This window comes from Fuerstiella sp., from assembly GCA_022447225.1.
In the GTDB taxonomy this organism is placed as follows: Bacteria; Planctomycetota; Planctomycetia; order Planctomycetales; family Planctomycetaceae; genus S139-18.
Genome location: JAKVAZ010000002.1, coordinates 115,344 through 226,525, shown reverse-complemented (window position 1 = coordinate 226,525; position 111,182 = coordinate 115,344). Strand labels below are relative to the sequence as shown.

The window sequence follows — 111,182 nt, the reverse complement described above, 5'->3', positions numbered from 1 at the left end:
CAGGTGTTCAAAAGTCCACAGTCATGCCTCATTACATACTTCTTATGAGGCCTTGTTCGGACCCGGCCAAACCTGACCAGGCAGGTAACATATCCATGCAAAAGGCGAACTCTCTCACGAGAGTTCGCCGCAGTCCGTTTTCTTAATTTGTTTGTATTCCGATCGTTGATCCGTCAGGCCGCTTTACGCTGTGCCGTCTGGATGCGAATGTTGGAACCGGGACCACCACGCGGCGGATAACCGTACTCTCTAAGTTTCCCCGACAATGTACGCAGCCCGATTTTCAGAATCTGAGCGGTCCGTTCGCGGTTTCCATTACATCGGGCGAACGTCGATTCGATCAGCTTCCGTTCCATTTCTCTCAGCGTCATTCCAACGCCTTCCACCGAATCTTCAGTAGCTCCGTTTTGCAGCCATGGACGAAGATCCTCAGATGTAATGGCGTCGGAAAGTTGAGCCGTACATGCCCGCTCGATCACGTTCTGCAGTTCACGAACATTACCGGGCCATGCATGAGCCTCAAGCAGTTCCAGAGCCTGAGGTGTCACGGCCCGCAGTGGCCGACCCTCCTTCAGAGAAATCTGCCCGATGAAGTGTTCTACCAGCAGTGGAATGTCATTCTGACGAACACGCAGTGGTGGTGACTGCAAAGTGATACCACTCAGGTGCTGCAGCAAATCGTCACGAAAACGTCCTTCCATGGCCAGCCGGTTCAGGTCCGAATGCGTTGCTGCAATGAATCGGATATCAGGGACATCGGTATTTTCATTCAGCAGCGCCGTCGCTCGCTGTTCCAGCAGCTGAGCAAGTCTCTTTTGAAACGGCAATGCCACCGTTTCCACGTTGTCCAGCAGAATGGATCCACCTTCAGCCAGACTCAAATATCCAGGAAAACCATCCGGAGTCGACTCTCCGAACAGCTGATACTCAAGCGTTTCAACCGAATGCAGACTGCAGTCAATCCGCAGGAACGGTGCGGACGCCCGACGACTGCACCGATGCAGACCTTCGGCGATCAGTGTGGTCCCGCTTCCCGATTCACCCCGGACCAGTACCGTACGATCATCGTCCGCAGCAATGCGAATACTTTCACGAAGCGACTGCATAGCCGGCGTACTTCCGACCAGATCCATCAGGTTTCTATTCAGCAGCTGGCGTCGCAGCTTTTCATTCTCCTGAATCAGCTCTGCCTTCTGAGTCGCTGTCATCAAAGCGCCGCCAAAACGCGTCGCATTAAACGGTCGCTCGATCACGTCACACTCAAATGTGGGCAGTGTCTCACGTCCCCAGCGGGAATCTTCTGAAACAATGCAAAGCACCTGAACAGACCGCGAATGATTGCGGATGGCAACGTTAACTTCCTGCAGTCGCGAAACTGTGTCTGCATCATCAATGATGCAGATTTGAAATTCCTGACGACTGAGATGAAAGAGCATGGCATCGGGGCTGTCGGTTTCACAAACCGTCAGGCCACGTTTCCGAACATCATCAGCCAACAGCTGTCTCGCTCCTGGTCTCGGCGAAAACACCAGAACGGACTGGGGAGGTGGAGCAGCTTCGGTGGGAGCCGTGAAAGTCGCATCTGCAGCCGGTGCGACAGGAGCACCTGGGAATTGCAGAATCTGCGGCTCATGATGAGCGCCGACTGGGAACTCGTTCATGATGTCCTCAACTGTACAGGTCGGAAGGAGAGAGAGGCGAGATGAGAGATAGTGAACACATTTCGATATCCGGCTCCACAGACGGGTGACGGACATCGTGAACCTTCGTGAGATGAAGGCAGGTGTGCTCGGGGAAGTTCCGGAGAGGAACCAGTGGAAGAGACAAATTTGAGAGGAATTTTTTGGATTCAGAATTGAATCCGGCATGAGAGGCCGAGTGATATCCCTGATCGGCAATTGATGTCAACACGTTTTTTCGCCGAAAATGGTGGGAATCCACTGCATCCGGCAGAATTATCGTGGAATCACCTGGCAGGCATACGAATTCAGACCATTGAACGGCAGTTGTTGCCGAAACCGGCCGGTAAACAAACCCGATACGCTGAAAGGCGGCGATGGGACAACACTGAGCGCAGTCCTGATAATGTGACAAACTCTGATCAGGGCAATTCCCGTTAAGCAGAACAACTCATATCAGCAAAGGCACAGTGACACAGAAGTCAGAATGTTTGGTGGACCGGTATTCGTCTGTGAAGCAGCCATCCATTTGGTGAGGCTTAAATGTTCGCACTGAAAGGTGCGGGAGTCCATGACAAGCACGTTTTCCTGGTGCCTGTTGTCAAAACAGACAAGTCATCAATGACAACGTCTCCCCCGCGGGAGCAGTTCGAAAATCACTATTATGGTCCGGGAACATGTCCACCACGCAATCAACGAGTGTGATACCGATGCCAACAGCAATTTCCGGCCGGCGTCAGTAAAACCCGGTCACATTGATATCAGTCCCAATACATACGGGCATTAGCCACACGCAGAAATGTTTGCCTGAACTCATTCACTCGCCGGAGTTTCTGCTTTTATTTTTATTAAATGTGACGAGGGCCTGTGAGTTACAACCCGTGATTAGCGACGCAATAGAGTCGCTGTTTCCCGCGTAGAAACAGTTGATCTCCGGCTATCGCCGGAGAGGCGTCAAACTGCTCCGCAAGCCTGTTTGTTGCCAGCACTTTCAGCCGATCGGTCTTTTCCAGCACCAGCGTGGTTCCGCGTCTTCCCACGAAATAAATGCGACCGGCTGCCGCCACAGGAGAGGCATAAATCCCGCGGACCTGTGGCATTCTGGTCCGCTCAATCACGACCCTGCCGGTTTCCGCATCCAGACAGGTCAGAATCGCCTTGTTGGACTGATTGAAATAAAGTCGGCCATCGTACAGCAGAGGTGACGGAATGTACGGTGTGCCCTGCAACTGAGACCACACGATTCTTTCTCCATCAGTGATGTCACCCAATACGTCAAGCGGCAAAGCAAAGAGTGCCGATCCTCGATAACCACTCATACAGAACACTGTGTTGTTTGCCGCCACCGGTGACGGAGTCACGTTCGAAACCTGTCCGCCGCATTCCCAGATCAGGTCTCCACTGGCAAGGTCGTAACTCCGCACACGGTTGTGAGCATTGGTAACAACCTGAATCGTCCCGTTGTGCTGAACGATGAGTGGTGTTGCCCAGCAACTGGGTTCATCACGGTCCTTTTGCCATACCGTTCTGCCTGACAGACAATCGAGCACGGTGATAGATGACTGTCCGTCATTATCCCGGACCACAACCAGCCGATCACCATACACGACCGGTGAAGCCCCCTCACCGAAACTCAGTCGAGTCTTCACAGGACCCAGATCACGGTCCCAGAGGTGCGTTCCATTAAGATCGTAGCAGTACAACCCTGCCATTCCAAACCACGCATACAGTCGTTCGCCATCGGTCGTCGGCGACGCAGTAGAAAAACTGTTGTCACTGTGATGTCCTTCCTGAGGCACCGTTTCTGCTGCCACACGCCGCCAGATTTCATCTCCGGATTTCCGATCGAGACAAACAACCACATACTGATGGAAGGTGTTTGGGTACCTGATGCCAAATGGACGCTCGGGCTGTTCGTCCGGTGGTGTCAGTGAGGGATCGACGCGTCCGGTGTCGATTGCAGTCGTCAAAAAGACCTTGTCCTGCCAGATAATCGGAGTGGAATTTCCCAGACCGTCGACCTGTACTCGCCACTGAATATTCCGGTCCTCACTCCACGTCACCGGCGGATCCGCATCGGTCGACACACCACTGGCATCCGGCCCTCTCCACTGATGCCAGTTAACAGATTTCAAATGCTCAAAATCAGCTCCGCCGGCACCAGCCGCCAGACAGGCTACGATTGATCCGACAAAAAATATTGCTCCGACAAAGACGACCAATCTCTTAACCATGGCATTTTTCTCACTCAGTTCACAGAAAAATCAGTGACATACCAGCATATCCACTGTCAATATCCCGCGTCGACGACAACGACCAAATGCCATGCACAGCGGCCATTCAATGACAACATGGCGAGTCCGAACTCTTCACCGTTTTGCTGCCACCTGCGTTTCCAACCCCATTGTGCATCTCCACAGACACCGCAATTCTCCGGATAATGCAGCAGCAGGAGCCACACTCCGAAGAATTGAAGAATAAGCTGAAGAATTTGCCGTCGAGATCAGCGGCTAATCCCGGAATGACTCGAATAACCTGTCGGGTGCAGCGACGCGGCTTTGTCAGCGACAGGCGCTGGATAAGGTTGTCTGTGATGATACAGAGTACTGATCGCACGACCGAGTCGATCAACTTCGTAGCGAATACTGTTGAGCTCTCCGTGAAATCGTGTGGCTGCCAATGGGTCAAACGCAGCCGTCGTCTGCACGGATCCTGGTGAAGACGCCTGCACCTTCACTTCCAGAGCAGACACCTGGACCCGCAATTCGGCCAAACGATCGTGCCACTGTTCACGCAGTGACTGAGTCGACAGCTGCACCGAATCGATCCTCTGGGAGAGTTTTTCCCCGTCGTCGGCAGTGAATCGTCCCCTGGTTCGGATATTCAGTGACTCGACCATCCCGTCAACCCGGTTATTGAGCGTCTGGTGACGGTCACTCAGCCCTGCCAGCTGCTGATGAAATCCAGCCAGTTCTCCGTTGTGCTCAAAGGTTGTCTGCCCCACCCACAGCAGCAGCCCCCCCAGCAACACGTTGACAACGGAGCCACCAAACTCTTCCATCAGACTACCAGCAACATTCGCCGGTTGTTGGTCGTTTTGTGACACCCGGTTTCCTCCTGCCGATGGTCCATTCGCAAAATTGCCGGCTCCGGTCGAGTTGCCTGCCGCCATTCAGTTTCAACACACGAAACCGCAACAGTGGCACATGGCAGATTCGCATAAAAGCTTAAAGACTTTATCGGGAGGGGATTGTCTCACCCATCAGCCGCCGTGGAGTGTCAGGGCAGATGCCAACAGGAAACATGCCTGCGTGGGAATGTCAGTTCACTGAAATCGGCACAATATGCCGATGGAATACTCACCAGGACAGGCCTTTTGTTTGCTGTCAACAACGTCTTCCGGATTGTCTGAACCGTGTTTCGCAAACACTGCGGTTCCTCAGAAACGTAACTGCCCGCAGACCAGCCTCTAAGTCCTGCGGAACAATGTAGCCCGAAAGTCACCAATTTATTGTTGTACTCGCAACACGGCCCGAACCGCAGCTGATGTCGACCTCACAATAACAGTTGTAACCTTTTTATAGTTGGACAAGAATAAATGTACGCTCGTTAGTCCGTTCAAAAAAGGGCTGAGGTCTGCAGCGACTTCCGACACCGCGTGTTGCTGTCCCGTCTTAGTGTGTTCCCAATGATCACTTTGCTTGGAAATCCAAAACGAACGTGTGGCGGAGTCACACGCCGGGATGTCCTGACAGCCGGCGGACTGTCGCTATTGGGGATGACACTGCCCGATCTGATACGCGCGGAACAGTCTGCACCTTCGCTGCCTCAGAATGGCAAAGCAAAATCGGTCATCCTGATTTATCTGTTTGGCGGTCCTCCGCTGCACGACACGTTCGATCCCAAGCCCGACGCACCTGTGGAAGTCCGTGGTGAATTTGGCTCGACCCCTACCAGCGTTCCGGGTGTTCACTACTGTGAGTTGCTGCCACAGATGGCGAAATGGATGAATCGCTCCACACTGATTCGTTCTGCAACGCATCCGCACAACGATCACAGCGCCGGCCTGCTGTACACGATGACCGGAAAACGTGCCGCAAAACTCGAATCAGCGGTACCAGTGTTGCCGACACAGGCCCCCAGTATGAATTCGGTGATTCAGTACCTCGCCAGAAATGAACAAAGAGAACTCCCGGCGTCGGTCTGGATGCCTTGCTACACCGGTTGGGGTCAGGCGAGCGTTCGACCTGGCCCCTACGGAGGTTTCCTGGGACGTCAGTACGATCCGTTTATGACCGAGTGCGAACCGTACAGTGAGAAAGAGTGCAAATACGCCTATCCCGAGCGCGTCAAAGGAAACATTGTATTGCCGGAAATGAGTCTGGCGGATGGAATCTCAATCGACCGGCTGGACAAACGACGATCGCTGTCACAACAGTTCAACGATGAATTTCGTCGAGTGGAGCAGACGCAGGCAATCGATCGACTTGATCAGTCGCGACGTCAGGCATTCGATCTGTTGACCAGCGCAAATCGCCCCAACAGCCCGTGGCGGGCTTTCAGCACTGAAAAGGAAGACGCTCGTTTGCAGGACAGGTACGGCCGAAACCTGTACGGTCACTCAATGCTGGTTGCAAGACGACTCATCGAATCGGATGTGCGTTTTGTGACTGTCACCTGGGAAGTCTTCGAAAAACTGAAGATCGATCAGGACGGCTGGGATACACACCAGCGAAATTTTCACATTCTTCGGAATCACAGACTCCCGGTCCTGGATCAGGCCTGGTCAGCGTTGTGCGAAGATCTCGATGACCGCGGACTGCTGGACGAAACATTGATTGTCGTCATGGGCGAAATGGGTCGTTCACCAAAGATTAATGCGAAGGGAGGCCGCGATCACTGGTCGTACTGTCATAACGTGCTGCTGACCGGAGCAGGCGTCAAACACGGACACGTTTACGGCGCGTCCGACCGTGTTGGAGCGTGGCCTGCCTCCGACCCGGTGAGTCCTGAATCGCTGATCGCCACCATCTACGCTGCAATGGGAATCGACACCACGGCCTCCATTTACGATCAGTCCCGCCGTCCGCATCCGATCGCGCAACAGGGATTGCCGCTGGATGAAGTGCTGGTGTGAAGAATCTGACGGTTTCGCCAGTTATCACAAGAGCGTGTGACACGATCGGCTGCATTTTTCACAGGTACCCAAAAATACTCGACCGGCACACAGCCAACTGGTTGCCGACCGTACCGACAGCACCTGTTCAGGCAGCCAATCAGTTCCTGCCCGATCGGCCAAAGAAACCGCAGTTTCAGCGCGCTTTGATTGCAGCAGTCTGAGAAAAAAGAATCCCGGTAAACTCCCGTGATCTTTCGGTGCGTCATACACTCCTGACGTCAATGAACTGGTCATCACAATTACAAGACTACAGGATCAATCGATGTCAGCCAGACTTGTGTACCTGAATGGAAAATTTGTCCCGGAGTGTGATGCCCGGGTGTCGATTTTTGATTCGGCACTCATGTATGGCGACATGGCGTTTGAGATGACACGCACATTCAATCACAAACCATTTCGTCTGCGCGAACACCTGGACCGACTCTATGGTTCGCTGCGACTGCTCGAAATTGACTGCGGACTGTCGATTGACGAAATGGAAAAATTAACACGGGAAACCCTGGAACGAAATATTCCAACCGAAGCTGATGATATGGACTGGCAGATCATGCACGATGTGTCACGAGGTCCGCTGCCGCTCTACAGCAGTGCGTTCGGCGCAGGCGTGCAACCTACGGTTTCGATCAATTGCTGGCCATTGATTACGCACACGGGTGGTTTTGCCAACAATTACCGAACTGGTGTGGAAATCATGATCCCCGCCCAGCAAACCATTCCCGCTCACTTGCTGGATCTGAAAGCGAAGACGCGAAGCCGGGTCCACTATCGCATGGCCGAACTGCAGGGACAGCGCGCAGGCGGCAGGTGGCCTGTCCTGCTGGACCCCGATGGTTTTCTTGCTGAAGGACCTGGGTGGAATATTTTTCTGGTCCGGAACGGCGTGATCTTCACACCCGAACCGCGAAATGTACTGAATGGAGTCAGCCGAAACGCAACGATCGAATTCGCAGGAATTGCAGGCATCGAGGTCCGTGAAACCAACCTGGGCCGTTACGAAGCACTGACCGCAGAAGAAATTTTCTGCACGGCGACGACCTACTCTCTGGTGCATGCCACATCGTTCGAGGGACAGACAGTTGGTGACGGTCGACCGGGACCAGTGTTTCACACGCTGCTGAATACCTGGAAAGATCAGGTCGGCATCGACTTTGTTGCCCAGGCACTTGACTACGCACCGCGCGTGGCGGCGTGGCAGAAGAACGACGCAAAGAGCGCTGCACAAGCGTGAACCGAAGGATGATTCGAATTCGACATTCAGCGTGACGATATTGAGTCTGCGTCCGAGGCGACTCCCGATGCCTCGAACACACTTGCTTATAACGTGTGGCCCGAATCTAACCGCGCAGTGGATCCGGCTGCAGCCACGGTGGCGGGCAGATTTCATCTAGTTGTTCAAAATGCGCGTCAGGAATTTCAATTTCCAAAGAATCGACGGCGTCCTGAATCTGCTTCATGCTCTTCACACCAACGACCAGCGATTTCATTGCCGTTTGTCCGAGCGTCCAGGCAAGCGCGTACTGACTCGCCGGTACGTTGATTTCCGCCGCCAGTTTCTCAATCCGCTCCAGTCGGTCGAACAACTGATCGCCAAATTCCCACATCCATTCCGGTTTTTCGGCGGCCCGTGAATCACTCGGCGGAGCGGCGCCGCGGGTGTATTTTCCGGTCAGCAATCCCCCCTGAAGAGGTTGATACGGCGTCACAGCAATGGAATGACGATCGCAGAATGAGAGATCATTTTGAAACTCCCGTCGCAACAGACTGAATGGGATCTGCGATGAAACCACACGCGGACAGCCGTTCTTATCGGCCAGCCACAACATTTCGCAAAGTTGCGCTGCACTATGATTAGATACTCCAAAGTGTCGAATCTTTCCCTGACAGACAGCCTGCTGCATCGCTGTCATCGTTGTTTCCAGTGGTACAAGCTTATCCGGCCAGTGAATGATGTATAAATCAATGTAGTCAGTCTGTAACCGTTTGAGACTGCGATCCAGTTCACGCAGAACATGAACTGCCGACAACCCGCGGTCCAGAGACCCGGCTCCCACGGGAGCCCCAACTTTGGTCGCTAAAACAAATTTGTCGCGTTTCCCCTGGATGGCTTTTCCAACAATTTCTTCGGCCGTGCCGCCGGGACTGCCGAGAAACCGTTTGTATCCTTCGTACACGTTGGCGGTGTCGACAAAATTGATTCCCAGATCAAGGGCTCCATGCACCAGTTTGATGGCCTGTGCTTCAGCCACGGGCTCACCAAAGGTCATCGTTCCCAGACTGATCGGCGAAACGAGAAGTCCGCTGGATCCCAGTACACAGTGGTTCATTGTTATACACCTTTAGTCCGTATGATCTTAAATGAAGAATTCAGTGATTGCTGTGGTCAACATCCATGGCGGCTCTGCCGATCCTGAATCGGCTCCACAACGATGTCGGGCCGGGACGGCAAATAAAAGCACACGTTATCAGTCAGAACTGTCGAGCCCGAGCAGACGTTCAGCATTCCTGTAAAGTATGTCGAATTTCTGGTTGTCCGTGATCTCCGCTGAATCAATCCGTATCCGCTGCATGGCCGTTGAATACAATGGAGCATCCGTTCCAAACAGTACCCGTTCGGATCCGATCTCAGCAACGGCCCACTCCACCAGGCCCGGCAGTATGGATCTGGCACTGGACGTATCAACGAAAACGTTGTCGTGCCGGCAATCCTGAATCGCACGCACCTGCAGCGTTGGATCTCCGGCCGCTCCACCACCATTACCAATGGTGAGCCAGAATGAGCCGCACATTGGAATACTCGTTGACAAACGATGTCAAGTCATCTGGCAGACTCAGGGGATCGCCGCTGTGAGCAAGCACAACCGCGTTGAACTCAGCTGCCAGCTTAAACAACCGATCGCCGTACTCACGGATCTCATATTGATGTTCTTCCGGATGGATTTTTATACCCACACACCAAGGGTGTCCTCAACAGTTCTGCCGCCTGCACAAATGTCTCAGGCTGATAAGGATGAACGATGACCCATTGTCTGAGCCCCGGAGTGTTCCGAACGATCTCGCCGGCTTCTCGATTGGCACTCACTGCATCCGCCTGTCCACGCGGCAACAGACCTGAAAGTGGCGACACAATCGTCAGGCGAATATCAGCCTGACTCGCTCGATCGACCACAGTCGCTGCATCCGCTGAGACCCAGTCGTTAAACAGCACGGACGCATCAGCACGTTGACAGATGCCATAGTGTGCGTGCACGTCGATCGCCTGAGTTGTACTGTTCACGACCAGGTTCCTTCGTACGGCGCAGCCTCCGCCAATTGCAAATTGACAAATCCTGGCGAGCCGGCCCTGCTCTGGTCTGTGCACCAGGAAGCCGGCAGTCGCAATCCGCTACATATCAGGACTCTAATACCCTTCACGGGCAACCACGGCCTTCCACAGAAACCGGTCCGTCTCATTCACTCGGGAATTGCCCAACATTCCGGGAAACAGCCAGCTCAACATGGTGGCAACAACAAAGGTAACCACGGCTGAAACAGGTACGATCAGAAACGGACTCGGCCCGACGAGATTGTCGGTGGCATCAGACAATGTTGCGTAGTCGGTCAGACCGATGAACCAGCAAAGTTCCACCCACCAGGCCAGGCTGACCGCTGCCGCAAGTCCGAGCCATGCCGCAATGACAACAGCAGCCTGACCGACTCGTCGAACGAACATGCCAACGACAAACATGGCCCCCAGTGGACCGAGCGCACAGTTGAACGTCCGCAGTGTAATTCCAATGATGTTATATCGTTCAGGGATACGAAGCATAGTCAAGGCCAGTAGCGTACAGCCAATCCCGACACAGACGGTGATTATCCGCGGCAACCACAGACTGCGTGTGGATGACCCACGTGAACTCAACCGTCCAAAGACATCGATGGTCAACACGGCGGCCACTGAATTGATTCCTGAATCAAGACTGGACATTGCCACTGCAAACAGTGCCGCAACGACCATTCCGGAGATACCCGCCGGTAATCCGTACTCAATGAAATGAGGAAACACATGATCCGCGACCTTCTCGTCCCGCGGATTGGTAATTCCTTTGAAAATTTCTGTTTGAAATGACGGATCAAGGTAATAGGTAAGCAGGGCCATCCCGCACAGCGACAGCATAACCATCAGCAGGAAGTCTCCGACAAAGTTAACGATGTTCCCTCTGACTGCGGCCTTAACAGATGGTGTTGTCAGATATCTCTGCACCGCCACCTGGTCACCGATGAAGGTGCAACCAGTCCAAAACACAGCACCCAAAACTGTAAACAGGATCGTGTTTCTGGTGGTAATATCCCAACTGGCAATGGGTGGCAGTTTGTGGCCGACAGCATTACCGCTGGTTGTATTCGTCCACCAGTCAACCGGCCCTGTCCCCGTTTTCCAGACAACGAACAACAAGGTAAGCACCACCCCTCCTGCCAGGGCAATAAACTGAGCCACATCAGTCCATACCACAGCCTTGATCCCGCCGAGCATGGTGTACAAGGTTGCGAACACACCGATACTCAGGAGTACCACAACCAGCCACTGATCAGGCGACCAACTCAGACCGAACAGTCGTTCGGTGCTCTCGTGTGTGATTTGCGCAACAGCCCGTGAACCGGTAAGAACGATGGTGGCCATCCAGAACAATCGCAGAATCAGAACAAACAGTGCAGCTGCCGTCAGGCGTGCCACCAGACCAAAGCGATGTTCCAGGTACTCATAGATGCTGGTCACTCCCAGCCGCATAAAGAACGGCACCCACATAAAGTTAACGAGCAGAAACGCAAATGGTGTCGCCAGCAAGCCAATCGACATCGCCATACCATGCTGGATCACCTCACCAGGTGTCGCAAGGTAACTCACGGTTGACAGCATCGTTGCAATGATGCTCAGTCCGACTGCAAACCACGGCAGTTTTCGACCGCCAACAAAGTAGTCTTCCTGTTCTTCCTGCTGGCGAGAAAAATACCATCCTGCGACTAAAACTCCGCTCAGGTAAATCAGAACCACGACGTAATCGAGAATCTGCAATCCCTCGGGCGCCGGTTGCTGAGCGAGCAGGTTAAGCACAGACAAAGTCATTGGTAGCCAATGATGTACGGCAGTTAACGTCGGAAAGCCCGACAAACGTCTTTGAACTCATATGTATCTGACCTGCAAAAGGTATTGAAACCGAATTCCGAACACCAATATCTGCACCAAAAATGACTGTGCTTTCCGGCAACAGAGAACAATTTCACCCCGGCTCCGTATACCTCGGCAGACATTGAAATCCGCTTGTCAGCAGCACCGTTATCACGAAAACCCAGATCCCCCATCATTCGTCAGCGTGGTACCCGGCAACTGTACAACAACCGGTGACCTCAACAATGAGAGCACGACCATCAGCAGTCCGACTTTCCTTAAGACAGCCCCGCAAAATCCGCTAACTCAGGCATGACTAACCCCCGGACAGACCACTTATTCAGCATGACCGTGCATGCGGACGCTGCACAGCCCAGTTCTGCAGACAGGCGGTGACCTGACTCCGCACCATCTGTCGCGCACGGCAACGTTCAATGCCATCGGCCAGCATCTGATCGTAAATTGTTTCCGTATGGCGAACATGCGCCACAACGGCAAGCGTTACGGCCTGATTACTGAGCGCTTTTGCTGCGCGACTTCTCCCGACGCGTCTGCTGGACCTGCGACACGCATGTGATGCAATCATGCCGGAACGGTCGTACGGAACACCCGGATACAACATTCGCACCTTTTCGGCAAATCTTTTCAGATATTCGACATGCAGTGCTTCACGTCGAAACGCATTCCGTTTCTGTCTCTGTTTCCGTACATCCGCATCCGCGATGCACTGCTGCTCTGCCGCATGCAGTGCAGGCTTCTCAACAAGCAGCCCGTGACGTTCGTATCGCGGTCTCGTATGACTCCTCCTGAACACAACCGCATAACGGACAGTTTGTTTCTTCGCACGCCGGGTCATCGCCGGATTGCCTGCGGGCAGAAAGACAAGATGATCCAGACCGGCACATGAAAGACAACAGACAGCAGACTCTTCGGTCACCATAACCCACGCGGACTTCTCCAGTATCTGCTGACATTCGGCGCAGAGTGACTGCTGATCAGTGACAAAAACTCGGACGTCGCTTCTCTTATGTGACACAGACATCGCTTACATCAGGGCTGAAACGCGGGATGTCGCAGGGGATGATACCTTTCACGGGCTGGTATGTCACAGTCAAAGTGTTGTTAGTTCGACGTTCGGACTACAGTCCGCTATTGGTCACGGTAGCGACCATTTGGCAGTCGCATGGGCATCGAGAACTCAGGGTCTGTCAGCAAAGTGTACAGAGCAGCGTCATACGACCTGAATTTCTTTGGTGTATTGAGTGGCCATTCATCACGAATCTGCTCGAGCCGACCAGGGAACATCTGACCACCCTGCAGTGAAGTCAGGCCCCAGTAGAAATACTCAACCATCTGGCACTCATAGTCGCATGTGCGATCGTTGTAAGTGAACCAGGCCTGTCGCGGATACCTACGCGGAGTCCGACGGAACCGACCACCTCGAGCGATATCCATGGCCTGGGCAAGACGCGATCGAGAATTGAGGCCAAATGCATCCGGCCACACCTCCGCATAACCCGTGACTGTGATGAGATGCAGAACTTCCTCCAGCGTTGCGTCAAAATGTCCTTGTTTCGCGCCATCAGGATGAATTTCTGTTTCCCACAGTGGCTGCAGGACTCTCCTATCGAACAGACTCTCCAGTGTTTCACCGTGCTGTTCAAATTCTCGTTCATTGACGAACACGATCATGGTTGCACCACGTTCGCGCATTAAACCGGCAACCCGTGGCACATCAACATTCCCGTCCTCATCATTGTCAAGAAATTCGGCCAGAATACCGGCCGTATGCGTGATTGCCGCATCTGACACTTTGGGCGTGGCCAGTATCGTCGTTCCGAACACTTCGGTGCGACGATCAAAGATCCTTTGAAGGATGCGCGGCTGCTGCCGATTGAGTGACGTGACGGGAAACCGGGTAACGTCAGCTGTTGTTATCTGAGTCAGAACGACAAACGTGAGTGTTGTCAGCATAACGGATCTCCGGTGACACAGATTCATGAGTCCTTCCTGAAGGCAACAGTGTTATGGTTACAAACGTGGCGGTATTCTGAGTTACTGTTCTGTAGAAAAGTCACAGTGCATTATCTGTGATCATACGACTGACTGATGACTGAGTAAGTCGCTGCATCCGACGTTTTTTGAGTTCATCGGGTTAATGCAGACAGTCGTCCGTGAAAAAACTTGAAAGCGAAATCATCTTTAAAAGTAAATTTACCGACAGCAACAAGTCACAATCATATCGTCAGCAACGATACCGACGATTCACGGCACCAGTACCTGAACCAGACGTGCAGCCAGCCGGCTGAATTCTGTCAATCCCGATTCGCCATTCAACACATTCACTGAATGTCGTCCAATACATACGTCAAAGGACGCTCAGAGCGACGATCGGTCCAGTTGAAATCAGGGCGTTCGCGTGAACTTTTGAAGTCGCCTGTTGAGAATTTCTGCGATGTAAAGATTCCCGGCTTCATCCGCTGCCAGCATATGTGGCACATCAAACTGACCAGGCCCCCTGCCCGGTTCGCCCCAGGACTGCAGAACTGCCCCCGAGTGATCCAGCTGCAGAAGTTTGTGGTTCTTGCCATCGGCCAGCCACAAGACCCCGTCTCCGTCGAAGTCCAGACCGAAAGGAGTGAATCCGTCCCAGATCTCCAGATGTGTACCGTCCGCATTGAAAACCTGAATACGGTTATTCAATCGATCACCAACGATGATGCGCCCGTCCGCTGCGACCACAATCGTGTGCGGCAGATTGAATTCGCCCGGACCGGTTCCGGGAGAGCCCCAAGACGACAGAAACCTGCCGTCGGGGGAAAATTTCATCACGCGGCTGTTGCCGTATCCGTCCGCAACGTAGATTTGACCTTTCGCATCGAAGGCTACATCCGCCGGTTTGTTGAATTGATCGTTGGCCAGACCGGCGTTTCCAGGTCGACCGATTCGCAGCAGAAGTTTACCTGTCGGGCTGAACTTGAGCACGACATGCTTATCAATATCGGTCACCCACACATTGTCGTCAGGATCAACTCGCAGGCCGTGGGCACTGCCAATGAATTTGTCTCCCCACGATCGCAGGTATCGTCCACTGGAATCGAAGCAAATTACGGGGTTCCGGCCTCTGTGCGCCAGGTAGACATGCCCCTGGCTGTTCACCGACACACCACTGCATAAATCCAGGGTAATATTCTCCGGGATCCGGAAGAAATCCGTAGCTGGAATAAAGTCATTCTTCTCAGCAGCCTGCACAGTGCCACTGATGGTTACCCCCACAACAGCGAAGATCGAGACGACGGCCGTGAGATTTGAAAGCTTCATGGTCCACCCTGTGAACGGTAGCGGGAGATTGGCTGGAATATATCTGTTTAGTTTGTAGTCCGTCCTTGGGGTCAATTCAAACTCGCAACAGTACCGTTTCGGTTTCCGTCTTTCGTAACCGGAAGCCCGACCGGGTCCCACGAATCCCGTGAGAATGGCCCAGGACCATGCCCCCTGCAAATATTCATTACGTGGCCGCTTACCGACTGAATCCGGTGACGTGGCCAACCGCGGCGAGGCGATGCCAGGGTGAATTCGACGTCGTGGACAGTACACTTCGGAGTCGCAGGAACGCCCTGCAGGACTCATTCGGTGAGGATGGCGTCGCTGATCGACATCCTTTTCACTTTTCATCTCGAATCCTCTGAGCATTAAGTCTGTCTGGTTTGCTCCGCTCAGCAGAAGACCCGATTGGCAGCAGGCTGTCCGGTCATCACCACGGATCGACATGTGTGACTGCAGTCGGATTTGGCTCAAAGGTGACGTCTCCAAAGCAGATTCGTTGATGAATCACGCGACAGCTGTTGAAAGATACTTGGCGTTAGCTACGAGAGTGTGTTTAAGATCGCGACTGATGAATCCTGTTCGAAGTCGCGTGATCCCGTCAGCATCCTAGAGTTGAAAACATGGATCTAACACAGTCTGTTGCGGTCATCACCGGAGCTGGGTCAGGAATCGGCAGAAAACTCGCACTGCAGCTTGGAAGAAAAGGGGTACGCCTGGCACTGAACGACAGCAATGAGAATTCTTTGGCCGAGACACAGACCGCGGTGGAGGAATTCGGCGGCAAAGTGACAGGGCAGGCATTCGATGTGAGCGATCGCGGTAAGATGACAGACTTTGCGACTCACGTCCGGGACCACTACGGACAGACAGATATCGTGGTGAACAATGCCGGAGTGGCCCTTGGCATTATGAAGATTGAAGAAGTTTCACAGGAAGATTTTGAATGGATTATCAATGTCAACATGTGGGGTGTCATCAACGGAACACTTGCATTTCTTCCAATGCTTCGTGAACGCCCCGAAGCGAATCTGGTGAACGTGTCCAGCAGCTTCGGACTATTAGGTGTGCCGCTGCAGGCACCCTACTGCGCTTCAAAATTCGCTGTCCGCGGGTTCACAGAATCGGTGCGTCTTGAGTTAACGCACACAAATATCTGTGTGACTTTGGCGTATCCGAGTCAGGTAAAAACCAACATACTTAGAAATGCCCGGCACAGGAATGCGGAAGACAGAACCAATCTCGTCCGGATGTTCGACGAACAAGTGGCACGTATTTCGCCGGAAGACATGGCAGCAGCGATATTCGACGCAATCGTAAACAGACGTGAACAGGTCATTTTCGGTCTTGATGCCAAACTTTATTCGTGGGCGTCGCGATTTGCACCAGGATTTTTTATCCGGGCAGCCGCACGTAAGGGGCTCAGAGCAGTCGAAAATCTTTGAATTTCCGGGGGGGGGGGCAGATCCGAATGGATGCCCGTTCTGACAGGGAACATGGATTGTCCTGTTTCAGTGTCAGATCAATGACCTGCATTCATCCGCTGCACAGGCATACAAACTTCCTGTCCGGTTCCAAACCCGCAAACCTCAGAGGTATTTCCTGAACTGGTGGTGAATTCCAATGGGCACGGAACGTTTAAATCTTGAAAACAGACACGTTGTCATTACGGGGGCATCATCGGGACTCGGTGAAGCTGTGGCAATGGAAATGGCAGCTCATGGTGCGTACATCACTCTGCTGGCTCGACGACAGGAACGACTGGACGCGGTTGCTCAAAGAATTGCTGATCGCGGAGGAAACGCGCTTCCGCTGACCGCCGACGTCACCTGTAAGGATGACGTTAATGCTGCGATCAGTCGTGCTGTGGACCAGTGGGGGCCGGTGGACATATTGGTGGCAAATGCAGGAGTCAGTCCCAATATGAAAGCCAGTGAACTTGATGTGCAACTCGTTGAGAACACCATGCAGATCAACTTCTTTGGCGTGATTTATGCGATGAACGCTGTCCTGCCGGCGATGCTCAAACGCAGAGAGGGAGTCGTACTGACCATTTCTTCGGTAGCCGCCTTCCGCGGACTACCAACAATGGGACCGTACTGTGCCAGCAAAGCAGCAGTCTCTTCCTGGATGGAATCACTCCGTTCCGAACTGGATTTTCAGAAAACCGGGGTGCGTCTGATCACATCTCATCCGGGATTTATCGACACACCGATGATCGACAGCGAAAAGACTCCGAAGCCGTTTCTTGTTGATGTCAACGAGGCAGCGCGTCTGCTGGTACAGGGAATGATAAAAGGGAAATCGGAAATCAACTTTCCGTGGCAGTTGGTGACGATTATGAAATTTGCCCAGCGTCTTCCCAATCGTTTGTTCGATCGAGCTGTCATAGGATCGGTCACCAACCCTGTAACCTGGACAGCGGCCGCCGGTGACGCGGTTCTGTGGGTATCCGGGGCACTGGTGGCCTGGGGACTGTTCCGGTTCACACTCCGGACCGTTTCACCACCGACCGCAGAAACACTGACCCTGCTGGGTCGGGTCGCAGTACCGCTACTGGTCACGGGGGTGCTCATCGTCTCTAAACGGCTGCGTGGATCCATCAAGATCCCGATTCTGATCGTGATCGTCAGCGTCATGCTTGCGGCCTGCACCGGTCTGGCAAAGCTGGCAGGCCTGTTGTAGCCATACAGGACAGGATTATGATGCCGAAACGGATGTTGGCAGTTCGCGACCTTCAACTCCGGCTGCCAGATTGTCAACAGTCATCTGCATCATCTGACGGCGCGTGTGGTTTGATGCACTTCCGAGGTGCGGCGTAATGATGACATTATTCAACTTAAGCAGTGGATGATCTCGGGGTAAAGGTTCCGGATCAGTCACATCCAGACCGGCCGCCGCAATTTCTCCTGAAGTCAGCGCATCCAGCAGAGCATCGGTCTGAACAATACCGCCCCGTGCCACATTAATCAGGATGCAGGAAGACTTCATCTGTTTGAATTGCTGTGCCCCGATCATCCTGTGTGTCTGGTCGGTCAACGGACAGCTGAAAGACACAAAATCAGATTCACTGAGAAGTGAATCAAACGAAGCAAATTCAACACCGACCGATTCCTCGATTTCAGGACGACGATTTCGATTGAAGTACAGGACTCTCATTTCGAAAGCTTTCGCACGTTTGGCCACTTCCGTGCCGATGCGGCCCATCCCAACGATGCCCAGTGTGCTGCCCGTCACTTCCTGACCGACATAGATTGCCGGGTCGTAGTGAGTGAATTCAGCACTCCTGGAAAAATGATCTCCGACCACAACGTTTCGGGCAACGGACAGCATCAGTGCCATTGTCATATCTGCCGTCGAAGAATCCAGACAACCAGGAGTATTCCCCACAGCAACTCCGCGCCGGGCAGCAGCAGCAACATCGATGTGATCGACGCCGACTCCATGATTGCTGACGACTCTAAGACGTGGGCATCTGTCCATCACCTCACCGTCAATGATGTCGTGACCATAGGAAACAATCCCGGTCGCCTGCTGCAAGTCAGCATCAGGAGCAGAATCCAGAGACTTGACAGTGAATTGACCGGAACTGACTTCGTCAAACAGTGGCGGGAGCGGATCGGCGAGAATAATTTCGGACATCGATGACTCTTTCAGTTACAGAAGGTGACCGGAGAATTATGCGCGCAGATCAGACGGCCACAACCTTGCCAAACCCTGATCAGGATTTGGCCACAGCACTGATCTCTGTCTTCAGTACGCCGTGATGCGGCGGTCGACGTACTGACCAGTTTTGCAGTCGGTATGCTGCAACAACGTTCGTATTGTACTAAAGATTCTGAAAACAATATCGAATGACCGCAAACAACTGTTCAGGCTGGAAGCAGGAGACAAAGTTCATTCCAACCTGGACTTCGTCAGAATCCGGCGTATTCTACGTCTCATCGTCCTTCAGATGCAGATTGCCATGCTCCAGTCAAAAGACATCCTTGTTGCGATTTCGATCGTTTTAATGTCTGAAAGCAGTCTGAGGTCTCAGGATGTCGATCACTGGGCATTTCAGAATCTGACACCAACAGATCCACCTGAGGTTCAGACCGGTGACCGACTTCGGTCACCGGTGGATGCGTTTGTACTGGCAAAACTTGAAGCGGCCAACCTGGGATTTTCTCCGGACGCTGACCGGCCGACGCTGATCCGGCGGCTGTATCTGGATCTGGTCGGAATGCCACCGGATACTGCAGAGATTGATCAGTTCCTGAATGATCAACATCCGAACGCGTGGGAACGACTGGTCGAACGGGTTCTGCAGTCACCAGGTTTTGGGGAACGCTGGGCACGACATTGGCTGGATGTCGTGGGCTATGCCGACACCGTCGGTTTTGACATGAATCCGGACGGGATTGTACTTGCCGAAGGAAAATGGCGCTACCGCGACTACGTCATCAACTCTTTGAATTCGGATAAACCGTATGATGTCTTTATCCGTCAGCAACTGGCAGGCGATGAAGCCGTCGACTGGAGAAATGCCCAAACATTTACGCCGGAGATCATCGAGCATCTTGTTGCGACCGGATTTCTTCGCACAGCACAGGATTTCAGCCACGAACCCATCAGTGACATTCCGGCCAATCATTACGCAGTCATCCATGACACACTGGAGATCGTCGGCACATCGCTGTTTGCCGTCACACTCAAATGTGCTCGTTGCCACGATCACAAATACGACCCGCTGCCGCAAAGTGACTATTACAGCCTGATGGCGATACTTGCCCCGGCTTACAATTCGAAAAATTGGAAAGCAGTCATCGGGTATCGCGACGAAGTCATTGACCGTTCGCTGCCGGATGTTTCAGCAGCCGGCCTGACGGAGATGAATCGTCACAATGAGCCACTCGATCGTGAGATCTCTGTTCTGAAAGAACAGCTGGACGGCCTGCCTGCCGAAGCGGAAACCGAAAAGCTCGAATCGCAGATCAGCACACTCGAATTACGCCGCCTGTCTCCAGGCAGAATTCAGGCTCTGTGGGATGTCGGTCCGGCGCCGGCCACGCATGTGCATATACGTGGCAGCTATGAACATCCAGGCGACGAGGTTCAACCAGGGTTTCTGACTGTTCTTGATTCTCATCGATCCGATGTTGAACACACTGACGTGTCAGACCGTCAAATAGTCAGGGGACAAACCAGTGGGCGACGGACGGCACTGGCAAACTGGGTGACACGTCCCGATACGCCGGCCTCCGCTCTGCTGGCACGAGTGATGGTAAACCGAATCTGGATGCACCTGATGGGTAAAGGTCTGGTGCCCTCCTCCGGCAACTTTGGCCTGCAGGCGACGCCTCCCACGCATCCTGAGCTGCTGGAGTGGCTGAGCGCCAACTTTGAACGCAGTGGCTGGAGCATCAAACAGTGTATTCGGCAACTTGTTGCTTCGACGGTCTATCGTCAGTCATCACACTGTGGTTCAGCCGGCGACGCGACCGCGGAATCCGTTGATCCAGGAAATCATCTGCTGTGGCGAATGAGGCTGCGCCGTGTGGATGCAGAAGTCGTGCGGGACTCACTGCTGTCGATTGCCGGCAGTCTCAATCCGGAAATGGGCGGTCCGGCGGTCCGAACACAGACGAATCCTGACGGCCGTGTGGTGGAAGAACAGACCGGAAGACATCGGCGGAGTATTTATCTGCTGGTTCGCCGAGCATACAATCCATCGCTGCTGACAGTTTTTGATCAGCCGGTGATTGGTACGACCTGCTCCGAACGACAGCCCTCGGCCGTGGTTTCTCAGTCTCTGATGATGCTCAACGACGAATTTCTGAGCGCTCAGGCAGAGCAGTTCTCTCAGCGCGTTCGCGACATGGCAGGAATGGAACAGCAGCCGCAGATTGAGACAGCCTTCCGCCTGGCTGTCTCCAGAAAACCAACGGACACGGAACGTCGATGGTGTCTGGAATATCTTCAGCAGCAAACAGTCCTCCTCGGCGCTGATGAAAACGCCTCAGCGGAAGCGCTGGTGGATCTTTGTCATGCAATTTTGAATATGAGCGAATTTCTCTATGCAGAATGAATGCATGAACACACGTCAAAATATCAGCCCCTCAGTTGGGGCCGTCGGGTCGATATTCGGCAACACAGGTATCCGGACACTGTAAATACGTCTCGTTTCTTTTTTCGGAATATTGTTTTCCACGGCAGTCACGTCTTATGGGTACAGTTGCTTCACGTCGGCAGTTCCTTGATTGCAACGGACTGGGTATTGGTTCAATTGCCCTGACACACCTGATGCAGTCAGAAAAAACGTCCGCCTCCACGGGAGGAATCCGGTCACCCGTCCATCTCAGAGCACCACAGACAGCGTCCGCCGCGAAAGCCATGATCCTGCTTGTGCAGACCGGCGCACCCAGTCAGATGGATCTGTTCGACCCTAAACCGAACCTGCAAAAGCGTGATGGCATTGTTCACTCTGAGAAAGTCGAAGCATTTCAGACCGGAAGTGAAACCAACCGACTGATGGCAAGTCCGTACCGGTTCCGAAAGTACGGTGAATGTGGCATGGACTTTTCAGGTGCGGTTCCGCATCTGGCGTCACAGGCAGACGACATCTGCATGGTCCGCTCAATGTACACCGAGAACAACAATCATCCTCAGGGATTGCGGATGGTTCACACCGGAAAGATTTTCGCCGGCCGTCCCACTCTGGGTTCGTGGATCTGTTACGGTCTGGGCACCGAGAATCAAAACCTTCCGGCCTATGCGGTTCTGCGGTCACCCACCGGCTACTCAAACGGCGGTACCGCTCTGTGGGACAGTGGATGGCTGCCCGCAGCGTTCCGTGGCACGGAAATTCAGACAGAAGGACCTCCGTTCATCAATCTGCATCCCGCTCAAAAACGTCCCGAGGGAGCGCAGCGCAATACACTCGACCTGCTGAGCAGACTCAATCGGAAACGCCAGGAGCTCTACCCGAACGACACGCGGCTGTCAGCAAGGATCGCAAACTATGAACTGGCTGCACGGATGCAGGTAGAAGCCGAAGAATTACTTGATCTCTCGTCGGAGACACAGGAGACACAGCGGCTGTATGGAATGGACAATGAGACGACACGGGACTATGGAACACGATGTCTGATGGCCCGGCGGCTGGTTGAGGCCGGGGTACGTTTCGTACAGATCCTCACCCCGAATACCAACGGGTTTATGCCGTGGGACCAGCACAGGAACCTCGTGGGTGGTATCGATGCGATCGCGGCTCAGGTTGACCGGCCTTCTGCAGCCCTGATCAGCGATCTCAGAAGTCGCGGTCTTCTTGATGAAACCATTGTGATGTGGAGTGGTGAATTTGGACGTCTGCCGATTTCTCAAAACAAAACCGGCCGCGACCACAATCGACACGCATTTTCTCTGCTGTTAGCCGGTGGTGGTTTCCGTTCGGGCTGTGTGCATGGTGCCACGGACGAACTGGGATATCGAGCCGTTGAGCAGCGAGTGAGTTGCCCGGATCTCCACGCAACCCTCCTGCACCAGCTGGGACTGGACCATGAGGCACTCACGTACCTGCACAATGGACGCGAGGAAACTCTGACAGATTCGGTCGTCAGTGAGGCGAGAGTTGTCACAGAACTGCTGCGATCATCGGGCACAACTGTGCAAACGTCTTGAAGCTAAACAGAAAGGCCCCGTCAGCTCGATATCGAGTGTTTTCGACGGTTGGACGTCACTTGGCCGCCACAGCATCGCGTCCGGACACAAGAACGTTTAAGGTGTTGGTTCGTTTTGGTGTTCAATCCTCGTCCGGGAACACCCACTCCATCGAAAACGACAACATCAGACTCGAACACTGATCATCAGCTGACTGGTCGTCACGGCACAGGGCATCCGAACAATCACGGCTGGAGAACAACGGTACAGGATGAATACAAGTTCGTTGCAGACAGCCTGAAGATTTAAAATAAATGGATTTTTGCGAATGCCGGGCACTCCGGTTTATTATGGGCACTCTGAAACAACGGTGACAAAGTTATGGCCGATGACGTAACCGCAGCTGCACAGAATGAAAGATCACTGAGGCAGTCTCAGCGAATAACGGTCCTGTGCGCAGCATTCCTCGGATGGATGTTCGCCGGATCACACATGGCGATCAACAGCATCACGTATCATTCCGTTGCAACCTCACTGTTGCCGGAAGGAAGTGCGGCTGTTCCGAAATGGATCGGATTTCTTGTTGTCGCATTTTTACTGGGCGCGGCAGCAGGAGGATATGTCTTCGGCTGGGTGGGAGACCGGTTTGGCCGTTCCAGGGCAATGGCTCTCAGCATTGCTGTCTACAGTGTCTTTTCACTGGTCTCCCTCTTGTCACCAGGAATCGAAATTTTCTGGCTGTTGCGGTTCCTGACCTGTATGGGAATCGGTGGAATGTGGCCCAATGGAATGGCACTCCTTCAGGAAGCCTGGCCCAACACCGCGAAACCTATCCTTGCCGGCATATTGGGAACCGCCGCCAATGTGGGCATCGCCCTGTTTGCCTACCTTTGTATCCACAAGGATGTCAATCCCGGTGACTGGCAATGGACTTACATGGCCGGTGGCACACCAATTTTGCTGGCGATCGCTTGCTGGTTGCTTGTTCCGGAATCACCAAAATGGCTCCGGCAGCAGTCGGCATCAAATGACAAAAATGGACCGGCCAAAGTCGGGATGGGTGAAGTCTTTTCGCCCCCGTACCGGAGACTTACTTTAATAGGGATTGTTCTGGCATTCGTTCCCTTATTTGGCGGCTGGGGAGTGGCGAACTGGGCCAGTTACTGGGCAGCCGAAGCTGATGAAGAAACGCGTCTCGCACAAATCGCAGAGAAGCAGGACGGCGTAACAAAAGCAGACGATACCAATACAGCGTCTAAGAAAACCGCAACCAACAAGAAAGCTCAAACCTCTTTCAACCGGGCATGGACCGGTTCAATCAGCAGTCTGCTGGGAGGTGCTCTGGCAATGCTTCTGGGCAGGAGAATCTGTTACGCGGTGCTGTGCGTCTGTGCATTTACATGTACTCAAATGCTCTATAGTCTGCCGGATCCGAATTCCGGTGATTTTCAAACGTGGGTCAGGGCGCTCGGATTCTTCAGTGGATTTTTCTTCGGCTGGTTACCACTCTGTCTGCCCGAGATGTTTCCGACGCGAGTTCGGTCAACTGGTGGTGGGGTGAGTTTCAACTTCGGGAGAATTATCGTCGCCGCACTGATTCTGTTAACGGCTTTTGCCCTGAAGGATCAGTTTGAGGGGCGTTACGACTTGGTGGGACGAGTCTGTGGTTTTATGTATTTGACCGGCATCGTGGCTGTACTGCTGATGCCAACGCAGAAGGAGGCTGCCGATCCGGCGAGAGCATAGCCGGTGTGCCGTCAATCTGACGCTCCAATGGTCGTAAACCGATGTGCGAATTGTGGCAAACATTGCGAAGACAGACACGATTCCTGTTACAATCGTAATCATGCTCCGTGAAATCAGGCGGCCCAGAACCACTCGGAGACGGTTGCGCAGAACGACCAGTTGACTTGACAGCATGTGTCAATGAGACCAACCAACGTTCGTTTGGTTGATTTCCCTCAGCTCGCTGGTAGCGCAATTCTAAGACACCATGACGTGACCAGGCGTGACTGAATGAAATGAAAATAATGCAGGATCAGTGGTATAGTACAGGGAATATCACTCTGATCACGGGCTGGCTGTTCACGAGCCTCGTTTGTGTTTCGACGAATGCCGACGTAACCGTCAGTCCGAATGAGGTTCGACTGAACAATCCTGAAGCATCGCAGCAGCTTTTAGTGACGCTGTCGTTCCCGTCGCATACGGGTTCTGCGGTAGAGCAATCGACTTTGATTCACAGTCTCGATCTGAGCCGAGCAGTGACTTACCGAAGTCTGAATCCCGCCATCGCGGACGTATCCCCGGAAGGTTTAGTCTCACCTTACCGCGAAGGTCAGACGGAAATTATTGTCAGCCCCCTGACAGACTCGATCGTTTTCCAAAAATTTTCTCTGACTGCATTCGAATCCCTGCACATTCCGGTGACAGTCACCGGCCTCACGAAACCGGTACCAGTTTCGTTCGAACAACAAATCATACCCGTGCTTACCAAGACCGGGTGTAACGCAGGTGGATGTCACGGAAAATCCGGCGGGCAGAACGGTTTCGCTCTGAGTGTGTTCGGCCATGATCCTGGGAGCGACTATGAAGCGATTGTCAGAAACGGGCGTAGTCGCCGCGTGACACCGGCGATGCCGGACCACAGTCTGCTGATTCGCAAGGCCACCGCGCAGGTACCTCATGGCGGTGGACGCAGGATTGAACTCCACAGTGCACTTTACCGTCGATTCAGTCGCTGGGTTGTTGAAGGAGCACCGTTTTCTTCACCGAAGGTGAAACCGATCGTGGCAATTGAAGTGGAACCGCAGCACCGCGTCCTGTATGCGGATGGTGCACAGCAGTTGCGAGTCACCGGGATCGATTCGACTGGTACCCGGCGTTGTGTGACGACCGAAGCTGAATACGTCTCCAATGCTGAAACGATTGGCAGTGTCGACGGTCGCGGATGGGTCCAGGTTTCTGATCTGCCGGGAGAAGTGGCAATTTCAGTACGATACATGGACCAGGTTACTGTCTGCCAACTTACACTGCCCCAACAGAGTCCGCCGTTCCCTCGTCCGCCGGAACACAATTTTGTGGATCAATTTGTCTGGGACAAGCTGGAACTCCTCGGAATCCCTCCAAGTGATCTTGCCAGTGACTCTGAGTTTTTGCGTCGAGTGTTTCTGGATACGATCGGCACGCTGCCTACTGCAGATGAAGCCCGGACATTCCTTAAAGACTCCAGTGCCCAAAAACGTGAAGTACTCATCGATCGATTACTGGATCGACCTGAATACGCGGATTTTTGGGCGATGCGCTGGGCCGATCTGCTCCGTGTAGACCGAGCGGCTGTTACGCCTCGCGGAGCGATCGCGATGAATCGCTGGCTCAGGAAGTCGTTCGCAACAAACCGTCGATACGACAATTTTGTTCGTGACATTGTCGCGGCTCGCGGGCGCACACTGGCCACCGGCCCGGCCGCATTTTACAAAGCTGTCACGGAACCGGATGTCCTGGCACGATCGATCAGCCAGCTATTCCTGGGAGTTCGCATCGAATGCGCCCAGTGTCATCACCATCCATCCGACAGATGGGGACAGGATGACTATTACGCACTGGCAGGCTTCTTTACCGGAGTCCAGCGTAAATCGGTGCCGGTCGGTGGTGAGGCCGTTTTTTCCAAAGGCGGAAGTGACCTGAATCATCCACGAACGGAAGAGACGATACCAACTCGTGCGCTGGGAGCACCGCCGGCCGACTTTACAATGCATCCCGATCGTCGGGACGTTCTGGTGGAATGGATGACTTCCAGGGAAAATCCCTTTCTGGCTCGTACGATTGCCAATCGGCTGTGGGCACACTATTTCAGCCGTGGCCTGATTGAACCGATTGACGACATGCGAAGCACAAATCCTGCTTCGAACGAAGCTCTGCTGGACGCCCTGGCAAAACATATGCATAACGTTGGTTTTGATCTGAAGTCATTCACACGAACCCTGCTGAATTCCCGTGTCTATCAGCTGAGTTCTCAGACGAACAAATGGAATGAGCGAGATTTACAGAACCACTCTCATTCGGTTGATAAGCCGCTGGCAGCCGAGGTGTTACTGGATGCCATTTGCCAGGGAACGGGAGTTCCCGAAAAATTCAATGGCTGGCCGCAGGGCTACCGGGCAATTGAGATTTGGGACAACAGAATGCCGTCATACTTCTTTCGCGTTTTCGGACGTCCACTGCGGACGACCGTGTGCGAGTGTGAGCGCAGTAACGAGCCATCAATCAGCCAGGCTCTGCACCTGATGAACTCGCCGGAAGTGGCTGGCAAGATCCAGTCCCGCAATGGAGTCGCCCGAAAATTGGCTGATTCGAACCTGTCAGCGAAGACAGTGGTCGACGAATTGTACCTTTCCGCCGTGGCCCGATTTCCTACTCCAGCCGAAACAGAGTTAATGTTGCAGGCTTTTTCCCTCCGTAAACACGATCGCCGGACCGCAACCGAAGACGTACTTTGGTCCTTGTTGAACTCCAAGGAATTCCTTTACAATCATTGAGGGATCGTGCAGTCGTCACGCAATAACATATTATCAGCAAATGATTTAGAGCCGGCAGAGGCCTCATTCACCGATGCGGATTATGGACCGGATTTTGCTGACCAGATGAGGGTAATTTATGTTCTGTGAGTCGCAAATTAGAGAGTCCCACTGGCTCTACCGGCATATTCGACGATGATGACACACAGGTATGTGGCAGCACACGACTGAGAACCAGCCAGTCGGACCGGGCTACGTATGGATTCGGTGAGGTAAACGATGAAATTCAAATCCGGCGGAGTTCGAAACGGCTACTGCGATCGAGTTCCCAGAAGACAGGCTCTCAAAATTGGCGGAACCGGAATGCTGTCCGGTCTGTCGCTGCCGGGTTTGCTCGCACTCGAAGCGAATGCAGCCAGTGTCCAAAATCGAAAAGTCGAAGCCTGTATTATGCTGTTCCTGGAAGGAGGTCCCAGCACCATCGACATGTGGGACCTCAAACCGGATGCCCCCACTGAGATTCGAGGACCCTACAAACCGATTCCTACTTCGGTACCAACAACATTTTTTGGTGAACACTGCGTTGAATGTGCAAAGATTGCTGACAAATTCACAATCCTTCGCAGCCACGCACATTCAGATAACGGCCACCAGACCGGATATCACTACATGATGACTGGTCGTCGAGCCGGCTTTGGTGACGGACAGGGTGGCGGTGCACCAACAAATGCACTCTACCCGTCGATGGGTTCGGTCATTTCGCGTGAACTTGGCCGCCGTAGTCAGGTTCCTATTTACGTGAACCTGCCGAATATGATGAATGCCGGTGGTCCGGGGTTTTACGGCGCCGAGTACGGCCCCTTTGTCATCGAAAATGATCCTGTTCAGCCGGACTTTCAGGTTAAGGATCTGGGACTCGTTCGAGGGGTTGACTCAAATCGCCTTGCACTGCGCAAGCGTCTGCTGGCAGGTGTCGATCAGGCACTGCGTCCTGTCGCGTCAACGGGTCGCTCCCGTGAGATGTCTACTTACTACGATAAAGCGTTCGATCTCATCACATCGTCCGAAGCCCAAAAGGCATTCGACATCCATGCGGAATCGGACACCGTGAGAGAAAGATACGGCTATACATCGCTGGGTCAGTGCGCTTTGATGTCGCGGAGGCTGGTGGAAGCAGGATGCCGATTCATCGGAGTCGACCACGGAAGCTGGGACACACATTTCACCTGCTTTCCCAGTCTGGAAAACGATCTGATCCCCCATGCCGATCGGGCATTCTCAGCCCTGGTCACCGATCTGGAAGAACGAGGTCTGCTGGACACCACGCTGGTCATCATGATGGGTGAAATGGGCCGCACGCCTCGGATTAACAAGGAGGCCGGCCGCGACCACTGGTCGGCGGCCCAGAGTGTGTTGTTTGCCGGGGGAGGAATTGAACCTGGCAGAGTCATTGGTGCAACCAATAAATACGCAGAACACCCCGTCACTCAACCCTACGGTGTCGAAGACCTGCTTCAGACAGTCTTTCAACTGATGGGAATCGATACAAAAAAAACTTACCACACCCCTCTGGGTCGTCCCGTGCCCATTCTTGCGGATGGTCAGGTGATCCGGGAACTGGTGGGTTAAGTGTTGCATCGTGAGTGTTTCGGAATGGATGTCACTGACAGAGCCAGTCCGTCGGAGAACATCACAACGACACCTCTTCAGCCCCGACATGGTGTTGTCAGGACGCTGCATCGAGCCAAACTTTCAATCAGCTCGAAACCCGTCTCTTATTCATCCGGATGCTGAATCTCATCCCCTCAACGGACAATCCGATGCTCGGACGACGACTCCATTTACTTGTAGCGCTGACAGTAGTCGGTTTGGGGTTCAACAGTATTTTCGCCCAAACCTCGCCACAGATCGGGTACGTCTTTCCCGCCGGTGGACAGGCAGGAACAACTGTCGACGTACGGCTGGGTGGTCACAATCTGACGCCGGACACGCAGTTCTTCGTACATGATTCGCGGGTCCGGCTGGAGATTCTGGGCCCTCCCGGGGACATCCTGATTACACCTCCTCCGTATTGGAAAGGTGATAAAGCTAACCTTGCGGACGCGCCACTGGCACGAGAGGTTCCTGCACGAATCACGATTCCGGCTGACATGCCGGCCGGGATGATTGAATGGCAGCTGGCCAATGCAAACGGGGTCAGCAATATCGGCAGGTTTGTCATCAGTAACGAAATTGAAGTCGTGGAGGCCGAACACCGCAACGGAAGACCTCAGGCGCTGCCCGGTCTGCCGATCACAGTCTCCGGACGCCTGAGCCGCATCGAAGAAGTTGACCGGTATCGATTCATCCCGCAAAAGCGAGGGCTCGTCAATTGCAAACTGTTTACACATCAGCTGGGAACACCGGTTCACGGAGTTCTGGAAGTAAAAGATATCGCCGGCAGTCTGGTGGCGGATGCCGTGGACACAGAAGGCGTCGATCCTGTGCTCACATTTCTGGCTGAGGCCGATACTGAATACGTCGTCAGCGTGCGAGACATTGACTTCGCGGGCAACGGTTCATTCGTTTACCGGCTGTATCTGTCCGAAGGCCCCAGAGTACTCGCAGCCGTACCGGCTGTCGCACAACGCGGGCAAACAGTCTCAGTCCGTTTTTTCGGACCTGGAGTTGCGACTGGTACAATGGAACCTGAATCAATTTCATGCGATGTGTCATTTCCCAAAGATGCATCAATCACCACTTGGGAATACCAGCTGGAAACACCGGTGGGTCTCGCCTCGCCGTTTAGCTTCCCGATGAGTGACACGCCAATCATCGTCGGTAATCCCGCGTCTGATAAGCAGCTTTCGCTAAGCCCGATCGGGATCACGTCTCAACTGGAATCGTCCGGCGAACAACGATTCCGGTTTGAAGGGACAAAGGGTGAAATATGGAATCTGCAGGTCGCGGCCCGGCAGATCGGGTCTCCCCTGGACGTTGCACTGGAAATTCTGGGTCCTGAAGGCAGCCAACTGGCCTCCAACGATGACGCTAACGGTTCCACGGATGCTGCTCTGGAATTTACCGTACCCGCCGACGGCCCCTGTACTGTTGTCGTGAGCGATCATGTGACAGGTCTCGCCGGCACGCCACTGGCCTTTTTTCACCTCTCAGTAGTCTCACCTCCCGATGCAGGGTTTGAACTCACGGTTCCACAAAGTTTGAATGCAGCTCTGGGTGCTGCAACCGACCTGACTGTCAACGTCGTTCGCAACGGAAAATTTGCCGAACCAATCCTGATTCAGCTGAACGGACTTCCTGATGGATTCACTACTCCCGATGATCTCGTTATTGCCGCTGATGCAAGCGAATTGAAAATTCCGCTGACCTCCGCGGCAGATTCTAAAGTCGTTGCGAATATGGTGGAAATCACTGCAGTCTCTCAGGCGAGTGGCACGCGGGTAACGCGAAGTACGTTACTGGCAATGACCATGAAACCGCGTTGTAAGGCACGCCCGGTTGACAAAGATGGAGGGCGAACCGTACATCGCGGAACCACGCATCCTGGCGAGGTGATCGTCGAACGACTGGAAGGATTCGGAGGCGAGGTACGGCTGATGATGGCTGCCAACCAGTCTCGACATCGACAGGGCATCAGCGGCCCTCAGGAAATCGTGGTTCCAGCGGAAGACACACGTGCTTTTTATCCCAGCTATATGCCGGAGTGGCTGGGCACCAATCTGACTCAGCGAATGGCACTCATTGCCGTGGCTCAGGTCCCTGATCCGGCGGGAAATGTGCGTCATCTGGTCAGCTCCATGGAAGGCAGCATCGTTATGTCGATCGAAGGCGCGCTACTTAAGATCACACAGCAGCCTCCGGACGTTCCGGTACAGCGCGGGACATCCATTGAACTGCCTGTGCAGATTCTGCGTGCGAGAAAACTCCCGATGCCGGTTGAACTGCAACTGGAAGTGCCGCCCGGATACGCAGGAACACTTGCTGCCGATCCCGTCACTGTTCCACCGAACCAGTCTGAGGCGAAGCTCCGCATCAAAGTCCTCTCCAATACGCGAGTGACCGGTGAGGTCACCTGCACCGTCAGGGGCACAGCAATGGACGCCGGCAACCTTCCGGTTGTCGCACGAGCACATACCAGTATCGTCGTTGAGTAACCAACGTTGTTTCCGGGGAGAACAGTGTGCCAGATCACAACGCAGATCCCAACCGCCGTGAGTTTCTCTCGCGGGCCGGTCACGTTGCAGCAGGAATTTCGCTCACGGGAGCGTTCAGTGGAAGTCTGCACGGAGATTCGGATGGCAGGCGTCCCAAAGTCGCAGTTGTACTGACGGAATTTTCTTTCCGCAGCCACGCGCACGTTATTCTGGAAAATTTTCTGGAGCCATATTATCACAATGGCGTCCTGACCGATCCTGGCGTCGATGTCGTCAGTTTTTATGTTGATCAGTTCCCTGAGGATCGGGATATGGCGCGAGATGTCGCAGACGATTACGGCATCAGAATCTTCCCGACCATCGACGGCGCACTTTGTCTCGGTGGAAAGTCACTGGCTGTTGACGGTGTACTCTCGATCGCAGAATTCGGCGACTATCCGGTCAACAGCAAGGGTCAGCGGATGTATCCACGGAAGCGATTTTTCGACGAAATCGTTGCTGTGATGAAACGCAGCGGTCGAAGCGTCCCCTTGTTCAACGACAAGCACCTTTCCTATCGAAAGGACTGGGCGCTGGAAATGTACGAGACCGCTCAGCAACAGGAGATCCCCTTCATGGCCGGCAGCTCCGTTCCGCTGGCACAGCGCCGACCTCCGCTTGAACTTGAAAACGGTATACAAATCGACGAAGCCGTTGCCATTCACGGCGGGCCGCTGGAGGTGTATGACTTTCACAGTCTGGAACAGCTTGAATCGCTGATTGAGTTTCGCGCAGGTGGAGAAACGGGTATCAAATCCGTTCGTTTCCTGCAGGATGATGATGTCTGGCATGCCGCGGATGCGGGTGAATGGTCGGCGGATCTGGCCAGTGCAGCGATTCAGGCAGAGTTGGGACCGGACCATCCCCCGTTACGTGCCTTTGTGGAACCCGGCAGCGTCGACGGGAATGTGATTCCGTCACATGCAATCCTGCTACGTTACCACGATGGTCTGCGGGCGACGGTTCTGAGAGTTGGCAGTAACGACTTTCGCTGGAATTTTTCCTGCAGAATCAAGGGTGATCCCAAGCCGCTCGCCACCAGTTTTTATGTGGGACCATGGCGAAATCGCAACCTGTTCAAGGCACTGGCCTACTCCATCCAGCGATTCATCCTTCGCAGGCGCGCACCGTATCCGGTGGAACGAACACTGCTGGCCACCGCCGTTCTGGACGCCGCAATGGAATCCCGTGTCCATCAGGGCCGTGTCGAGAATCTGCCTGCTCCGGCAATTACCTATCAGTCACAGGATTTCCAGGAGATGCGGGAGATGGGAGCAAACTGGAAAATCATCACCGAAGAAATGCCCGAACCGCAGGGAATCGAACCCGGTGGACCGCGGCCATGACGTCTTAAAGCAAATGTGGTATCGGCCGTCCGCGTTCCAGTAAACCAATGATGTCACGCGAAAGACCTGCTTCGACACGCAGTCTGGAAACGTCAAACAGTGTATGCATAACAGTAGCGAAGAGGTGATCAAGTGTGACCGGGTCACTCTGAGGTTCACCGCAGTGAGGATCGGACTGACCAATCACCTGGCCCATGTTGAGTCCGCCTCCGGCTAAGGCAAGCGTACTCAGATGAGGCCAGTGATCACGTCCGCCATCTTCTTTGACTTTTGTCGTACGTCCAAACTCACCTGTGATGATCAGCAGAATCTGATCGCTTAAGCCGCGGGCAGCCACGTCTTCCAGAAAAGCACTGGCGGCATGATCCACCGGACCGCCCAGTTCACGCATACCGTTCGGCATATTGTACTGCCTCGGTCCTCCGTGCATGTCCCAGCCAGGATTGTGGATGGTGACAAAACCGCAGCCCGCTTCACACAGTCGGCGTGCCAGAAGCATCTGGTGCCCCAGCGACGAAGACCGATCTTCGTGGATTCCGGTCGTAAAATGTGACGTATCGTAACGGGCAAGAAGTCGTGGATCCTCCAGTGACACATCGAAGGCAGCCTTCGCCTGACCAAACAGCAGGTCCATCGCCTGAGTTTCAAACCTGTCCAATTCACCCATCTTCCCGCGGATATCGACCTGACGATTCAATTCATCAAGAGCCCGACGCAGAGCAATCCGGTCGTCCAGTCGAGACTGTGCAATCCTGAACTGCATGTTGCCCGCGGTACCGGACCGACTCCCGGTCTGAAAAGGAGCATAGATTCCGGCCATCTGCCCCGGTCCGGCCGCCTCCAGCAACCGAAGTCGTTCCTTGTCAAATTGTTGGTCAACTTCTTTGGCGCTCAAATATACCTGTGTAGGGATACCGGAATCCACGTGACTGGTGCCGCGCAGGCGAGCCGTAATCGCCCCTAGTCCCGCATTGTTGACAGTATTGCCGCCGCGCATCACCTGTTGCACGGCCTTCGTATGATCACTCTCACTATGCGTGAACGAACGCACAACAGCCATTCGATCGGCCAGCCGGGCTATCCGCGAAAACGTCGCGCCGAACGTCACACCCGGAATTGCCGTTCCAACCTCACCCGTAACGCTGCGAATATCGGTGGGCGCCGTCATTTTGGGATCAAAGGTCTCAATCTGACTTGGACCACCCGTGAGGAACAACAGGACAACCGACTTGTCGTTGCTGATCGAACTGCTTTGCCCGGCAAGGGCTGCTCGTGCCTCATACAGGCCTGGCAGCGTAAGACTGCCCAGACCGAGAGTTCCAATCTGCAGGAACTCACGTCGATTCGATGTTTGATGTCCCGTCGAGATTTCCAGCATAATTCGTGTCCAGCAGACAGTTCGGACATTGTATGCAGCAGAAGTAAAATGTTTCAAATCCAAATGTCATGGTAAATCACCACGGAGACAGTCTGACCAGGTCCGATCAGTCGAAGCAATCGTACTGACACTACTCGGGCACAGAATTCTCCACTGCCTCACGCTGCGACTGCAGAAAAGCAAGCAGGTCGCTCAGTTCACCCGCCGTCAGCATACGGTCCAGGCCCTGAGGCATGATAGAATTCGGCTGTCTGACCAGTTCGGCGATTTCGTTTCGATTGAGTAGAAGTTCCGTACGCTGAGCATTTCGCAGGACGATGGAGTGGAACGTTGCTCGATGGATCACACCACTGTGTGTTCGGCCACTGGTCATCACAGCCAGCCATGTTTCATAGTTGTTAACAATGGTCGCGCTCGGAAACAGAATCGCTTCCAGCAGATCACGACGTTTGCGGATACTGCCGATTCGTGTGAGATCAGGTCCGATCGAACCACCCTGGCCCGCAATTCGATGACAGGCACTGCACGCTGACCGGCTACTGAAGAAGATCCGGCGGCCGCGCCGGACATCACCTTCAACAAGTTCCAATGAGATCTGTTCAAGTCGTTCAATCTGACTGCTGTCACCCGTCTGCAGCCGCTTTGTCAATGAACCGGCTTCCTGCCGTATGCGTTCCGGAAAACCCTGCAGCAGACTGTTTAACTGCGAACGCGACAGAGTTTCCAGTGCGCCTGACTGACCGAGCGACTCAAGCAGCGCTGTCGCGACAGCCGGATCAATTGTTTTTGACGACCGTTTTTCGAAGGCACTCAATACTACCGGCAACTCCACGGGGCCGGCCTGTTTCACGTATTTCGTGACAGCCACCAGTTGATGATCACTGAGTTTCGCAGCTGCAATCGCCCGCGCAGCTTCCACGCGTTCCAGTGGGCCGAATGCGGGATCCGTTACTCGACACCCCAGAAGAGTCAACGCTGTATCCGGAATCGCGACTCCGCGGGCAGCAAGACAACACCACACCGCTGCCCGCAGGTCATCCGAATGCTTCGCGTTCGCAGCGACGGACCGTAGCGCTTCATCAAGCTGACTGGTTCCGGAAGAGGAAAGGACCGCCAAGGTCTCACGAATTACGTCCGGGACAGCTTCGTCAGTGAGCAGCTTGCGCAGTGAATCAACCCAGCGATCCGGAAGAGTCGGCACGCGGGCAAGACCTTCCAGCAGAACAGAGCGAACCTCCGCCGCGGTGTCTGGTGACAGCAGAGCCTGCGCAACGATTTCCTGCACACGTTCATGTCCTGAATAGTTGAAGATCGCTCCGCGTACACTGGCTTGTCGACTCGGATCCGCCTTGTTTCTCGCAGTGTATTCCTGAAGAAACGCAATGATCTCATCACTCCAGCCTTCGCGTTCACTGATCAGGTTCAGAACTGCCTGCCTGAGTTGAACATCATCCGTTTCCAGCAGGGGAGACACCAGTGAGTGTGTGAGTTGCGTCGCGTCAATGGATTCAAGAGCAATAAGCGACGCGTGTCGGACCGGTGGACTGGCAGCATTCAGACCTTTTGAAGTTGCATCAAAGTTATCGATCTCAATCAATGCATAAATCACAGCATGACGGAAGAAATTGTCTCCACCACGCACAACAGAATTCAGCAGTGCGGGAACCGCTTCCGCCTCACCAATCTGGCCAAGAGATGTTGCAGCAGTTCGGCGAAGCGGCCATGGCAATTTGTGATCCAGCAGAATCTTCTGCAGTGAATCCAGTGCTCTGCGTTCCCTAAGAATGCCGGCACTGCGGATGGCTGCCTGACAAACGTCAGTTTGAGGATCCTCAAGTCCCGCAACAACAGCCAAACGTGCCGCATCAGTTCCAATTCGGGATGCAGCCCAGACAGCGTTTCGCCGAGCCAGTGCTGACTCAGGCCGGTTCAGTGTATTTGCAGTCAGGGTCTCCCTCAGAAATCTGGCCGCAACATCGCCGGAAGATCGCTGACCCAAAGCATGCCATGTGGCGACGGCCCGGTCACGAACGAACGGCCGTACGTCCCCGAGCCGTGCAAACAATTCTTCAAATGAAGGATCGCTCCAGTTCAGAGACAGACCACGTGGATCTTTTTCGGGCTCGGTGCGGCTCCTGCGAATCCGGTACACGGCACCAGGAATCTCGGGTTTGGCCATTTCCGAAAACGGACAACTGATGTTGAACCAGCCGCCCGTGTCAATCAGCAACAAACTGCCATCCGCATCCTCCATAATGTCAGTCGGATGAAAGTCTGAATTCGGTGATGTCAGAAACTGTTCATCGACGGAACGATATGTTGAACCGAACCGTGCCAGTCCGGCAGTAACGACGGATCTCGTATTGAAATGCGTCGCGAACAGACGTCCCTGATACTTCGATCCCAGTGCATCACCACGATACATCATCAACCCGGAAGGAGCGACCTGCCCCCAGCGAATCAGTGGCGGCAGGCGGTAACCCGTTTGTGGCAGTGGCGGCGGACGAAAATCAGTGGGGCCGGCCGTAGCCCCCCGGACCCAGTGGATCAGGGCATCATGTCGGCCGTCAATGGTGTCGATGATCGGACAGGTTGTGAACAACTCACCCTCCGGTGAAAACACCACCTCGACCGGATTAATCCCGCCAGTCGCAAAGATCTCAACATCGCTGCCATCCGGCCGGCAGGAGAACACCCCCGGTGCGGTCCCCTTGTTCACTGGGTATGCCGGTTTACCATCCGATCCAGTCAGATCGTATCCGAAAATGCCGCCTGAAAAATACAGCCGGCCGCAGGGACCAAGGTATGCGCCATGTTGATTGGCTTTTCCGTTAAATTCCATTTCACCAACAAGTTTCTCACGTTCATCGGCGACACCATCTCCATCAGTGTCTCTGAACCGCCACAGGTAGGGTGAAGACAGCACATACAGTGACCCGCGATACCAGACAGCACCTTCCGGCATGACCAGGCCGTCAGCAAAAATCGTACTCTTATCAAACGTGCCGTCCCCGTCGGTATCTTCCAGCATGCGAATGAAACGGTGCTTCGCTGCGAGCAGTCCGTTCTTATCAAGGTTCCGACCACGAGACTCTGCCAGATACAACCGCCCGAGTTCATCCAGACATCCCATCATTGGATATTCAACCAGCGGCGGCGCAGCGACGACTTCAACGACAAATCCGTTGGGAACGTGCATCTCCGGCGGAACAAATTTTGATTCACTTTCACCGGCCAGGCAGCCGAAAGTGACCAGGAAACACGTCACCATGCAGAAGATCGGCAGACAGACTTGTTTCCGCATCACCGATTCTTTCTTCACTTTGCCGCTCGAATTACCCGCTTCGATATCAGAATCAAATTCGTCAGTCGTGTGAGTCTCGTCACTGCCCCCAACATTCAGCGGTAAGACTTCAGCAAGCGTGTCATACGTCCATCGTACCTGCGATCATGAATGAGCAACAAGCCAGTGATGCCCGACGTCCGGCGGAACTCGCACAACCCGCGTTTGATGCTAAGCAGGTCACAGCTGAATGAACCTGATTACTCATTTTTGCGACTGGTCGTTTCAGTACCAGCAGCCGTCTGATTAACCACATTACGCTAAAACAAACATTGAAGGACCTGTTTTCGAGAGCGAGGAAACGTCGGCACAGGAAAGGACACCGCGTCCAGCCAGTCCCTCAGAGGAATTGCAGTGTCAGATTGGTCATTCGATTACTGCGATAAAAATGTCAGATGCTGATTTGCCAGAGCCGTTTCCCGGAGCTGTTCAAAAAACGTCGTCACATCGGGCCGAACGGCCGGATCCGCATCAAGTACGCAAACGATGGTATTGCGCAGAGCTTCTGAAATCGCAGGGTCCGTACTGCATAGAGACCTCGTCATGTCGTCAACGCTGTCCGAATATGGGGTGAGATTGCTGTCATGCTGACAGGGCCGCTGACCGGTAAGCACTGTATAGAGCATCACTCCCAGTGCATATACATCGGACGATGAGGCTGTCCGGCGAAATCCCGACGCCTGCCCTGAGGTGATCCTGTTCCCCGCTTCAGGAAATTTCAGCCCCCCCCCGGCGTGCAGTGGAGCACCCGGAGAAAGCCGGACTCTTCCGTGTCTTCCCACGATGACATTGTCCACACTGACAAACCGGTGAATGAGCCGAGCATCATGAATGGCCTTCAGAGCATTCGCACACTGAAGTAAGACATTGACCGCGTCTCCGGTTGACAGTCGACGGACACGCTGCAGCCAACTCCACAAAGAGAGTCCGTCCTCATGTTCCATGGCAACGAAAGGTCGTTCATCCGTGGAACCAACGGCGACAACATTCAGCAGATTTTCGTGCCGGATTGTTTTGAACAGTCCCGCATTGCGCACAATCAGATCTGTCAGGTTTTGATCCTGACAACGAATTGGTGCCAGGTTGAGTACACGACATAACCTGCCATTGGCCGAACTCCTGCACAGATAAACATTTCCAAACTGAGATCGCGGGACAAAGGCAAATGTTTTTCGTTCTTTGAGCGGCCATACCAAAACCCCGCAGTGAGGGCAGACCGCATCACCACAGTTAACAGACGGGTGAACACGAAATGGTTTACCACACAAAAAGCAACGATCGGGAATGACGTTGGACAGCTGGTCTGATGCAACCATACGTCTCCTCTCCTGCCGGTGAAGCCAAATCGGAGGTATCAAAGAAAGGACAGGACATACACGCAAATGCAGTACCACAAACAGTCATGGCCGAAGATTTGAAGTGATCTCCGAAAGCATCAGCAAATTGCTGACCATCTCAGTGAAACATCCATAGCTCAGGGAAAGCAACGGTGTCGCACTTTGCAGCATTGGTTGAATCAGAATGCTCGAACGTTCCCCAAAACATATGCCATCGGGGCAACCACAAAAACAGAGATAAGCCCACCCACAGATCACATCTGTGAAGCACTGTACCGTTCATCACTGACAATGACTGTCAACGCAGTAATCTCAGCGGGCTCTTTTTCTTTTCTACCTGATAAGCGGCACGCTGAGCTGACGTAAGCACCTGTGACTCAGCCGTCTTCTCCAACATCAGAAACCCGGCAGCATCAGGATTTTTTTTGTTCATTACGGACTCAACAACGGTCACTGCCGCAATCTGGATTTGACCGATTTGTTCCTTGTTTAAATCCAGCGTTTTCATCGAATCCAGAACTCGCTGACTTAACTGATGAGCATTCCATGCTGTTGCGTTCTCGACTGAGAGCGCTCGGAGAATCGATTGTTCATGCGTGTCAATGAGTTCTCTCAATTCGTTGCGCAATGGAGTGGCCTCTGCTTTCGCTCTCCTGACGCCGGCAAGATTGCGAGACCTGGCGGCAGCCGCCATTTGCTTTTCAAGCTGTGCAAGCGTGGCTCCATTGGATTCCATCCAAGAAGACACCGCTGCCTGACGCATTTGGAATGCCGCTTTGAGAGTGTTCACTTCTTTATTTGAGAGTGGCAACACGGCTTCCATTTCTGCATATTCATCTGCCTGGCTATGATCCTGGTCTGCCGTCTTATCAGAATCACGGTTCTTCGAATCTGCAGAAGCTGAAGCTTGATCACCGGCTGAACTGGGGGAGACAGTATCGCGATTCGGTCGATGGCATCCGGTAATGGAAAAGCAGATAAGAAAAACAACGATGCAGCGAATGACAGTCATAACTTGCCCTGTCTCGACATAATTCTCTGACGGTGAAGGCAAATCGATCGGTTATCCAGGCCAACTCTCAATTCCACACTCCGGCAAGGTGGTGTCAATGACTCAGCATATCCAAGATCACCAACGAGTGACCTGACTCAATCAGGTCTAATTCCGAATACGGAATCAAGTCACAGTGTTGGCAGGTTCAGTATCTTTCGGTGCGGATTCTGACGAATTTTTGCCGATATTCAGAGCGACACATCGGAAGTGTTTTCAGGCATTCGTCTGAATTCGATTGCGATACGGCCGCACAAACCGCGATTGGCAGGCGACGTTCTGCTGTCGGGCTGATTTCAGCGGAAATTTATTTCTATTCACTTATCTGATCAAACGTAGGACCGACAGCAACTGCTTATTGATTTGACTTCAACCGGTGGGAACCGGTTCTGGAAAACAGCAGAAGAGATTCACATGCGGAACAGGCGAGGAGGATCGCCTGTTTCTGCGACAGCAGTCAACCCGGAAGCTGACATTCACAGCTCCCGGCATGTTCGTATACGCCGTTCTCTTCACGTCGAATCCGTCATCTTGTTCTATGTCATCACAAGCCAGGACTCTGCTCGATGCCCTCCGTGCATCATATTCCAAATCTCAGCCCGATTTGCCGGACAGTCTTACCGCGCAGAAGTACAGTCATCCGGCATACGATGCTGGTATTGTTGCTGTTCAACCATCGTATCGTGAAATGGCTCCCACACAGATCGTTCCCATCAGCTGATACCTCACTAACAGCAACGAAGCGAAATTGATGCAGCCTCAGGTTCCCAAAGTCAGTGTGGCCCTGCTCTACGACGACGATCACCCGTCCGCAGCGGCTGCTATCGACAGCGTACTCAGACAGCAAACGGAATTCGCCGTAGAAATTGTAGTGGGCATCAATAATCCGGTCTCAGGCCGTCACCTAAAACTTAAAGAACTCGCATCCAAACATTCAGATACGGTGCGCATCGTTCATACCGGCAGAGACGTCGGCCCCAATCACACGTTTGCCGCGGTACTCAAAGAGTGCTCCGCTCCGTTTGTTGCCGTACTGGATTGTGACAGCGTCTGGATGGTGAAATCCAAGCTGAGCCGGCAGATCGACTATCTGGAGCAAAATCCATCGTGTGCCGTATGCTGCCATGATGTTCAATGTGTCGACGAATCAGACACCAACCTGACATCAGTCGTTCGGAGTTCTGACCATTCCACACTTTCCGCAGATGATCTGCTGAAGATCGATTCCATCACACAATGTTCGGCAGTCGTACGTCGGGACCTGATCAGTCCGGCACCGGACTGGCCGCTCGTGCTTTCAGCAAATGCGGTACTGGACTGGCTGGTACTCTATGGGACCTGTAGTGACATCGGATATATCGACGAAACCATGGCAACTGTTGTGTTGCGTACCGGCCGGCAAACTGCCCCCACAGACAAATCCCTTCACTACCGGAACCTGAACAGGATCCTGTGTCGACTGCGGAGGAGACTTGGAACTCCGTACGCCAGGCAGATCACGGCCAAACTCTCCCGGAATCACCTCAAGATCAGCGATGAACTGGAAAAACAGTATCGAACCGAGGACGCAGACAGACACCGTCGACTGTGCTTTCTCTACGGACGCTGGAAGTCAAAACTACCGCTGCAGACAAAAATTTCCTACACGATACGTCCGTGTGGCAGACTACATTCAGTCGCCGCTCGCTGCTTCGAACTGGCCGTCGCCTGTAAGCAAAGTCCACCGTTTGCTGCATTCCTGGCCACCACCCTGCTTCGTCATCCTGACTGGTTCCTGAAGATCGGACGATCGATGATCAGTCGCGGAGCGGCGGGCTTCAACAGCGAATACCGGGTGCTGGAATATCTGTTCAGTATCAGCAGACAGGAATACGCCAGATGGATTCGAAAGTTTGACACGCTGACAGATGCTGACAAGACGACGATCCTGCAGCGTACCGAGTCACTGGAGAACCGGCCAACAGTATCGCTGCTGATGACCATCGACCAACCATCCGCAAACACACTGAAGACGGCCATCGAATCAGTACGGAACCAGCTATATACGAACTGGCAATTGTGCATTGTGGATAATGCACCGGACCAATCGGGTGTTCGCAGAATTTTGAAGCAGTATCAGAAGTCGGATCCTCGAATTGATTGCTGCTTTCATCAGGAGCGCAAACACCTTTGGGTATCCTCAAATGCTGCACTGGCAATGGCATCCGGTGAATTCGTGGCGATTCTTGGCCACAATGATGAACTTGCCGAACATGCCCTGTATTTGGTTGCGGAAGAACTCAACAGAAATCCCGAATCCGATATCATCTACAGCGATGAAGACCAACGCGACCGCAACGGCCGCAGCATCGATCCGTTTTTTAAGACAGACTGGAATCCGGACATGATGCTGTCCTGCGATATGATCGGCCACCTGGCCTTGCTTCGCCGGCAGCTTGTACTGGATGCCGGGTCCTATCGAGCAGGGTTCGAGGGATACGAGAACTATGATCTGACACTACGATGTATTGAAGCCACATCAGGCAACAGGATTCAACACATCCCGACGGTACTCTATCACCGGGGACATCGTTCACTGAGTGTCAGTGCGGGTACAGACTGCGCAGAGACATTCGTTGAATCCGGTCGCCGGTTAATTCACGAGCATCTGTCCCGAAAGGGAGTGAGTGCTGATGTTGAATACCGGCCGACACCGGACCGCCCTCTGTATCGGGTCCGATACAGACTCGACAATCCACCGCTGGTCAGCGTTATTGTTCCGACAAAAGACCAGGCGACTCTCCTGCAACGCTGTGTCGACGGCCTGCTGAACGGGACTGACTATCCAGATCTGGAAATTATTATCATCAACAATAACAGTGTTCAGGCAGAGACACATACGTATTTTGAATCTGTACGTTCCCGTAACGGCATACGGATTCTGGATTACAATTCAGCCTTCAATTATTCAGCAATTAACAACTTTGCAGTGGAATCCGCGAACGGGGAGGTGATTTGTCTGCTCAACAATGATACCGAAGTTACGGAATCGGGCTGGCTTCGGGAAATGGTTTCACACGCGATGCGCAATCAAATCGGTGCTGTCGGGGCCAAACTGCTGTATCCGGATGATACGATTCAGCATGCCGGAGTGCTTGTTGGAACCGGTGGTGCGACCGGACATGCTTTTGCAGGTCTCCCGGCAGATACACCTGTCGCGTTCGGTCGACTGAACCTGATTCAGAACGTCTCCTGCGTGACTGCAGCCTGCATGGTGCTGCGAAAATCCGTTTACCGTGCAGTGGGCGGGTTTGATGAACTCCACTTCCCCATCGGATACAGCGATGTGGATCTTTGTCTGCGTATCATTTCCGCCGGATACCGAATTGTCTGGACTCCGTATGCGCAACTGTACCATCACGAATCCGCAAGCCTGGGAAAAACGGTCACAGCTCAGGAATCTGAGCGGGATCGTCACGAGCGTGACACCCTGAGACGGCGATGGTCCGGCCGAATTGCTGCTGATCCGAATATGAATCCGAATGTCAGCATCAGTCACGTCGATTATCGCCCCGCATTTCCACCACGCACACGTAAGCAATGGTACTGACCGACTTCGGCTTTCTGAAAGTTGATAAATCCGGAATTGATTTAAATAACCATGAGCAATTGCCAAGACTTCGCCAACGTACCTTTGGTTCCGGCAGCCTCCGAAAAGCAGGTGTTCACGATGACCACCACGGTGTTTCTACAGACGACTCAGTCCCGGAAGAGTGCCGTGGCAAACAGCCTGGTTTCACTACCGGCACAGTCAGGGTCGGACTGTCGTCTCATTCACGAAAGCGTTCAGCTGCATCCCGGCGTTGACCATACCCGGCAGTCGTACGGAGTAGCAGCATGACCGCAGTCTACACCTCGGCCAACCTCCGTTATCTGGCAAAAGCCCGCACTCTGGCGGAATCCGTCAGGAGGCATAATCCTGACACGACACTCTACCTGGTGCTGGTTGATCCCGTACCGAACGATCTGCGGAGAGGGATTGAGGACAGTTCGGAACCGTTTGATCATGTACTGACTCCCGAGGATCTCGATATTCCAGACCGGGACAGCTGGATCTTCCAGCATGACGTTGTGGAAGCCTGTACGGCGGTCAAGGCGGCAGCTCTCATGCACCTGTTCGAAGACAGATCCGAAGATCAGGTGTTGTATCTTGACCCGGACATCGTTGTATTCAGTCCGCTCGATCCGCTGTTTGCGCACCTGAATACGTCTTCAATTCTATTGACGCCACACTGTCCGTCTGCGGAAAACGATCCGGAACTGATCATTCGAAATGAGATCTCCAGTCTGGCACACGGCACCTACAATCTGGGGTTTCTTGGTATTGCTGCCAGCGAAGAAGGACGACGATTCGCGAGCTGGTGGCGAAAGCGGCTTCACCATTTCTGTCACGACGACAAACCACGTGGATTGTTTACTGACCAGCGGTGGATTGACCTCGTCCCCGGTCAGTTTGAAGGGGTCAAAATCCTGCGTTCTCCTGTCTACAATGCTGCAACGTGGAACATCACCCGGCGTACTGTTTCCGGCACACCCTCTGGCGAGTTACTGGTGGACGGTCAGCCGTTGTGCTTTTATCATTTTTCAGGAGTACAGGATCCAAAGACCCTGGGAGTCAAAGCTTACCCCGGAATCAACACACCCAACGTAACCAAGCTGATCCAGTGGTATTTGACACGGTGTGAACAAAACGGCGAAGCAGAGTGCCGGGAGGCGGAATGGCATTACGCCCGGTATGACAACGGCAGACCTATCATGAATTCGCACCGCGTTTACTATCGCAGCGATCCTGAACTGCAGCAACGCTTTCCCCATCCGTTTGCTGACGGCCCCCACAGCTTCTACGGATGGCTGACCTCTGCCGAAGGTCCCGGACTGCGTCATGTGGAAAGACTCTATGGTCAACCCATCAATGTACTGCAACAGCAGTCCGCCCAGCTGTTTCGCATCGAACAGTTCCTTCTGTACCGATTCTATCTTTGGCTCAGACAATATATTTAGCGACACGCAAAACTGTACTCAATCCCGTGTGCAGGACGAAATCATAGTCATGAGGCAGAGGCGTCGCCGGTCATGACTGTTATCGGACATGTGTAATCCCGCGTGACCATGAATCAATCACCATCCGAAACTGACTGCCCGCTTGTTTCCGTTATCGTGCGAACCCACGGTCAGCGCGGGAATCTGCTGCGAGAGTGTCTGCACTCGATCGTCAGTCAGGACTACCGGCCCCTGGAAATCAATGTCGTTGAAGATGGAGGGCATCATTCATCAACAGTTGCTGATGAATTCAGGAATATCAACGGAATCGTCCTGAACTACCTGAGTCTCTCGCCATCCGGTCGCTGCGTCGCGGGTAATGCCGGCCTCGCTGCCGCTGAGGGCTCGTGGATTAATTTTCTGGATGACGATGACCAGTTCCTTCCCGGTCACCTCCGCCATCTCGTTGAACACATTCGGCTCAGACCTCAATTAAAGGGTGTTTACGGCATCTCTCTCGAGGTCCCCACCGACATTCATTCACTGACTCCGCTGAGTTACAGCGAGTCCCCTGCCCGGGAAACACCAACGAAGCCGTTCAGCAGATGGAGGCTGTGGCGTGAGACCCCGTTCCCGATTCAGGCCTGCCTGTTCGATCGAAGGTTATTTGAGCAGTATGGCGGGCTGGATCCGGCACTCGACAACCTGGAAGACTGGCATCTGTGGATGCGTTACTTCAGTAATGAACCAATCGGCTGTGTTGAGGAAGTCACATCAAAATTCCGGGTACCCGCGGACCCGATTCTGCTGACCGACAGACAGAAATCACATCACGAATACCGTCGAATCATAGAACAAAAACAGCGGGAGATCATGGTCACTGTGTCGGGATCAGAATTCGAGGAAGTCGCCGAAGAAGCATTCAGGGATCATCTGTCTCCCGACATACTTGCAATTTCTCACGAGTCATCCGGTGCCGGCTGGCCGATTCGTTCAATGCTGGGGATCATTCGTGCGGCAAGGCGAGTACAGAGAAAGCTGCGCAGACTTATCCGACGAAGTGACCCGCATATTCTTCAACTTATTCGTGACATTTCGAGTGGAGCACCGCACGACACCTATACGATGCCGGTAACCGATGTCCTGTCGCTCCTGCCGGAACTGCAGTCGCGACATGAATTCGCAGATCTCCGGATTATTCAACTTCTGTATCGATGTCTCGGGCAGCAACGGAATTAAATAACCAGGTGGGATTTCGGGAAGGAAACCCGTCTTTTTGAACAAGTCAGGCTTCTCATCTCTCGCGTCCACAAATTAAACCCGACAACATAGAAGTATCCGGTTCAGGATAGCGGGTAGCTGCCGGTTGCTTCACTGCGGATTTCCGGCTGCCGACATGGAGTCTGCAGGTTCCGGAAACGCAGAACTGTGATATTCCCGTTCGGATTTCTCACTTTTTCTGACGACCACACCACAAACATCCGGTGGCCTAACCAGGAACAAACGAATGCAAATTCTCTTCCTGGCATCCGGTCGTCTGGCTCCGTCAACACGCTTCCGAATTGTTCCCTATCTGAAACATTTCAGGGAGGACGGTCACCGGTGCACCATCGCCAACAGTTTTCCGCAGAAATATGACTACTTTCCGTGGATGGGATTTCGACCGAGCCAGCTGCTAAAACGGAGTGTCCGGTGGTGGCACTGGCTGCGGGCATTTCTTGGCCGGTACGACCTGGTTTATGTCGAACGTGAAATCTTTGATGATTCCACATCTGATATGGAAGAACGCTTTCGGCGGGCCTGTGGTCGTCTGGTTCTCGATATTGATGACGCGGTTTTCCTGCGGTACCCACAGAAATTTGAGCGACTGTTGCCAATGGCAGATCTGGTGGTTTGTGGAAATCGCTTTCTGGAGGAACGGATTGAACAATGGAACCCGAATACGCTGCAGATTCCGACCTGCGTCAACATTGAAAAATACCTGACTCCGGGCCCGGCGAAGACTTCTACTCCCCCGGCAGTGGGCTGGATGGGAACAACCGGCAACCTGCAGTATCTCAGTGCGGCCGCTGAAGCACTGCGCAGTGTTGCAGCAGAAATTGAATTTGAACTTCATCTGTTTGTACCGGAACTGAGCGGACTTGATGACATCGACCTCACCGGAGTGAAAATCGTGCACAGACCGTGGTCGGCACAGGAAGAGGTACAACAGCTGCAGTCAATCGACATAGGACTGATGCCGCTGTATTCAGATCAGGAATGGGATCGATTCAAATGCGGAATGAAGCTGATTCAGTACCTTGCTGCCGGGGTCCCCGGAATTGCTTCCCCTGTTGGTGTGAATATCGACATTCTGAATCATGAACAAAACGGATTCAGTGCCCGTTCACCCGACGAATGGAGAAAAGCACTGAAAATCCTGTTGACGAACGACAATCTTCGTTGCCAGATGGGCAGGAACGGCCACGATTTTGTGCGTGAGCATTACAGTATTCACGTCCATTATCCGGTGCTGAGAGATGCACTCCTGCAACTTTGTCGGACAGATGAATTCTGAACAACGAACCGTGACTGAACAATACTGATCTATCGGCAGCCGCCCCGATCAGCTTCGCGAAGCTATGCAGTACAGTGACTCACGGGTCCGAATGAAAACAGCACCATCGGCAATCGCGGGTGTTGACCAGACCTGTTCATCGAGTTGATTGGTGTGCAGCACACGAAAGTCCGAACCGCCCTGAATAACGTGGGTCGCCCCTTCGTCGTCCAGACAGAAGACTTTGTCCCGTAACACCCATGGGGACGACCAAAATGCGCGAGCTCCGGGAACGCGTTCCTCGTAAACCATTTCTCCCGTGTCAGCACTGATGCAGTGCAGTACTCCGCGTCGTCTTTCGAAGAGATACAGATGCCCTTTGCAAAGAACAGGGGATGCCATCTGAATCCCGGATCGGGGCTGCGACCAGGCCACACTGTTCGTGTCACCGGATACGATCATTCCTTTTGCTCCGGCCTTGACCGCGAAGAGATATCCGCCACCGCCCTCGCTTCCACGATTCCTCACTTCAGACCCGACGTACAGTCGATCGCCGACAGCCAGCGGTGTTGCCGAACTCCGTCCGCCACTCAGATCAAGCTGCCACAAAAGTTTGCCCGATTCCGGATCATAGGAACGTGCAACTTTTCCGCTGGTCACCAGTTCAGCGCGAACACTGTTTCGCCAGATCACAGGCGAACTGTACTGAGAAGGTTCATCCCGGTCCATTCGCCAGATTTGATCACCAGTCTCTGCATCAAACGCTGCCAAAAACGACTGTTCCTGACTGTCAATCTGCAGGTACAGCATGTCGTCGTAAAGGACGGGTGAACTGGATGTTCCCCAGTCATTTCGCATGACAAAGCTGCCCGGATCGTTTTCCCAGACTGGCTCACCATCCATGTTGCAGCAGTAAAGCCCGTTCATACCGAAATAGGCATATACACGCTCTCCATCCGTAATCGGCGTCTCGGTTGCATAGGTGTTCTGTAAATGATGCCCCTGCGTCGGATTTCCTTCACGTACAACTCGTTTCCATATCAAGTCACCGGTGTCTGTATCCAGACATCGGATCTCCCAGCGGAATTCCGCACTGGAGATATTATTTTTGTATCGACCTCGTCGACCTCGTCGACCTCCCTGTGGTCGATTTCCGCGACCTCTCTGAAGTGCCCGATCCGGAGCGGGCTGCGGCTCCGCCGGTGGCTTCTTCGTCATAATGGCAACCGTGAGAAACAATTTGTTATCCCAGACAACAGGCGCCGACCAGCCTTCGCCGGGGATATCGACTTTCCAGCGCACGTTTGTTTCAGCATCCCACTTTAGTGGAAATTCATCCTCCGTAATTCCATTCCCGTAAAAACCCCGAAACTGTGGCCAGTCGGCTGCTGAGCAAAACCGCGAACACACAGCGATCAGGAACAGGACGGCAGGCAGCAGACGACAGCGCATAATTCTCTCCGGACAGACCGACACAGTTAGCGACACTCAACAGCACATTTTAGCGTAGCGGAATGAAAACCAACGGGAAAACCGTCCTGGCATCGATCGGATTGATCTGAAAAGTCACACATTAACGACATCCCGTTGATACGCCCGTGAATTCACCGAAAAGAGTAAATGTCTGACACACTGCTCACCTCGACGGATCTGACTGATGCAGCAGACCCGTCAGTCATCGAACTCTGATTCCAGGTCAGACAAATAGTCCGAATCAAAGACGTCATCGTCCGCCGGCATCACCGCTTCGTCGACTATCACTTCGGTATCAACAAATTCGTCAAAGCGGAAGGCGGTCTCGTTTCTCGTCTCTGCAGGACGGTCCCGCTTCAGCAGGGAAACGGATTCCGGATCCAGACTGTTCCAAAAATCGTGACTGTCAATGACATTCGCTTTGCGGCGACGGGCTGCCCGATGAAGACGATGATCACTGGATACCACCATCAGCTGCCTGGGAGAGCTGTGATCTGCAATGAGCCGTTCCATTTCACTGTCTGCGTCGGTTCCTGCCGGTGCGTAAATCACACTGACTCCCTGGCACTTCTGGTGTCGGCCGGAATCATCGTCAGAACCGAAGGCATCGAAAACCACTGTTGTACGATCGACGGCAGCTGAGTTGAGACGCAGGACGAGTTGTTGCAACAGCCGATTCCGACAGACCTCAAGATCACCTGGCCCGTAACTTCTCCGCGCAAACCCGATCGCATGCATCAGATTGTAACCATCGATCAAAATGAACGGAGCAGGCATCACTGAACCTGAAAGAAAGAAATCGTGCCGGTGTCGATGTCAACCTTTGTCAGTTTTGACTTCAATGCCGAATGACAGAAATTCCCGGATCCCACAACCTTTTGCCAACGGAACAGCCCTTGAAGTCACTTGGACGCATGGATAGAGTGCAATTAGTCAGCCACTCCATGAAGATTCAACTGGAATCCGGTCCCGTGAACCACAATCTGTTGAACAACCTGAATCTACCGGTCCTTCCGGCATGAAGCGAGTCTCAGGTCTGTCCGCAGTGAAATCACTCCTACCAGCCTGTGACCCGACGGTCTCAGGTTTTTTTTATTGATATTGATTCAGACAACCGAAGAAGCTGGTTGTTCAGTTCGGTTCCGCACTGGCACAGCACGGTCAAATGTTCAGGCACTCAGGAGGCATCCATGTCCGGTGACCGAATTATTATATTCGACACGACACTGCGTGACGGCGAGCAGTCGCCAGGCTGCAGTATGAATACCCGTGAAAAAATGGAAGTCGCCCGTGCCCTGGTGGATCTGGGTGTCGATGTCATTGAAGCCGGGTTTCCAATCGCATCACCAGGTGACTTTGAAGCGGTGACACAAATCGCTCGCGCCTACGGCGATCGCAGTACCATCTGCGGACTCGCTCGAAGCCTTGATGCTGATGTTCAGAGAGCTAAAGAAGCTCTCACAGATGCCGAAAATCGCCGCATTCATGTGTTTCTTGCGACCAGCGCCATCCATCGTGAATTCAAACTGAAAATGGACAAAGAAGAAATCGTCGAACGCGCAGTCCGGTCGGTTGAGCAGGCAAAAGAATTCTGCGATGACGTTGAATTCTCTCCCGAAGATGCCGCTCGGACCGAACCCGACTTTTTGTGCGAAGTCGTTGAACGCACGATTGACGCAGGTGCAACTACGGTCAACATTCCTGACACTGTCGGATATGCAACTCCCAGTCACTATTTTCGAGTGATCTCGCATCTGAAGCAGCACGTATCGAACATAGATCGTGCCATCATCAGCACACATTGTCACAATGACCTGGGTCTGGCTGTCGCCAACAGCCTGGCCGCGGTGGAAGCCGGGGCACGTCAGATCGAATGCACCATCAACGGTCTGGGTGAACGGGCCGGTAACGCAGCCCTGGAAGAAGTCGTCATGGCAATCCATACCCGAGCGGACTACTACGGGTGCCACACGGCCATCAATACTGATCGCCTGTATCCAACCAGTTCTCTGGTTTCATCGATTACCGGAATGAAGGTACAGCGTAACAAAGCGATTGTCGGCAGGAATGCATTTGCCCATGAAGCCGGTATTCATCAGCACGGTATACTTCAGGAACGTACAACCTATGAGATCATGAAGCCGGAAGATGTGGGGTTTGTTGGTGAGAATCTCGTACTGGGTAAGCACAGTGGCCGCCACGCTTTTCGTGACCGGGTACAGCAACTCGGTTTCGAACTGGATGGTGAAGCACTGCAGCACGCGTTCGATGACTTCATTACTCTGGCCGACAAGAAGAAAGAAGTCTACGACGCCGATATTGTTGCGATGGTGGAAAACCGACTGGGCAATGCACCGGAACGCTGGCGGATGGTTAGTTTTCACACTTCTGCCGGCAGCTCATCAATTCCCACCGCTACACTGGAACTGCAGTGTGAAGAACAGCCCGTGATTTGTGATGCCGCCACCGGACACGGTCCGATCGATGCGGTGTTCCGGGCCATGGAACGAATTATCGAACTGACAGCGCGTCTGGAGGAATTCAATGTGCGCAGTGTGTCACGGGGCAAAGATGCTCTGGGTGAAGTGCGTGTGACCATCAATGTCAACGGGCGTCATTACCACGGCAGAGGTGTCAGTACGGACATCATTGAAGCAGCTGCACTGTCATACCTGCAGGCGCTGAACAAAGTGGACGAAGACCGCCGCACGCAAATTCCTCATCAGGCAGAAACCCATCCGGCAAATCCATAGACCAGACGAACTGAGACCTCGTTCCCGGGATCACCTCTGTCTGAAACATCCGGAAAAAGAGTAAAGTGTCCGGACTGACTTACTGTTAACAAAACAGCATTGACTGCCAAAAACAGTCAGCGTTTCTCCCGGACCGAACATAATCCGAATCAGTCCTCTATCTGTCGGTAGATTGGCAGGTGCCGGTAGTAAATTTCAAGTGTCAACAGACTCAGCGCTGTTTCATAAATCTGTCCACCGGAACCGGCGTGCGGATCGCGGGGCATCCAGCTGCCGGCCGCAGGCCCCTCTGTAATCTGTCGTGACACCAGCTGTTCCCTCATCACTGCATTCCACCTGCGCCACTGGCTACCGCCCCAGTGATGAATGACCTGGGTTGCATAGTAATTGTAGTACATATCCTGCCCGTGCGGCCCCAGTGCTGACAGATAATCGACACCTTGTCGCAGTGAAGAATGATCACGTCGCCAGCCCAGGTACATCCGGCACAACAGCCCCACTGATGTCATTGCAGGTGAGGCACTGCCACCCGGCATGTACTTGTAGCGTTCACCGTTATTTGTCTGGACAGAGTCAAGAAACTGCTTCACCCTCCGGCCGGTTTGTCTCGACACAGAAATACCGCCTGCCTTTGCACTTTGCAGAGCCATTACCTGCCATCCAACTACCGACGTGTCGCCAGGCTCGCCCGGTTCGTAACGCCAGCCGCCACCGCGTTTGTTCTGTGTCTTCTCAATAAACCTAATGGCTCTGCGAGCCATTTTCTTTAATCGGGCATCATTCGGTTCCAGCACATAAGCCTCGCACAGACAAATGGTTGCCAGCCCCTGAACATACATCCCGGAATTGCCTTCGTAGTCACCGCGCATATCGGCAGACGTTCGATCTCCGGCAGCATTTTCAATCAGATAGTCAAGCCCTTCCGAGACAACGGAACGATACTCACCACCGGAAAGATGAGTATGCCCGGCTCCCATAAAACACAGCAACGCCAGAGACGTTGAGCCCATTCTCGTTGAACGTAAATATCCGCGTTTCGCCTCCTCGCCTGGATGACGAAAACTCCAGGACCCGTCGGACTGCTGAATCTTACGAAGCCACATCAGTCCCAGATTGACCGCGCGTTCACTCTCTGCAGTTCCACCGTATTTCCGGATCGCCGCCTGTTTACCGAATGAAGAACGCCCTCCGAATTCTCCGAGTCGGGAGAGCAAGGCGAGGTCCCGCTCTATAGGCTCCAGATCCAGTTCGAATTTTTTTTCGGCATCAAAGGCAGCAAGATCTGTGGTTGTATCATCAACCACTTCAAGAACCTGCTGCATCGTGTTTTCCAGTTCCTGTTTGTCAAGCAGTTCCGGCTGAATGACTTCGACCAGCTCCACAGCCTGCACGTCTTCCTTTGGAACCGGTACTGCCAGCAGTGCCGGCATCCATCGCGTGGGATCCGCCGGCATCACCCACAGCGCCATCAGGATCGCAGTCACCACATGCAAAACGAAGCTGATCGACGCAGTCACCAGCTGCTGTCTATTCTGCCGAGCCCATTCCGGCATCGTCCGGGTTATCAACAGTCGCAGTCGACTGAAAGTCCGCCCCACGGACGACACCCAGACCGGCCGTAACCGACGAGCACGTCTGCATGACGCAACGTTCAGCAGAACGGAACGGGTACCGTCCACCGGCAGATCCTCATCGGGTGAAAATTCGTCCGATCGTGAGGACATTGGAATACCTGTTTACCGGAAACGAAGACTTCCTTCACTGGATACGAGAAAAACAGCTCGAAATCCGTCATTATTAAGAAGTTGATTTAGATTTACTGATGCCACGCAACTGCCAGGTACCTCAAATCACTCAGAACTATCACGATGGGGATGTAATACACGTCAATATCATGCCGGAGGTATCAAATCTCGGGATTTGATCTCGAAACACGGTGACAAACAACTTACGTCTCCGAGTCACCGGATCAATCATTGCTGGCTGTTCATCTAACAGACCTCCGGTGATTCCCTGCAGGATCTGACTTCAGATAATGCTGAATCAGGATCAGAGGATCCGTGCCATTACAATGCATTCCTGACACTTGCAGAATGCAGTCCGGCTTTCCTACCCTGTTAGAATTGTCTGATCATTGTGTGTTTGTCAGATCAAAGACCTGTTTGAATTCTCCAAAAGTGAGCGCTATGGGTTTGTTCGAAGGTAAAAAGGGACTGGTTCTGGGAATCGCCAATGAGCGTTCAATCGCCTGGGCCATCACTCAGAAGCTCCACGAGCAGGGTGCAGAGATCGCGTTTACTCACCTGCCTGACACCGGTGATCGTCCAAAAAACCAGCGAAAAGTAAGTAAGTTGGTTGAACCACTGGATGCAGGCTTTCTGGTTCCCTGTGATGTCTGTGATGATGGTCAGATTGCCGAAGTCATGGACAAAGCCGCAGCCGACTTTGGCAAGCTGGATTTTATCCTGCACAGCATCGCATTCGCCCCGCCGGAAGACCTGACCGGTCCCACATGGAACAGTAGTCGGGCCGGTTTCGGCAAAGCGATGGAAATCAGTGCTTACAGTCTGCTGGCAGTCGCCGGAGCAGCGAAACGGCGGGATATCCTCAGTAAAAATTCCAGCATTCTCACACTCAGCTACTTCGGTGGTGAAGAAGTCATTCCAGGCTATAACCTGATGGGACTCTGCAAAGCGGCTCTCGAGTGTGGTGTGCGTTATCTGGCCAGCGAACTGGGACCGGATGGGTGCCGTGTCAACGCAATCAGTGCCGGTCCGGTTCGCACGATCAGTGCCATGGGCGTTGGCGACTTTAAACAAATGCTGGATCTTTACAGCGGGGTCGCGCCGATGAGACGCAATATCACGGCAGAAGAAGTCGGTAAGAGCGGCATGTTCCTGCTAAGCGATCTGGCAAGTGGTATCAGTGCGGAAGTCCTTCACGTCGACTGTGGTTTCAGTAAAATGGGAGCACCAGCTGTTTACGGAACTGGCGATGGCGAATAAGGTGTTGATGTCTCCTGGCTCTGCCGCCCATCCTTCTACCCACCACATCTTCAGTTGACGACATAGAGTTTGGATCGAGTGGCATCATAATTCCCATGAACCTGTTTCACTCCATTGAGTTTGTTTTGTCGGATCCCGTTCAAGTTGCCGTCGGTGTGGTCGAATCCGCCGGACACGTGCTGATCGGCACGCGTCCCGAAGGTGTTCCTCTGGGCGGAATGACCGAATTGCCCGGGGGCAAGTGTCTGTCAGATGAAACCACACGTACCTGTGTCGTCCGGGAATGTCGCGAAGAAACCGGCCTGCTGGTTGTTCCCCGAAGTCATCTGATCACCACCACACAGGAATACAAACACGGCGTAATTGAACTCGATTTCTGGCGGTGCGGTTTGAGTCCGGACCTGCCGGATCTTGCTGAAGCAACAGATCCGTTCCATTGGGTTCCGTTCAACTCTCTGTGTGTCACTGATTTTCCGTCAGGCAACGCGGAAGCACTGAAACTCCTGAAAAATACTTGGGGATCATCATCGTGACGGACCTGGCGACCGGGGTCATTATTGTGGATCACGGTTCCCGCAGGGCAGAAAGCAACGAGACTCTGCTGGTTGCCGCTCAACGATTCGCTGACACCAATCATTATGCAATTGTTGAACCGGCACACATGGAACTCGCTCAACCGGACATTGGTACAGCGTTCGCTCGCTGTGTCGCCAGAGGCGCCTCACAGATTGTCGTTTTTCCGTATTTTTTGTCCCCGGGACGCCACTGGAAACAGGACATCCCGCAACTTGTCACAGAAGCCGCTGAATCCAGTCCCGAAATCAAATGGCGGGTAACCGCTCCGTTCGGAATTCACGATGGCATGATGCAGATCATTGCTGAACGGATCAGTGAATCACTCCGCAGCTAAATGTTGACCTGCCGCCCCGAAATCGGAACATCAGCAAATCGGCGTCAGACCAGGTCGCAGCAGAGCAAACACGACATCGGCAGACCGGTGACTTGAGGCGAGGAACCAATTTGTATGTGTGCGCGCCGGATTCAGATGACCATCGGATCCGGCCCCGGGTGTCTTCCGGCAGATACTGCTGGGATGTTCGAATTCCACATACCGCTTCGGCACAATCGGCGCACCTGTATTTGATTGGACCGGATGGCTCTGTTTCTGGTCTTGAGTCGACACAGAGTCACTGGTACTTGTCTCGACAGCGCAGGTGCCCATGTGTTCTTACCCTTCTGCTATCAGCTGACAGACCTGACTGATCGCAACATCCGTTGCCGCAGGAATCGCTGTGTGCCTGCAACCGGATCCTCTGGGGAAAGCAACTCATCAGCAGCTGAGTCTTCCGGAAAGTCGGTTTATCAAACTGACGGATTGGAGATGTCGACCGTGCGGAATAACGAAAAACTTTGCATACATCGTCTGCAGCCGGGCTGGTTAGGCGGATGTTCTGCCGTTGAATCTGTTTCTGCCAACGATCACGGCCGGACTGACCGGTCAGCCGTCTTTCGTAAAGACCTGCATCACGGGAACCTGTCCGGCCACCATGATCGTGGCCTGGCTAACTCGATCTGGCATTCTGTAAAGCATAATCCGAATGACGGTGCAGGTGTGAGTGGTGCAGCATGCTGAATGACAGTGAACGATTCAAACAGCCTGGTTTGTTAAGAATCAGCCTGCTGCTGACAGCGGCGGTTCTGCTGCCAGGCCTCTGCGGCTGCGGATTAATCATCACCGCAGGAAAAATGATCATGGGTGAATCCAAAAGCCCATCGTCGTTTGAGCAGATCACAGGTACAAAACTCAGCGAATCGAAAGACCGCCTGTTGATTATTTGCACGGCTCCACACCATGTCCTGGTTGAATTCCCCTCTGTTCAGCTTGAGTTACTGGACCGAATTTCGCAGAACCTGGAACGCCGTGAGATTCAGGTCGTTTCACCGGATGATGTGGCAGCATGGTACGACGACCATGGTGAATGGGGTGACTACTCAGAACTGGCTGAACATTTCGACGCAAAGTACGTGGCACACGTCAGTCTTCGAACATTCAGCTTTCTGGAACCGGAGAGCAACAGTCTGCTTCGCGGACGCAGTGAAGGAACTGTCCGGGTCTACGAAATCGACAGAAGGAATTCAGTACCCGTCTTTAAAACATTCGAACGAGATCTCCGCGTGAAGTTTCCGGAAATTCATCCGGTGCCGCGAGAATCCGGTTCTGACGACATGTTTGTCAACAAACTTATTAACCGGGTAGCGCTGCAGACCAGTCAGTTGTTTCACGATCATGGTTTACGTGAAACGATATTTTGATACACGGTGCAAACTGTTCGACGACAGGATCGATAACATGATACCCCGTTTTGTTTCGAATCACCCACTGACTGGTATGGTCCGATGGACACCCGGACACCACATACAGGTCCTGCTGCGTCTGACTGTCCTGACCGGGATGTTGAGCTGTCTGTCAGGGTGCAACTATCTGATTTTCTTTGGATATCTACTTGGCGGTCCGCCTCAGCTGGAACCCGCATTCGAAAAGGCGACAAACAAGTCATTCACCGACCGCGGAGTACGAGTGGCCGTCGTCTGCTATGCCCCGGACGAACTCAGATATCAGTACGACAGCGTCGATCATCTGATTGCCGTTGGAGTCTCCGCCCGCCTGAAACAAAATCACGTCGCTGTCGTCAATTCTGAAGCCGTGCGAGTCTGGCTGGAAGAAAACCCAGACTGGGACACTCCCGATGAAGTGGGCGCTCAGTTCGATACGACATTCGTGGTCTATATCGACCTCAGCGATTTCTCTCTGTACGAACACGACAGCCGACACTTATTTAGAGGACGCGCGGAAGCAACCGTGAGCGTTTATGAGATGCAGGCTGACGGAGAAGGTCAGAGGATCTTCCATCATGAATTAATGTCAGAATTTCCTCGATTAACTCCTCGATCAGCTTCAGAAATCAGTTATGACAGCTTTCGTTCGGAGTATCTGCTGCGGATCAGCGATGAAATCGGCCGTATGTTTTACCCGTACGGATCCGGAGACGATGTCGGCAGCGGCACCTAAGGAGCAAACTTCGTCAAGCAACGGTGCACTACTTTTTTTACGAGTCCTGAACACCGTCGCAAGAACCACCGACTGTTCTGAACAATGTATCCACGAGGAAAACCGGTATGCCTGCCCTGACAGTGGTCCGGACTTTTTGGGCAGATTAGTACGGTGTCTGCGATACCGTTTGGTTCGATACCGTCGAAGCTGGTGTTCAGCGTTGATTTCACACGGCGGGGTGGATAGTGTCGCAAACCCGTCACTTTGACCACCAGGGTAAGCAAACGCGGGAATTCGGGTTGCCCTGTCACTTTTTATCGTCGCATTCGCCGATTTATGTTTCAGTTTCTGGGGCGACTTTCATCACGCCACGCCGGGTTCGTGGTCCCAATCTGGATCGTACTGCTCGTCGGTTCGCTCATGCTGGCCCCTGAGTGGAACGAAGTTGCAGAAAACGGGGAATTTGCATTCCTGCCTCCCGGATCTCCCAGCCTCGTAGCTGAAGAACAGTTTGCAGCTGCATTCGATGATACGCTTTCCAGCAACGTTGTTCTGGTTGTGCGACGGGAAACATCAGCGGCCGGTCTCAAAGACTCAGACAAAGAGTTTATTCGTGAGACACTGATTCCCAAACTTCGCGAAGTGGCTGAACTAAGTCCAGGAAAGGACTCACACGACGATGATACCGAACATAAAGTATCACGTCTGCACTGGTTCGGGACACGGGGCACGGGAAGTCTGTTCATCAGTGAAGATCAACAGGCAACCTTGATCGTCCTTCAGCTCGCTACAGAGTTCCTTGATCAGGACAATGCCGTTCTGATCGCCAGCGTCGAATCGATGCTGGAAGATATTCGTCGCACACCACACCGGACAAGTGGAGAAATTCCGGCGGGTCTCGACATTTCCTTCAGCGGCTCAGCCACCTTTGGCCGCGATATGATGCGAGAATCCAAACTGAGTGCACGTTCCACGGAAAAATGGACTGTGATTCTGGTTGTGGTCCTGCTGATTATCATCTACCGCGCTCCGCTGCTCGCTTTCATTCCACTGGTAACAGTCGTGACAGCGACGGTGACATCACTGTCGCTGCTGGCCACAGCAGCCGGAGAGAACTGGATCACGCTGTTCAATGGAATTGAAACTTACGTCACCGTGATCTTATACGGTGCCGGTGTCGACTACTGTCTGTTCCTGATTGCTCGCTATCGTGAAGAACTTCACACCGGGGCTACGATTGAAGAAGCAGTCGCACGGACACTCGAACGTGTCGGAGCCGCTCTCACTGCCAGTGCAGGTACGGTCATGTGCGGCATCGGGATGATGGTGTTTGCTGAATTCGGAAAATTTCGACAGGCCGGAATCGCAGTTACATTTGGACTGGCAATTTGTCTGACTGCATCGCTGACACTCACACCTGCGTTGTTGCGATTGTTAGGACGTTGGGCGTTCTGGCCCAATGTCGCGAGGCAGTCTCTGACCGGTCCCACAGGGTGGATCGCACGGTCAGATATGCCAACCCGGATTGCACAGGCTAACCTGATTCAGCGAGGCTGGGGTCGAATCGGGCAATTGCTCACACTAAGACCACTGACCTTCCTGGCAGGCAGTATCCTGTTGCTGTTGCCGTTTGCAGCAGCCGGTATCGCGTGGTTCGGCCATTTGAGCTACGGACTGCTGACGGAGTTACCTGATTCATCCCCGTCAGTCCAGGGGGCCCGAGCACTCACCAAACATTTCCCGGCTGGTGAAAGCGGTATGCTGAATGTACTGGTCAAAGCGGAAAATGTTGATTTTTATGCAGCCGGAAGCATCAAAGGAAACCGGATTGTTCGTGAGTTAACTGAGAATCTGGTGAACGCCAGGGAAACACTGGGTCTGCATACAGTCCGTTCGATGACACATCCGGCCGGTCAGCGACCGCTGGAGAGTCCGATGGCCAGAATCACGGCTAAAACACTTGGCCGCAGATTATTTGCCAGCAGGTCCGATCGTTCGATCACCCGCCTCGAACTGATCCTGCATTCGGATCCGTTTGACCGCGACAGCATCGAAGAATTCCGTGAACTGCAGGATCGATTCGCACAGTATCTCCCGGAGGAGATTCGGGACGCGAAATTATCATTCCTGGGAGCAACACCAAGTCTAAGTGATCTTAAAGAGGTTACCGACCGGGACCAGATTCGCATCGATTCACTCGTGATGCTGGGTGTGTTTCTTATTCTGGTCGTACTGCTCAAACGTCCCGGCGTGTGCAGCTATCTGATGTTTACCGTGTTTCTGAGTTACCTCGCAACACTCGGATTCACATTCATGGTGTTCTGGGCAATGGAACCTGACACTTTCGCAGGGCTCGACTGGAAAGTACCGCTGTTCCTGTTCACGATTCTGATCGCCGTTGGTGAGGACTATAACATCTTCCTCATGACGCGGATTCAGGAAGAAACTGCCACGTACGGTAACATCCAGGGCATTACTGTCGCTCTGCAGAAGACCGGCAGCATCATCAGCAGCTGCGGCATCATTATGGCAGGGACATTCGCATCACTTCTGGCCGGCAGCCTTGTGGGGATGGACCAGCTTGGGTTTGCTCTGGCCACCGGGGTGCTGCTGGATACATTTCTTGTACGGCCGGTGATGGTCCCGTCTTTTCTAATTCTGCTGGCTCAGGGACGGCTGGGAGTCTTTAGCCGTCTCGCAGGTTACCAGTCAGAGGCCGTCGCCACCTCGGAAACATGACAGAGGCGGTTTGTGTCAACCAAAAACGACCGTTGAAGGTTCAGCAGATCGGAAGCCGGACGCAGGATCACAGTAAAAGCAACATACGGCTGCATCCCGCAGTCAATGTGGGTCTGTCGCAAAATCAGTCTGCCTGTTTCTGTTCTGACTCACGCCTGATCGCGTCGAAGACTTCTTCACGGTGAACAGCAACGTCACGAGGAGCGTCAATTCCAAGTCGAACTTTGTCCCCACGGATCTCAATCACCATGAGTGTGATGTTTTCACCAATGACGATTTTCTCGTCTTTTTTTCTGCTGAGTACAAGCATTGTAAGTCTCCGGTCAATCTTTCATCTTGAACGATTGCCGCCCGTCCATTCGAGCCCGAGGCAAAGGGGCAGGGGCAGGGGCAAGCCTTGCCAAATAACGCAATGTCCAAATGCGGACACATTCCGTCTGTCGCATGGACTCTAAGTCGGTACTTCGACATTTGATGCTGAATTCCTGCAAAATTTGCTGTTCAGCAACGTACCTTTGGTCGGTCTCTGCCGGTTTGTAGCACCGAAACGGTTTGTCCGGGTCAGACTGTAACGATTAGCAGGGTCGCAAAATCAAAACCGGCCTGACTCGATCCGGTGTAAAGTTCAAACGGTCAGTCTCTTCAGGAATACCCCCATCGTCACCGCTCCTGTCCTGGTTTTTCGACTGACAGGATTTGCATCCACTGACCGGGAAGTATTCCGGACTCCGTTCGCTGTCCCGGTCGTGCGTCAACACTGATAAGATCGAATTTAGTCATTCGAACGCCAGGATCTGATCAACACGCTGTGCCAATTACACCGTTCTGTCTGTGAAAACAGAAACTTCATGACATATCAGTCGTGTCCGGATGTATCTGTACCGGTGACTGTAAAACAGGAAAAGTATTCGACAACGAATTTCAATGATTGCTGGCGATCACAGCGTTTGGCAACGGTACAATTCCTTGCTGTTCCCGTCACCCACAGAATCCCCACGTTTCAGGGACGCCTGCTATGCCGCGCCGCACGCCGTCAAAACATCGCTCCCGCCAGCGATCCATGACTGCAGCTTCCGGCGGTGGACAACGTCTGCAAAAATTCATTGCAACTGCAGGCATTGATTCCCGCCGGAAATGTGAAAGCTATATCCGTGAGGGTCGCGTGACGGTTAACAGCCAAACAGTGACAGACCCCGCGCATACCGTTGATCCGGCTACGGATATTGTTCTGATGGATGGAGAACGTCTGCATCTGCCAAAGCCGAAGTACTATCTGCTGAACAAGCCAAAGGGTGTTCTGTGCACGAATCGTGATCCATCCGGACGCCCCCGGGCAATCGATCTCGTTCCAGGTGATGCTGACCGACTGTTCACTGTCGGGCGACTCGATGAACATACGGAAGGTTTACTCCTGCTGACAAATGACGGGAATTTGGCCGAACATATGGCTCACCCGCGTTATGAAGTCGTCAGAGAATATCGGGCGCAGGTGGCTGGTGTACCAACTCAGGAAACACTGACAGAACTCCGTAAAGGAATGCACTTTTCGGACGGCATTTTTCGATTTCGCGAAGTTCGATTCCTCAAACGTCGGGGACACAGTGCGTTTCTTGAGATTCAGCTTCGGGAAGGAAAGAACCGTGAAGTTCGCCGCATGCTGGCCCGGTGCGGACATAAAGTCATTCAACTGCAGCGAGTCGCATTTGGTCCACTGCGAATTGGTCGCCTGAAGCCCGGTCAGTGTCGGGAACTGCGGTCCGCCGAAGTCCGTGAACTGCATGATTTCGTGTCAGGACGTCCGAATGAACGGTCCACAAACAGGAATCCAAACCGCAACGCCAACAGTCGTCACCAAGGTGGTCCCCGTAAAACTGGTAAAGCCACTTCGACAAAACGCGGTTCTGTACGTCACCGGTCACATCCAAAGGACTGACGCAGTTCGCTAAGCTGTTGCTGAGCTGCCTCAACTGTACTGAAATCACCATCCCTTTCCCGTCGAACAACGAAAATCGAACAAGTGCACTGGACAGACATCGTTACCAGCCCGGATGTCACAGAATGGTCCGATGTTCTCATACCCCGTCATCCGTTCGATTCGAACAGCCATTTGGCACATCAGCGCCGTACGGCCCGTCGACGACTCACCGAAGCAGCCGAACAGTACGTATTGCGACTCCGTAACGCCGCTCAGTCAGCCGGTGTGAACGTTCCGGAGAACAGGATTTTCGGGAGTGACTCCCAAATTCGGCCGATCATCATGACAGGCCATCAGCCCATCATTTTTCACAGTGGCATCACGTTCAAATATGAGTGTACGGAACAGGTGGCCGACGGATCAGCAATTGGTGTGTCTGTCACGATCGATACCGATACAGGTGACCCGGGAATGTTCCGGTATCCACAGACAGTTCCTGACACCAGGCAGTCAGAATCAAATCAACTGGTACTGACTTCAGCGACATTCGCGTCTTCGACAGGTCTGTACAGGTCGGTAGAACTCCTGCCTGCAGAACAGATTGCACAGCAAACACAGCTCGTCACCGCGGAACTGAAGTCGACCGCAACATCAGGCACTCAAACACAGTTTTGCGATATCTCAGCGGACTATTGCCGGCTGGCAAAAATCGACGTAAAAGCCGCTGAAGCAAACACAATCGTACGCTGGTCACAAGGAATGGGATGCAGACTTCTCGAACTGCCCTTGTCTGAGATTTGTGTTTTCCCGGAAGTGCTGGAACTGACGGCAAGTATCCTTGAAAAACACGAGTTGTTCGCCCAGGCCTATAACGGGTGCCTGGCCGACTATCGTAACACTCACGGAATCCGAAATCAGGCCAACCCGTTTCCGGAACTGCAGTCCGACCCGGAAGGAACGGAACTCCCGTTCTGGGTGCTCGATGACAGCAGTCAGACTCGCCATCGGGCAGTAGTTCGTAGAATTCGGGGCGCGATGACTCTGTTTGCCGATGGCAGGTCTGTTGAAACTTTCCCGCCGGGTGGTTCCGTAGAAGTTCTGAAAAATCTGCTGCGGCAGGGAATTCAGCTAATTCCTCGAGGCGCAATGATCACCGGCTTCCTGCGTCTGCTGTTCGCTGACCTATTCGTACACGGCACCGGCGGTGGTCACTATGATCAGTTTACGACGGAATTTCTGCGTTCCTGGTGGAACGTGGAACCACCGCCGTTCGTGGTCGCCAGTGCGTCGCGATTCCTGTATGAAGAACGTCACACGGAACTGCGAACGTGTCAGTCATTAAATGAAAAACTGCGTGACATGCAGTTCAATCCTCAGCGACAATTCGGCACCGGAGTCTTCAGCGAACCCGTGGAAGCCGAATTGCAAAGATTGTGTGTGCAAAAGGAAGCCGAAGTCGCGCAGCTCAGGTTCGCACAGAACACCGGACAATCAGCCAAAGATGTCGGACACCGAATTCAGTTGCTGTCCAACGCAATCAAAACCAAAGTCAACGACACGTTCAGCGAACAGCTCACTGTTCTCCAGAATCTGACACCCGAAACACAGGCAGCAATCGAGTGCCGAACATACCCGTGGTTTCTGTTTCCGGCGCCATCAGCCGGACAGTCTGGCAAAAGCTGAATTCGCAGAAGCGGTCACACGGCTGAATTCGTGCTAAGACTCATACAGACGGGACTCGGTCGCCAGTTTCCCCAGAATCCCTCGCAACTGTGTGGCGATGTTTCCATTGAGCGGGTCCTCCGCTGCATCGCGCGGGCGTCCCGGTTCGACGTCAATTGGTTCACCAATCTGGACCACGACATGCAGTGGCCGGTGAGTCTGTTCCTTACCAGTCAGGTTTTCGGCAAAACGCTCCACTGTTTCCAGAATTCGATCAACGGTGGGTCGCGACTGCACATATTCCGGCGGAAACAGACTGATGGCCTGGGCCAGTTCCAGGTCGCTGAGTTGCTTGTGTCGACGTTGCAGCTCCGGTGTGCCTAATTCCCCATCAATCATTTCCGGAATGATCTGCCGTCGCAGTTCGCGAACACGTTCAATCACCGATCCCGATGATGTTTGCTGCCAGACACGTTCGATCGGATGCAAAACACCATCGATCAGCCGGACCTGACGTTCTTCGATCGATCCGGACTGAGATCGTCCCAGATACTCGATCTCTTTGAGACTCAGCAATGCGCTGCCTATGCGAATGATGCGCTCGATCAGGGGTCGATCATGCCGAGCTCCCCACAACAGACGTTCTTCGATGTCAGACAAAATCGGAGAAACAGTGGACAGGACGTCTCCCTGAAACAGATACTTGATCCCCACGGGCAATACGACCACTCGACGATCCGAACCACCGGAATCGGTCCGGATTCGCCGCTGCGCCGAACGGGCAATCATCCCGACGCCGTCCATCAGTGCATTCAGGTGATCGTTCGCCTGACTCAGGGCCCCCTCCGGGAAAATGACCAGTGGCCGGTGGCCCTGCACCAAAATGTCAATCGCTGTCCGGACCGCCGTCCGGTCAACGCCTTCCCGGTACACGCTGAACGCGCCCACACGCCTCATAGTAAACGACATCAAACGATTACTGTGAAACAGATGCGAACTGGCCATGATGAACAGCGACTGCTTTAGTCGTCGGGCCATCTGCAGCAGCACAACGGGATCAGCCATCCGCGAATGGTTCGGCGCCAACAGAATACTGTGCCCTGCCCCATGCAGCGACCGCAGAGAATCCTCTCCGCGAAGTTCAACCTTTGTCACACCATAGCGAGTATTCAGAAAATACGGCGTCAGGATGTTCAGCAGCCTCGGCCATATTTTCCCGTGATGCGGAGGAATAAACTCGTAGGCCGCATCGGCAACCACCACCGATGGAGGTCGGTGTGTCCGAAAGACTCGACGACGAATTCGTGCTGAGCGAACCATAACACGCCGCAGACTACCCGTGGATCCGGGATTCAGCCAGAACAAACTGGACGTGGGGTTCCGGCATCCTGTGAATTTTTCGTCAGGACAAACACAGTGTGATCACAAAGTGCAATCCCGAGCTGCTGTTCAGGAGTGCCACGTCGCCGCCGTGCAGTCGAGCCAATTCGCGACTGATCGATAATCCAATCCCGGTGCCCGCAGCACTGCTGACATCCTGAGACAGCCTCACGAACGGTTCAAATATCCGATCGCGATCGTTGTCCGCAATACCGGGCCCGTCGTCAATGACTTCAACAACGAGAGTTCCATCCCGGACATGACTGCTGACAGTCAGTGATTCGCTGTCAGCCGCATATTTTTCGACATTACTGATTAAATTACCCAGAATCTGTTCCAGGAAGTCGGTATCGAACGTTCGTGATTCGGCTGCGTTCAATCGGGCATCAATCCGGATTTCAAGCGCTGCCAGGACGGGATAAAAATGTCTCAGTACCTGTGCAATGATTTCGTCCGGAACACATCGGGAGAACGTAGGTCGCAACGATCGACGTTCCTGTCGGGCAAACGTAAGGACATTACCGATCAGCCGGCTGAGCCGCTGGCCTTCTGAAAGAATCACGTCCAGACGCTTTCGTGGCTGCTGTGTGCTGTCTTCGGGAAGCCGTTCCATGTCCTTTTCCAGCAGTTCGGCATACAGACAGATATTCGTGAGTGGCGTTTTGAGTTCATGCGACACCTGGTTGACGAAACTGACCTGTCGACGTGCATCATTCATCTCACGCGCGAAGTCACGTATCAGTACGAATGCAAGCAGGCCAACAGCCACGCCAACAGCCATCACGCCACCGGCCAGGCCATACAAAGTGCCTCGGGAGCGGGCTGGATGCTGACCGGCAACAATCAAACATTGCAATCGCCAGGACGACAGCGGTGCGGTCAGCGCAATCTCACACACCGTTTCAGCAGCGTCGTCCGCCGTTCGCCCCCACTGGTACACCGGATACGATGCCGCATTCACCAGACGAATTCGGGGCTCACTGTTATCTCCACTGGGAGACGCATGCTGTGCCGAACTGTCGGGAAGCCGACCGATCAGATCAGCCATCCAGCGCGAACGATCCAGTGCCGCACCAACGATCTGACCGGACGGACGACGGTTCCAGTAAATCAGATTCAGGCCGCTGTCCCAGTACCACACAAACCAACCTGTGTCCGAAGTATTCAGTGGTCGCACAAACCCAGACTCCTGAACGGCGGGGGTACTCAGCTCGGCTGTGTGTTCCACGACCTGGTCAGTATGAGCCTGAGCATTCAGATCAGTTGCCTGCACCGAATTTCTCGCTTCGGTATTAACCGAAGCGATGCTGAGATGCTTTTCTGTGAATATTTTCGACGCTTTGAGCAAAAAGCGTCGTTCATCGCCATTCAGCGCATCCTCAGGATCCGGATACTGTAAATGGCCTTCCGGTGTCACAAGAAACATCTGCATCAGTAATGGCTCGGTGCGTCCAAGCTGCCGAAGCGTTGAGATATCCGGATTGTTGAGTGACGTGAGGTCCTGCAACCGAGCTTCGATCTGCTGAAAATAGCGATCGACGCCGTCACTAACGTCAGACAACCTTTGTCGCATCAGATCGTGGAACTGCTGCTCAACCACGACCTGCTCACTGCGGGAAATCCGTACGGCAGCCCACACCAGCACTGCGCAGGGAATCCCCACGATCAGCAACATCAAAATGAGTGAACGAGGTTTCATGCTGACCGTCTCACGAGGCAACGCCTCAAATCGTCAAAGCTCACACGTCCCGTCACGCCGGAACTCCGCTGTTCACTCGGGGCACTTAACACCACAGGAACAAGTTTACTGAAATAAGAAGTTCATCTCTGCAGGAAACCCCGGACAAGCCGCTGTCACATGCTGTTGGTTTCTGAATAAACCTGCAGCACAAACTGCGAGTCGATCGGAGTCCTTAGAAAGCAAAAGAAGCCCGGTATTGTCCAAAACACCGGGCTTCGAGAGCAGTCTGACGGGTTTGGAACGAATTGTCATTTTGATGAGTCAACCGGCCGCACGGCTCGTTGCTGAATATCAACCTCATTTTGATAGGCCCGAACGCCCTTACGAACTGAGATTGCTTTCTTATCTGTGTTGCTCGTCACGCCCTCAAGCTGAAAAGCCTGGATTCTGTTGGAACCGGCCAGCTGAGACAGCCGGTCCCGGGCTTCCGGAATCTCATTCGCGTTGGTTGCCAGGTATTCGGCGTTTTCCTTCAATGTTAGCCGACACATCTCAAGATCTCCTTCGTCCAGATATTTCGTCGCCAGCTTACTCTTTTCACTGGAAACCAGAGCGACCACGTCAGCCAGAACCGTTTTGTTCAGGCTGGCCGCGACAACCTGTGCGGATTCACTGAATTCCACTTTGGCTGTCCCCGACAAACGATCCGTCTGGTGTGTTTTCATATTCGAATACGAAACCGTCACAGTGGCCAGCTCCAGATCTGTATGAGGATCGGATGACGGAGTTTCAACTTCGATCACCATATGTTTGTGCTGCTCACTGTAGATCGAAGCAAGTCGAGTCACGACCTGCTGCCCGTTAATGTCGGCTTCATTGCCCAGCACACGAACCGGTCGAATGCCGTCGGGAATGCTGATGCTGATATCGACTTCCTGGGCAACCACCGATAACACGTCATCGAATTCACGTCGGAAAATATCGGCCAGTTCAGACGCCTGTTCAATGAAATAATGATTTCCACCACTCCGTCCCGCCAGCTGAGCCATCAGGTCTTCGTTGTAACCCAACCCCAGACCTAAAGTCGTCACACTGATGTTCTCTTTAAGCAATGACGCTCCCAGAGCCCCCAGTTCTCCGGGTGACGAAGGCCCCACGTTGGCCAGCCCGTCAGACAGCAGAATAACCCGGTTCACGCGTTCTTTATCCAGAAATTTACGAATCTCAGCTGCGGCTTTGCTGATACCACCAAATAAGGCTGTGTTTCCACCAGCCGTAATTGCCCGGATCTTGGCAATCACCGATTTTCGATCGGTGAGTTTCGTCGCAGGAACCAGCACATTCACGGTGGAGTCATAGGTAACGATCGAAATGATGTCATCCGGACCCAGCAGATGCAGTGCATCGATCGCGGCATCACGGGCACGTGTTATCTTTTCTCCCTGCATGGACCCGGACTTGTCCAGTACGATCGTCACGTTGGCAGCTGACCGTGGCGCGTCTGATGCCAGATGAAATCCGTCCAGTCCGACTCGAAACCACGTCATCTGTTTTTCGCCGGCCTTGAGCACCGAATGTACGGGTGACACATTCAGCTTGATTTGATCAGCCACTATGAGTTGAGTTCCAGCAGCAATCACACAGCTCATCACAGTCAACATGAGATTTCTCATCGCAAAAACTCCTCGTTTCAGTTTGAGAGGTCATGGGTTACTGCGAATTAGACGTCGAACGCCCGATCAGGTGGTCAGACAGCTGTCAGAACATTGTAAAAGATTTGTATGCTCCGGCCTTGAATCCGAAATCAGCTGATTTCTTCGGAACAAGTGAAACCGTTATTTCAGGAAATCAGCTTGTCAATCATCCCTGTTGTTTCGACATCAACTGCCTTGTGTAAACCGGAATCCGAACCTCGCGGTTGTCAGGTTTGTCGGACCTCTGTAAAATTCGCGAATTCTGAGCCTGAAGGGTTCAGTTGCTGGTGGATTCCCGTTGAGAATTCTCCCCATCAAGCCCCGGTGGCGGAATTGGCAGACGCGCATGATTCAGGTTCATGTGCCCGTAATGGGCGTGGAGGTTCGACTCCTCTCCGGGGCAAAAAGCACGGTCAGAAGACCGTGCTTTTTTATTGGCCTGACGGAATTCTACACGTCGGTGACAATTTATATGGCAACCTGTTTTTCTGGAGTTGTCACTGTTTCGTATGCCTTTGTTGCCACCAATTTCAACTGCATATCGCTGAACTGACCGAAGCGGTGGTCATCAACCTGAGCGTAACTGTCGTTCTGAACTTTGACGGAATGCCCGATCCAGGCAGTCACCACATCAGCCGACATTCCTGAGTCAAGCCATTCGGTTTCTCAGGACGCTCTCAGGTTTTCTATGAGCTTCAGCTACGAAGGCAGACCAGCATGCTTAATAATTTATAAGAATAGCTTGTGGGAATTCACGTCGCCGGGCGAATACAAAATAATGATTCGCTCTATGTCTTCCTCAGCTTCGTTGAACACAGCTTCGATCGGGTCGTTACCCCGATCCATACTCACGCTGCCAATATTATCGCCCGATGGCGACCACAGATGCCATCAGCACAACTCACAACAGCAGGAGTGAGTGGTGGAACGATTCACGAGAACCCCGAATCAGTCAAAGCTGGTCGCAGAAACCGTCATCTCAGGCAGACTGACTATGTCAGAATATCGTGCAGCACATGTCCGGACACATCGGTCAGGCGGAAATCCCGTCCCTGGAAGCGATGTGTCAACCGTTCATGATCGATCCCCAACAAATGCAGCAGGGTGGCATGCAAATCATTAACATGCACTTTGTTCTCGACCGCCTCGTATCCCAGTTCGTCGGTCGCCCCCCAGGTCAGCCCCCCCTTCACTCCTCCCCCGGCCAGGAACATGGAAAATCCCATGATGTGGTGATCGCGGCCAGATCCCTGTGCCATTGGAGTACGTCCAAATTCTCCACCCCAGATGATCAGCGTATCATCCAGCATTCCTCGTTGCTTGAGATCCTGAATCAGTGCAGTGGTCCCCTGATCCACAAGACTCGCCGTTCGTCTGGCTCCATCTTTGACGCCGCCATGATGGTCCCAGCCACGATGGTACAGCTGAATAAACCGCACACCGCGTTCCGCCAGTCGGCGTGCCAGCAGACAGTTTGAAGCAAACGATCCGTCACCACCTTCGGTTCCATACATTTTAAGGATATGGTCCGGCTCCCCCGAAACATTCATCAGCTCCGGCACTGACGACTGCATGCGAAACGCCAGCTCATACTGGCTGATACGAGTCGCAATTTCCGGATCGTGAAATGATTCGTTGCCAATGCGATTCAATTGCTGCACGGCCGATATTACTTCCCGCTGATTTGCAAGACCGACACCCTGGGGACTGTTTACGTAGAGAACCGGATCTCCCTGTGACCGAAATTCGACCCCCTGAAACCTGCTGGGTAGAAATCCACTGTGCCACTGTCGAGCAGCAATGGGTTGCGACTGGCCACCGCCAACCGATGTGAGCACGACATATCCCGGCATGTCATCGCACTCACTGCCCAGGCCATAAAGCACCCAGGAACCCATCGAGGGCCGCCCGGGAATACTTGTGCCGGTGTTCATCACGGTGTGCGCCGGATCATGATTAATCTGTTCGGTCTGCAGCGAATTAACGATGCAGATGTCGTCAGCCAGTGTGCTGATATGTGGAAACACATCGCTCAACAGCTGTCCGGATTCGCCATGAGGTCGGAACGGATGCTGGGGCGCCAGACATTTGAGTTCTCGTCCCTGGAGTTGCGCAATCTGACGTCCTTTGGTGAAGGATTCAGGCATTGGCCGGCCATCCATTTCCGCAAGCTTCGGCTTGTGGTCCAGCGTTTCCAGATGCGAAGGCCCCCCTGCCATACACAAATGGATCACCCGACGAATTCGCTGTGTGCGGTGCAGAGGCTGCACGACTCCATCCCACCGCGGCACAGAAACATCAGATCGGTCGACTGCCTCTGTTCGATTCATGATCGAGTGAAGCGCCGCAGCGCCAACACCGGCGGCCCCCCGTTGCAGAAACGTACGGCGACAGGCATCTGTTCGGATTGCTTGGATCGGATTCATGATTAAGACCATCAAGGAGCGACAGCAGTCGTCCGCCTGAGTTCAGTTTCGTGTAATAAACTCGTGCATATTAAAGACAGCACGTGTCACGGCTGTCCACGCCGCAAGCTCTGCCTCATCGATATCATCCGGAACGCGATACAACCCAACAGACACAGACTGTTTGGCCGCCTCAGACTGGTTTGTGTAGTGCTGACGCTGTGACTCCAGTAGAGACTGCAGAACCACAACTTCGTCCTGCCGGACAGACCGGGACAGCGCCCCCCGCATGATCCAGTCAAGACGCCCTGTGTCGGCTGGACCACCCTGACGAATCGCTCGCTCCGCGAAGACTCGGGCAGCCTCCACATAAGACGGATCGTTCAGCAACACCAGCGCGGCAAGCGGGGTATTGGATTGAGGACGTTCGGCCGTACATTCTTCCCGCGGAGGAGCATCAAATGATTTCATGGCCGGATGCAGGAACTGTCGCTGCCAGTGCGTGTACAGACCACGCCGGTACTGATTCGTACCGCTGTCCGACTGGTATTTGCGTGCCGGAAAATTCAAATGACGATACAGGCCCACCGGCTGATAAGGCTTGGCACTGCGTCCTCCAAGCCTGTGCACCAGCAGGCCACTGACACTCAGCGCGTTGTCACGCACGAACTCGGCATCCAGGCGGTAACGCGACTGACGGGCCAGCAGTCGGTTGTTGGGATCAAAATCCCGAAGATCATCCCTCATCAGCGATGACTGCTGATACGCTGCTGATGTGACCATCAACCGAATCATGTGTTTGATATCCCAGCCACTTTCCATGAATTCGACAGCCAGCGTGTCCAGCAGTTTCGGATACACGGGAGCTTCACCCTGTGATCCCACATCATCCAGGACTCGAGAGATTCCGGTTCCGTAAAACATCTTCCACAATCGATTCACGAAGACACGTGCGGTGAGTGGGTTACGTTCGGAGACCAGCCAGTTCGCCAGATCTAGCCGGGTCGATCGACCGACCGAATCGATCTGAGGCAGGAAGCCTGGCACCCCCGGTTGTACAACCTCGCCGCTCATATCCATCCAGTCACCCCGGCCGAGAACTCTCATCTCCCGGGGTTCGACGGCCACAGAAATCAGAGTTGTGCGAGTGTGTTTCTGCGTCAGTTCCCGTTGCTGATCCATCAGCTTCGCCAGCTGCTCGCGGGCCGAATCGAGCTGTGGCGCAATGGATCGAAAATGGGCGGCCAGGCGTGTGTGTTGTTCGGAAGTCCGTGACTCCACCGCAATCAGCAGAATGTCGCGAATGTCTAAAGGCTGTTTCATAATGGGATCGACCTGCAGTGGCTGCCGTGCCGTCGTCACCCACAGACGGAAACGTCCGATATTGAAGTCAGACGCCGCATCGTGATTCTGTTCGAGTCCAAACGTGAATTCCGGAGCCGAAAACGGCTCCTTCGTTTCCACAATCAGATTGTGAGCACGCCCGAACTGAGGCGCAACAGCCCAGCCCCAGTTACTGCCTTTTTCGTCCCCGTCAATCACACTGGCTGCATTCCACACTTTATAAGGATTCTGATCGGCATCGGTGGTTTGTTCAAAATCAGCCTGTGCGTTTTGAAGGGCAACCGGTGCCTCGTCAGTCCGGACACGAAGTTCACTTAATACAAAGTTACCGTCTTGGGACCGACCAGGTCCCGAATGGGGCAATGACTCATGTGGAAGGACTTCGAGACGAACTCCGGTGATTTCTTCCAGTGATGTTTTCACCACGACCGAATAAGTATTGCCGCTGCCGACAGGCCCCGATGAGACAATTGATCCGTCGTCCTGAATTGTGAGCTTACTCCCGTGCATCGCAGCAGCAGAAACGACCTCCACCTGTTGCCAGTTCGTTCGGGTTTTCAGCAAAGACTCCTCCCAGTCACGCTGAGCATCTGTGAGTTCAGCTGTGTGATCTGCAAGAACCCGGTTGAGTGTTTCAATCTGTTCATGAACTGGTCCGAGAAGAGTCGGCAGTTCATCGTCCGGAACTTTGATCGACGGTCCCCAGTTTCCGGTCTGAGCCAGTCCCTTTTCCTTGATGTCCGCAAAGAATGCAGCAAATCGATAAAAATCTTTGGTCGTGAATGGATCGAATTTATGATCGTGACATTCAGCGCAGCCAATCGTTGATCCCAGCCATACCGAACCGGCGGTACGTACACGATCGGCAGCATACTTAGCCAGATATTCCTTTGGCTGTACGCCACCTTCTGCCGACATCATTCCGAGTTTGTTGTACCCGGACGCCACCAGCTGATCCTGTGTCGGGTTCGGCAGCAAGTCTCCTCCGATTTGTTCCCGGGTGAACTGATCAAACGGCAGATTCGAATTAAAAGCATCAATGACATAATCACGGTACGGTGAGATACTGACATCCTGGTCGCCGTGGTAGCCAACGCTGTCCGCATAGCGGACCAAATCCAGCCAGTGAACCGCCATCCGTTCGCCAAACCGAGGTGACCGCAGCAGTTCATCGACCAACGTTGACCATGAATTCCGGTCGCCGGAATCCACAAATGCTTCCACCTGGTCAGCTGTCGGAGGCAGGCCGAGTAAATCGAATGAAAGCCGCCGAATCAGGATTCGTGGATCCGACCGGGGAGACGGTTCAATCCCTTCATTCTCGAGGCGGGCCTGAATGAACTGGTCAATCCAGTTGTGAACGTGATCACCAGACTTGACGACGGGTGGGATCGATCGCTGTGGGGAAGACCAGGCCCATTGATCAGACCAGACGGCTCCCTGCCGGACCCACGTCACCAGCAGTTGCTTTTGTTGGTGAGTCAGTTTTTTGCGATGAGTGGCAGGAGGCATGATTTCGTCCTGATCGTCGGAAAGTATCCGTCGAACCAGCTCACTTTCCTCTGGCTTACCCGGGACCAGAGCAAAGTGACCATCAATTTCAACCATCGCTTCATCACGAATGTCCAACCTCAACTCGCTTTCACGGGCCTGCTCATCCGGCCCGTGGCACGTATAACAGTTGTCCGAGAGAATCGGGCGGATATCCCGATCGAAATGGACTTTGACTTCGTCAGCTCGAACGAGGCTGGTTGTTAGCACACAAATCAGTGAGAGCAGGAAACATCGCATGAGATTATGTTGAGACATAGTGTGAGGATCGCTGGTCATGAACTGCGGTTTAATACATTGAACGCAAGAAATTCTATCAGGAATACGCAGGATTGTTTACAAGTCCACAGCGAGGTCAACAAAGGAAGACAAGGGATGTCTATGACAACTCAAGCGTTCCAGCCAGTCAAGGAAGCAGGACAATGGTGCATCGTTTTAGAGTCACCTCGGCAGCAAAACGGCGTCTTAGAATTCGATAGAGGTGAGATTTGGATGCGAAATACCTCAGGATGAACAGAATGTTCTAAAAGTGAAAGAGTCCACAAACGGGACAGCCAAGGTAACGGGCCCGAATAAATGTGACGTATCACCGCGTCCCCCGGACGGATGATTGGTATTCATACCGACCACGTGTCGAATATCAAACAGCAGAAAAGATCCGATCTGAAAGAAATCAGGGGTCTGCAGTACAGCAGTATTTGAAGTACCCATTCGCAAACCATGATCGCCCTCCGAATTGTCCCCTGGGCAGAATCTCCGCCTGAAAATGACACAGATGCAAAGAGGTCCGGATGAAGGCCTGACCGGCAATGCAGCAAATCCGGTCAGGCAATCACAGTGGGAGCACTTCAGAATTCAGCAGGATAAAACGAAACCAACTGGATTTTTTCACCAGGAAGCAGCAGCTGTAACCACAGGAACGCTTGCCCGTTCTATAATGAATCCCGGTTGTACGACGTCCCGATTCGTATGAACTGAACAGCTCAGAATAAACGAAGTTTTCCGGCTGTTGCAACAGGATCTGTACGAATGTATCAGAACTGGAGCCGGACTAATGAATCAAGTGAAACAACAAAACCTCAAAGCGATGGTCACTAGCATCGACAGCCATATGGACGCGGCAATCGAGTTACTGGCTCATCTTCACGAATCCGGGACAAACAAATCGGACGCAAACCGAATTCGCATGGCTGTTCTGTCGATTCACGCCGCAAACAACATAATCCATGACGTACTCGGCACCGACGCGGGTTCGATAAACTCAACAAAGCAAAGCGTTGAATCTTCCGGAGAAATACCGGCTCGTGATCCGGGTCAGGATAAACCAAAGTCTGAATCCAATCTGGACGTCGTGTCAGCCCATCAAAATCTCGAACGTCTGGTTTACAATGTCGGGCCACAGAGGACTGGCGATATCGTTACAGCTGGTCTGGCAACTGATCCCGATCAAGCAATGGGGTTGATGAGTCATCTTGTGCAGACTCACAAGGCAAGCTGGACATCAATTGGTGAAGCGAGGGCAATTGTTGCGGTGAGGTGACTCGTGTGGATCGCTCCATCCACCGAAATCGGTACATGTGAGGTAATCGAGTAACCAGGCCACAGTCCATAAACAGGCAGAATAATCGCGAACCAAACAGAGAGAGTTCGGATGACGGGGGGGAACCTTCGACCAGAGCACTGACACGGAAATAATCAGCTTTGACGAAGAATGCGTTCCCGACCCCACGTAGCACCTGCACCGTCGGCTCCAACCTGTTGTTTACTAAATCCTCCGGCAAACTTCATTGATTTGTGAATCCGCTCCTTTGAGCACGCGGTAACATCAACGTTATCAATGTGCTCAAACGCCCGGTCAGAATCCTGATCTGCTGTGACAACAATCTACAGAAAAACCGACACATCACCGTTACGGTCTGTGCTAAGACCGTTGTTCATACGGCATATCTTCTGCAATGTGGGGTCAGAGCATCATTAATCGCTGCTTGCGGGAAACCTCGATATCCAGGGTCCCGCTGCGTCAGAAGTTTAATGGCCCCAGGAAACACGACTGGCTGGTGCGCCGGCTTCCGGAGCCCTGCCGACAGAACGGAGACAGTTTTCTGTTGGAACCACTCTCGACCGAGACATTACCATACAGTTAAACCAAGCCGGTCCGTGAGAACGTCCTGATCAGCGGATATTTTTTTCACCAGTGCATAATATGCAGCAACCACGGTTCACAGTGCCGAATCACACGGCCGCATATTTGTGCATCGTCGCATTCTGCTTTGCACAAAAAATAAAGCGACTGAGATACTCAGTCGCTTTCGAACTTCATTGTCGGAAGGCAACATGATTCGGGTATCAACGGTGTTGCAGTGCAATATGCTGCATATGAAACAACCGGTAGAAATAACACCCCGGATCATCGAAACAACAACCAACATCAGTGACGCGGCCAGCGTCGGTCTGTAACATTTTTGCTGGCGCGCGACTGTCCGGCAATCGCCTCACTTTTTCTTTGACGCAGCAGATTTGGCCTTGGTCGACCGGGACGCAGTTGTTCGCTTCGTCGTCGCTCTCTTTGCTGATGAACTCTTACGTGCCGTAGTCTTTTTCGCAGCTCCGCTCTTTGCCTTCGTGGACCTGACAGCGGTTGATTTCTTAGCGGTACCTGACTTTTTGGCGGTCACCTTCTTAGCGGCAGCTGATTTCGCTTTAGGCGACTTGGCAGGCGTGGATTTTACAGCGCTCTTCTTCACCGCTGACTTTGCGGCAACCTTTCGCTTTGCTGTTCCACTTTTTGCCTTGGTCGACTTAGCTGCCGTCGCCCTTTTTGCGGTCGACCTGGCGGCACCGGACTTCGCCGCGCCCGACCTGGCTTTGGTAGACTTGGCTGCTGTTGAGCGTTTTGCTGTTGACTTCTTAGCAGCCGACTTTGTTCGAGAAGTGCTTTTGGTAGCCATTCTCGGCTCCTCCGTGAGACATAGTAGCACTCAGGTGTGAAGGGCGAATCGCTGTGCAAAATCTCCCCGCCCCAATAACACAAGTGCGGATTCCCCCGTTTCAGGACGGTCGTCCGCTTCTCGTAGTTTAGGCTGGTTTCGAAAAACGGGTCAATCGCAAATCATTAACCTGTAAAGGGTTGAGCATTCGAGCATCGCACTAAGTAACAACCCGCGTCTTCTCAGACGTCGAACGACAGTCTGACTCCTAAGAAATTCAGCTTTCTGAGGCACTGGGCTTTCAGACGGGCTCGTGGAACACTGGAATATCCTGGTGCAGTTTTGTTTCATCTATCTGTCAACACCTCACACAGACATCAGCTTGATCTATGTACACGTCGACGCTCGTCAATCAGCTCAAACCGTCCGCCACCATCGCTGCCGCAGCCAAAGCCCGGGAACTGCGGTCTCAAGGAGTGAATGTCCTCGAATTCACGCTCGGTGAGCCTGATTTCACAACGCCGCCACACGTATGTGAAGCCGCAAAAAAGGCCATCGAAGCCGGACACACACACTACACCGCCGCTACAGGAATTCCGGAACTGAAGCAGTCTGTCTGTGATGCATTCGAAAGGGACTATGGCATCACGTGGCTGCCCCAGGAAGTGGCCGTTTCCAATGGCGCCAAACATGCCATTCACAACGTATTGTCAGTTGTTTGTGAACCGGGTGATGAAGTCATCATTCCAACTCCATACTGGGTGAGCTACAGCGCCCTGGTAGAACTCGTCGGTGCTGTACCGGTACTGGTTGAAACCACTGAAGAGTCCGGGTTTTGTATGACGGCGGATCAGTTTCGCGGAGCTGTCACCGATAAAACCCGACTGCTGATGCTGAATAGTCCCGGAAATCCCACAGGGGCCGTGTATTCGGTCGATGGTCTCGAGTCACTGGCGCGAGTGGCCGTAGAGAAAGATGTCATCGTGATGTCCGATGAAATCTATGACAAACTCATCTACGAAGGCCACACGTTTCGTACATTTGCGTCTTTCGGAGACGACGTCAAAGATCGAACCATTATTGTCGGCGGGGTCAGTAAGGCATGGGCAATGACCGGATGGCGCATCGGCTGGACACTCGCTCCGCAAAACGTCACGGCCGCCATCACTCGACTGCAAAGTCAGCAGACATCCAATCCCTGCAGTATCAGTCAGCATGCTGCCATCGCAGCGTTAAATGGTCCGCAGGATGCTATCGGCGAAATGCTGCAGCAGTTTCAGGAACGTCGCGAATACGTGCTCAATCGTCTTCGATCGATGCCCGGTCTGAGTTTCGCGGATCCTGGCGGTGCATTCTATGCGTTTTTTAACGTCAGCAGCCATTTTGGACGCGAGTTACCAGGGGGTGTCAGTGTTGATAACAGTTCCGATTTCTGCACGGCTCTCCTGGATGAGGCCCATGTCGCCCTCGTTACCGGTGATGCATTCGGAGCCCCAGGCTACGTACGTCTATCGTTCGCGACCAGTATGGACATTATAAAATCCGGTCTGGATGCCCTTGAAGGATTCATCAGCAGCTAGCCACTGCAGGACAATGAGTGACCGAAATAGAATCAGGGACCTTGTCAGAGTCCTTGACTCTGACAAGGTCCCGATGGTTTGTTGTCATGTGGTACCCTGTCCGCGTCGACGACCGGTGGGAAACTGCGGTATCCGAATCCGAAGGTGAATGACCGATTGATCTGCTTTCACCGTTCAGCCTGGATAGAACCCTGAATATTCGTCAGGTGCCACTGTGGGAAGAAGTGGTTATGCTGTTGAAACTTAATCACGTCTGTGACATGTTCTCTCGCTTCGCCAGCGCATGACTCAACACTCCGATGACGACCAGCGAATGATCCGCCTGCAACAGGGCGATAGCCGTGCGTTCGACGAACTTGTAACAGAGTGGCAGGGACCCCTCTTTGGTTTTTTTTTGCGAAATACCCGCGATCGCACGCTGAGTGAAGATCTGGTCCAGGAAACCCTGCTCCGCCTGTACCGCGCTGCATGGGATTATCTGCCAACAGGACAGTTTCGTGGCTGGTTGTTTCGGATCGCCCGTAATCTGGTGATCGATCACACCCGACGCGCGTACAGAGATGCTCTGGTACGCCGAGTACACATCAAGTCCGATTCCGCTGATAGTAGCACAACGGACATTTTATCACTGCTGCCTGCTGAGATTGTCTCACCAGCCGATCGAGCCTCTCAGTCGGAACTGGGAGACATGGTTAACGATCTCCTGAACGAATTACCTGAAGAACAGCGAGAAACCTTTCATCTGCATCATTTTAATTCGCTAACTCTCTCGGAAATCGCTGATGCGATGCACACAACATTACCAACCGCCAAGAGTCGTCTGCGACTGGCCAAAGAAAAGCTAAAATACCAATTGTCGTGTCGCGGCTTCAGTGAAGGAACGACTTCAAAAATGACATGATCCATTTGTCCGGCCGCCACGTTGGGTCTGCATATGAAAGCAGGACCGGATCAGCGAGCGGACGGTCCCGGCGGAAGCATCAAATGATTAAATCTACCTGTATTTCGGACTGGTGTCTTCTTATCTGCCGCTGGCCCTGACATACGAACGGCAGGACGTCCCTGCCCTCACCCATCGTTTGTTGAGATTCAACTATGCCCTATTTCACGCGTCTGACCGATATCGTGACCTGCAGTCTGACAGAGATTCTGGACGGAGCCGAAAACCCCGAAATCACTCTGCGAGAAGTAATTCAGGAAATGGAACAGGGGTTATCAGGCGCTCAGCGAAGCGCTCAAACTGCCGACCGTAACCGAGTCCGAATTCAGCGAGATATCGATGAACACAATGCACAGATTGAACAATGGGTCAGTCGGGCCCGCCAGGCCCTGGAATCGGGTCGGGAAGATGATGCCCGGGACGCTCTGACCCGCAAAGTCGAATTGGAAGACCTTCTTAACGGACTCAGACCTGAACTCGATGCAGCAGCAAAAACGCATGAACATATGCTGCGAATTCAAAAAGCTCTGGAAGCGCGCCACAGTGAAGCGCTGCGACGAATGAACGATGTCACCGGTTCACCGGCTGGAATTCATCAGGAATCGGGAACAACTGTCCATGCGGTTGCCCGGTCACAACTGGCTCGACAACACGAGGTCGAAGCAGAACTCAAAGCACTCCGAAGACAGCTGGAAAACTGAGACTGCGTGAGAGAACTCCCGGGATGCAGAGATCCCGGGAAGACTGTGGCCGAAGCAAAGATCGGACAAAGAGGAGCCGGCATCACAACACCACAGCAATATCAGCTTCTGAATGATTCTCTTAAATTCACGCACAACGAGTGGCTCACATTGCTCCTTATCAGCGTCGTTCGCTGGTCGCACCTGTAAAAACAGCTGAGGATATCAATCATTTCCTGACCAGGAATGAAGAGCTGTCATGGCCCGGCGCATCTGCGTATGACATTGAACAATGTGACGACGCCTGCAGATGCAGGAAGAAGATATTGGAAAACAGGAAACCGCAGTGGTAGTGACCATTACCCATACGGATACGGGACGGCATTTCCTGCAGCCAGTACCGATTGTTGCGGATTTGAAGCAGACATGCTGCGGGCAGCCTGGCAGAAGAACACCATTTCGCGAAGCCGAACACTGACAGGTTTGAGTTTCCTGATTGCATACCACAATCACTCCAAATACAGTCGATTCGCACGGCAGGCAGCAGGAAAACACCCCAAACATCAACTCTCTGTGAATCAGACGAGTCCCGATTTACAAAGAATTCAGCCCGCAATTGCCGTAACGCACAAACAGAAACGAGACATCGCAGGCAACGAATGGAACGTCCGGCGGCGTCCGAGAATCTTCAGATCCCGCATATTAAGCAGGAGTCGTCCTAATGCTTCGGCCGTACGCGCAGGTACTGCTATGTTGTTTTTTATTTTCCGGAACATCCAGTCATGCGGAGAATCAGAAGGAATGTCGTCTGATAAATATTGGGTCCCGACGTGAGTTGTTTGTCGACCGACATTTGATCGACACAATGACAAACTGCCGTCTACAGCTGCATCAGCCTCGCAACGAAGGAATTGTGCTCCGCTTCGACAAACCTTATGAAGGCCCCTTTGCCGGCTACACAACCATTATTTGTGACGGGAATTTGCTGAGGATGTATTACCGAGGGACCTTCGAGACCTCTCAGGAAGGTGGTACAAAAGAGCACACGTGCTATGCCGAGTCCAAAGACGGGATCAACTGGACAAAACCAGAACTTGGTTTGTTTGAATTCAACGGCAGTACGGCCAACAACATTGTCCTGTCCGATCTGCCAGGCGTCACCCATAATTTCACTCCGTTTCTTGACACAAATCCTGACACCCCGGCCAGTGAACGCTTCAAGGGTGTCGGAGGGATCGATACAGGCCTGCACGCGCTTGTTTCAGCAGATGGGCTGCATTGGAAAAAAATGCAGGACAAAGCCTTTCTGTCATCGGTCGAAGTTCAACTTCGAAACACCCATCTGTTCGATTCACAGAATCTGGCCTTCTGGTCGGAATCGGAACAGTGTTATGTCTGTTACTTCCGTGTTTCGGACGGCTTTCGCAGAATCGGCCGCACGACCAGCACTGACTTTCGAACCTGGACACCCGCTGTTTTGATGAAGCAGATACATAATGACGGCCAGCACGGGCCGCATCCGGCACCGGAAGAACATCTATACACGAATCAGACTTCAGCTTACTTTCGGGCCCCACATCTGTATGTCGCGACAGCCGCCAGATTCTTTCCGGGAAGGCAGGTAGTTTCCAACAGGCAGGCGAAGAAACTTAACGTCAATCCTGGATACTATCAGGACACATCGGATTCAGTTTTCATGACATCACGAGGTGGTAATGTCTACGACCGCACTTTTCTGGAGGGATTTTTGAAGCCTGGGATTGGCCTGGGCAACTGGGTGTCTCGAGCCAACTATCCGGCGTTGAACGTCGTTCAAACCGGTCCGACTGAAATGTCACTGTACGTGAATCACCATTATGCCCAGCCGACGGCTCACCTGAAACGTTACAGTATGAGACTCGACGGCTTCGCCTCTGTACGCGCAACTGCAGTTGCCGGTGAATTTGTGACCAGACTGCTGACGTTCTCCGGTCGCTCACTCAGGATAAATTTCGCCACATCAGCTGCTGGTGATGTCCGTTTCGAACTGCAGGACTCATCCGGGAAGACTCTCCCTGGGTTTGCTCTGGACGACTGTACTGAAATCATTGGCAATGAAATCTCTCGTGTCGTTCACTGGAAGTCGGGCTCCGATTTGTCCGCACTGGCAGGACAGCCGCTGCGGTTAAAATGCAGCCTGAAAGATGCGGATCTGTTCGCCCTGCAATTTGGCAACTGAACGTCTACGATCCGTTCCACTCCCGCAACAGTGCTTCAATGCGTGCCTTGTTGAAGTCGCCCGGAACCGGATAGTCCTGGTTAGCAATCAAATCATCAATTGACAGTTGCCTGGACGAGATCCCGTCGGCCGGGATTTCAGCGTGAGCTGTCCATGCAATGGCGTTCAGTACGAGTTTGCGGAAATTGGCATTGCCCCAGTTCCAGTGGAAATGGCCACCCGTAAAACCAAATCCACGGCCACCATCCGGTCGTTCGTGCGCCCATGCCACGTGTTGTGGTTCCTGCCGCTGAAGCACAGCGGCTCTCACGTATTCATTGTTGCTGTGTGGACCATCTTTACGGATCAGCGAGTCAGCCGGAGGAAGATCGCTGAGAATCGGCGTGACACCGGTCAGCTCATTTACAAATCTCATGTGGTAATACCATTCATCACGAATCGTAAACGGCCTGACGCCTCGCGCAATCGGATGACGGGGCAGTCCGTCAAAACTGGCGGTCCAGTGCGGATTCACCGACCAGTGTGTTTCGAAGTATCCGCCGATCCAGTCTCGAACGGCATCCCCTGAATCCCCGATGGGAACCTCAACACCATAGTGAATACAGGCCATTCCTACTCCGCGATTCTGAATCTGATCCAGTCGTTCGAGATGTTGGTTGACCGGGTGTCCTGCGCCACCATCGGCGTAGATCACAATGGCGTCCGCATAGTCCAGGACTCTTTCATCTTTTGGCCAGCCATTGGTATAAACCCTGGCCTCGATATCAAGCTCGCTGTTGTTCAGAGCATGTGCCAGCAGCAGGCAGCCGGCACGGTGTTCGTGCGACCCGAATCCATGGCTGGGTGTCCCGGAAATCATGGCGACTCGTTTCGTTGCCGGCAGTTTCTTAAGGCGAATGTTACGAAACTGTACTTTCATCGGCTTACCAACATGAATCTGAAATGCGAGCACTCCCGACGCACGACGCTGTGTGAGGTCGTTGTCAACACATTCAGAGGTTTTGTGTCCGTTGATGTAATGTCTGAATCGGTATCCACTGGCTTCAATGCGGTAGCTGTTCCAGTCGTCTTTGCGGATTTTTTTCTGCAGCTCAGCACTGTCGGCAAATTGCTGCACAACTGTTTTTACAAATTTCCCTCTGCGTTCTGTCAGTTCTGTTGACTGTCCTCGTTCGGCCAGAATGCCTCGATATCGTTCTCCGTATAAAATGCCCGAGTACGTGTCGCCGGCTTCGAAGTCAGCCTGATAACCGCCAATCCCCCATTTCGAATCCGGGATTTCAAAGCTGCGGTACTGAATACCCGAATTAGCGGAACCGGGATCGGTGGTACCAATGATGCGGTACTCAAGTTCGAGCTCGAAGTTGTCGACATCACCCCCGCGCCAGATGATAAAGCTGTTTCGTTTCAGACTGATTTCCGGTGTTGTTTCACCGGTGATCGCTCCATCTTCGACTGACCACAGCCGAGGATCTCCATCCCAGCCGCTGAGTGTTTTGCCGTCAAATAGATTTTGCCATTCGTCGTCGGCACGAGTAGCCGATGCAAAGCAGCCGGCAACGGCAAGCACGTGAAGAATCAACAGACGGGTACAAAACTTCATAACAATCAATCTCCAGACGGAATCTCGACAAAAAGGACTAAGTGTTCGGAAACATCTCCCCGCAACAACAGCCGGCTGATTCTGGCAACAGTTATTAGTCAGGTATACGGCCCGTACGACTCTCAATCAGTGACGAACCTTTGAGAAACGGCCCGTTTCAATCCGTTCTGAAGGTCCAGACAGATCAACCAGTCTTCACTGCGAAGAAACAATTTTCCACCGGAAATGACCGGAGCGGCCCATGCCGGATAGTGAATTTCCGGCATCGAAAACCTTCCGCGTTCCTGAAAAGATTCGGGATCAACCACAACGATGGCCAGTGTTCCACGCTCACCCAGTACCACGAAACGATCACCCACCAGTACCAGGGAACCTCGTCCGTAGTACGGAAACGGCACGAATTCACGCGTCCTGACATCGATAATTCGCCTGGTTTCCGGGTCGCGGGTGAAATCCTCCAGGTTGCCGCTAAAGCCGGACGACTTCCACATAACTTCGCCGTCGCTGAGTCGAATGCAGCGAAGTTCCCCCTCGTTCTCGTGCCGACCGCTGAAACCATAGACGAAACCATCGGTGTGAATCGGAGTCGACCAGTGGGCAAGAAGGTTGCGTTTGTTTCGCCAGACCTCCTGATACGACTTGCCATCCGCGTTGACTTTGATGAGAGCGGAACCGGCCTTGTAAGCAGCTGACAACAGAATCTGATCTTCGATCACAACCGGCCGTGCCGCATTCACGGACTCGTGAACGCGCGGGCGAAACCAGTAATGAAAATTTTCTGCTCCGGTCTGCGGATCCAGTGACAACAGTCCCTGTCGCATCAGACACAGCAAATGGCGACGAGCGTGAATGGTGGCAATAATGGGCGACGAATAACTGACGACCATTTCACTGCCGGTCCATTTGTGAGGTTCGCTGCTGTTCGCGTCAACTTCACCGTCCCAGGTGGACCGCCCGCCGGCCTGCCACTCCACCCTGCCATCGTGCCGGTTGAACGCGACCACCCCGGAATCCGGCTGGCCACCCACCAGCACGATCACTCGATCGCCATCCAGAATCGGAGAACAGCCAACACCAAAAAACCATTCCGGCAGTTCAAATTTTTTCCTGAGATCATGCTGCCAAACCAGTTGACCATCGTCGAAATTCAGACATGTCAGCATGCCTTCGGCACCCAGCGTGATGCACTGGCCGGCATCCAGAATCGGAGAACAACGTGGCCCGTTGTTGTATCCGTAGGGATCAGAGAAATCGCTTGTGTATGCATACCGCCAGATTTCCTGTCCATCCGTCAGTGAACGGCATGACACAATCTCCACTCTCTTTTTCCTGTGATGCACAACCAGTCGGTCACCAAGAACGGACGGTGCGCTGTACCCTGTACCGACCTGTTGTTTCCACAGGAGTGGTGGCTTGTTTTCGGACCAGTCGAGATCCAGATCCGTTTCACCTGAGATACCGGTGTGTCGAGGACCAAGAAACCACGGCCAGTCTTCCGCTTCACTAAGCGGAGAGTCGCCAAAAACCAGAAAGAACATCGCAACGAACACGCGCAGAAAAGAAAAACTCGAATAATGCAGGCGCAGCGCGAGAAGAGTGGACCTGGAATCGGATTCCGTACTAAATATCGAAACCTGCATTGAATCAATTCATGAACACGGATTTGTCAGAGGCGTCGCATGGACAAAGTGGTACCGAAGTGTTCACAACGACAGAATCTCGCTGCGAAGCGCTTCAAGCAGCCCAACCGCCTGTCCAATATCAGCTTTCTGTCGATCCCGATCCTCGGGAATTTCCCGTTCGATCGTCAGTGGTCCATCATAGCCCAGATCCTGCAGCGTTTGCAGGTAGTTTTTGATGCCGACGTCACCGTCTCCCAGAGGAACCTCCTGCCCCCAGGCCTCTCCTCGCTTGTCTTCCGGCGCCCACGTCGCGTCCTTGCAATGGACACTTCGAACGTATGGTCCCACTTTCTTAAGAGCCTCGATAGGTTCACCGGTTCCGTACAAAATCATATTCGCAGGATCGAAGTTGATAAATAAGTTGTCACGATCGACTGATTTGATGAATTCAAGCAGATGATCAGCTGATTCCTGACCAGTTTCCAGGTGCAGCGTCTGGCCGTTATTCCCGATATGGTCCAACAGATCCCGTGTCACATCCAGCAGGGTATGATAGCTGTCGGATGACGTGTCTTCCGGAATAAATCCAATATGCAGGCCAACCGCATCCAGACCGAGCATGCGTGCAAAGTTGCTGATTTCTTTAAACTCCTGAACACGTGCCTGTTGTGTTTCTCGAGGGACCAGGCCAACTGTACGAACACAAGTGGCGATGTCGGCGTAACTTTCACCGTCGAACCCCCCAAACATACAGGTAATCGTAATCCCTGCGTCTGCGCATGTCGCAGCAAAACGATCCGCAGACTCCTGAGTACGAGTCTCCGGGCGAGGTGTGTGCAACTGGATCGACGGAATATTTAGTTCCTGGACCACATCGAGGTGAACTCCCAATCCTGCATCCAGAGAAGCAAAAACACCAATCGGCCACTGACTCATTGATCTTCCTTTGGCTGACTCACGAAGCTGCATGATCAGATATTGGCGAAGGTGGTCCGGATTTGCAAACGGCAAGGGCCGGATCCGGAATTGTCGATGAAAGAGTCGGGGCGGCTTCATTACACAAACGTGCAGGAACATACCGGAGAACGGGAGGTATCCACTCCGGTTCCGAAATGTTCTTTTGGTAATAACCAGACACAGCGGCGTTAAGTGCGTGAGTCCGTATTGACTGCAGCGGCATCCGTACGTGTTACAGGTGAACGGCGTAACTGCGCAACCCAGCCGGCTGTGGACAGGACGATCAATACACCGGTCAACGGTGCCCGCATTCGTGTGTTGGTCCAGTAAAACGAATGCACTGCCAGAAAAGACATGACACTCATCCAGAGTAAAATCACAGAGTGATTCCGGTAAAGTCTCAACAGGCTGAGCAAAAGACCGATGCCCGTCAGTCCGTACCAGATGCCCACAGCGTACAGCAGGTATCGCGGCAGTGAGGCACCGCTGGCTGTCGGCGTCAAAGCCCAGAAACGGCGCCAGCGCAGGATGACCGCACGGACTGCCATTGACGGTTGATGTCGAATTTCAGCTACAGCCTTTTGATACATCCACCCATCGACAACATGCTCACCGGCCTGATCCTTACCAGACTCTTCCAGGCCCCGATGCAAATCTCGCTGCCAGGCCTGAAGAGAATTTGCGTCCCAGGTTGACTGCCTTCCGGATACCACACGGTGATAAAATTCGGAGTTATTTCCCAGCAACAGCGTATAGCCTCCGTGTGTTGTCGCAGGAATCAGAGCCCCAAAATGAATGGCATTCCGAATGACCCACGGCGCGACCGTAAGTGCGGCCACGGCGGCAGGCATCCCGATCCATACCAGACGCAGGATGACGGACAATCGCCGGGGGCGAACTGAATTCCATAGCATAACCACCATGGTCAAACTCAGCGACACGCAGCTGATCATCACGATTGGTCGACATAATGCACTGACACCCAGCAGTAGACCCGCGATTGCTGCCAGGCCAAATCCGCAGCCGGCATCCAAACGCCTGGCATACCGAACAAAGCGCAACAGATAAACGACTGCCAACGTAAAAATCGCGGCGCAGACATTTTCCGTCATCGGTTCAGTCGTATACCGAACCAGCAGCGGGTCAGCTGCTGCCGCAAATCCAGCAGTCACAACAGCCGCAGGATGCAGATCAAATTCCTTTGCCAATAGAACGGTACCGACAACGAACGCAAGTCCGGCCAGCAGATTCCAGGTGGCAACAGCTGCCGCCGGTGAACACCCTCCCGTCAACAAAGCTGCCAACAGCAGTGGATAAAACACGGGGCGAAAAGCTGTCGGATCTGACCCGTTTGCTGCAACGTAACCCCTGCCGTCAGCCAGCATCTTCGCCAGTCGCACATATGCATCGGGGTCACTTTGCAGTCGATCACCGTCAACCATGACGACTGTCATCCGCAGGGCCAGTGTCAGGACCAGCAATCCCGCTGTCACCACTATAATACCGGTTTGCTGAGACCAGCGAATGTTGCTCTCCTGTTCGAAGTCCCTGACCGAATCAAACGACCTGGGATGGAACCGAATTCGTAAATCAGGACGTCAGTTGTCACTGCGACCAATAATTTCGTCGTCGAAATAATTCGTGGACATACCGGCGTCCAGTACGATGCCCTGAGAATTGATTGCCGAGGAACGAGGACTGAGCAGAAACACCACAGCAGAGGCCACTTCGTCGGTCTGCACCCCCTGTTTTCGCAGGGTCGCCTGTTCAGCAAACAGGTAACTGTCGGCATATCCAGGGATCCCTGCTGACGCTGATGTTTTCAAAAGACCTGGACACACAGCATTGAATCGAATCGAAGAAAATTTCGAAAATGATTTCGCCAGGAAACAGACAGAGGAATCCAAAGCCGCCTTGACCGGCGCCATATAACCATAATTTTCGGCCGCCATTCGTGTCGTAGAAATCGAAATCGTCACCACGCTGCCGCACTTCGGATCCAATTGATCTTTCAGGGCATTGACCACGGCCGTCAACGAAAAGCAGGAAATGTCAATTGCCTGTAAAAAAGCTGCCCGAGGAGTTTCATGAAACGGTAACCACCCTAAAGAATAATCAGCAAACGCGACGGAGTGCACGATCCCGTGTAGTTTCGATGCGACCCCGGCAACGCTGTCGCGCAGACGGTCTATTTCTTCCTGGTTCTCCACATCACACACAAAAACGGGTGAGTCCGGAGCAAGTTTCCGGACAGTGTCGGCTCGATCGTTCGAACGCACACTGAAGATCACCCTTGCACCCGCCTCTATCAGCAGTTGCGCTGTTTTCCATGCCACACTCTTGCGATTGGCAACACCAAGCACGAGGACGTCTTTGCCTTCAAGTTGCAGAAAGTCCATCGTCGCCCTGAATGTAGTCCTGTTCCAGCCGCAGCCAGGAAAGATTGAAATCACACTCCGATCCTCAGAATCGAGTGTAAACATCTGGCAATTGTAGCTATTTCCACAAACCCGCCAAACCACTGTTTTCCGTGCTGCGAAGCTCTGAACACGGTTCACCTTCGTCTTGTCCGGCAGAACACAGGTTACACAGTCACAAGTCAGGCGAATTAACGCTTCCCCTCCCCGTTTTCTGACGGCGAATTAGAAAGGCATCCCGACAAAACTAAATTTGAATGTTTGCAGTACACGGTGCCTGTTGTGACAATCGCCTCCAGATTGATTGATTGGACAATCACCTGTCTGGCAATCGTTGACGCGGATCACCCGTTATTCAATGCTGTCGGGTACCTTCACGTTCCGTATCCGGAAAACATGATGTCCGTTACCCACCATCCACCGCATGACGCTTTCGCCAAGTATGCTCAGCAGGGCCGGCTTGTGCCCGTCTTTCGTCAATTGACTTCCGATTCCCTGACACCGGTGACCGCCTGGCAACGATTGAGCGAAGGAAAGTGGTCTTTCCTGTTTGAAAGTGTGGTGGGTGGAGAAAAAATCGGTCGTTACAGTTTTGTTGGCAGCGACCCCTTTCTGACAGTGTCCGCCTGGGGCCAGGACGTGCAGATTCGGCGCAAAGACGGCACACTTGAAGAATGGAAAAGTGATGATCCGCTGAGTGAACTTGACCGGCTGCTGGCGGAATTTTCCTGCGTCCACGTTCCTGGCCTGCCGCGATTCTCAGGAGGGGCTGTCGGATTCGCCAGCTACGATGTTGTACGTTATACGGAGCACCTGCCTGATGTTCCCGAAGATGATCGAGAACTGCCGGACCTCTGTTTTTCTCTGTACGACAGCATGGTTGTCTTCGATCACATCAGCAAAACGGTCCTCGCCGTTGCTCTTGCCGATACCCAGGGAACCCCACTTCAGGAAGCTCGTGATGATGCAGAACGCAGGCTGCAGAAGTTGTGCCATCGCCTGAGTCACGATCCCGGCGGAATACCGCTCAACGACATCGACCTGACCGTCGAACCGGAAATTGCGTCCGTATCGAATTTTTCACAACCCGAGTTCGAGACGGCCGTGGAATCGTGCCGGGAATATATTCGGGCGGGTGACGTATTTCAGGTGGTGATCGGTCAGCGTCTTACTCGTGAGAGCCAGGCCGCTCCCATCGACGTTTATCGTGCTTTGCGCATGGTGAATCCAAGCCCGTTCATGTTTCTGCTGCAGACACCGGACGTCCATCTGGTTGGTAGTTCACCGGAGATCATGGTTCGCGTCGAAGACGGAGAAACGACAATCCGCCCGCTGGCCGGCACACGTCGCCGGGGACGCACCAGTCAGGAAGATCGGCAACTTGCCGAAGAACTGCTTGCAGATCCCAAAGAACGAGCCGAACATGTCATGCTGATTGACCTGGCGCGCAACGACGTGGGGCGAGTCGCGGAATTCGGTACGGTGGAACTTGCTGACGTCATGGTGGTCGAACGCTACAGTCATGTGATGCATATTACATCCAGCGTCACAGGACGATTGAAGCCCGGCATGACGGCCATTGAGGCACTGCGAGCCGGTTTGCCGGCCGGCACTGTTTCCGGAGCTCCTAAAGTTCGGGCAATGGAAATTATCGATGAAATTGAACCTCACAAACGAGGTCCGTATGCGGGCGCCGTGGGCTATATTGATTTCACGGGAAATATGGATACCTGCATCGCACTTCGAACTCTGGTGATCCGGAACGGTGTCATTTACGTGCAGGCAGGTGCCGGTATCGTCGCCGACAGTGTCCCCGAACTCGAATACAAAGAAACACTGAACAAAGCCCGGGCTTTGCTCAAAGCGATTCATGTCGCTGAATCTCAGCTTTCAGACTCCTGAACAGAAACGAACAGTGGGTGGGATCAACCGAACTAAATGCTGAGCAGTTGGAACCAACTCAAAGGACATACAGAACAGCGAAAGATGTTCCAGCATTCGATTGCGCAGGGTCGGCTGGCTCATGCGTGCATCTTTGCGGGGCCTCCTGGTACCGGTAAACGCGAGTTTGCCCGGTTGCTGGCTATGTCCGTTTTCTGTCGCAACCACCTATTTGAGGAACTCCAGGTCTGCGGAGAATGTCATGCCTGCCGGTCATTCAGTGCCGGCACCTGGCCCGATTTTCATGAAGTCGGACTGCTCAGTGGAAAACGTGAGATCCTGATCGGCCAGGTGGCGGGTGAAGGAGAAAAACGCGGACGCGAAGGGCTGTGCTGTGACCTGTCGATGAAGCCCCAGTTGTCTGACCGACGGGTGGCAGTGATCAATGACGCTCATCGAATGACTGACGAAGCTGCCAACGCTCTCCTCAAAACACTTGAAGAACCACCGGTCCAGGCACTGATCCTGCTGGTCACGGACAATCCGGAAACACTGCTGCCCACAATTCGTTCACGCTGCCAGCAGGTTAGATTTTTTCCCTTGAGTGATTCTGATACCGGCTCGATTCTTCTGCAAAATGAACTCGTCGATACCAAAGAAACCGCCGATGCCGTCTCCAGACTCTGCGAAGGAAGTGTGGAAACAGCTCAACAGTTGCTGAATGACGATTTACGAAAGCTGCGTGATATCATCGCTCAGGAAATGCAGATGCTGGAAACGATGAATTCACTCACCATAACAAATGCAGTCATGGACACGATTGAACAGATTTCCGGTAACGCCGGCGAACAGCGACAAAACGCTCAATGGCTTCTGAAGTTCGTCTCGGATGCATTACGTGAACGGCTAAGGACACTCGTTTCCGGCGACCTGACAGACCAGCTGACTCAGCGACTGGGGGCAAAGCATGGGGTCGATTTACTGACTTCAATGCTCGAAAGGACAGTCACTGCATCCAGCCAGATTGATGGAATGGTCCCGGTCAGTCTGGCGGTCAGCGCATTATTCGACGATCTGGCTCAGACACTGCGTTCCGCCATGAAGGGCAGATAGCAGCCGTTGTCCCGGCGACTGATCATCGCCGCCGAAACAATCCGGGGCCATAAAGGAAGATATCCAAAAATAATTTCATCCTTTTTACTTATTTTCAAATTGATTGACAAAAACTTCCCATCCGTCAGCACGGCCTGTTCGTTGTCAACCATCAATTTCGAGACAGTGACTGACTGCCGGTTTCAAACAGGCATGGCGGTCGACCCCCCCTGTCCATACGACCAGATACCGAACAACACCCGGGAACTCCGTTAAGGCCACCACTGAACACAACAGCCGCATTTGCCCGAACGGGGTTAAATCACCGTACGCAGCGCCATATAATTCAACAGTGGTCCAAAATCGGTTCAATTCTGAGATTCCTGAATGCACCAGGCAAAGCCAAAACTTCCGGAAATAATTCGTCTCCTGGCAGTCTTTGTCTGTCTGGAATTTCTGACAACTGATCTGACCTGCATAGCACAGTTGACCGGCCAGGAAAGGACTGGTCAGTTCATCGAACTACCAGGCCAAATCAGCGACAAGCAGATCACGCTGGTTCGCAATCAGCTGCTGGAACTCTCTCGACGAGCCGTGAGGGAGGAAAAAGAAGCCGTGATGGTCCTGAAACTGGTCCCCGGCGCCAGCACGGTGGGAAACGTAACGGACCTCGCCCGGGTGCTCATCGACGATGAAACGTCTTCTGTAAAAACTGTTGCGTGGATTCAGAGTCGAATTACGGGTAGCCATTCGATCGTGGCTCTGGCATGTCATGAAATCATGATGGCCCCCAGAGCTGCCCTCGGTGACGTCGGCAAAGGTAGCCCGGTACCGGACGACGAAGCAGCCTTCGTTCGGCGTCTGGTGGCCAAACGTCGAAATCCCCGTATGGCTCCTGCAATTGCTGAAGCTATGCTCAATCCGTCTGCCGGCCTGGTCCGGGTCGGCATTCCGCAGAATGCCGGTGAACCGGACTATCGGTTCGTTTCGCCCGATGAACTGACGCAAATGCTGGCAGCCGGGCAGGAGGTCACGTCCACAGACCGAATTCGCGAACCTGGCCAGCCGGCGGTGTTCACAACCGAAGAAGCTCTTCGTCTCCATTTTATGATCGCCGATGCGGCTCGGAGTGATGACGACGTGCGACACGCCTGGGGTCTGCCACTGGCTGCACACCGTCAGTCAGAGGTATCAGACAAGCCGGTAAAAGTCGCGGTGATTGCCATTCATGGCACGATCACACCCGTTGTTGCTGAATTCGTCATCCGTGAAACTCGCAGGTCTGTGGCAGAGGGTGCCGGTTTACTGATCTATGATATCGATTCCCCCGGCGGATACCTGACCTCCAGTGAAGAAATTGCCACAACTATCGCGGATCTCGATTCAGCAACAATCACCAGTGTCGCCTGGATCCGGCATGACGCGCTCAGCGGGGCAGCGCTGTCGGCCATGGGATGTGATCAGATCATAATGACTCCGGATGCCAAGATCGGAGACATCGGTGTGATCCAGCTTTCTAAAGACGGAGCTTTTGACCGAGTGCCCGAAAAGCTGGTCAGTCCCCTGATGGTCACAATGGAAACTCTGGCAAAGAAAAAAGATCGCCCGGTTGGAGTGCTCCATGCCATGGTCGACAGAAACCTTCAGGTGTTTGAAGTTACTCACAAAGATACCGGACGCCGGACGTTCATGACTCAGGCTGAAATTGATGCAGCACAGAACCAGTGGGTCCGTGGAAACATGGTGTTCTCCTCCCGCAAGGGAAACCTACTGACCGTAAACGGTGTGGAAGCTCATGAACTGCAAATCGCCGAAGCACCATGTGCCACACAGGATGAGTTGCAGCTGCGTCTGGGAATTCCTGAAGGAACCGTCATGAAACCACGCGCGTCCACGTGGGTTGACACACTTGTGTTCGTACTGAATTCGACCATCGGGGCATTTGCACTGATTACCCTGGGTATTATGTGTATCTATCTGGAGGCTCATCTGCCAGGTGGATTCTTCGGCATTCTTTCGGCAGCTTTATTCGCTATGTTCTTCTGGAGTCGGTATTTGGGGGGGACAGCCGGAACTCTTGAACTCGTCATGTTCGTCCTCGGTACGGGACTGTTACTTCTGGAGATGTTTGTGATCCCGGGTTTTGGCGTCTTTGGCGTCAGCGGTATTCTGCTGATGCTTGGTTCTCTGGTCATGGCGGGCAATACGTTCGCCGGAATGACCACCGGCGAACGATTCCATGAAACCATGGGCAGCCTGGGAACGGTCACCGGTGCACTCGTAACAGTTATCGTGGTGGCGTCCGTCCTGAATCATTTCCTGCCGTCCATGCCGGTGTTTAAGCATCTGATGCTGACACCTCCCGGGCAGATCTCTGATAACGAACTGACAGATCCTTCGAAAGCAGCCACCGGCCTGACGACAGTTGCAGTTGGTGTCGGCAATATTGGAACGGCCGCGTCGACGTTACGTCCGGCCGGTAAAGCCACATTCAACGACGATTATATCGACGTCGTGAGTGAAGGAGCTTACATTGAGCACGGGACAGCAATCGAAGTTGTACATATTGCCGGTAATCGTGTGGTTGTACGCCCCGTCGCTGATACCTGAGTTTTGCTGAGCCTCCGGTGTCATCAAATTCAGCGATGTCTTTGTCCATGCAGACCTAACGATCGGAAAACGGTTTGGCCAGCTGGCTCCGAAATATACCGCTGCTGATCCCGTTATGCTGCATCGGGATCACGATTTCAGGACTGTGCGGTCTGCATCGTGCCGACCAGCTGTATGGAAAATCACAACTGTTCGAACGTCAACTCGTGTGGACAATGCTGGCCTGGCCGGCAATGTTTCTTGTGACAACTGTTTCGTGGCGACGTTTGAAGCATGCCGGTCCGGCATTGTTTGTGGTGTGTCTGGGTTTGCTCGTGCTGGTACTGTTTATGCCGCCTGTCAACGGTTCACGACGCTGGATCCCACTTGGACTGATGGATTTCCAGCCCAGCGAACCGGCCCGTCTGGCACTCATCATGACTTTAGCGTCCTGGCTGATGTATCGCGAGAACCAAACCACGATACGCGGCCTTGTCCCACCGTTTATCATCACGCTGCTGCCACTGCTGTTAATTCTCCGAGAGCCGGATCTGGGCACGGCGATGCTGTTTTTGCCGATACTGTACGCAATGCTGTTTGCTGCCGGAGCACGACCGACACACCTCCTTGCCGCCGCTCTGATCGGCGTCATCATGCTGCCGCTACTGTGGCAGCAAATGACATCGGAACAGAAATCCCGCATTGTCATACTGTTCAATCAGTCTGACGGCGGTACAGCTCCGGCCGGAGACGGATTTCACCTTCATCAGTCCAAGCAGGTACTCGCGCTGGGTGGAATTCACGGCAGTTTCCAAAACGATGAACCTGTGACTGACGATGATGCCGCCTGGCAGCTTCCTGCCGCACGCACGGATTTTATTCTTGTCGTGCTCGGCGAACGTTACGGACTGGCAGGCACATCTTTCGTGTTACTGCTTTACGTAGTGCTGGTGTGGCAGGGACTGAAAACTGCCGCAAAGACACGGGATCCCTGGGCCCGACTGGTCGCAGTAGGTATCGTGACAATGATCGGAGTACAGACGATCATCAACTCCAGTATGACAGTGGGGCTCATGCCGATTACCGGTATGACACTTCCATTTTGCAGTTACGGTGGTTCGAGTCTGCTGAGTTTTTCTGTCGCGGTTGGTCTGCTGATGAATATCACGATGAGACCCGGTTACGACGTTGCACCGGCCCCGTTTCGTAACCCACGAAACAGTCAGTTGCAAAACACGGATAGCCGATCCTTATAGGGATCCTGACACAGCGTTCCTGTCAACATACAGCTCAAGTTCTCCCCGTCGTCGAGCCTCCTGCTGTTGCACCAGGTCCCGAATCATAACTCTGCAGGCGAACGCCACAATTATCCCACAAACAACGAGAACCGGGGGATGATATTGAAGCAGTTCCGATTCATCACGACCGAACCACAGCCCCTCAGGCAGTGGAAACATGTTACGACTGTGCAGCAGAGCCAGAGTATTGGTGGCAAAATGAAACAGAATCACCGGGAATAAACTGCGACTGTGAATTGCAATCAGTCCGATGAGCAGTCCCACCAGTGTTGCATTGAAAATCTGTTGAGGAATCATGTGGATCACTCCGAACATGACCGACGAGATAACGATCGCAACAGCCAGCCGCCCGCCACGAGCCAGACCGCTCAGTATAAATCCACGAAATGCCAGTTCCTCACAGATTGCAGGGGTCAGTGCAAAAACGGTAATCAGAACCCACAGTGACTGTGTCTCACTGCTCATCAACCGGTGAACCCGTGTGACCGCGTCAGGAACGTTGGGAAACACCCCGTTTTCTGCGAGGAATCGGCTGAGCTCAAGGGTTAGCGGGTGCACGGCGACAGCCAGTCCGGCCGACGTCAAAAGCGTTCCTGATGATGGACATCGCAAACGAAACGTAGCTCTCAGGCTGGTTGTCAACAGGATCCCCATAAACAACGCCGGACAGGCAATGGTCACCAGCTGCTGAACACAGATGAGTTGCAGCATGCTTCGGGCTCTCTGTTCTTCCGTGCCACTGAGATCCGGACGAAGCCAGGTCATCGCTCCCAGCTGGAGCACCAGCAAAATGACAAAACAGAAAACCGCTTCCGGAAACGCGGGTACGGCGTCTTTGGGACGCATTAGTTGCCTCAACCACATACGCAGATTGAATTTTTCAGCTTCACGGAACAGAACAGTTTCATTGTTGTACAGGTCAATCGCCCACCAGATCGCCAGCAGACTGTAACCAAAACTGGAGACCATCACCGGAACAACATAAGCCATCAGGCTGCCGGTCTGGGTAGAAGTGAGTAACAGCCCCTTCAGCAGCAGAGCCACATTCACCACAGGCAGAACGCTGTACAGTGGCACAATCTCCACAGACGGCCAGAGGCAAAACATGGTCAGGCCCATGGTGACCATCAGCAGAGGCGTCAGGTAATTCTGGCCTTCCTTCGTAGAGCGAGCGAATGTAGCCAGCGCCAGACAGAGAGCGCTAAAGAGTGCTGCCAGTGGCAGGAGTGAAATCAAAACCCACATGATTGCCGACGCAGGCGGAAACTGCAGACTGATAGTCTCCGTCAGCCCGGCACCGATTGATGAAGCCATCTGCTGCCCCGTGATCGCCATACTGGCAAGATTCATCAGCGCAGAACAAACACTGAACAGCATAATGGTGAAGAATTTTCCAAGAACCAGTTCGACACGTCGGGCCGGACTGATCAGCAGTGTTTCCATCGTGCCTCGCTCTTTTTCCCCCGCACCCAGGTCAATTGCCGGATAAAAGGCACCGGTGAGCGTCATGATCACGAGCATTGCCGGAAACAACTTGCTCCATACATTCGCCGCCACCTGCTCGCCGCCGGCTACTTCGACCCACTGCAGCCGAGCCGGATACTGAAGTGCGTCAGGCAGGGAAGCTTCATCAAACATGGAACTGCGCAGGTTTGCTTCCCATGAACGCAGTGCTGAACGTACGATGGAAAATGCAACGACCGACTGATCATCGGCGCTGTTGCGAACGACAAGCAGTCCCGGTTCACCAGGTGTGACAGCCGAGGCGTCATCACCACTGCGAATCTGCTGTCGAACCGATGCGACCGCATCCGAGTAGCCGTCAGGAACCAGCACAAGTACATCAATCCCGGATTCGCTAAACAGCGAAATCAAGTTGTTGTCGGTCGATCTGCTGATTTCCGCTGAATTGTATACCGTACCGACTGCCGACCGGTCGGCGATCGACGTTCGAACACGGGTTGCCAGGATTTCAGCCTGTTCAAGTACGGCATTCGATCTCAGGCCATGATCAGACGAATCTCCCGGAAAACCTGACACGGACCTTTCCTGATCAGTGATGACAGTTACAGGTGTTCCATGCTTACCGGATTCCAGCCAGCGAACATCAATCTCTCCGTCTGCCAGGAAAGAAGGATTACCTGGCAGTTCATCGGCGTTCAGGATCACCACAGTGCGACGCTGCTCACTGAATGTAAGCATCATCTCAACCACACCCAGGCCCAGCATGGGATACAACAGCACGGGCAGAATCGTGATCATGAACAGCGTACGCCGATCGCGCAGCTGGTCACGAACCTCCCGCAAAAAAATCAGTCTGATATTTTTCCAGTTCATTTCGCCCGGATTGTTTTTGATAACATTAAACGAACGATACTGATTAAGTTTCCGACTGCTGTGAGTCGAACTCACGGATCAGATCAAAGAAAAGTTCTTCCACATTGGGCTGGCAGTGTAAATTCACAAGTTCACGGCGATGACCACTGGCAAGAATCCTGCCCCGATGAATGATGGCAATGCGTTCGCACAGCCTGTCGACTTCGCTCATAATATGAGTCGAATAAACGATGCACTTCCCCTGGTCGCGCAGCACCTCAACGGCTTCAAGAACGTTACGTGCCACAAGCACATCCAGGCCGGACGTGGGTTCGTCGAAAATAATAACGGGAGGGTCATGTACGATTGTACGAGCGATCGACACCTTTTGTTTCATGCCGGTCGACATTTTGCTGCCAAGCCGATCACCGATTTCATGCATCTGCAGGATGTCGAAAATTTCATCGATGCGCTGCTGCAGACGATCTTCACGAATTCCGTACAAACGACCGAAATACTCCACCATTTCCCGAGCCGTCATTCGGTCATAGATCCCGGTATTCCCCGACATAAATCCAATCCGCCGACGGACGGCCTCGGAATCACGCATTACATTGATGCCCGCGACTTCGGCAATGCCGCGAGTAGGCTTCAAAATCGTACTCAGGATTCGCAGACAGGTCGTCTTTCCGGCACCATTGGGACCCAGCAGGCCAAAAATTTCACCAGGCTGTACATTAAACGTGACGTTGTCCAGCGCACGAAATACTCCCCCGCTAAAGTCCTGGAACTCTCTGGTCAGTCCGTGAACTTGAATCATAAGCCAGGAACAGTGGGGAGTCTTGAAAGGCCGGTCACCGCCACGGAGCGCATGAAAGATTAACGCTACCACATCCAGTGATCCCGGTCACCGTAATCATAGATACCAGCCTGCAATTGTTCCCGCAGAATCGTTATTTCCGGTGCGAAACTTCCGGTGCGGACCCAAATCGCATTCAGGCTGCCGTTGTGTATTTCCGTAATACTGTTTAGCTGCTCTCACCGACCTGCAGACATTTAAGAACGCTGCTGTCTCTTACAAACAACCGTCCGTTACTGATCGCAGGCAGACGATAACCTCTGGGCGCCGGACTGAGTACATCTGCTCGCTGGAGTTCACGATAGTTTTGGGGATCTGCAGCAATACGAATCAATTCACCGCCAAACGTCAGTAACAACAACTCCTGGTTGACACGAATCATCGTCCCGTAGTCAAAGCCGGTCTTGGCCCACAGAACTTTCTGTCGTCTCGGATCAATACATTTAATGCTGGCCGATCCAACATCCTGCCGTCCGTCAACAGCAAACAGCAGATGATTCTGCCTGATGGGAGTTGCATACTGCGTTGCCAGCAGTTTCTCACCGGAACGTTGAGGTTTCGCTGCATCATTCGTCAAAGCAGCCCAGACACTTCCCACCCGGTAACTGGAAGACACGAAAACATGTTCACCGACAACAACCGGTGTTGCCCCGTTAACTGTCGGCCCGCGCATGCCAAACGGAAAACTGATTCGTACTTTTCCGTTGGTCGGATTGAGAGACAGCATCTTGTTACGCGAAACGACCAGTGCATGTGCGGTACCGTTCACGTCAGCAACAACCGGTGATGAGTAGCTCGCAGCGTCTGAAATGTTCTTCCAGATCGTTTTACCGTCAGCAGCTGAAAACGCAACAACGGCCGCATTCTTTCGACCCCCGACATTGACGATGAGTTTTCCGTCATACAGTACAGGAGTACTGCCGGCTCCAAAATAGCTGTCCGGAGGGGAAAAGTCTTTTAAGGTGTCACGATACCAGACTTGTTTTCCGTCGCTCGAACTCAGACAGCGCAGGGCACCTCCCACCCCAAAAACGTAGACGTAACCATCGGCCACCAGCGGAACACAGCGGGGTCCGGTATCACTGGAAACTCCACCACGATATCGACACGGAAAACTCTGTTCCCAAACAGGATCTCCATTTGACGCATCACGTGCCTCAACTATTTCCGACGTACCGATGCGGTGAAATACATAAACGACGTCGTTGCTCACAGCAACACCGGCAAATCCCTGACCGACCTTCGCCCGCCATATTTCTTCGGGGCCGGACTTTGGCCACTGACTCAGTAATTTCTCATCGACTGCAACACCATCACGTTGAGTCCCTAAAATCTGAGGCCAGTCACCGGCCGGCGCCACAGCTGCAGCACAGATGAAATAAAAACTCAGAACAACAGGAAAACCGATACGAAGAATCATTCGACGATGCCCCGCAAAATTGAAAATGAGTCCAACAGTTTCAATGATCAGGCCGAACTTGCAAGCCCGGTGACCAAGAGAGACAAAACCCTCATCACGGGATTGACCACTGCAGGATATGCTTACTACGCAGATTCACTGGCCGACTCAAAACAACAGGGTCCGCAACCTTAGTGCCCGAAATCACCGTGTGAACGAGGAACATTCGTTCTTAGGATTTGGTCTGGTTTAAACTGCAGCACCGACTTTTCCGTCCCGTTAGAGAAACCGTCCGAAACAGCCCGACTGGTCAGCCGCACTCTCACAATGCTGTTGTAGTCAGAGATACCGCGAGCCTTCGATGCTCAGTGGATCTGCCTGACACAGTCAACCGGTCAGCGAGTCCGACTAAAGTTCCTCAGCCGTATTCCTTGCACATGTTACCTCATATACATAACTTGCAATATGAAATGAACACGTTTCACGACGTACCAATACATCCTGCATATGAGGAACACCACTATGAATCCACACCGGATTGCGACAGTGCCTAAGACTCTGGGCATCATTGTGCTGGTTGGCAGCGTATCGATCGCGGCTGTTAACGCCCCCAAAGTTCTGTTTCCTGACTGGTCAGGCCCCACTTCAGGAACTTACGAAAAGCCATCCGGAGAGCTTGGCAAGAAAGCTTCGAAGGGACGACCATGGAGCGTTGAGACGGTTGCATCAGCCATTGACGGCAAACCACTGGATGCGAAACCCGTATCGGTCGTGGGTGAGATCATTGACCTGTCGTGCTATCTCCAGGTTGGTAAGCATGGAGACAAGCATCGTGGATGTGGCCAGAAGTGTGTGGCTAACGGACAGCCGGTCGGACTTCTGGAAGCCGACGGAACGATCTATATGCTGATCGACGAGGAACACAACTCTCGACGCGATGGCCTGACCGAGTTCCGAAAACAGGCAATCGAACACATGGCGCACATCGTGACCGTCAATGGATCGCTGTCCGAAGTTCACGGAATGAAAGCAATCTACGTTCAGGGGTATTTGAAGGCAGCAGGTGGGAACGGATGATGCTGCGTCGACGATTCGCAAAGAATACTGTTGGCCGTCTGATGTTCTGTACCCTCGTGCTCAGTCCGAGCATTGTCCTGGGTAATGACAAAGAGCCGGAACCGCTCCTGGGACTGCCGCCGGTCTACTACCCGGAAGACAATCTTTATTCCGAAGACAGAGCCGATCTGGGCAAACTGCTTTATTTCGACAAACGGCTCTCGTCGGACGGTACGGTGTCCTGCAGCACCTGCCACGGTGTCAAAAACGGCTTCACTGATGGTGCAGCTGTTTCCACGGGAATCAATGGTCAAAAGGGAGGACGCAGTGCGCCAACGGTAATCAACCGGGGCTACAGCACAGCCCAGTTCTGGGATGGTCGTGCTCCGTCACTGGAAGCCCAGGCGATCGGCCCAATCGCGAATCCAATCGAAATGACGAATGAAAAAGATCCTTTCCGAGCCCATGAAACATGCATTGAGCGTCTACATAACGTTCCGGAATACAGGTCTCGGTTTGCCCTCGCCTACGGCGTTGAGGATTTTTCGATCGAGCATGTGGGTAAGGCGATTGCCACGTTCGAACGCACCGTTGTCTCCGGCAACTCACCGTTCGACCGTTACAGAAGCGGTATCAAAGACGCTATGTCCGCATCAGCGATGCGCGGGAGCAATATCTTCTTTAAGAAAACAGCCTGCGACAGCTGTCATCTTGGATTTAATTTCACAGATGGTTCCTATGAGAACATCGGGATTGGTATGGACAAACCATCGCCCGATCTAGGTCGGTATCTGGTCACTAACCGCGAAGAAGACAGAGGATCTTTTAAGACACCCACTCTTCGTGAAATCGAGCATACTGCCCCCTATATGCACGATGGACGCTTTAAGACACTGGAGGAAGTCATTGAGCATTACGACAAGGGAGGAATTCCCAATCCCAATCTCGACAGCAGACTGAAGCCTCTCAATCTGAGCAAACAGGAAAAAGCAGATCTTGTAGAGTTTCTTAAGGCACTCAGTGGTGAAGGATGGCAAATAGATCCCCCGGCCGACTTCCCGCCATCCGGCAGCGAATTGTCCGGAACATAAGTGACTGTCGCGGTTCCGAACTCAGAGAGCACACGTAAGTTGACTACTGCCCGGAGCTGACAATTTTCAGTTTCAGATCCCCTCGGCTTCAAAAGTCAGTTCTAAATTGGTTTGCACGGGGGGATGCAGGGTTATCGTATCCGGAGTATCAGTTTTCCGGTATTCGCATTCGCTGCCATGCGGGAATGAGCAGCGTCAGCTTCAGTCACCGAAAAACAGCGATCGATGACCGGAACAATCTCACCGCTTTCCAGTAACGGCCAGACCCGATGATGTAACGCGTCCATCACAGCCGTTTTCATCGCAACCGGGCGTGACCGCAGTGTGGAACCAATCACCCTTAAACGTTCCATCATCAGCAGCCGCAGATCAAGATTTGCTGTCATTCCGCCCATAAGCCCGATAACGACCAAACGACCGTTCAGACACAGACTGTTGAGGTTGTCGGACAGGTACGCGGCACCCACCGGATCCAGAATAACATCAAAGCCGGAGCCGCCGGTCCAGGCCGTGACCTGTTCCACAAACCGACCATCGTGACGAATGCTGCCACCACTGGCCCCCAGCCGAATACACGTTCGAAGTTTTTCAGCATTCCCCACCGTCACATAACAGGGATTGCCAAAAACCCTGCACAGCTGAATGCCGGCAGTGCCCACACCACTGGCTCCCGCATGAATCAGTACCTGCTCCCCCTGCCGGAGCCCGGCTTCCATAAACAAATTCAGCCAGGCCGTGGCAAACACTTCCGGTACAGCTGCTGCCTGCTCAAAACTGAAGCCGGCCGGAATCGGCAGCACCTGACCATCCGGTACAACCGTTTGTTCAGCATAGCCACCACCAGCAAGCAAAGCGCAGACGGAATCACCGATCTTCAGTCGGCTGACGCCGTCACCGACCTCAGCCACCACCCCTGCACACTCCAGACCAGGTATGGGACTGGCACCCGGTGGTGGAGGATAATGCCCGCGACGCTGCATCAGGTCGGCCCGGTTCACCGCACTGGCATGAATATCAATCAGGACTTCACCCGCCCTGACCACCGGGGTCGGAGTCTCTCTCCAGACCAGTGCGTCATCTTCAACCCATATTGCCCGCATCACTCTTGATCCTGCTGCTTCCACTACCTGACCCAACATCGACAACGAAATCTTCTGATATGTCAGGGCTCAGACAACACTCTTGCCTGCGGACAGTGAAGCGTGATGGCTGAAAGTGTTTCACTGACCAGCTGATCCAACTGGTCGTTCGAATGCTCGGTAGTCGATTCGATGATCAGCAGGGCATTAGTCGTCGACCGCGTGATTTTACTAAAGTCCGCCTGCATTGAGTCCAGCCTGCAAACCACTCGGTCCTTCGCATCCACATACCCAAACTCTCCCCGGTTAACTTCCCGGTCCGCGTCCGCACCCAGAGGGCGAAACATTTCCGTTCCCTGAAACAATCGCAGCTCCACGGGCAGTTCTAAGGTCCCAAGATCATGCGCCCCAATACTGCAACGCGTCCGCAGTGACATCAGATTATAGACGTCCACCAGATTGTTGATCGTCATCAGGGACCTTCGCTTCCAGGAAAATTCCAGCAATTTCTGTATCGACGGTGGGTGATTCTTCGGTTTCACTCCAACGGCGCGCATGATCTCACGAACTCGCAAAACTTCCGGTATCGCCCGAATTTCAGCCGGACTCCTGAACTCCTGGGTAATCCGATCCACTTCATGACCAATTGCAGCTCTCAGTTCTCCGGACGCGGGCCGGATCTTCAAATCACAGAGCACAATGCCGCGGGCACGCAGACCAAGGTCTGTACATTCCTGTCTGACCACAAAGGCGTTCATCGACAAACCAGTAAAAAGGCACCCGGCACTATCCCCGTCGACGGCGTGCCAACGAACGATTCCCCCGAGACCGAAAGTATTGGATCGTTTTATCATTCCCATCCGGGCCAGCAGGCACCGGACATTGTTTCATTCCAGATTCGCTCAAACTCACCGGAGTTATCCTCCTCCCAAAAATCATTCACAACAGAGATCCGATACCCTGGTACCGGACCAGGAGCTCCGACACGTAAAAGGGATCGCAGACGGAAAATTCTGCCAGGCAATTCGGGAATGTAACGGGAAAACATCGCATGTACGGTTTTGTACCTAACAAGAACCAGCAGCCGAGCGGGTTCCGGTCGCACCGAGAGCAGCCAGCGTTCGAAAGAATTCACGACAATTCGATTTCGGTGACATATGACGCCTCCCCGACTAAAATTCCCGCGTTCTATCGGGCGATACGTCTGCCGCCGGTAATGTAACTGAGGATTTCCATGATCTCGTCATGAGTAAACCTGTCCAGCAGCGCTTTGGGCATCATTGAATTCGCAGAAGTAATGATCTCATCTATGTTGTCCCGCCGAATGACGCTGGGATTTGGAGACTCCGGGTTGACCAGAATAGAAATTGAGGATTCGTCCTCGGCAGTAACAATTCCCGACGTTGTCTTACCATCAACTTCAACCACGACTTTGATCGCATACTTCGGATCGATTCGGTAACCGGGTTCCAGGATCTCCCGCAGGATAACGTGGTAATCACCGTGATGGCGTTTGAACACGTCCGTCAGCTCCGGCCCGACGGTTCCGCCTTCACCATTCATTTTATGACAACCCAGACAGGTTGCTTCCCTGAATAACCGGGCGCCGATGTCCGGAGTTCGACCCCGCAGTGAGCTCGGCAGCCCGTCACCCGGAAAGTCTGTCATCTTCCAGGTCCGGACAAAGGATCGGTTGTTGCCCAACGGATCTTTCGGCAGCACAGGATTGCGCTGCCATTCATTCAGGTCGGGAACCACCAGCATCACACCGTACATACGCGTCCAGTGGCGGGGAAACGTACACACATAAGGATACTCACCAGGTTCTGAAGGTGCTCGAAATGTAAGAATCTCCCGACCGCCCGCATTCACCATACCGCTGGCAAACAGCACGTCAGAACTGTCCGGCACATACAGTCTGCCGCCAGGCCCAGGTGTGGTTCCCAGTGCGGCACCCGCCAGAGCAACAGCTCTGAGCTGACCCGGAGCAGTGATGACCAGATTATGAGGCATCAGATCATCGTTTTCGAGAACCACCTGGACCGGGCGCCCGGCTTCAACAGCGAAATATGACCTGTCGTAGCGCATTTCCTCTTCGACTGTTCTCAGACGCACGACACGCACACTCACTTCGCGCAACCGCCTGTGATAGTGTTCCGATTCCGTTACTGATACCCGACTCAGCAATTCGTCAGCCAGCTGCATAGCATCGAGGAATTCGTCCGTGGTCCGCTGTGCAGCGGGAGTCCGTTCCGCATGATCAACAAGTTCGTTCAGGATTTGCTTTGATGTGACCGCATCCCGGACTTCCGCCGGAATTCGCAACAGGCTCCTCACCGCGGCCGTTCGAAACTCTTCAGTATGCACAAATGACGCAAGACGATGAAATGAGTCAGCAGCCTGAACTTCAATCGTTCCCAGTGCCTGAACAGCGTGTGTCCGCACCGCCTGAGACCAACTTGAATCCAGCAGGCTGACGACGCCGTCCCGCAGGCTGTGACGTATTCCGCCGTCAGGGACCAGAGACACAGCCGCCAGCCACGTCAAACGGGATTGCTCATCTCGCTGTGCCTGATTCCACGCCTCATTCGCATGCCCTGTGACAATCAGCCCTGCCTGAGCGGTGGCTCCCAGAATACTGCTGTCTGAAAACCCAGCCGTTTTGAAATCTTCAATATGACCGGCCAGCAGTTCCTCAGGCTGACCGAGCAGCATTGCCGAGATCTGACGACCGACCTGACGCTGGTTCCGATCATGAATGTTCAGTGATCCGAGCGCACTGATCAGCTCGGTTACGATATCCGTACGATTGACAGCTGCAAGAGCCTTAACAGCATCATCACGATTCCTGCGAGTCATGCCGGCCCGCACCAGAATCGCCCGAAACACCGGAGCATACATCGGATCGTCTGCAGCGGTTTCAACCAGCAGCAGTCGAGAGTTGTCCAGCCGTTTCAACTGGTAGTTAATAATTCGCGGACTTTTGTCCAGGAAAATTTTCGGCCGTTTGACCACCACGGCATCATCATGATCATGGTGATGATTCTGTGCCGCAACAATCTGAACAGAAACAATCAGCAGCGCATATTGAATCATGACAGGCATTCAAACCAATATTCATCCCGATAACACGGCTGGCAGTGCGGCAATTCTGATCCTGACAGCATTTCACCATTTGTGTCTGTCATGTGCCGCCCGTATTTACAGACTCTCAAGAATTACTGACTCTCAAGATGCCGCATTGTTTCATCAAGTGTGTACTGAAGATACGAATCGACATCATTTTCCAAAACTCCCAATGCCGTTTCTATCGCATCTTCGCCTTCAAAAAAACTGCATGATCTGACGGCTTCCAGCCGAACTCGAGGATGGTCATCACGAATAAGTTCCCGGATTCGATTCATGGCATCCGGAACGTGCTCCCGCATGTCACACAGAAGACGAGTTGCCGCCACCCGACAGTGATAATCATCGCTGTCCAGTACCGTATTCAGTAAGTCGGTATCGATCACATTGTGTGACTGCAGTACCCAGCTTGCCTCCAGTATCTGATGAGCGTAATTTTTTCCGATAGAGTCGAGGGCCGCCGTCCAGGTTTTTACAGCAGCAACAACAGCCGCAGTCGGGCGTGACGCCAGCTCCCGTCTGGCACGGTAGCGAGTTCGGTTTTCGTATTCCTTCAGCGCATCCAGCAGAACCGCAATAGATTGATCTGCAATAACGGGCGACTGAACCAGATCACGTCCTGTACAGATCACACGCCAGATCCGACCGTGTTGATGATCACGGTTTGGCTCACGCAGATTGTGCTGCAGGTGTCCGATGAGGGCATTATGCCAGTCACAAATATACAATGTTCCGTCAGGCGCAAACTGGATATCGATGGGCCTGAAATTTCCGTCTTCACAAAAGACAAGCGGAGTCTTCTCTGTTCCTTCAAACCCGCTGCCGATCTCTTTCATGGAATGCTGCAGAATAGACCGATCACCAATGACGTTACACAGCAGGAAATCACCCTGATCTTCAGGCTTGAAGTGTCGACTTGACACGATTTCACTGCCGGCAGACGGACGAGTACGCTTTTCGATGAATTTTTGACAAACATCCCGACCACGGAGAGCCGGATCCTTAAAGTTGTTGACCGTATCGTTAAAAGCACCACCGGCGTGCTTGGCAGGGTACACCACCTTACCGCTGATCGGCGTGCCCCAGTAGTTGAAACCGGAAGAGGCATCGGACACAAAGTCCTGTCCCCATCGGTCATATACATGTCCCCATGGATTGGCAAATGGCAACGAAATATGCGTCCTGAAATGATGCGTCCGGGGATTGTAACGCCAGACACCTGCTTCATGCATACGGGTCAAACCGTAAGGGCTTTCGACCTGCGAGTATTTAAAGGTGCCTTCATTGAAATACAGAGATCCCCCGGGCCCCCACTCAAACGCCGCCAGTCCATGATGCGAGTCTGCTGTATCAAAACCCACCAGCCTGCGAATGCGAACATCAGCCACACCGTCGCCATCGGTATCCTGCAGAAACAGAATATCGGGCTGTTGTGCTACAAACGCTCCTCCGTAACCAAGCTCAAATCCGGTTGGCTGGTGTAATCCGTCAGCAAATACCGTGCAGTCATCCGCCCGACCATCGGCATCAACATCCGTCAGAATCAATACCTTGTCTGCAAGTCTGCGTTTCGGCTGCCAGTGCGGATAGGACGGCATGGTGGTCACCCACAGCCGACCGCGGTTGTCAAAGTTCAGTGCAACCGGATTCGCGAGTTCCGGAAAGTCTTCCTCCGAAGCAACCAACTGAATCTCATACCCATCAGCCATCCTGAACAATTTTTTCTGTTCAGCAGCAGGAAGATACTCCAGGGTGCCGAGTTTGCCTTTCTTTCGATTTGGATCATCTTCACCCCCAACATTGGTTCTGACTTTCAGAAACGGAAGTGTGTTCGAGTCGTTGCACTGATCAGACACCGACATCCCCTGGACAACAGACCAGATCCGTTGATCCCGATTCACTGTCATTTGATCCAGGATGGCACGTTCACGTTCCATGACGTCGCGATTGTTGTAGGTACCATCGGTCCCGGCGAGACCCCGTTTGCCGTAAATTGAATAGCCATTCACGGACCGATAGCGATGCCACCAGTGGAAATTCTTATCATCAATTTCTGAACGGAGTGATGCTGCGGGAGGGGTCTCCGTCACAGTCAGTCCAAGCGCTTTCATCAAAAGTGGCGCCAGTGCCTGATACCCTGCCTCGTTCAGGTGACTGCCGTTCAGAGTCAGTTGTTCGTCAGAAGCCTGAAACAGCAGTTTGGAAGGAGTGTAAATGTCGGCGAATGAGACTTCAGACATTTCCGCCACGGACTTCAGAGCATCCGTATATTGCAGCAGCCTGAGGTTGTGCTGATCCGCGTCCGGCAGATTCAAGTTACCGGTGTCTTCACACGCGATCGGAGAAACCAGAACAATTCGCGGGTGATCCGTACCATTGTAGTTCTGTGCCTGGGTTTCCTTCACGAGCCTCGTGATCTGACCTGTAAACTCGTGCAGCCCGTCCTGGCCTGCAAACGATTCATTGAAGCCAAAAAAATACATAACGACACTGGCGCGGCTGTGGGTCAGATGACTGTCCGGATCTCCAAAATCCAGAGACCGAATTCGCTCATAGGCTTCGTCACCTGGGAAACACAAATTTCGGACAGTCAGTTCCAGATCCGGATACGACTGGTGCAGCAGAGCCTCCCAGTAGTTGTGATGCTGCATCCGTTCACCCAGTTCGTTGCCAACCAGACAAATATGATCACCCTTTTTCAGGATCAGTGGAGATGCAATCAGCGGACGGGAAACAGCAGCAGCCATTCCTGTCAGCAGCACAGTAAACAGAACGATTTTCATTGGATAATTCGATCCCGTTTCAACACAAACAAACAGTGTAAGCAATTGATAAACCGAACACCTGAGGCTCGGTCCGATCAGGTCTACTACGGATACCAAGTGTCTCGTACGAAGTCAGAAATTGCCAGCAAATACCAGACATGACTGGTGTTCGCTGCCTGAGGCTCTCCAACGATCGCTCCTGTGAAGCCTTCTTCACAGGAGCTCCGAACCCTCTCATCGAAGTGAGATCGTTTTGAATTCCGATCCGGACGGCTGCCCCGTGCGGAACGCAACAAGGACTTTGTCCGGCTGCTTCAACAGAAAAAAAACGGACTCTTTGAGACGGATTGACCAAAACGGAGATAACGGTGTTGATTCCCTTTACACCCGGGACGGGCAGGATTTACAGCGGAGCCACAATGGACAACCCCGGAATCCGGCGCTGCTGCCGGACTACCAGATATGGTCGTGAATTCTTTGGCGGGATCTACACCAACGCTGAAACAGAATCATCGCAAACAAATCGGGTCAGTGACTGATTCGCCGTCAATTTCAGGTCCGGATCCTGTCGTCCTGCGGATGAATCTGCCGCCTCGCACCACCGATTGCAGCCGATGTGATACCAGGAAAATGATCCCACCCGCCATTTGCGTTGATGACAGGAATCCGACCAAATTCCCCAATCCACAGCGTCATCGTGTCGTGCAGAATTCCGCCGACTGCTCATTCATCTATGAATGTGGCCCATGGCTGATCAACCCACCCATACAGCCGAAGTGTGACGGTCAGATTGTCTGATGTGAGTATCTCAGCCGTTCTGCAGGATCGCAACAAAAAACGAACACCGGTTTCCAAAGGCCGAAGAGCAACCAGACACAGTTGGCCAAATCCATTGTTTCCGTGTGTCTCACGCCTGGTACCCGATTCCTGATGTATCTCCAGGGCACGCGCGAACGGCGTATCAATCAGACACTCGATCTGTCGGATCATCGATTAACATCAAGGGACCGATGCGTCCGGATGCTGCTGCACAAACTCACGCCCAGTTGCTGAAGAAACGGCAGACGGGACTTCCGACCACGCAGGATACTCAGCAGCTCAATTCAAATCCCGTGAGATCAGTCAGGACCTGGTGAATGGGCAGCCGTGTGGCCTGGGACTGCAGTCAAACAACACCTGCAGGTTTCGTCAGCAGACCCACTAAGCCGATCACCACGGCAATTCCATGATGTCCACGATTTGAGCCGCCATTCGTTCGGCAGCCTTTTGCTGGGCAGTTGCCATGGAATGTCCCAGTTCCGGAGCAAAGCTCACGTCCGTTGCACGCTGCGCCAGGTCTTGACTAATGGG

General features: G+C 53.3%; 79 protein-coding genes and 1 tRNA gene (1 of these 80 only partly in view). 41 read left to right on the top strand and 39 right to left on the bottom strand.

What is annotated here, in order from left to right:
• Positions 1–173: 173 nt before the first annotated feature.
• From MK110_03075 to MK110_03065, 3 genes are all read right to left on the bottom strand, one after another.
• Positions 174–1,661, bottom strand: coding sequence for a sigma 54-interacting transcriptional regulator (locus tag MK110_03075; GenBank protein MCH2210257.1), 1,488 nt, complete (start codon positions 1,659–1,661; stop codon positions 174–176).
• A gap of 890 nt (positions 1,662–2,551) precedes the next feature.
• Positions 2,552–3,913, bottom strand: coding sequence for a PQQ-like beta-propeller repeat protein (locus MK110_03070; protein MCH2210256.1), 1,362 nt, complete (start codon positions 3,911–3,913; stop codon positions 2,552–2,554).
• Positions 3,914–4,182: 269 nt separating this feature from the next.
• Positions 4,183–4,785: a hypothetical protein gene (locus tag MK110_03065; GenBank protein MCH2210255.1), complete on the bottom strand. Its 603-nt coding sequence runs from the start codon at positions 4,783–4,785 to the stop codon at positions 4,183–4,185.
• A 582-nt stretch (positions 4,786–5,367) separates the two neighbouring features.
• Between MK110_03065 and MK110_03060 the strand changes: the two genes are divergently transcribed.
• Both MK110_03060 and MK110_03055 read left to right on the top strand, forming a co-directional pair.
• Entirely contained in the window at positions 5,368–6,816 is a 1,449-nt protein-coding gene (locus tag MK110_03060; protein ID MCH2210254.1) for a DUF1501 domain-containing protein, read from the top strand.
• Positions 6,817–7,120: 304 nt separating this feature from the next.
• Entirely contained in the window at positions 7,121–8,086 is a 966-nt protein-coding gene (locus tag MK110_03055) for an aminotransferase class IV (GenBank protein ID MCH2210253.1), read from the top strand.
• 106 nt (positions 8,087–8,192) lie between these two features.
• Here the strand turns inward: MK110_03055 and MK110_03050 are convergent, their stop codons facing one another.
• The 7 genes from MK110_03050 to MK110_03020 all read right to left on the bottom strand — a co-directional run bounded on the left by MK110_03050 (position 8,193) and on the right by MK110_03020 (position 15,322).
• Positions 8,193–9,182, bottom strand: a complete 990-nt coding sequence (locus MK110_03050; protein MCH2210252.1) for an aldo/keto reductase — start codon at positions 9,180–9,182, stop codon at positions 8,193–8,195.
• A gap of 138 nt (positions 9,183–9,320) precedes the next feature.
• Positions 9,321–9,644, bottom strand: a complete 324-nt coding sequence (locus MK110_03045) for an amidohydrolase family protein (GenBank protein MCH2210251.1) — start codon at positions 9,642–9,644, stop codon at positions 9,321–9,323.
• Positions 9,645–9,769: 125 nt separating this feature from the next.
• On the bottom strand, positions 9,770–10,132 hold the full coding sequence (locus MK110_03040) for a hypothetical protein (GenBank protein MCH2210250.1): 363 nt from the start codon (positions 10,130–10,132) through the stop codon (positions 9,770–9,772).
• Between the two features lie 123 nt (positions 10,133–10,255).
• Positions 10,256–11,959: a sodium/solute symporter gene (locus tag MK110_03035; GenBank protein ID MCH2210249.1), complete on the bottom strand. Its 1,704-nt coding sequence runs from the start codon at positions 11,957–11,959 to the stop codon at positions 10,256–10,258.
• Positions 11,960–12,341: 382 nt separating this feature from the next.
• Positions 12,342–13,043, bottom strand: a complete 702-nt coding sequence (locus MK110_03030) for a DUF2293 domain-containing protein (GenBank protein MCH2210248.1) — start codon at positions 13,041–13,043, stop codon at positions 12,342–12,344.
• Between the two features lie 107 nt (positions 13,044–13,150).
• Complete coding sequence (locus tag MK110_03025; GenBank protein ID MCH2210247.1) at positions 13,151–13,975, bottom strand: hypothetical protein; 825 nt, start codon at positions 13,973–13,975, stop codon at positions 13,151–13,153.
• A 432-nt stretch (positions 13,976–14,407) separates the two neighbouring features.
• Positions 14,408–15,322 carry a peptidyl-alpha-hydroxyglycine alpha-amidating lyase family protein gene (locus MK110_03020; protein ID MCH2210246.1) on the bottom strand — a complete coding sequence of 305 codons (915 nt, stop codon included), beginning with the start codon at positions 15,320–15,322 and terminating at the stop codon, positions 14,408–14,410.
• 626 nt (positions 15,323–15,948) lie between these two features.
• Here MK110_03020 and MK110_03015 point away from each other — a divergent pair.
• Both MK110_03015 and MK110_03010 read left to right on the top strand, forming a co-directional pair.
• The gene (locus MK110_03015) at positions 15,949–16,770 is read left to right on the top strand and encodes an SDR family NAD(P)-dependent oxidoreductase (protein ID MCH2210245.1); all 822 of its coding nucleotides are present in this window, start codon (positions 15,949–15,951) and stop codon (positions 16,768–16,770) included.
• 178 nt (positions 16,771–16,948) lie between these two features.
• Positions 16,949–18,010, top strand: a complete 1,062-nt coding sequence (locus tag MK110_03010; GenBank protein ID MCH2210244.1) for an SDR family NAD(P)-dependent oxidoreductase — start codon at positions 16,949–16,951, stop codon at positions 18,008–18,010.
• Between the two features lie 15 nt (positions 18,011–18,025).
• Here MK110_03010 and MK110_03005 read toward each other — a convergent pair whose 3' ends face one another.
• Positions 18,026–18,967 carry a D-glycerate dehydrogenase gene (locus tag MK110_03005; protein ID MCH2210243.1) on the bottom strand — a complete coding sequence of 314 codons (942 nt, stop codon included), beginning with the start codon at positions 18,965–18,967 and terminating at the stop codon, positions 18,026–18,028.
• 325 nt (positions 18,968–19,292) lie between these two features.
• Here MK110_03005 and MK110_03000 point away from each other — a divergent pair, with 325 nt between their 5' ends.
• The 7 genes from MK110_03000 (at position 19,293) to MK110_02970 (ending at position 33,019) form a co-directional block, all read left to right on the top strand.
• Positions 19,293–21,395 (top strand): DUF1549 and DUF1553 domain-containing protein, encoded by a 2,103-nt coding sequence (locus tag MK110_03000; GenBank protein ID MCH2210242.1) that lies wholly within the window; start codon positions 19,293–19,295, stop codon positions 21,393–21,395.
• Positions 21,396–21,532: 137 nt separating this feature from the next.
• The gene (locus MK110_02995) at positions 21,533–22,987 is read left to right on the top strand and encodes a DUF1501 domain-containing protein (protein ID MCH2210241.1); all 1,455 of its coding nucleotides are present in this window, start codon (positions 21,533–21,535) and stop codon (positions 22,985–22,987) included.
• Between the two features lie 471 nt (positions 22,988–23,458).
• The gene (locus MK110_02990; protein ID MCH2210240.1) at positions 23,459–24,712 is read left to right on the top strand and encodes an MFS transporter; all 1,254 of its coding nucleotides are present in this window, start codon (positions 23,459–23,461) and stop codon (positions 24,710–24,712) included.
• Between the two features lie 284 nt (positions 24,713–24,996).
• Positions 24,997–27,501 (top strand): DUF1549 domain-containing protein, encoded by a 2,505-nt coding sequence (locus MK110_02985; GenBank protein MCH2210239.1) that lies wholly within the window; start codon positions 24,997–24,999, stop codon positions 27,499–27,501.
• A 258-nt stretch (positions 27,502–27,759) separates the two neighbouring features.
• Positions 27,760–29,109 carry a DUF1501 domain-containing protein gene (locus MK110_02980; GenBank protein MCH2210238.1) on the top strand — a complete coding sequence of 450 codons (1,350 nt, stop codon included), beginning with the start codon at positions 27,760–27,762 and terminating at the stop codon, positions 29,107–29,109.
• Between the two features lie 191 nt (positions 29,110–29,300).
• A complete protein-coding gene (locus MK110_02975) occupies positions 29,301–31,634 on the top strand; it encodes a hypothetical protein (GenBank protein MCH2210237.1) in 2,334 nt (777 codons plus the stop codon).
• Between the two features lie 26 nt (positions 31,635–31,660).
• Positions 31,661–33,019, top strand: coding sequence for a hypothetical protein (locus MK110_02970; GenBank protein MCH2210236.1), 1,359 nt, complete (start codon positions 31,661–31,663; stop codon positions 33,017–33,019).
• 4 nt (positions 33,020–33,023) lie between these two features.
• Here the strand turns inward: MK110_02970 and MK110_02965 are convergent, their stop codons facing one another.
• The 4 genes from MK110_02965 to MK110_02950 form a co-directional block, all read right to left on the bottom strand.
• Positions 33,024–34,397: a DUF1501 domain-containing protein gene (locus MK110_02965; GenBank protein MCH2210235.1), complete on the bottom strand. Its 1,374-nt coding sequence runs from the start codon at positions 34,395–34,397 to the stop codon at positions 33,024–33,026.
• Between the two features lie 130 nt (positions 34,398–34,527).
• Positions 34,528–37,701 carry a HEAT repeat domain-containing protein gene (locus MK110_02960; protein ID MCH2210234.1) on the bottom strand — a complete coding sequence of 1,058 codons (3,174 nt, stop codon included), beginning with the start codon at positions 37,699–37,701 and terminating at the stop codon, positions 34,528–34,530.
• 413 nt (positions 37,702–38,114) lie between these two features.
• Positions 38,115–39,056, bottom strand: a complete 942-nt coding sequence (locus MK110_02955) for a protein kinase (GenBank protein ID MCH2210233.1) — start codon at positions 39,054–39,056, stop codon at positions 38,115–38,117.
• 319 nt (positions 39,057–39,375) lie between these two features.
• Positions 39,376–40,089, bottom strand: a complete 714-nt coding sequence (locus MK110_02950; protein ID MCH2210232.1) for a hypothetical protein — start codon at positions 40,087–40,089, stop codon at positions 39,376–39,378.
• Positions 40,090–40,666: 577 nt separating this feature from the next.
• On the opposite strand from MK110_02950, the gene MK110_02945 reads away from it, so the two are divergent.
• From MK110_02945 to MK110_02920, 6 genes are all read left to right on the top strand, one after another.
• Positions 40,667–40,849 carry a hypothetical protein gene (locus MK110_02945; protein MCH2210231.1) on the top strand — a complete coding sequence of 61 codons (183 nt, stop codon included), beginning with the start codon at positions 40,667–40,669 and terminating at the stop codon, positions 40,847–40,849.
• Between the two features lie 30 nt (positions 40,850–40,879).
• Complete coding sequence (locus MK110_02940; protein ID MCH2210230.1) at positions 40,880–43,717, top strand: glycosyltransferase; 2,838 nt, start codon at positions 40,880–40,882, stop codon at positions 43,715–43,717.
• Positions 43,718–43,768: 51 nt separating this feature from the next.
• Positions 43,769–44,008 (top strand): hypothetical protein, encoded by a 240-nt coding sequence (locus tag MK110_02935; GenBank protein MCH2210229.1) that lies wholly within the window; start codon positions 43,769–43,771, stop codon positions 44,006–44,008.
• A complete protein-coding gene (locus MK110_02930) occupies positions 44,005–45,168 on the top strand; it encodes a hypothetical protein (GenBank protein MCH2210228.1) in 1,164 nt (387 codons plus the stop codon). Before MK110_02935 ends, MK110_02930 begins: the two co-directional genes overlap by 4 nt.
• Positions 45,169–45,276: 108 nt before the next feature.
• Positions 45,277–46,386: a glycosyltransferase gene (locus MK110_02925; GenBank protein ID MCH2210227.1), complete on the top strand. Its 1,110-nt coding sequence runs from the start codon at positions 45,277–45,279 to the stop codon at positions 46,384–46,386.
• Between the two features lie 268 nt (positions 46,387–46,654).
• Positions 46,655–47,704, top strand: a complete 1,050-nt coding sequence (locus MK110_02920; GenBank protein MCH2210226.1) for a glycosyltransferase family 4 protein — start codon at positions 46,655–46,657, stop codon at positions 47,702–47,704.
• A gap of 48 nt (positions 47,705–47,752) precedes the next feature.
• On the opposite strand, the gene MK110_02915 is transcribed toward MK110_02920, so the two are convergent.
• Together MK110_02915 and MK110_02910 are read right to left on the bottom strand one after the other, a co-directional pair.
• A complete protein-coding gene (locus MK110_02915) occupies positions 47,753–49,135 on the bottom strand; it encodes a PQQ-like beta-propeller repeat protein (protein ID MCH2210225.1) in 1,383 nt (460 codons plus the stop codon).
• A 219-nt stretch (positions 49,136–49,354) separates the two neighbouring features.
• Positions 49,355–49,933: an NYN domain-containing protein gene (locus MK110_02910; GenBank protein MCH2210224.1), complete on the bottom strand. Its 579-nt coding sequence runs from the start codon at positions 49,931–49,933 to the stop codon at positions 49,355–49,357.
• 413 nt (positions 49,934–50,346) lie between these two features.
• Between MK110_02910 and MK110_02905 the strand changes: the two genes are divergently transcribed.
• Entirely contained in the window at positions 50,347–51,909 is a 1,563-nt protein-coding gene (locus tag MK110_02905) for a 2-isopropylmalate synthase (GenBank protein MCH2210223.1), read from the top strand.
• A 149-nt stretch (positions 51,910–52,058) separates the two neighbouring features.
• Here MK110_02905 and MK110_02900 read toward each other — a convergent pair whose 3' ends face one another.
• Positions 52,059–53,633 (bottom strand): terpene cyclase/mutase family protein, encoded by a 1,575-nt coding sequence (locus MK110_02900; GenBank protein MCH2210222.1) that lies wholly within the window; start codon positions 53,631–53,633, stop codon positions 52,059–52,061.
• A 462-nt stretch (positions 53,634–54,095) separates the two neighbouring features.
• Between MK110_02900 and MK110_02895 the strand changes: the two genes are divergently transcribed.
• The 6 genes from MK110_02895 to MK110_02870 all read left to right on the top strand — a co-directional run bounded on the left by MK110_02895 (position 54,096) and on the right by MK110_02870 (position 60,705).
• Positions 54,096–54,914 (top strand): enoyl-ACP reductase, encoded by an 819-nt coding sequence (locus MK110_02895; protein ID MCH2210221.1) that lies wholly within the window; start codon positions 54,096–54,098, stop codon positions 54,912–54,914.
• Between the two features lie 95 nt (positions 54,915–55,009).
• Complete coding sequence (locus tag MK110_02890; protein MCH2210220.1) at positions 55,010–55,447, top strand: NUDIX domain-containing protein; 438 nt, start codon at positions 55,010–55,012, stop codon at positions 55,445–55,447.
• Positions 55,444–55,824: a hypothetical protein gene (locus MK110_02885; GenBank protein ID MCH2210219.1), complete on the top strand. Its 381-nt coding sequence runs from the start codon at positions 55,444–55,446 to the stop codon at positions 55,822–55,824. The genes MK110_02890 and MK110_02885 overlap by 4 nt, the downstream gene beginning before the upstream one ends.
• Before the next feature lie 716 nt (positions 55,825–56,540).
• Positions 56,541–57,227: a hypothetical protein gene (locus tag MK110_02880; GenBank protein ID MCH2210218.1), complete on the top strand. Its 687-nt coding sequence runs from the start codon at positions 56,541–56,543 to the stop codon at positions 57,225–57,227.
• Between the two features lie 37 nt (positions 57,228–57,264).
• Complete coding sequence (locus MK110_02875) at positions 57,265–57,984, top strand: hypothetical protein (GenBank protein ID MCH2210217.1); 720 nt, start codon at positions 57,265–57,267, stop codon at positions 57,982–57,984.
• A 318-nt stretch (positions 57,985–58,302) separates the two neighbouring features.
• Complete coding sequence (locus tag MK110_02870; GenBank protein MCH2210216.1) at positions 58,303–60,705, top strand: MMPL family transporter; 2,403 nt, start codon at positions 58,303–58,305, stop codon at positions 60,703–60,705.
• Between the two features lie 124 nt (positions 60,706–60,829).
• On the opposite strand, the gene csrA is transcribed toward MK110_02870, so the two are convergent.
• Positions 60,830–61,015: a carbon storage regulator CsrA gene (gene csrA, locus MK110_02865; GenBank protein ID MCH2210215.1), complete on the bottom strand. Its 186-nt coding sequence runs from the start codon at positions 61,013–61,015 to the stop codon at positions 60,830–60,832.
• A gap of 705 nt (positions 61,016–61,720) precedes the next feature.
• On the opposite strand from csrA, the gene MK110_02860 reads away from it, so the two are divergent.
• Positions 61,721–62,638, top strand: a complete 918-nt coding sequence (locus MK110_02860; protein ID MCH2210214.1) for an rRNA pseudouridine synthase — start codon at positions 61,721–61,723, stop codon at positions 62,636–62,638.
• 84 nt (positions 62,639–62,722) lie between these two features.
• Complete coding sequence (locus MK110_02855; GenBank protein ID MCH2210213.1) at positions 62,723–64,303, top strand: hypothetical protein; 1,581 nt, start codon at positions 62,723–62,725, stop codon at positions 64,301–64,303.
• A 33-nt stretch (positions 64,304–64,336) separates the two neighbouring features.
• Here MK110_02855 and MK110_02850 read toward each other — a convergent pair whose 3' ends face one another.
• The 3 genes from MK110_02850 to MK110_02840 all read right to left on the bottom strand — a co-directional run bounded on the left by MK110_02850 (position 64,337) and on the right by MK110_02840 (position 69,016).
• Entirely contained in the window at positions 64,337–65,602 is a 1,266-nt protein-coding gene (locus MK110_02850; GenBank protein MCH2210212.1) for a 1-acyl-sn-glycerol-3-phosphate acyltransferase, read from the bottom strand.
• Between the two features lie 82 nt (positions 65,603–65,684).
• Positions 65,685–67,361, bottom strand: a complete 1,677-nt coding sequence (locus MK110_02845) for a HAMP domain-containing histidine kinase (GenBank protein MCH2210211.1) — start codon at positions 67,359–67,361, stop codon at positions 65,685–65,687.
• Between the two features lie 290 nt (positions 67,362–67,651).
• A complete protein-coding gene (locus MK110_02840) occupies positions 67,652–69,016 on the bottom strand; it encodes a VWA domain-containing protein (GenBank protein MCH2210210.1) in 1,365 nt (454 codons plus the stop codon).
• Positions 69,017–69,355: 339 nt separating this feature from the next.
• Here MK110_02840 and MK110_02835 point away from each other — a divergent pair.
• Positions 69,356–69,440 (top strand) — tRNA-Leu (locus MK110_02835).
• A 589-nt stretch (positions 69,441–70,029) separates the two neighbouring features.
• Here MK110_02835 and MK110_02830 read toward each other — a convergent pair.
• Positions 70,030–71,463: a DUF1501 domain-containing protein gene (locus tag MK110_02830; protein ID MCH2210209.1), complete on the bottom strand. Its 1,434-nt coding sequence runs from the start codon at positions 71,461–71,463 to the stop codon at positions 70,030–70,032.
• 42 nt (positions 71,464–71,505) lie between these two features.
• A complete protein-coding gene (locus MK110_02825; protein MCH2210208.1) occupies positions 71,506–74,595 on the bottom strand; it encodes a PSD1 and planctomycete cytochrome C domain-containing protein in 3,090 nt (1,029 codons plus the stop codon).
• A gap of 796 nt (positions 74,596–75,391) precedes the next feature.
• On the opposite strand from MK110_02825, the gene MK110_02820 reads away from it, so the two are divergent.
• The 6 genes from MK110_02820 to MK110_02795 all read left to right on the top strand — a co-directional run bounded on the left by MK110_02820 (position 75,392) and on the right by MK110_02795 (position 82,682).
• Positions 75,392–75,877 (top strand): hypothetical protein, encoded by a 486-nt coding sequence (locus tag MK110_02820; GenBank protein ID MCH2210207.1) that lies wholly within the window; start codon positions 75,392–75,394, stop codon positions 75,875–75,877.
• A gap of 983 nt (positions 75,878–76,860) precedes the next feature.
• On the top strand, positions 76,861–77,325 hold the full coding sequence (locus tag MK110_02815; GenBank protein MCH2210206.1) for a hypothetical protein: 465 nt from the start codon (positions 76,861–76,863) through the stop codon (positions 77,323–77,325).
• Positions 77,326–77,653: 328 nt separating this feature from the next.
• Positions 77,654–78,844, top strand: a complete 1,191-nt coding sequence (locus MK110_02810) for a pyridoxal phosphate-dependent aminotransferase (protein MCH2210205.1) — start codon at positions 77,654–77,656, stop codon at positions 78,842–78,844.
• Positions 78,845–79,127: 283 nt separating this feature from the next.
• Positions 79,128–79,745, top strand: a complete 618-nt coding sequence (locus MK110_02805; GenBank protein MCH2210204.1) for a sigma-70 family RNA polymerase sigma factor — start codon at positions 79,128–79,130, stop codon at positions 79,743–79,745.
• A 194-nt stretch (positions 79,746–79,939) separates the two neighbouring features.
• Positions 79,940–80,485, top strand: a complete 546-nt coding sequence (locus MK110_02800) for a PspA/IM30 family protein (GenBank protein ID MCH2210203.1) — start codon at positions 79,940–79,942, stop codon at positions 80,483–80,485.
• 700 nt (positions 80,486–81,185) lie between these two features.
• Positions 81,186–82,682 (top strand): hypothetical protein, encoded by a 1,497-nt coding sequence (locus MK110_02795; protein MCH2210202.1) that lies wholly within the window; start codon positions 81,186–81,188, stop codon positions 82,680–82,682.
• A 4-nt stretch (positions 82,683–82,686) separates the two neighbouring features.
• Here the strand turns inward: MK110_02795 and MK110_02790 are convergent, their stop codons facing one another.
• From MK110_02790 to MK110_02770, 5 genes are all read right to left on the bottom strand, one after another.
• On the bottom strand, positions 82,687–84,285 hold the full coding sequence (locus MK110_02790) for a DUF1080 domain-containing protein (GenBank protein MCH2210201.1): 1,599 nt from the start codon (positions 84,283–84,285) through the stop codon (positions 82,687–82,689).
• Between the two features lie 122 nt (positions 84,286–84,407).
• Positions 84,408–85,925 carry a PQQ-like beta-propeller repeat protein gene (locus MK110_02785; GenBank protein MCH2210200.1) on the bottom strand — a complete coding sequence of 506 codons (1,518 nt, stop codon included), beginning with the start codon at positions 85,923–85,925 and terminating at the stop codon, positions 84,408–84,410.
• A 63-nt stretch (positions 85,926–85,988) separates the two neighbouring features.
• On the bottom strand, positions 85,989–86,843 hold the full coding sequence (locus tag MK110_02780; GenBank protein MCH2210199.1) for a sugar phosphate isomerase/epimerase: 855 nt from the start codon (positions 86,841–86,843) through the stop codon (positions 85,989–85,991).
• Between the two features lie 209 nt (positions 86,844–87,052).
• Complete coding sequence (locus tag MK110_02775) at positions 87,053–88,357, bottom strand: hypothetical protein (protein ID MCH2210198.1); 1,305 nt, start codon at positions 88,355–88,357, stop codon at positions 87,053–87,055.
• Between the two features lie 105 nt (positions 88,358–88,462).
• Entirely contained in the window at positions 88,463–89,317 is an 855-nt protein-coding gene (locus tag MK110_02770; GenBank protein ID MCH2210197.1) for an SDR family oxidoreductase, read from the bottom strand.
• 363 nt (positions 89,318–89,680) lie between these two features.
• On the opposite strand from MK110_02770, the gene trpE reads away from it, so the two are divergent.
• On the top strand, positions 89,681–91,183 hold the full coding sequence (gene trpE / locus MK110_02765) for an anthranilate synthase component I (GenBank protein MCH2210196.1): 1,503 nt from the start codon (positions 89,681–89,683) through the stop codon (positions 91,181–91,183).
• An 84-nt stretch (positions 91,184–91,267) separates the two neighbouring features.
• Entirely contained in the window at positions 91,268–92,275 is a 1,008-nt protein-coding gene (gene holB, locus MK110_02760; GenBank protein MCH2210195.1) for a DNA polymerase III subunit delta', read from the top strand.
• Here holB and MK110_02755 read toward each other — a convergent pair.
• Positions 92,242–92,427, bottom strand: a complete 186-nt coding sequence (locus MK110_02755; GenBank protein ID MCH2210194.1) for a hypothetical protein — start codon at positions 92,425–92,427, stop codon at positions 92,242–92,244. The genes holB and MK110_02755 overlap by 34 nt on opposite strands.
• Before the next feature lie 214 nt (positions 92,428–92,641).
• Between MK110_02755 and MK110_02750 the strand changes: the two genes are divergently transcribed.
• Both MK110_02750 and MK110_02745 read left to right on the top strand, forming a co-directional pair.
• Entirely contained in the window at positions 92,642–94,864 is a 2,223-nt protein-coding gene (locus MK110_02750) for a hypothetical protein (GenBank protein ID MCH2210193.1), read from the top strand.
• A gap of 74 nt (positions 94,865–94,938) precedes the next feature.
• The gene (locus MK110_02745; GenBank protein ID MCH2210192.1) at positions 94,939–96,099 is read left to right on the top strand and encodes an FtsW/RodA/SpoVE family cell cycle protein; all 1,161 of its coding nucleotides are present in this window, start codon (positions 94,939–94,941) and stop codon (positions 96,097–96,099) included.
• Here MK110_02745 and MK110_02740 read toward each other — a convergent pair.
• From MK110_02740 to MK110_02730, 3 genes are all read right to left on the bottom strand, one after another.
• A complete protein-coding gene (locus tag MK110_02740) occupies positions 96,094–98,478 on the bottom strand; it encodes an ABC transporter permease subunit (protein ID MCH2210191.1) in 2,385 nt (794 codons plus the stop codon). The two genes, MK110_02745 and MK110_02740, sit on opposite strands and share 6 nt — an antisense overlap.
• A 43-nt stretch (positions 98,479–98,521) precedes the next feature.
• On the bottom strand, positions 98,522–99,277 hold the full coding sequence (locus MK110_02735; protein MCH2210190.1) for an ATP-binding cassette domain-containing protein: 756 nt from the start codon (positions 99,275–99,277) through the stop codon (positions 98,522–98,524).
• A 208-nt stretch (positions 99,278–99,485) separates the two neighbouring features.
• Positions 99,486–100,736 carry a PQQ-like beta-propeller repeat protein gene (locus MK110_02730; GenBank protein MCH2210189.1) on the bottom strand — a complete coding sequence of 417 codons (1,251 nt, stop codon included), beginning with the start codon at positions 100,734–100,736 and terminating at the stop codon, positions 99,486–99,488.
• A 6-nt stretch (positions 100,737–100,742) separates the two neighbouring features.
• Here MK110_02730 and MK110_02725 point away from each other — a divergent pair, with 6 nt between their 5' ends.
• From MK110_02725 to MK110_02715, 3 genes are all read left to right on the top strand, one after another.
• Positions 100,743–100,910 carry a hypothetical protein gene (locus MK110_02725; protein MCH2210188.1) on the top strand — a complete coding sequence of 56 codons (168 nt, stop codon included), beginning with the start codon at positions 100,743–100,745 and terminating at the stop codon, positions 100,908–100,910.
• 351 nt (positions 100,911–101,261) lie between these two features.
• Complete coding sequence (locus MK110_02720; protein ID MCH2210187.1) at positions 101,262–101,792, top strand: hypothetical protein; 531 nt, start codon at positions 101,262–101,264, stop codon at positions 101,790–101,792.
• Positions 101,792–102,862: a c-type cytochrome gene (locus MK110_02715; protein ID MCH2210186.1), complete on the top strand. Its 1,071-nt coding sequence runs from the start codon at positions 101,792–101,794 to the stop codon at positions 102,860–102,862. The genes MK110_02720 and MK110_02715 overlap by 1 nt, the downstream gene beginning before the upstream one ends.
• 131 nt (positions 102,863–102,993) lie before the next feature.
• Here the strand turns inward: MK110_02715 and MK110_02710 are convergent, their stop codons facing one another.
• The 4 genes from MK110_02710 to MK110_02695 form a co-directional block, all read right to left on the bottom strand.
• Entirely contained in the window at positions 102,994–103,962 is a 969-nt protein-coding gene (locus MK110_02710; GenBank protein MCH2210185.1) for an NAD(P)H-quinone oxidoreductase, read from the bottom strand.
• Positions 103,963–104,024: 62 nt separating this feature from the next.
• Positions 104,025–104,795 carry a hypothetical protein gene (locus MK110_02705; GenBank protein MCH2210184.1) on the bottom strand — a complete coding sequence of 257 codons (771 nt, stop codon included), beginning with the start codon at positions 104,793–104,795 and terminating at the stop codon, positions 104,025–104,027.
• A 334-nt stretch (positions 104,796–105,129) separates the two neighbouring features.
• Positions 105,130–107,046, bottom strand: a complete 1,917-nt coding sequence (locus MK110_02700) for a plastocyanin/azurin family copper-binding protein (protein MCH2210183.1) — start codon at positions 107,044–107,046, stop codon at positions 105,130–105,132.
• 113 nt (positions 107,047–107,159) lie between these two features.
• Positions 107,160–109,850 carry a GDSL-type esterase/lipase family protein gene (locus tag MK110_02695; protein ID MCH2210182.1) on the bottom strand — a complete coding sequence of 897 codons (2,691 nt, stop codon included), beginning with the start codon at positions 109,848–109,850 and terminating at the stop codon, positions 107,160–107,162.
• Positions 109,851–110,200: 350 nt separating this feature from the next.
• On the opposite strand from MK110_02695, the gene MK110_02690 reads away from it, so the two are divergent.
• The gene (locus tag MK110_02690; GenBank protein MCH2210181.1) at positions 110,201–110,371 is read left to right on the top strand and encodes a hypothetical protein; all 171 of its coding nucleotides are present in this window, start codon (positions 110,201–110,203) and stop codon (positions 110,369–110,371) included.
• Positions 110,372–110,555: 184 nt separating this feature from the next.
• On the opposite strand, the gene MK110_02685 is transcribed toward MK110_02690, so the two are convergent.
• Positions 110,556–110,822 carry a hypothetical protein gene (locus MK110_02685; protein ID MCH2210180.1) on the bottom strand — a complete coding sequence of 89 codons (267 nt, stop codon included), beginning with the start codon at positions 110,820–110,822 and terminating at the stop codon, positions 110,556–110,558.
• Between the two features lie 219 nt (positions 110,823–111,041).
• Positions 111,042–111,182, bottom strand: the end of a protein-coding gene (gene lptE, locus MK110_02680) for an LPS assembly lipoprotein LptE (GenBank protein MCH2210179.1). Its footprint extends 378 nt past the window's final position; only the last 141 of its 519 coding nucleotides appear in the window; its start codon lies off the right edge, out of view; the stop codon is at positions 111,042–111,044.

What these genes read in the sequence shown, in the direction of transcription:
- MK110_02730 (MCH2210189.1), bottom strand. Translation starts at nt 100,736, where the DNA reads ATGATTCTTCGTATCGGTTTTCCTGTTGTTCTGAGTTTTTATTTCATC.
- MK110_02825 (MCH2210208.1), bottom strand. Translation starts at nt 74,595, where the DNA reads ATGTCTCAACATAATCTCATGCGATGTTTCCTGCTCTCACTGATTTGT.
- MK110_03015 (MCH2210245.1), top strand. Translation starts at nt 15,949, where the DNA reads ATGGATCTAACACAGTCTGTTGCGGTCATCACCGGAGCTGGGTCAGGA.
- csrA (MCH2210215.1), bottom strand. Translation starts at nt 61,015, where the DNA reads ATGCTTGTACTCAGCAGAAAAAAAGACGAGAAAATCGTCATTGGTGAA.
- MK110_02785 (MCH2210200.1), bottom strand. Translation starts at nt 85,925, where the DNA reads ATGCAGGTTTCGATATTTAGTACGGAATCCGATTCCAGGTCCACTCTT.
- MK110_02810 (MCH2210205.1), top strand. Translation starts at nt 77,654, where the DNA reads ATGTACACGTCGACGCTCGTCAATCAGCTCAAACCGTCCGCCACCATC.
- trpE (MCH2210196.1), top strand. Translation starts at nt 89,681, where the DNA reads ATGTCCGTTACCCACCATCCACCGCATGACGCTTTCGCCAAGTATGCT.
- MK110_02955 (MCH2210233.1), bottom strand. Translation starts at nt 39,056, where the DNA reads ATGGTTGCATCAGACCAGCTGTCCAACGTCATTCCCGATCGTTGCTTT.
- MK110_02850 (MCH2210212.1), bottom strand. Translation starts at nt 65,602, where the DNA reads ATGGTTCGCTCAGCACGAATTCGTCGTCGAGTCTTTCGGACACACCGA.
- MK110_02705 (MCH2210184.1), bottom strand. Translation starts at nt 104,795, where the DNA reads ATGATAAAACGATCCAATACTTTCGGTCTCGGGGGAATCGTTCGTTGG.
- MK110_02830 (MCH2210209.1), bottom strand. Translation starts at nt 71,463, where the DNA reads ATGAATCCGATCCAAGCAATCCGAACAGATGCCTGTCGCCGTACGTTT.
- MK110_02725 (MCH2210188.1), top strand. Translation starts at nt 100,743, where the DNA reads ATGCCCCGCAAAATTGAAAATGAGTCCAACAGTTTCAATGATCAGGCC.
- MK110_03035 (MCH2210249.1), bottom strand. Translation starts at nt 11,959, where the DNA reads ATGACTTTGTCTGTGCTTAACCTGCTCGCTCAGCAACCGGCGCCCGAG.
- MK110_02750 (MCH2210193.1), top strand. Translation starts at nt 92,642, where the DNA reads ATGCACCAGGCAAAGCCAAAACTTCCGGAAATAATTCGTCTCCTGGCA.
- MK110_02800 (MCH2210203.1), top strand. Translation starts at nt 79,940, where the DNA reads ATGCCCTATTTCACGCGTCTGACCGATATCGTGACCTGCAGTCTGACA.
- MK110_02930 (MCH2210228.1), top strand. Translation starts at nt 44,005, where the DNA reads ATGACCGCAGTCTACACCTCGGCCAACCTCCGTTATCTGGCAAAAGCC.
- MK110_03025 (MCH2210247.1), bottom strand. Translation starts at nt 13,975, where the DNA reads ATGCTGACAACACTCACGTTTGTCGTTCTGACTCAGATAACAACAGCT.
- MK110_02890 (MCH2210220.1), top strand. Translation starts at nt 55,010, where the DNA reads ATGAACCTGTTTCACTCCATTGAGTTTGTTTTGTCGGATCCCGTTCAA.
- MK110_02840 (MCH2210210.1), bottom strand. Translation starts at nt 69,016, where the DNA reads ATGAGAAATCTCATGTTGACTGTGATGAGCTGTGTGATTGCTGCTGGA.
- MK110_03000 (MCH2210242.1), top strand. Translation starts at nt 19,293, where the DNA reads ATGCTCCAGTCAAAAGACATCCTTGTTGCGATTTCGATCGTTTTAATG.
- MK110_02950 (MCH2210232.1), bottom strand. Translation starts at nt 40,089, where the DNA reads ATGACTGTCATTCGCTGCATCGTTGTTTTTCTTATCTGCTTTTCCATT.
- MK110_03005 (MCH2210243.1), bottom strand. Translation starts at nt 18,967, where the DNA reads ATGTCCGAAATTATTCTCGCCGATCCGCTCCCGCCACTGTTTGACGAA.
- MK110_02795 (MCH2210202.1), top strand. Translation starts at nt 81,186, where the DNA reads ATGCTTCGGCCGTACGCGCAGGTACTGCTATGTTGTTTTTTATTTTCC.
- MK110_03050 (MCH2210252.1), bottom strand. Translation starts at nt 9,182, where the DNA reads ATGAACCACTGTGTACTGGGATCCAGCGGACTTCTCGTTTCGCCGATC.
- MK110_02820 (MCH2210207.1), top strand. Translation starts at nt 75,392, where the DNA reads ATGAATCAAGTGAAACAACAAAACCTCAAAGCGATGGTCACTAGCATC.
- MK110_02860 (MCH2210214.1), top strand. Translation starts at nt 61,721, where the DNA reads ATGCCGCGCCGCACGCCGTCAAAACATCGCTCCCGCCAGCGATCCATG.
- MK110_02715 (MCH2210186.1), top strand. Translation starts at nt 101,792, where the DNA reads ATGCTGCGTCGACGATTCGCAAAGAATACTGTTGGCCGTCTGATGTTC.
- MK110_02965 (MCH2210235.1), bottom strand. Translation starts at nt 34,397, where the DNA reads ATGCTGGAAATCTCGACGGGACATCAAACATCGAATCGACGTGAGTTC.
- MK110_02880 (MCH2210218.1), top strand. Translation starts at nt 56,541, where the DNA reads ATGCTGAATGACAGTGAACGATTCAAACAGCCTGGTTTGTTAAGAATC.
- MK110_03060 (MCH2210254.1), top strand. Translation starts at nt 5,368, where the DNA reads ATGATCACTTTGCTTGGAAATCCAAAACGAACGTGTGGCGGAGTCACA.
- MK110_02875 (MCH2210217.1), top strand. Translation starts at nt 57,265, where the DNA reads ATGATACCCCGTTTTGTTTCGAATCACCCACTGACTGGTATGGTCCGA.
- MK110_02780 (MCH2210199.1), bottom strand. Translation starts at nt 86,843, where the DNA reads ATGAGTCAGTGGCCGATTGGTGTTTTTGCTTCTCTGGATGCAGGATTG.
- MK110_02980 (MCH2210238.1), top strand. Translation starts at nt 27,760, where the DNA reads ATGAAATTCAAATCCGGCGGAGTTCGAAACGGCTACTGCGATCGAGTT.
- MK110_02735 (MCH2210190.1), bottom strand. Translation starts at nt 99,277, where the DNA reads ATGATTCAAGTTCACGGACTGACCAGAGAGTTCCAGGACTTTAGCGGG.
- MK110_02940 (MCH2210230.1), top strand. Translation starts at nt 40,880, where the DNA reads ATGCAGCCTCAGGTTCCCAAAGTCAGTGTGGCCCTGCTCTACGACGAC.
- MK110_02995 (MCH2210241.1), top strand. Translation starts at nt 21,533, where the DNA reads ATGGGTACAGTTGCTTCACGTCGGCAGTTCCTTGATTGCAACGGACTG.
- MK110_02990 (MCH2210240.1), top strand. Translation starts at nt 23,459, where the DNA reads ATGGCGATCAACAGCATCACGTATCATTCCGTTGCAACCTCACTGTTG.
- holB (MCH2210195.1), top strand. Translation starts at nt 91,268, where the DNA reads ATGTTCCAGCATTCGATTGCGCAGGGTCGGCTGGCTCATGCGTGCATC.
- MK110_02910 (MCH2210224.1), bottom strand. Translation starts at nt 49,933, where the DNA reads ATGCCTGCTCCGTTCATTTTGATCGATGGTTACAATCTGATGCATGCG.
- MK110_02870 (MCH2210216.1), top strand. Translation starts at nt 58,303, where the DNA reads ATGTTTCAGTTTCTGGGGCGACTTTCATCACGCCACGCCGGGTTCGTG.
- MK110_03030 (MCH2210248.1), bottom strand. Translation starts at nt 13,043, where the DNA reads ATGTCTGTGTCACATAAGAGAAGCGACGTCCGAGTTTTTGTCACTGAT.
- MK110_02845 (MCH2210211.1), bottom strand. Translation starts at nt 67,361, where the DNA reads ATGAAACCTCGTTCACTCATTTTGATGTTGCTGATCGTGGGGATTCCC.
- MK110_02700 (MCH2210183.1), bottom strand. Translation starts at nt 107,046, where the DNA reads ATGCCTGTCATGATTCAATATGCGCTGCTGATTGTTTCTGTTCAGATT.
- MK110_03070 (MCH2210256.1), bottom strand. Translation starts at nt 3,913, where the DNA reads ATGGTTAAGAGATTGGTCGTCTTTGTCGGAGCAATATTTTTTGTCGGA.
- MK110_03045 (MCH2210251.1), bottom strand. Translation starts at nt 9,644, where the DNA reads ATGTGCGGCTCATTCTGGCTCACCATTGGTAATGGTGGTGGAGCGGCC.
- MK110_03020 (MCH2210246.1), bottom strand. Translation starts at nt 15,322, where the DNA reads ATGAAGCTTTCAAATCTCACGGCCGTCGTCTCGATCTTCGCTGTTGTG.
- MK110_02920 (MCH2210226.1), top strand. Translation starts at nt 46,655, where the DNA reads ATGCAAATTCTCTTCCTGGCATCCGGTCGTCTGGCTCCGTCAACACGC.
- MK110_02895 (MCH2210221.1), top strand. Translation starts at nt 54,096, where the DNA reads ATGGGTTTGTTCGAAGGTAAAAAGGGACTGGTTCTGGGAATCGCCAAT.
- MK110_02960 (MCH2210234.1), bottom strand. Translation starts at nt 37,701, where the DNA reads ATGCGGAAACAAGTCTGTCTGCCGATCTTCTGCATGGTGACGTGTTTC.
- MK110_02685 (MCH2210180.1), bottom strand. Translation starts at nt 110,822, where the DNA reads ATGATCCGACAGATCGAGTGTCTGATTGATACGCCGTTCGCGCGTGCC.
- MK110_02755 (MCH2210194.1), bottom strand. Translation starts at nt 92,427, where the DNA reads ATGGTTGACAACGAACAGGCCGTGCTGACGGATGGGAAGTTTTTGTCA.
- MK110_02975 (MCH2210237.1), top strand. Translation starts at nt 29,301, where the DNA reads ATGCTCGGACGACGACTCCATTTACTTGTAGCGCTGACAGTAGTCGGT.
- MK110_02935 (MCH2210229.1), top strand. Translation starts at nt 43,769, where the DNA reads ATGAGCAATTGCCAAGACTTCGCCAACGTACCTTTGGTTCCGGCAGCC.
- MK110_03010 (MCH2210244.1), top strand. Translation starts at nt 16,949, where the DNA reads ATGGGCACGGAACGTTTAAATCTTGAAAACAGACACGTTGTCATTACG.
- MK110_02945 (MCH2210231.1), top strand. Translation starts at nt 40,667, where the DNA reads ATGTCATCACAAGCCAGGACTCTGCTCGATGCCCTCCGTGCATCATAT.
- MK110_02985 (MCH2210239.1), top strand. Translation starts at nt 24,997, where the DNA reads ATGCAGGATCAGTGGTATAGTACAGGGAATATCACTCTGATCACGGGC.
- MK110_02925 (MCH2210227.1), top strand. Translation starts at nt 45,277, where the DNA reads ATGAATCAATCACCATCCGAAACTGACTGCCCGCTTGTTTCCGTTATC.
- MK110_02740 (MCH2210191.1), bottom strand. Translation starts at nt 98,478, where the DNA reads ATGAACTGGAAAAATATCAGACTGATTTTTTTGCGGGAGGTTCGTGAC.
- MK110_02805 (MCH2210204.1), top strand. Translation starts at nt 79,128, where the DNA reads ATGACTCAACACTCCGATGACGACCAGCGAATGATCCGCCTGCAACAG.
- MK110_02900 (MCH2210222.1), bottom strand. Translation starts at nt 53,633, where the DNA reads ATGTCCTCACGATCGGACGAATTTTCACCCGATGAGGATCTGCCGGTG.
- MK110_02915 (MCH2210225.1), bottom strand. Translation starts at nt 49,135, where the DNA reads ATGCGCTGTCGTCTGCTGCCTGCCGTCCTGTTCCTGATCGCTGTGTGT.
- MK110_02710 (MCH2210185.1), bottom strand. Translation starts at nt 103,962, where the DNA reads ATGCGGGCAATATGGGTTGAAGATGACGCACTGGTCTGGAGAGAGACT.
- MK110_02790 (MCH2210201.1), bottom strand. Translation starts at nt 84,285, where the DNA reads ATGAAGTTTTGTACCCGTCTGTTGATTCTTCACGTGCTTGCCGTTGCC.
- MK110_03075 (MCH2210257.1), bottom strand. Translation starts at nt 1,661, where the DNA reads ATGAACGAGTTCCCAGTCGGCGCTCATCATGAGCCGCAGATTCTGCAA.
- MK110_02695 (MCH2210182.1), bottom strand. Translation starts at nt 109,850, where the DNA reads ATGAAAATCGTTCTGTTTACTGTGCTGCTGACAGGAATGGCTGCTGCT.
- MK110_03055 (MCH2210253.1), top strand. Translation starts at nt 7,121, where the DNA reads ATGTCAGCCAGACTTGTGTACCTGAATGGAAAATTTGTCCCGGAGTGT.
- MK110_02905 (MCH2210223.1), top strand. Translation starts at nt 50,347, where the DNA reads ATGTCCGGTGACCGAATTATTATATTCGACACGACACTGCGTGACGGC.